At 72.2% G+C, this 111850-nt stretch carries 104 protein-coding genes and 4 pseudogenes; 53 read left to right on the plus strand and 55 right to left on the minus strand.

From position 1 onward, the window contains the following. Nucleotides 1–640, plus strand: a pseudogene (locus tag JF597_RS11885) (hypothetical protein); the annotation flags it as partial. A gap of 48 nt (nt 641–688) precedes the next feature. On the opposite strand, the gene JF597_RS11890 reads toward JF597_RS11885, so the two are convergent. Together JF597_RS11890 and JF597_RS11895 are read right to left on the minus strand one after the other, a co-directional pair. Then, nucleotides 689–2413 (minus strand): hypothetical protein, encoded by a 1725-nt coding sequence (locus JF597_RS11890; RefSeq protein ID WP_293992849.1) that lies wholly within the window; start codon nt 2411–2413, stop codon nt 689–691. 136 nt (nt 2414–2549) lie between these two features. After that, on the minus strand, nt 2550–3623 hold the full coding sequence (locus JF597_RS11895; protein ID WP_293992852.1) for a substrate-binding domain-containing protein: 1074 nt from the start codon (nt 3621–3623) through the stop codon (nt 2550–2552). A 111-nt stretch (nt 3624–3734) separates the two neighbouring features. Between JF597_RS11895 and JF597_RS11900 the strand changes: the two genes are divergently transcribed. Beyond that, entirely contained in the window at nt 3735–4268 is a 534-nt protein-coding gene (locus tag JF597_RS11900; protein WP_293992855.1) for a MarR family winged helix-turn-helix transcriptional regulator, read from the plus strand. A 66-nt stretch (nt 4269–4334) separates the two neighbouring features. Here JF597_RS11900 and JF597_RS11905 read toward each other — a convergent pair whose 3' ends face one another. Continuing rightward, on the minus strand, nt 4335–5642 hold the full coding sequence (locus tag JF597_RS11905; RefSeq protein ID WP_293993096.1) for a hypothetical protein: 1308 nt from the start codon (nt 5640–5642) through the stop codon (nt 4335–4337). Nucleotides 5643–5836: 194 nt separating this feature from the next. Between JF597_RS11905 and JF597_RS11910 the strand changes: the two genes are divergently transcribed. After that, nucleotides 5837–7081: a molybdopterin-dependent oxidoreductase gene (locus JF597_RS11910; protein WP_293992858.1), complete on the plus strand. Its 1245-nt coding sequence runs from the start codon at nt 5837–5839 to the stop codon at nt 7079–7081. Between the two features lie 379 nt (nt 7082–7460). Here JF597_RS11910 and JF597_RS11915 read toward each other — a convergent pair whose 3' ends face one another. From JF597_RS11915 to JF597_RS11925, 3 genes are all read right to left on the minus strand, one after another. After that, complete coding sequence (locus JF597_RS11915; RefSeq protein WP_293992861.1) at nt 7461–8207, minus strand: methyltransferase domain-containing protein; 747 nt, start codon at nt 8205–8207, stop codon at nt 7461–7463. Next, a complete protein-coding gene (locus JF597_RS11920; protein WP_293992864.1) occupies nt 8204–8830 on the minus strand; it encodes a DUF2064 domain-containing protein in 627 nt (208 codons plus the stop codon). Before JF597_RS11920 ends, JF597_RS11915 begins: the two co-directional genes overlap by 4 nt. A gap of 189 nt (nt 8831–9019) precedes the next feature. After that, on the minus strand, nt 9020–9775 hold the full coding sequence (locus JF597_RS11925) for a glycosyltransferase family 2 protein (protein WP_293992866.1): 756 nt from the start codon (nt 9773–9775) through the stop codon (nt 9020–9022). Nucleotides 9776–9890: 115 nt separating this feature from the next. Between JF597_RS11925 and JF597_RS11930 the strand changes: the two genes are divergently transcribed. Continuing rightward, a complete protein-coding gene (locus tag JF597_RS11930; protein WP_293992869.1) occupies nt 9891–10691 on the plus strand; it encodes a response regulator transcription factor in 801 nt (266 codons plus the stop codon). 1 nt (nt 10692) lies between these two features. Further along, on the plus strand, nt 10693–11808 hold the full coding sequence (locus tag JF597_RS11935; protein WP_293992872.1) for a HAMP domain-containing sensor histidine kinase: 1116 nt from the start codon (nt 10693–10695) through the stop codon (nt 11806–11808). Between the two features lie 30 nt (nt 11809–11838). Here the strand turns inward: JF597_RS11935 and JF597_RS11940 are convergent, their stop codons facing one another. Both JF597_RS11940 and JF597_RS11945 read right to left on the minus strand, forming a co-directional pair. Then, nucleotides 11839–12840, minus strand: coding sequence for an NAD(P)-dependent oxidoreductase (locus tag JF597_RS11940; RefSeq protein ID WP_293992875.1), 1002 nt, complete (start codon nt 12838–12840; stop codon nt 11839–11841). Between the two features lie 96 nt (nt 12841–12936). Continuing rightward, entirely contained in the window at nt 12937–13704 is a 768-nt protein-coding gene (locus tag JF597_RS11945; protein WP_293992877.1) for a maleylpyruvate isomerase N-terminal domain-containing protein, read from the minus strand. Nucleotides 13705–13891: 187 nt separating this feature from the next. On the opposite strand from JF597_RS11945, the gene JF597_RS11950 reads away from it, so the two are divergent. Beyond that, a complete protein-coding gene (locus JF597_RS11950; RefSeq protein ID WP_293992880.1) occupies nt 13892–15097 on the plus strand; it encodes an acyltransferase in 1206 nt (401 codons plus the stop codon). 69 nt (nt 15098–15166) lie between these two features. On the opposite strand, the gene JF597_RS11955 is transcribed toward JF597_RS11950, so the two are convergent. Then, nucleotides 15167–15748, minus strand: a complete 582-nt coding sequence (locus JF597_RS11955; RefSeq protein WP_293992883.1) for a hypothetical protein — start codon at nt 15746–15748, stop codon at nt 15167–15169. Between the two features lie 291 nt (nt 15749–16039). Here JF597_RS11955 and JF597_RS11960 point away from each other — a divergent pair, with 291 nt between their 5' ends. Then, on the plus strand, nt 16040–16705 hold the full coding sequence (locus JF597_RS11960; RefSeq protein ID WP_293992885.1) for a hypothetical protein: 666 nt from the start codon (nt 16040–16042) through the stop codon (nt 16703–16705). 87 nt (nt 16706–16792) lie between these two features. Continuing rightward, the gene (locus tag JF597_RS11965) at nt 16793–17191 is read left to right on the plus strand and encodes a signal peptidase I (RefSeq protein ID WP_293992888.1); all 399 of its coding nucleotides are present in this window, start codon (nt 16793–16795) and stop codon (nt 17189–17191) included. Between the two features lie 122 nt (nt 17192–17313). On the opposite strand, the gene JF597_RS11970 is transcribed toward JF597_RS11965, so the two are convergent. The 4 genes from JF597_RS11970 to JF597_RS11985 form a co-directional block, all read right to left on the minus strand. After that, nucleotides 17314–17580 (minus strand): DUF4235 domain-containing protein, encoded by a 267-nt coding sequence (locus JF597_RS11970; protein ID WP_293992891.1) that lies wholly within the window; start codon nt 17578–17580, stop codon nt 17314–17316. A gap of 5 nt (nt 17581–17585) precedes the next feature. Next, nucleotides 17586–17984, minus strand: coding sequence for a DUF3618 domain-containing protein (locus tag JF597_RS11975; protein ID WP_293992893.1), 399 nt, complete (start codon nt 17982–17984; stop codon nt 17586–17588). Continuing rightward, a complete protein-coding gene (locus JF597_RS11980; protein WP_293993098.1) occupies nt 17981–18352 on the minus strand; it encodes a phage holin family protein in 372 nt (123 codons plus the stop codon). The genes JF597_RS11975 and JF597_RS11980 overlap by 4 nt, the downstream gene beginning before the upstream one ends. Nucleotides 18353–18545: 193 nt before the next feature. After that, entirely contained in the window at nt 18546–19610 is a 1065-nt protein-coding gene (locus JF597_RS11985; protein ID WP_293992896.1) for a YihY/virulence factor BrkB family protein, read from the minus strand. 223 nt (nt 19611–19833) lie between these two features. On the opposite strand from JF597_RS11985, the gene JF597_RS11990 reads away from it, so the two are divergent. After that, the gene (locus tag JF597_RS11990) at nt 19834–20745 is read left to right on the plus strand and encodes a magnesium and cobalt transport protein CorA (protein WP_293992898.1); all 912 of its coding nucleotides are present in this window, start codon (nt 19834–19836) and stop codon (nt 20743–20745) included. A gap of 228 nt (nt 20746–20973) precedes the next feature. On the opposite strand, the gene JF597_RS11995 is transcribed toward JF597_RS11990, so the two are convergent. The 3 genes from JF597_RS11995 to JF597_RS12005 all read right to left on the minus strand — a co-directional run bounded on the left by JF597_RS11995 (nt 20974) and on the right by JF597_RS12005 (nt 22497). Then, nucleotides 20974–21114, minus strand: coding sequence for a hypothetical protein (locus JF597_RS11995; RefSeq protein WP_293992901.1), 141 nt, complete (start codon nt 21112–21114; stop codon nt 20974–20976). Further along, complete coding sequence (locus JF597_RS12000; RefSeq protein WP_293992903.1) at nt 21111–21965, minus strand: GAF and ANTAR domain-containing protein; 855 nt, start codon at nt 21963–21965, stop codon at nt 21111–21113. Before JF597_RS12000 ends, JF597_RS11995 begins: the two co-directional genes overlap by 4 nt. 205 nt (nt 21966–22170) lie before the next feature. Beyond that, on the minus strand, nt 22171–22497 hold the full coding sequence (locus tag JF597_RS12005; RefSeq protein WP_293992906.1) for a plasmid stabilization protein: 327 nt from the start codon (nt 22495–22497) through the stop codon (nt 22171–22173). A gap of 274 nt (nt 22498–22771) precedes the next feature. Between JF597_RS12005 and JF597_RS12010 the strand changes: the two are divergent. After that, nucleotides 22772–23237, plus strand: a pseudogene (locus tag JF597_RS12010) (NAD(P)H-dependent oxidoreductase); the annotation flags it as partial. A 643-nt stretch (nt 23238–23880) separates the two neighbouring features. Here the strand turns inward: JF597_RS12010 and JF597_RS12015 are convergent. Together JF597_RS12015 and JF597_RS12020 are read right to left on the minus strand one after the other, a co-directional pair. Next, complete coding sequence (locus JF597_RS12015) at nt 23881–25344, minus strand: HAMP domain-containing sensor histidine kinase (protein WP_293992909.1); 1464 nt, start codon at nt 25342–25344, stop codon at nt 23881–23883. Continuing rightward, nucleotides 25341–26102: a response regulator transcription factor gene (locus tag JF597_RS12020; protein WP_293992911.1), complete on the minus strand. Its 762-nt coding sequence runs from the start codon at nt 26100–26102 to the stop codon at nt 25341–25343. Before JF597_RS12020 ends, JF597_RS12015 begins: the two co-directional genes overlap by 4 nt. A gap of 409 nt (nt 26103–26511) precedes the next feature. Between JF597_RS12020 and JF597_RS12025 the strand changes: the two genes are divergently transcribed. The 5 genes from JF597_RS12025 to JF597_RS12045 all read left to right on the plus strand — a co-directional run bounded on the left by JF597_RS12025 (nt 26512) and on the right by JF597_RS12045 (nt 34907). Next, complete coding sequence (locus JF597_RS12025; protein ID WP_293992914.1) at nt 26512–28086, plus strand: IucA/IucC family protein; 1575 nt, start codon at nt 26512–26514, stop codon at nt 28084–28086. A 37-nt stretch (nt 28087–28123) separates the two neighbouring features. Next, nucleotides 28124–29833, plus strand: a complete 1710-nt coding sequence (locus JF597_RS12030) for an IucA/IucC family protein (protein WP_293992916.1) — start codon at nt 28124–28126, stop codon at nt 29831–29833. Beyond that, entirely contained in the window at nt 29830–31041 is a 1212-nt protein-coding gene (locus JF597_RS12035) for a type III PLP-dependent enzyme (protein ID WP_293992918.1), read from the plus strand. Before JF597_RS12030 ends, JF597_RS12035 begins: the two co-directional genes overlap by 4 nt. Continuing rightward, nucleotides 31038–32438: an MFS transporter gene (locus JF597_RS12040; protein ID WP_293992921.1), complete on the plus strand. Its 1401-nt coding sequence runs from the start codon at nt 31038–31040 to the stop codon at nt 32436–32438. The genes JF597_RS12035 and JF597_RS12040 overlap by 4 nt, the downstream gene beginning before the upstream one ends. Nucleotides 32439–32684: 246 nt before the next feature. Beyond that, the gene (locus JF597_RS12045) at nt 32685–34907 is read left to right on the plus strand and encodes a transglycosylase domain-containing protein (RefSeq protein WP_293992924.1); all 2223 of its coding nucleotides are present in this window, start codon (nt 32685–32687) and stop codon (nt 34905–34907) included. Nucleotides 34908–34965: 58 nt separating this feature from the next. Here JF597_RS12045 and JF597_RS12050 read toward each other — a convergent pair whose 3' ends face one another. Together JF597_RS12050 and JF597_RS12055 are read right to left on the minus strand one after the other, a co-directional pair. After that, entirely contained in the window at nt 34966–35718 is a 753-nt protein-coding gene (locus JF597_RS12050; protein WP_293992927.1) for a polysaccharide deacetylase family protein, read from the minus strand. Continuing rightward, the gene (locus tag JF597_RS12055; RefSeq protein WP_366916394.1) at nt 35715–37049 is read right to left on the minus strand and encodes a glycosyltransferase; all 1335 of its coding nucleotides are present in this window, start codon (nt 37047–37049) and stop codon (nt 35715–35717) included. The genes JF597_RS12050 and JF597_RS12055 overlap by 4 nt, the downstream gene beginning before the upstream one ends. A gap of 882 nt (nt 37050–37931) precedes the next feature. Here JF597_RS12055 and JF597_RS12060 point away from each other — a divergent pair. Then, nucleotides 37932–38609 carry a phosphatase PAP2 family protein gene (locus tag JF597_RS12060; RefSeq protein ID WP_293992930.1) on the plus strand — a complete coding sequence of 226 codons (678 nt, stop codon included), beginning with the start codon at nt 37932–37934 and terminating at the stop codon, nt 38607–38609. 123 nt (nt 38610–38732) lie between these two features. Here the strand turns inward: JF597_RS12060 and JF597_RS12065 are convergent, their stop codons facing one another. Together JF597_RS12065 and JF597_RS12070 are read right to left on the minus strand one after the other, a co-directional pair. After that, nucleotides 38733–39764 (minus strand): M56 family metallopeptidase, encoded by a 1032-nt coding sequence (locus JF597_RS12065; protein ID WP_293992932.1) that lies wholly within the window; start codon nt 39762–39764, stop codon nt 38733–38735. A 4-nt stretch (nt 39765–39768) separates the two neighbouring features. After that, the gene (locus JF597_RS12070) at nt 39769–40197 is read right to left on the minus strand and encodes a BlaI/MecI/CopY family transcriptional regulator (RefSeq protein WP_293992935.1); all 429 of its coding nucleotides are present in this window, start codon (nt 40195–40197) and stop codon (nt 39769–39771) included. A 225-nt stretch (nt 40198–40422) separates the two neighbouring features. Between JF597_RS12070 and JF597_RS12075 the strand changes: the two genes are divergently transcribed. The 5 genes from JF597_RS12075 (at nt 40423) to JF597_RS12095 (ending at nt 45724) form a co-directional block, all read left to right on the plus strand. Then, on the plus strand, nt 40423–41076 hold the full coding sequence (locus JF597_RS12075; RefSeq protein WP_293992938.1) for a response regulator transcription factor: 654 nt from the start codon (nt 40423–40425) through the stop codon (nt 41074–41076). Beyond that, a complete protein-coding gene (locus tag JF597_RS12080) occupies nt 41067–42335 on the plus strand; it encodes a HAMP domain-containing sensor histidine kinase (RefSeq protein ID WP_293992941.1) in 1269 nt (422 codons plus the stop codon). The genes JF597_RS12075 and JF597_RS12080 overlap by 10 nt, the downstream gene beginning before the upstream one ends. Before the next feature lie 38 nt (nt 42336–42373). Continuing rightward, nucleotides 42374–43648, plus strand: a complete 1275-nt coding sequence (locus JF597_RS12085) for a hypothetical protein (RefSeq protein ID WP_293992944.1) — start codon at nt 42374–42376, stop codon at nt 43646–43648. A gap of 240 nt (nt 43649–43888) precedes the next feature. Further along, nucleotides 43889–44725: a hypothetical protein gene (locus tag JF597_RS12090; RefSeq protein ID WP_293992946.1), complete on the plus strand. Its 837-nt coding sequence runs from the start codon at nt 43889–43891 to the stop codon at nt 44723–44725. A 153-nt stretch (nt 44726–44878) separates the two neighbouring features. Continuing rightward, nucleotides 44879–45724: a hypothetical protein gene (locus JF597_RS12095; protein ID WP_293992949.1), complete on the plus strand. Its 846-nt coding sequence runs from the start codon at nt 44879–44881 to the stop codon at nt 45722–45724. A 262-nt stretch (nt 45725–45986) separates the two neighbouring features. Here JF597_RS12095 and JF597_RS12100 read toward each other — a convergent pair whose 3' ends face one another. From JF597_RS12100 to JF597_RS12120, 5 genes are read right to left on the minus strand one after another with little or no spacing between them, the layout of a single operon-like run. Further along, a complete protein-coding gene (locus JF597_RS12100) occupies nt 45987–46733 on the minus strand; it encodes a response regulator transcription factor (RefSeq protein ID WP_293992952.1) in 747 nt (248 codons plus the stop codon). Nucleotides 46734–46789: 56 nt separating this feature from the next. Then, nucleotides 46790–49441, minus strand: coding sequence for an FtsX-like permease family protein (locus JF597_RS12105; RefSeq protein ID WP_293992954.1), 2652 nt, complete (start codon nt 49439–49441; stop codon nt 46790–46792). Then, nucleotides 49438–50109, minus strand: coding sequence for an ABC transporter ATP-binding protein (locus tag JF597_RS12110; RefSeq protein WP_293992956.1), 672 nt, complete (start codon nt 50107–50109; stop codon nt 49438–49440). The genes JF597_RS12105 and JF597_RS12110 overlap by 4 nt, the downstream gene beginning before the upstream one ends. After that, nucleotides 50096–50830 (minus strand): ABC transporter ATP-binding protein, encoded by a 735-nt coding sequence (locus JF597_RS12115; protein ID WP_293992959.1) that lies wholly within the window; start codon nt 50828–50830, stop codon nt 50096–50098. The genes JF597_RS12110 and JF597_RS12115 overlap by 14 nt, the downstream gene beginning before the upstream one ends. A 5-nt stretch (nt 50831–50835) precedes the next feature. After that, a complete protein-coding gene (locus JF597_RS12120) occupies nt 50836–51471 on the minus strand; it encodes a hypothetical protein (RefSeq protein ID WP_293992961.1) in 636 nt (211 codons plus the stop codon). 154 nt (nt 51472–51625) lie between these two features. Here JF597_RS12120 and JF597_RS12125 point away from each other — a divergent pair, with 154 nt between their 5' ends. Then, nucleotides 51626–52948, plus strand: coding sequence for a HAMP domain-containing sensor histidine kinase (locus JF597_RS12125; RefSeq protein WP_293992964.1), 1323 nt, complete (start codon nt 51626–51628; stop codon nt 52946–52948). A gap of 100 nt (nt 52949–53048) precedes the next feature. Here JF597_RS12125 and JF597_RS12130 read toward each other — a convergent pair whose 3' ends face one another. The 3 genes from JF597_RS12130 to JF597_RS12140 form a co-directional block, all read right to left on the minus strand. Beyond that, the gene (locus JF597_RS12130; protein WP_293992966.1) at nt 53049–54143 is read right to left on the minus strand and encodes an ABC transporter substrate-binding protein; all 1095 of its coding nucleotides are present in this window, start codon (nt 54141–54143) and stop codon (nt 53049–53051) included. Nucleotides 54144–54204: 61 nt separating this feature from the next. Continuing rightward, nucleotides 54205–55086 carry an ABC transporter permease gene (locus tag JF597_RS12135; protein WP_293992968.1) on the minus strand — a complete coding sequence of 294 codons (882 nt, stop codon included), beginning with the start codon at nt 55084–55086 and terminating at the stop codon, nt 54205–54207. Continuing rightward, complete coding sequence (locus JF597_RS12140; RefSeq protein WP_293992970.1) at nt 55083–55943, minus strand: ABC transporter ATP-binding protein; 861 nt, start codon at nt 55941–55943, stop codon at nt 55083–55085. Before JF597_RS12140 ends, JF597_RS12135 begins: the two co-directional genes overlap by 4 nt. 234 nt (nt 55944–56177) lie before the next feature. Here JF597_RS12140 and JF597_RS12145 point away from each other — a divergent pair, with 234 nt between their 5' ends. Together JF597_RS12145 and JF597_RS12150 are read left to right on the plus strand one after the other, a co-directional pair. Continuing rightward, a complete protein-coding gene (locus JF597_RS12145; RefSeq protein WP_293992973.1) occupies nt 56178–57875 on the plus strand; it encodes a sensor histidine kinase in 1698 nt (565 codons plus the stop codon). After that, complete coding sequence (locus JF597_RS12150; RefSeq protein WP_293992975.1) at nt 57872–58561, plus strand: response regulator; 690 nt, start codon at nt 57872–57874, stop codon at nt 58559–58561. Before JF597_RS12145 ends, JF597_RS12150 begins: the two co-directional genes overlap by 4 nt. A gap of 4 nt (nt 58562–58565) precedes the next feature. Here the strand turns inward: JF597_RS12150 and JF597_RS12155 are convergent, their stop codons facing one another. Next, the gene (locus JF597_RS12155) at nt 58566–58964 is read right to left on the minus strand and encodes a hypothetical protein (protein ID WP_293992978.1); all 399 of its coding nucleotides are present in this window, start codon (nt 58962–58964) and stop codon (nt 58566–58568) included. On the opposite strand from JF597_RS12155, the gene JF597_RS12160 reads away from it, so the two are divergent. The 3 genes and pseudogenes from JF597_RS12160 (at nt 58921) to JF597_RS12170 (ending at nt 61565) form a co-directional block, all read left to right on the plus strand. Further along, nucleotides 58921–59298, plus strand: a complete 378-nt coding sequence (locus JF597_RS12160; RefSeq protein WP_366916395.1) for an ATP-binding protein — start codon at nt 58921–58923, stop codon at nt 59296–59298. The two genes, JF597_RS12155 and JF597_RS12160, sit on opposite strands and share 44 nt — an antisense overlap. 103 nt (nt 59299–59401) lie before the next feature. After that, nucleotides 59402–59554 (plus strand): annotated as a pseudogene (locus JF597_RS12165) (LuxR C-terminal-related transcriptional regulator); the annotation flags it as partial. 259 nt (nt 59555–59813) lie between these two features. After that, nucleotides 59814–61565 carry a hypothetical protein gene (locus JF597_RS12170; RefSeq protein WP_366916396.1) on the plus strand — a complete coding sequence of 584 codons (1752 nt, stop codon included), beginning with the start codon at nt 59814–59816 and terminating at the stop codon, nt 61563–61565. A 497-nt stretch (nt 61566–62062) separates the two neighbouring features. Here the strand turns inward: JF597_RS12170 and JF597_RS12175 are convergent, their stop codons facing one another. The 3 genes from JF597_RS12175 to JF597_RS12185 all read right to left on the minus strand — a co-directional run bounded on the left by JF597_RS12175 (nt 62063) and on the right by JF597_RS12185 (nt 65116). Continuing rightward, nucleotides 62063–62584 carry a hypothetical protein gene (locus JF597_RS12175; RefSeq protein WP_293992983.1) on the minus strand — a complete coding sequence of 174 codons (522 nt, stop codon included), beginning with the start codon at nt 62582–62584 and terminating at the stop codon, nt 62063–62065. A 66-nt stretch (nt 62585–62650) separates the two neighbouring features. Next, the gene (locus tag JF597_RS12180) at nt 62651–63799 is read right to left on the minus strand and encodes a hypothetical protein (protein WP_293992985.1); all 1149 of its coding nucleotides are present in this window, start codon (nt 63797–63799) and stop codon (nt 62651–62653) included. Nucleotides 63800–63931: 132 nt separating this feature from the next. Beyond that, a complete protein-coding gene (locus tag JF597_RS12185; protein ID WP_293992988.1) occupies nt 63932–65116 on the minus strand; it encodes a magnesium and cobalt transport protein CorA in 1185 nt (394 codons plus the stop codon). Nucleotides 65117–65309: 193 nt separating this feature from the next. Between JF597_RS12185 and JF597_RS12190 the strand changes: the two genes are divergently transcribed. The 3 genes from JF597_RS12190 (at nt 65310) to dmpI (ending at nt 67164) form a co-directional block, all read left to right on the plus strand. Continuing rightward, a complete protein-coding gene (locus JF597_RS12190) occupies nt 65310–66491 on the plus strand; it encodes a winged helix DNA-binding domain-containing protein (RefSeq protein WP_293992991.1) in 1182 nt (393 codons plus the stop codon). Then, nucleotides 66488–66676, plus strand: a complete 189-nt coding sequence (locus JF597_RS12195; protein ID WP_293992994.1) for a hypothetical protein — start codon at nt 66488–66490, stop codon at nt 66674–66676. The genes JF597_RS12190 and JF597_RS12195 overlap by 4 nt, the downstream gene beginning before the upstream one ends. 305 nt (nt 66677–66981) lie before the next feature. Next, nucleotides 66982–67164 carry a 4-oxalocrotonate tautomerase DmpI gene (dmpI, locus tag JF597_RS12200; RefSeq protein ID WP_293992996.1) on the plus strand — a complete coding sequence of 61 codons (183 nt, stop codon included), beginning with the start codon at nt 66982–66984 and terminating at the stop codon, nt 67162–67164. A 91-nt stretch (nt 67165–67255) separates the two neighbouring features. Here the strand turns inward: dmpI and JF597_RS12205 are convergent, their stop codons facing one another. The 3 genes from JF597_RS12205 to JF597_RS12215 form a co-directional block, all read right to left on the minus strand. Continuing rightward, a complete protein-coding gene (locus JF597_RS12205; RefSeq protein ID WP_293992999.1) occupies nt 67256–68047 on the minus strand; it encodes a serine protease in 792 nt (263 codons plus the stop codon). A gap of 201 nt (nt 68048–68248) precedes the next feature. After that, on the minus strand, nt 68249–71050 hold the full coding sequence (locus tag JF597_RS12210) for an AAA family ATPase (RefSeq protein WP_293993001.1): 2802 nt from the start codon (nt 71048–71050) through the stop codon (nt 68249–68251). Between the two features lie 144 nt (nt 71051–71194). Next, on the minus strand, nt 71195–72034 hold the full coding sequence (locus JF597_RS12215) for a helix-turn-helix transcriptional regulator (protein WP_293993004.1): 840 nt from the start codon (nt 72032–72034) through the stop codon (nt 71195–71197). Between the two features lie 128 nt (nt 72035–72162). Between JF597_RS12215 and JF597_RS12220 the strand changes: the two genes are divergently transcribed. Together JF597_RS12220 and JF597_RS12225 are read left to right on the plus strand one after the other, a co-directional pair. Next, the gene (locus tag JF597_RS12220) at nt 72163–73845 is read left to right on the plus strand and encodes an AMP-binding protein (protein ID WP_293993007.1); all 1683 of its coding nucleotides are present in this window, start codon (nt 72163–72165) and stop codon (nt 73843–73845) included. Continuing rightward, complete coding sequence (locus tag JF597_RS12225; protein WP_293993009.1) at nt 73842–75449, plus strand: AMP-binding protein; 1608 nt, start codon at nt 73842–73844, stop codon at nt 75447–75449. The genes JF597_RS12220 and JF597_RS12225 overlap by 4 nt, the downstream gene beginning before the upstream one ends. Nucleotides 75450–75572: 123 nt before the next feature. Here the strand turns inward: JF597_RS12225 and JF597_RS12230 are convergent, their stop codons facing one another. Then, a complete protein-coding gene (locus JF597_RS12230; protein ID WP_293993011.1) occupies nt 75573–76250 on the minus strand; it encodes a hypothetical protein in 678 nt (225 codons plus the stop codon). Between the two features lie 208 nt (nt 76251–76458). On the opposite strand from JF597_RS12230, the gene gcl reads away from it, so the two are divergent. Beyond that, entirely contained in the window at nt 76459–78243 is a 1785-nt protein-coding gene (gcl, locus tag JF597_RS12235; RefSeq protein WP_293993014.1) for a glyoxylate carboligase, read from the plus strand. 198 nt (nt 78244–78441) lie between these two features. Here gcl and JF597_RS12240 read toward each other — a convergent pair whose 3' ends face one another. From JF597_RS12240 to JF597_RS12255, 4 genes and pseudogenes are all read right to left on the minus strand, one after another. Beyond that, the gene (locus JF597_RS12240; protein WP_217548210.1) at nt 78442–78684 is read right to left on the minus strand and encodes a hypothetical protein; all 243 of its coding nucleotides are present in this window, start codon (nt 78682–78684) and stop codon (nt 78442–78444) included. A gap of 348 nt (nt 78685–79032) precedes the next feature. Further along, nucleotides 79033–79245, minus strand: a pseudogene (locus JF597_RS12245) (catalase-related domain-containing protein); the annotation flags it as partial. A gap of 270 nt (nt 79246–79515) precedes the next feature. Further along, complete coding sequence (locus tag JF597_RS12250) at nt 79516–80409, minus strand: 2-hydroxy-3-oxopropionate reductase (protein ID WP_293993017.1); 894 nt, start codon at nt 80407–80409, stop codon at nt 79516–79518. Nucleotides 80410–80534: 125 nt separating this feature from the next. Beyond that, nucleotides 80535–81374 carry a TIM barrel protein gene (locus tag JF597_RS12255; protein WP_293993020.1) on the minus strand — a complete coding sequence of 280 codons (840 nt, stop codon included), beginning with the start codon at nt 81372–81374 and terminating at the stop codon, nt 80535–80537. Between the two features lie 133 nt (nt 81375–81507). On the opposite strand from JF597_RS12255, the gene polX reads away from it, so the two are divergent. From polX to JF597_RS12295, 8 genes are all read left to right on the plus strand, one after another. Beyond that, the gene (gene polX / locus JF597_RS12260; protein WP_293993022.1) at nt 81508–83250 is read left to right on the plus strand and encodes a DNA polymerase/3'-5' exonuclease PolX; all 1743 of its coding nucleotides are present in this window, start codon (nt 81508–81510) and stop codon (nt 83248–83250) included. Between the two features lie 130 nt (nt 83251–83380). Then, entirely contained in the window at nt 83381–83635 is a 255-nt protein-coding gene (locus tag JF597_RS12265) for a hypothetical protein (protein WP_293993025.1), read from the plus strand. After that, complete coding sequence (locus JF597_RS12270; protein ID WP_293993028.1) at nt 83632–83997, plus strand: helix-turn-helix domain-containing protein; 366 nt, start codon at nt 83632–83634, stop codon at nt 83995–83997. The genes JF597_RS12265 and JF597_RS12270 overlap by 4 nt, the downstream gene beginning before the upstream one ends. 153 nt (nt 83998–84150) lie before the next feature. Beyond that, on the plus strand, nt 84151–84663 hold the full coding sequence (uraD, locus tag JF597_RS12275) for a 2-oxo-4-hydroxy-4-carboxy-5-ureidoimidazoline decarboxylase (protein WP_293993031.1): 513 nt from the start codon (nt 84151–84153) through the stop codon (nt 84661–84663). A 4-nt stretch (nt 84664–84667) separates the two neighbouring features. After that, complete coding sequence (uraH, locus tag JF597_RS12280; protein ID WP_293993034.1) at nt 84668–85075, plus strand: hydroxyisourate hydrolase; 408 nt, start codon at nt 84668–84670, stop codon at nt 85073–85075. Between the two features lie 4 nt (nt 85076–85079). Next, nucleotides 85080–85976, plus strand: coding sequence for a factor-independent urate hydroxylase (gene pucL, locus JF597_RS12285; RefSeq protein WP_293993037.1), 897 nt, complete (start codon nt 85080–85082; stop codon nt 85974–85976). A gap of 115 nt (nt 85977–86091) precedes the next feature. Beyond that, nucleotides 86092–87468 (plus strand): 8-oxoguanine deaminase, encoded by a 1377-nt coding sequence (locus JF597_RS12290; RefSeq protein WP_293993040.1) that lies wholly within the window; start codon nt 86092–86094, stop codon nt 87466–87468. A gap of 245 nt (nt 87469–87713) precedes the next feature. After that, nucleotides 87714–87860, plus strand: coding sequence for a hypothetical protein (locus JF597_RS12295; RefSeq protein WP_293993109.1), 147 nt, complete (start codon nt 87714–87716; stop codon nt 87858–87860). A gap of 85 nt (nt 87861–87945) precedes the next feature. Here the strand turns inward: JF597_RS12295 and JF597_RS12300 are convergent, their stop codons facing one another. Further along, the gene (locus tag JF597_RS12300; protein WP_293993106.1) at nt 87946–88737 is read right to left on the minus strand and encodes a helix-turn-helix domain-containing protein; all 792 of its coding nucleotides are present in this window, start codon (nt 88735–88737) and stop codon (nt 87946–87948) included. A gap of 92 nt (nt 88738–88829) precedes the next feature. On the opposite strand from JF597_RS12300, the gene JF597_RS12305 reads away from it, so the two are divergent. Then, a complete protein-coding gene (locus JF597_RS12305) occupies nt 88830–89693 on the plus strand; it encodes an NAD(P)H-binding protein (protein WP_293993042.1) in 864 nt (287 codons plus the stop codon). A 42-nt stretch (nt 89694–89735) separates the two neighbouring features. Here the strand turns inward: JF597_RS12305 and JF597_RS12310 are convergent, their stop codons facing one another. Then, nucleotides 89736–91169, minus strand: a complete 1434-nt coding sequence (locus JF597_RS12310; protein WP_293993045.1) for an MFS transporter — start codon at nt 91167–91169, stop codon at nt 89736–89738. Between the two features lie 131 nt (nt 91170–91300). Here JF597_RS12310 and JF597_RS12315 point away from each other — a divergent pair, with 131 nt between their 5' ends. Next, nucleotides 91301–91702: a helix-turn-helix domain-containing protein gene (locus tag JF597_RS12315; protein ID WP_293993047.1), complete on the plus strand. Its 402-nt coding sequence runs from the start codon at nt 91301–91303 to the stop codon at nt 91700–91702. Between the two features lie 27 nt (nt 91703–91729). Here JF597_RS12315 and JF597_RS12320 read toward each other — a convergent pair whose 3' ends face one another. Genes JF597_RS12320 through JF597_RS12340 form a run of 5 tightly spaced genes read right to left on the minus strand, consistent with a single transcriptional unit; the run spans nt 91730 to nt 95283 of the window. Next, nucleotides 91730–92152 (minus strand): acyl-CoA thioesterase, encoded by a 423-nt coding sequence (locus JF597_RS12320; protein WP_293993050.1) that lies wholly within the window; start codon nt 92150–92152, stop codon nt 91730–91732. Between the two features lie 57 nt (nt 92153–92209). Further along, on the minus strand, nt 92210–92830 hold the full coding sequence (locus tag JF597_RS12325; RefSeq protein WP_293993052.1) for a hypothetical protein: 621 nt from the start codon (nt 92828–92830) through the stop codon (nt 92210–92212). Nucleotides 92831–92880: 50 nt separating this feature from the next. After that, the gene (locus JF597_RS12330; RefSeq protein WP_293993054.1) at nt 92881–93510 is read right to left on the minus strand and encodes a histidine phosphatase family protein; all 630 of its coding nucleotides are present in this window, start codon (nt 93508–93510) and stop codon (nt 92881–92883) included. Nucleotides 93511–93513: 3 nt separating this feature from the next. Beyond that, nucleotides 93514–94044 carry a hypothetical protein gene (locus JF597_RS12335; protein WP_293993056.1) on the minus strand — a complete coding sequence of 177 codons (531 nt, stop codon included), beginning with the start codon at nt 94042–94044 and terminating at the stop codon, nt 93514–93516. Nucleotides 94045–94074: 30 nt separating this feature from the next. Continuing rightward, nucleotides 94075–95283, minus strand: a complete 1209-nt coding sequence (locus JF597_RS12340) for a pyridoxal phosphate-dependent aminotransferase (protein ID WP_293993058.1) — start codon at nt 95281–95283, stop codon at nt 94075–94077. Between the two features lie 81 nt (nt 95284–95364). Here JF597_RS12340 and JF597_RS12345 point away from each other — a divergent pair, with 81 nt between their 5' ends. Next, nucleotides 95365–95991, plus strand: coding sequence for a winged helix-turn-helix transcriptional regulator (locus tag JF597_RS12345; RefSeq protein ID WP_293993061.1), 627 nt, complete (start codon nt 95365–95367; stop codon nt 95989–95991). Between the two features lie 53 nt (nt 95992–96044). Here the strand turns inward: JF597_RS12345 and JF597_RS12350 are convergent, their stop codons facing one another. The 3 genes from JF597_RS12350 to JF597_RS12360 all read right to left on the minus strand — a co-directional run bounded on the left by JF597_RS12350 (nt 96045) and on the right by JF597_RS12360 (nt 99753). Further along, nucleotides 96045–96872 carry a hypothetical protein gene (locus JF597_RS12350; protein ID WP_293993064.1) on the minus strand — a complete coding sequence of 276 codons (828 nt, stop codon included), beginning with the start codon at nt 96870–96872 and terminating at the stop codon, nt 96045–96047. Further along, nucleotides 96872–98137: a VWA domain-containing protein gene (locus tag JF597_RS12355; protein WP_293993066.1), complete on the minus strand. Its 1266-nt coding sequence runs from the start codon at nt 98135–98137 to the stop codon at nt 96872–96874. Before JF597_RS12355 ends, JF597_RS12350 begins: the two co-directional genes overlap by 1 nt. 74 nt (nt 98138–98211) lie before the next feature. Further along, nucleotides 98212–99753 carry an IucA/IucC family siderophore biosynthesis protein gene (locus tag JF597_RS12360; RefSeq protein ID WP_293993067.1) on the minus strand — a complete coding sequence of 514 codons (1542 nt, stop codon included), beginning with the start codon at nt 99751–99753 and terminating at the stop codon, nt 98212–98214. Nucleotides 99754–99870: 117 nt separating this feature from the next. Here JF597_RS12360 and JF597_RS12365 point away from each other — a divergent pair, with 117 nt between their 5' ends. The 4 genes from JF597_RS12365 (at nt 99871) to JF597_RS12380 (ending at nt 103511) form a co-directional block, all read left to right on the plus strand. Beyond that, nucleotides 99871–101382 (plus strand): IucA/IucC family protein, encoded by a 1512-nt coding sequence (locus JF597_RS12365; RefSeq protein WP_293993070.1) that lies wholly within the window; start codon nt 99871–99873, stop codon nt 101380–101382. A 55-nt stretch (nt 101383–101437) separates the two neighbouring features. Then, on the plus strand, nt 101438–102202 hold the full coding sequence (locus JF597_RS12370) for an SDR family oxidoreductase (protein ID WP_293993072.1): 765 nt from the start codon (nt 101438–101440) through the stop codon (nt 102200–102202). Between the two features lie 119 nt (nt 102203–102321). Beyond that, nucleotides 102322–103227 (plus strand): HipA family kinase, encoded by a 906-nt coding sequence (locus tag JF597_RS12375; RefSeq protein ID WP_293993074.1) that lies wholly within the window; start codon nt 102322–102324, stop codon nt 103225–103227. Continuing rightward, nucleotides 103224–103511, plus strand: coding sequence for a SelT/SelW/SelH family protein (locus tag JF597_RS12380; RefSeq protein WP_293993076.1), 288 nt, complete (start codon nt 103224–103226; stop codon nt 103509–103511). Before JF597_RS12375 ends, JF597_RS12380 begins: the two co-directional genes overlap by 4 nt. A 1-nt stretch (nt 103512) precedes the next feature. On the opposite strand, the gene aceB is transcribed toward JF597_RS12380, so the two are convergent. Then, complete coding sequence (aceB, locus tag JF597_RS12385) at nt 103513–105135, minus strand: malate synthase A (RefSeq protein ID WP_293993078.1); 1623 nt, start codon at nt 105133–105135, stop codon at nt 103513–103515. Nucleotides 105136–105319: 184 nt separating this feature from the next. Then, the gene (locus JF597_RS12390; RefSeq protein WP_293993080.1) at nt 105320–105919 is read right to left on the minus strand and encodes a nucleotidyltransferase family protein; all 600 of its coding nucleotides are present in this window, start codon (nt 105917–105919) and stop codon (nt 105320–105322) included. Between the two features lie 155 nt (nt 105920–106074). Here JF597_RS12390 and JF597_RS12395 point away from each other — a divergent pair, with 155 nt between their 5' ends. Further along, on the plus strand, nt 106075–106386 hold the full coding sequence (locus JF597_RS12395; protein ID WP_293993082.1) for a DUF5955 family protein: 312 nt from the start codon (nt 106075–106077) through the stop codon (nt 106384–106386). A gap of 121 nt (nt 106387–106507) precedes the next feature. Here JF597_RS12395 and JF597_RS12400 read toward each other — a convergent pair whose 3' ends face one another. Continuing rightward, nucleotides 106508–107293 (minus strand): IclR family transcriptional regulator, encoded by a 786-nt coding sequence (locus JF597_RS12400; protein ID WP_293993084.1) that lies wholly within the window; start codon nt 107291–107293, stop codon nt 106508–106510. Nucleotides 107294–107566: 273 nt separating this feature from the next. Between JF597_RS12400 and allB the strand changes: the two genes are divergently transcribed. The 4 genes from allB to JF597_RS12420 all read left to right on the plus strand — a co-directional run bounded on the left by allB (nt 107567) and on the right by JF597_RS12420 (nt 111676). After that, nucleotides 107567–108907 carry an allantoinase AllB gene (gene allB / locus JF597_RS12405; protein WP_293993086.1) on the plus strand — a complete coding sequence of 447 codons (1341 nt, stop codon included), beginning with the start codon at nt 107567–107569 and terminating at the stop codon, nt 108905–108907. Between the two features lie 50 nt (nt 108908–108957). Next, nucleotides 108958–110070 (plus strand): allantoicase, encoded by a 1113-nt coding sequence (alc, locus tag JF597_RS12410; RefSeq protein ID WP_293993089.1) that lies wholly within the window; start codon nt 108958–108960, stop codon nt 110068–110070. Between the two features lie 72 nt (nt 110071–110142). After that, the gene (locus JF597_RS12415) at nt 110143–110955 is read left to right on the plus strand and encodes an AIM24 family protein (RefSeq protein WP_293993091.1); all 813 of its coding nucleotides are present in this window, start codon (nt 110143–110145) and stop codon (nt 110953–110955) included. Nucleotides 110956–111049: 94 nt separating this feature from the next. Further along, entirely contained in the window at nt 111050–111676 is a 627-nt protein-coding gene (locus tag JF597_RS12420) for a dihydrofolate reductase family protein (RefSeq protein ID WP_293993094.1), read from the plus strand. Nucleotides 111677–111850 lie beyond the last annotated feature (174 nt).

A 111850-nucleotide genomic window follows, 5' to 3' on the forward strand; every position in this document is an offset into this window, starting at 1 on the left:
CGACGTGGTGTTCGAGAAGCTGGCCCGCGACCGCCAGGCCAGCGTGGCGGTCTTCGTCGACGGGCGCCGGTTCGTCTCCTACTCGGCCGACGCCGTGATCGTCTCCACCCCGACCGGCTCGACCGCCTACAGCTTCGCCGCCGGCGGCCCCGTCGTCTCGCCGTGCGCGGAGGCCCTCGTCTTCACCCCGGTCGCCCCGCACATGACGTTCAACCGCTCGGTCGTCACCGCCCCGAACGAAGCGGTCGGCCTGCGCGTCCTGGAACGCTCGGGACAGGCCGCGGTCAGCGTCGACGGCCAGGTGCGGGGCGTCCTGGAGCCGGGGGACTGGATCGGCGTGTACGCCGCCCCGACCCGGCTGCGGGTGGTCCGGCTCGCGGCGATGGACTTCTACGGCCGCCTGCGCGAGCGCATGAACCTGACCGACGCCCCGGCCGCGGTCGCCGACGGCACCCCCGCGCCCCTGTGGTCGCTGCGCACGCCACCGCCCGGCGACATGTCCCATCTCTCCCTGCCGCTCATGGCGGCGGACTACACCGACGCGAAGGAACCGTGCGCCGACTGGAAGGACGGGGTCGCCCACGTACTGGAGAAGTCGGCCTTCCCGCGTCATGCGCAGGAAGGCGACGACAACCCGTGACCGCCGGTTCCCCGGCCCGCTACGGCACTTCTGGCGGACCGGGGGCGATCAGTCCGCGGACCGCACCGTCGGCATGGCGAGCGCGACCGGGCCGGTCTTGCAGGAGTCGTGGCAGTCCTTCTCCAGGCTGCAGCACAGCGAGCAGATCGCCCCGGAGTGGAACGGGCAGCCCGCCACGTCCGGCCGCTCGAAGTCGGTCGCGCACACCGTGCAGGTCAGCGTGGCCGCCGACGGCAGCCCGTCCGGGCCGAGCAGCGGCTCCGCGAGGTCGTCGACGCGGGCGATGTAGTACTTCCCCCTGGTCAGCACCGCGAACAGCGGCGAGAGCACCATCGCGAGGAGCAGCGCGATGAACGGCGAGTACGCCTTGCCGTACTCCCCGAAGGCGTTGAAGTAGGCGGCGATGGAGACCGCCGACGCGATCAGCATCGAGCCGAAGCCGACCGGGTTGAAGTTGTGCAGGTGGGCCCGCTTGAACTCGATGTAGGAGGGGCTCAGCTTCAGCGGCTTGTTGATGACCAGGTCGGCGACGACCGCGCCGATCCAGGCGATCGCCACGTTGGAGTAGAAGCCCAGCACGGTGTTGAGGAAGCCGAAGACGCCGCCCTCCATCAGGGCCAGGGCGATGCCGACGTTGAGGAAGATGTAGACCACGCGCCCGGGGTGACGATGCGTCAGCCGGGAGAAGAAGTTCGACCAGGACAGCGAACCGGAGTACGCGTTCGTCGAGTTGATCTTTATCTGGGAGAGGATCACGAAGAACGTGGCGAGGCCGAGCGCGATCGGCGCCGCGAAGGTCCTGAAGCCCGACACGTACTGCTGGATGGGTTCGTTGGCCTTGGCGAGGCCCACACTGCCGGCGATGTAGAAGGCGAGGAACGCGCCGCCGATCTGCTTGGCGGCCCCGAGCACCACCCACCCCGGGCCGGCGGAGAGCACCGCCCCCCACCACTTGCGGCTGTTCTCCGGCGTCTTGTCCGGCATGAACCGCAGGTAGTCCACCTGCTCGCCGATCTGCGCGATCAGCGACAGCGCGACGCCCGCACCCGCGCCCACCCCGAGCATGCTGATGCCCGACCCGGTCGGGGAGTTGCCGGCGAAGTGCGTGAACTCCGAGAACTTGCCCGGCTCCTGGATCGCGATGGACACGAACGGCGCGACCATCAGCACCAGCCAGACGGGCTGCGTCCACACCTGCATCTTCGACAGCGCGGTCATGCCGTAGATGACCAGCGGCAGGATGATGACCGAGCAGATCAGGTACCCGACGGCGAGCGGGATGTGCAAGCCCAGCTCCAGGGCCTGCGCCATGATCGAGCCTTCGAGGGCGAAGAAGATGAAGGTGAAGCTGGCGTAGATGACCGAGGTGAGCGTCGACCCGAGGTAGCCGAAGCCCGCGCCCCGGGTCAGCAGGTCCATGTCGATCGAGTACTTGGCCGAGTAGTACGAGATCGGGATGCCGGTGAGGAAGATGACCACGGCCGCGGTCAGGATCGCCACCAGCGCGCTGGAGAAGCCGTTGGAGATGGCGATCGAACCGCCGATGGCGAAGTCCGCGAGATAGGCGATGCCGCCCAGCGCGGTGGTCGCGACGACGTAGGGGGTCCAGCGGCGGAAGGACTTCGGCGCGTACCGCAGCGAGTAGTCCTCCAGCGTGTCGTTCTGAGCCCAGTCGTTGTAGGTCCGTTTGCTCTCCGGTCCACCTTCCGTGCCGCTGCCCGCCCCGCCGTCCGCCACGGCCGGCGGCGCCTCCTTGCCGACGATCTCCGTCACGACTCTTCCCTCTCTCGTCCCCGGTCGTTTGCACGGAAGAGTCGCGGCGCGCTGTTTCCCGGACGTTTCACCTGCTTTAAAAGACAAGGCTTGATACTTCCTGTGGGAAGTATCGGCCCCTGCGGACGAGTTGGGCTCAGAGCTGGGCGACGACGTCGAAGTCGAAGGCGTCCGCCCGCGCCAGGTACAGCCGTTGGGCGAGATGGTTGCCGCGCAGCCGTACGACACCCCGCGGCCCCTCGTAGGACACCGCGTCCCCGACCGCGCACATGGCCCGCACCTCCAGCGACCGCGCCCGCTCGGCCAGGGCGGCCAGCAGCCGCACGCCCTCGAAGCAGGACTCGCCGAGGCTCCCCACCACCGGGGCGTGCACACCGAACCGGGCCGCGTGGCGGGCGCCGAAGTCGAGGCTCTCCGCGGTCGCGAGGGTCCCGAAGAAACCGGCCGCCGCCCACAGCCCGTCGGTGCCGTCCGCGCCGGTGGCCAGCAGGATGTTCTCGTCCATGTGCGTGCTCAGCCGCAGACACCGCTGGTGCAGGCCGTATCCGGCGAACGCCCGGTTGAAGCGGGCCGCGTCCGCGCCCACCAGCAGCATCAGCACCGCGTCCGCGCCGCACCGCTCGATCCGGCGCAGCACCGGCCCGAACACCTCCGTCCCCAGCGGCACGAACACCTCGTCCCGCACCCGCCCGCCGCACTCCCGCGCGTACGCCCGTGCCGTGCGCGCGGTCACCCGGGGCCACACGTAGTCGTTGCCCACCGTGCACCAGCGCCGCACCCCGGACGCCTCCGCCAGCAGCCGCATCGCGGGCAGCAGTTGGGCGACATCGGTCTCACCGGTCAGGAAGACTCCCGGAGTCCGCTCGCCGCCCTCGTACTGCGCGGTGTAGACGTACGGCACCCGGCCCGCGATCCGGGGCAGCAGCGCCTGCCGTACCGCCGAGGTGTGCCAGCCCACCACCCCGTCCACGGCGCCCAGCGAGACCAGCGCCCCGACCTCGGCCGCCACCCGGGCCGGCGGCGCCCCGCCGTCCACGGTCACCAGCCGGACCTCCCGGCCCAACACCCCGCCCGTGGCGTTCAGTTCCTCCACGGCCAGCCGCGCGGCCGACTCGCACGACGGCCCGAGGACCCCCGCCGGCCCCTGCAACGGCACGACCAGGGCGAGCAGCAGCGTGCCGCTCCCGTCCTTCGGCGGCGCCGGACGCATCGGCCACCTCCGTGCGGGCATGGGGAACGCGGATTCCGGTCCCGGGCCCCGGCGCCGTCGCCAAGACTCGTATTCTGCGCGCACAGTAGACCTACCGGAAGGACACCGGCAATGCCGTCCGTACCCTCCTCGCCGGACCTCGCCCACCTCCTCAGCCATGCCGAGCGGCGGGTCGTGCGGAGGCTGGCCGCGGTGCTGGCCGAGGAGGAGTGCACGGTCGAGGAGTGGCGGGTCCTGTCGCTCGTCGGGGACGGCCGGGGGCACCCGATGTCCGAGATCGCCGAGCACGCCCTGATGCCGGCGCCCAGCCTGACCAAGCTCGTCGACCGCATGGTCGCGGACAACCTCGTCCACCGCCGCCCCGACCCCCACGACCGCCGGCGCGTCCTGCTCCACCTCACCGCGCGCGGCGAGGACCTGTACGGACGTGCCGCCCAGCGGGTCCACGGCGACCAGGCCCGGCTGCTCGAAGAGGTCGGCGACGGGGCGGTGCTGGCGGCTCTCCTCACGCAGCTCTCGGCGGCGGCCGAGGTCCAGGCGACCGAAGTCCGGACGGTCGGGGTCCGGACGGCCGAGGTCCAGGCGACCGAAGTCCGGACGGTCGAGGTCCGGACGGCCGGCCTGGGACCGTCGGTGCTCCCGTAGCCGTGTCGCCGCGGCGGGACGCGCCGGTACGCCTGGGGTCGGGCCTGCGAGGTCAGGTCTGCGGGGTCACCAGCCGGTGAACAGCAGATGGTTCAGCAGCAGCGCGAGCAGTGCCTGTGCGGTGAGCCAGGCGCGCGGCCGGGGCAGGAACGCGCACGCCGGCAGCAGCCACATCGCGAACGGCAGCCAGATGCGCTCCGTCTCCGCCTTGCTCATCCCGGACAGGTCGGCGAGCAGCAGGGCCAGCAGGGCGGCGCCCACGAGGAAGGCGAGCCGTTTCTCCGCGCCGGGCGCGGTACGGCGGCGGACCGGCACGGCACCCGCCCGCCGCAGCCCGGCGACCGTCGCCGGCCCCGTGATGATCACCGTGCAGGCCAGGTTGGCCCACACCCAGTAGCCGTACGGCCGGGTCCCGCCGACTCCCTGGTAGTAGCGGGTGACCAGCAGCCGGTACCCCCGCCACCAGTCGAACCCGGCCAGGGTGAAGACGAGGGGGACGACCGCCGCCCCGGCCGCCAGCAGCGCGAGGACCACAGGCCGGGCCCGGACCCGGTGCCGGCCGAGCACCAGCACCGCCGCCCCGATCAGCGCGAAGAGCGCCAGGCCGTACGACAGGTAGCAGGTCAGCCCGAACAGCAGTCCCGCCCCGGCCGCCCAGGCCACGGACCGGCCGGTCACCGCGAGCGCCAGCAGGGCCACCGTCCAGGCAGCGACCGCCGCGAAGTACCCGTCCGCCGAGGCACCTACCCACACCGCGGCCGGGGCCATCACCAGGAACGGCGCCGCCCGCCGGGCGAGCCGCTCGTCGGCCAGGGCCCGCACCGCGACCAGCACCGCGACACAGGCCGTCGAACCGGCCGTGATGCACCAGGCGCCCGCCCAGCCGCCGCCGTGCAGCCCGGCCCGGTCCAGGAGGACGAAGGTGAGCGTGGCCGCCGGCGGGTGCCCTGCGATGTGGGCCGGCCAGGGCGCCGGGGTCCCGCTGACGATGTGGTGGGTGAAGTCCCGCAGGGCCGCCGGGATGTCGTGGAAGCGGGAGATGACCGTCAGGTACTCGTTCGGGCTGGTGAGCCGGCCCGCCACGCCCCGCTGCCAGCCGTCGACCAGCGCCAGCGACCACGTCCAGGCCAGACAGGCGCCCCAGGCCGCGCCGAGCAGCCCGCGCCAGGGCAGCCGCACGGCCAGGGCCGGCCCGTACGCCGCCACGGCGACCGCGACCAGCAGCGCGGCCGGGGTGCCCGGGCCGACGTGCGGGTCCCAGTCGGCGAACAGCGGCGGCCAGTGCACGAACAGGTTGCGGTAGGCGTCCTGGAGGTGCCGGCCGACCAGCACGGCGGCGAGCACCAGCAGGGCGGCGGCGAGGACGGCGACCAGATCGGCGAAGAGGCCGGCGGGAGAGGCGGACGGATCGGCAGAGAGATCGGCGTGCCGAGAACGGTGCGGAGCGCGGGTCACACCGGAACGCTAGGTCGGCTTCCGCCCCGAACCGTGCATCAGGCGGCTGACGTCAGACTTTCGTCATGGGTCGCGCACCCGTTGCGGGGGTTTCCCCGGCCTACGGTCGGACCATGCGACACGACGATCCACGGCTCCCCACCTCACCCGGCTTCTGGCGCAGCCCGCTGCGCGGCACGTGGTTCACTTCGGTGCTCGGCCTGGTACTGCTCGTCGGCATCACCGTGATGTTCGTGACCGGACTGGTGTCGTACGCCGCGTACAACCCGGACCTGGCCCCGGTGAACGACCAGACCCCCGACAAGGGCCTCCTCGGCTTCTACCTCTTCTCCTGGCCGACGAACCCGTACTGGCTCTACCGGGTCACCCAGGGCCTGCACGTCACCCTCGGCATCGCCCTGATCCCGGTGCTGCTCGCCAAGCTGTGGTCGGTGGTGCCGAAGCTGTTCACGCTGCCCCCGGCCCGCTCGGTGGCCCACGCCCTGGAGCGGGTCTCGCTGCTGCTGCTGGTCGGCGGCGGCCTCTTCGAGTTCACGACCGGCGTCCTCAACGTCCAGCTCGACTACGTCTTCCCCGGCTCCTTCTACCCCCTGCACTTCTACGGCGCCTGGGTGTTCTTCGCGGCGTTCGCGGCGCACGCGGCACTGAAGACGCCGACGGCGCTGCGGGCGGTCCGGGAGCGCCGACGGCACCTGGACGAAGCAGAGCTGGAGACTCCGCGGCCGGACGCGCCCACCGTCTCCCGGCGCGGGGCGCTGTGGTTCGTGGGCGGCGCCTCCCTGCTGCTGCTCGTCACGACCGCCGGGCAGAGCATCGGAGGCGCGCTGCGGCGCACCGCGCTGCTCGCACCGCACGGCGGTGCCGACCCGGGCAGCGGGCCGAACGGCTTCCAGATCAACAAGACGGCCGCGTATGCCGGGATCGACGCGTCGGAGACCGGGGACGAGGCGTGGCGGCTCGTCGTCACCGGACGCGACGGCCGGACGGTCCGCCTCAGCCGCGCCGAACTGCTCCGGCTGCCCCTGCACAGCGCCGCGCTGCCGATCGCCTGCGTCGAGGGCTGGTCGACCGCCGACCAGTGGTGGCGCGGGGTGCGGCTGCGCGACCTCGCCGCGCTGGTCGGCTACGACAGCGACCCGCCGGACGTCCTCGTCGAGTCGCTCCAGCGGCACGGCGCCTTCCGCCGCGGGGCCTTGCGCGCCAACCAGGTCGCCGACCCGCGCTCCCTGCTCGCCCTCCAGGTGAACGGCGAGGACCTGACCCCCGACCACGGCTACCCGGCGCGCGTGATCGTGCCCGCCGCACCCGGTGTCCTCAACACCAAGTGGGTGGCCCGGATGACCTTCGGAGACCTGTGATGCGCCCGCGCCCCGTCATCGGCAGCCCCTTCCAGATCCTCCTGCTGGCCTGCTCGTTCGCGCTCGCCGCCTACGCGGGCGTACGGCTGCTGTCCGGCGACTGGCTCGGCGTGACGCTGTGGGTGGTGGGCGCGGCGCTGCTGCACGACCTCGTCCTGCTGCCGCTGTACGCGCTGGCCGACCGGGCGCTGGCGCGGGGGATGGGCGCCGCCGGCCGCCGGGTGGGGGCAGCGGCCACGCCCTCGAAACAGTGGGGGAGGACGATGTACGTCCGGGTCCCGGCCGCGCTCTCCGCGCTGCTCCTGCTGGTGTGGTTCCCGCTGATCAGCGGGATGGTGGCCGGGCACTACCGGTCGGCCACCGGCCTCTCCACGGACGGCTACCTGGCCCGCTGGCTGCTGATCACCGCCGTGCTCTTCGGCGGCTCGGCGCTCCTGCTGGCGATGGGGGTCCCCCCGCTCGAGCGAAGCCGAGAGCGGGGGAGGCTGCGCAGGGCCGCGAAGCGGCGCCCGCCGGCCGCCCACTGAGCCTCCGGCTCCCAGCCCCGCGCGCACCGCAGCAGGGCCGGGGTGCCGAGCCGCGCCCAGCGGAAGGGGGCGCCGACGGCCTCCCGGGCGTCGGTGAGGTGGACGTCGGCGCATTCGTCGACGTCCACCGGCGCGGTCTCGGCGATCAGCAGTCCACCGGGGGCGAGGAGCCGGGCCACCCGGCCGAGCAGCGCGTGCGGGTCGCCGCCGATGCCGACGTTGCCGTCCATGAGCAGGACGGTGCCCCAGCGGCCCTCGCCGGGCAGCGGCTCGAAGACCGAGCGGCGCAGGGCCTGACCGCCGAGCCGCACGGTGTGGTCCACGGCGGCCGCGCTGACGTCGATGCCGAGGACGGGACGGCCCCGGGCGGCGAGTTCGGCGACCAGACGCCCGGGGCCGCAGCCGACGTCCAGGACCGCGCCCTCGCAGCGGTCGAGGACAGCCCGGTCGACCGGGTCGGCCCGCGCGCACCAGCGCTCGACGTCCAGGGGCAGCAGCCAGCCGTCCGTGCGGCGCAGGAACAGCGGGCCGCGCCCGGCGCGCAGGGCGGCGGCGTAGGGATCGGCACCGGTCCAGGGGACGGGTGGCGAGGTGGTCATCGGTGCTCCGTTCCGCTGGGCGCCGTGCAGCGGGAGAGCAGGGCGGCGAACCGGCCGTGCGGGACGAGGGCGGCGACGGCGGCCGCGTCGGCCGCGGTGTCCACGTCCCGCAGCCGGGGCAGGTCGCACACCCGCAGCCCGGCGCCGACGAGACGCTGCCGTTGGACGGCGCCGGTCTCCGGCGTGGACATCGGCACCCCGCGCAGCAGCACCGGGTCCGGGTCGGCCAGCCCCAGCGCCCAGAACCCGCCGTCCTCGGCTCCACCGAAGTACGCGTCGCACTCCGCGAAATCCACGGTGAGCAGGGCCGGGGTGACCTGCGGGGTGTCCATGCCGATGAGGAGGGCGGGGCCCGGGCAGTGCGCGAACGCGTCGGCGAGCCGCTCGTCCAGCCCGCCGCCGCACTGCGGTACGACGTCGAAGCCGGGCGGCAGCCAGGGGCCGGGGGCTCCGTCCAGGACCAGGACCCGGCGGGCGGCGGGGGCCGCGGCGACGGCGTCCAGCGTGTCGGCGAGCGAGGCCTCGGCGAGGGCGGCGGCCTGCGCGGGAGAGAACGGCGGGGTGAGCCGGGTCTTGACCCTGCCGGGGCGGGGTTCCTTGGCGATGACGAGGAGGGTGGTCATGCGGGGTTCCTTGGGTGGTGCGGGTGGGTGGGGGGCGGGGGTTGGGGACGCTCACCGGCGCTCGCCGGGTGCCTCCCCCAGCCTTCGGCCGGGGCCCCCAGCGCCCACCCGTGATTGCCCGCGGCTGGAAGGGGGCGCTGACTGCAGCGCCCCGTAAGGGGCGCGGGGAACTGCGCGCTCAGCCCCCACTCACCCGCACCCGGCACTCGGTCCGCACCCCTGCGGCGATGCCCCGTCGGCCCGCACCCGAGGCGGCTCGTGCAGCACCCGGCTCATGTCCCGTACCGCCTGCCACGTGCCGCGCCAGGTCCCCGTCACCTTGGACGCACCGGTGCGCGGCAGGTACGCCACCTCATGCTCGGTGATGCGCCACCCCGCGTCGGCGGCGCGCACGACCATCTGCAGGGGATAGCCGCTGCGCCGGTCGTCCAGGTCCAGCGCGAGCAGCCCCTCGCGGCGAGCCGCCCGCAGCGGACCGAGGTCGTGCAGGCGCAACCCCGTGCGGCGGCGCAGCATCCGCGCCAGCGCCAGGTTCCCCGCGCGGGCATGCGCGGGCCACGCGCCCCGCCCCTGCGGACGCCGGCGTCCGAGCACCAAGTCCGCCTCGCCGTCCAGGACCTCCCGCACGAACGGCACGAGAAGCCCGGGGTCCAGCGAGGCGTCGCAGTCGCAGAAGCAGACGATGCCGGCGCTCGCCGCGGTCAGCCCCGCATGGCACGCCGCGCCGAACCCGCGCCGCGCCTCGTGGACGACGGTCGCCCCGTACGCCCGGGCGACGTCCGCCGAGCCGTCGGTGGAGCCGTTGTCCACCACGAGGGCCCGCCAGCCCGCCGGGATCCGGCCGAGCACCCAGGGCAGGGCCTCCGCCTCGTTCAGACAGGGCAGGACGACGTCCACGTCCGTCGCCGGGAAGGGGGAAGAAGGTGAGGTGGTCACAGCCTTCACCCTACGAACGCGAACCGGACATACCGGGCCTCGACTGCTTACGAAACGCGGACGTCGCACCCCGGGCCCGCCTTCGGCCGCGACACCCGCGACGGCCCGGTGCGAGGGTGGAAGCATGCAGCAGCCGTACGAGTCCACCGAGACCGGGGCCACCGCCGGTGCCGCCCGGGTCCTGGTCGTGGACGACGATCCGACCGTCGCCGAGATCGTCGCCGGGTACCTGGAGCGCGCCGGGTACCTGGTCGACCCCGCCGGCGACGGTCCCACCGCCCTCACCCGCGCCGCCGCCCACTGGCCGGACCTGGTCGTGCTCGACCTGATGCTGCCCGGCATGGACGGCCTGGAGGTCTGCCGGCGGCTGCGCGGCCACGCCCCCGTCCCGGTCATCATGCTCACCGCACGCGGCGACGAGGACGACCGCATCCTCGGCCTGGAGGTCGGCGCCGACGACTACGTCACCAAGCCCTTCAGCCCCCGGGAACTGGTCCTGCGGGTGGAGTCGGTACTGCGCCGCAGCCGCCCCGCCCCCGCCGGCCGGTCCTTCTCGTCCGCCGGACTCACCCTCGACCCCGGCGCCCGCCGCGCCACCAAGGACGGCACCGAACTCGCCCTCACTCTGCGCGAGTTCGACCTCCTCGCCTTCTTCCTGCGGAACCCGGGCCGGGCCTACGGCAGGGAGGACCTGATGCGCGCGGTGTGGGGCTGGGACTTCGGCGACCTGTCCACCGTCACGGTCCATGTCCGCCGGCTGCGCGCCAAGGTCGAGGACGACCCGGCCCGGCCGCGGCTGATCCAGACCGTGTGGGGCGTCGGCTACCGCTTCGAGCCGAGCGGAGAGCACAACCCGAACGACCGGAACGGTCAGGACGGCCGGGACGGTCTGGACAGCCGGGGTGGACGGGAAGGAGCGGCCTGACATGCACGACACCCTCCTCATCGCCCTGTACGCCTTCGCCGGCGCCGCCGGCACCGGACTGCTCGGGGCGGCCGCGCTGCGCCTGCTGCGGCGCCGCTCGCTGACCGTGTCCCTCGTCGTGGTCGCCGCCGTCGGCGTGGTCGCGATGCTCGCCGGCATCCTCGCCGTCGCCTGGGCGATGTTCCTCTCCTCGCACGACCTGTCGGTGGTGACGACGGTCGTGGCGATGGCGGCCGTGGTGTCCCTCGCGACCGCGCTGATACTGGGCCGCTGGGTCGTCGCCCGCAGCCGTGAACTCGTCCTCGCGGCACGCTCCTTCGGCGAGGACGGCGACTTCGCCGCACCGCCGGTCCCGGCCACCGCCGAACTGGCCGAGGTGAGCCGCGAGCTGGCGGCGACGAGCGCGAAGCTCGCCGAGTCCCGGGAGCGGGAGCGGGCGCTGGAGACCTCGCGCCGGGAACTCGTCGCCTGGATCTCGCACGACCTGCGCACCCCGCTCGCCGGTCTGCGGGCCATGTCGGAGGCCCTGGAGGACGGCGTCGCCACCGACCCCGACCGCTATCACAAGCAGATCCGCACGGAGGTCGAGCGCCTCAACGACATGGTGGGCGACCTCTTCGAACTCTCCCGCATCCACGCCGGGACGCTCGCGCTCAGCCCGAGCCGGATGTCCCTGTACGACCTCGTCGGCGACGCCCTCGCGGGCGCCGACCCGCTGGCCCGCGAGTACGGCGTACGGCTGGTCGGCGACCGGGTGGAGCCGGTGCCGGTCGAGGTGGACGGCAGGGAGATGAGCCGGGTGCTGGGCAACCTGCTCGTGAACGCCATCCGCCGGACGCCCCCCGACGGCACGGTCGCGGTCACCGCCGAGCGGTCGGCCGAGGGCGCCGTCGTCCTGTCCGTCACGGACGGCTGCGGAGGCATCCCCGAGGAGGACCTGCCCCGCGTCTTCGACACCGGGTGGCGCGGCACCCACGCCCGGACCCCGCCGGCCGGAGCGGGCCTCGGCCTCGCCATCGTGCGCGGGATCGTCGAGGCCCACCAGGGCCGGGCCTCCGTGCACAACATTCCCGGCGGCTGCCGCTTCGAGGTGGTGCTGCCCGCCGCCGCTTCCTGATCGCGGGCAGCACCACCGGTCCGTCCGGGCCTACGCGCCCCGCAGGCCCGCCCGCGCGAACTCCCGCATCCCCTCCGCGAACCCGATCTCGGCCTTCCAGCCCAGTCCGGCCCGCAGCCGCGCGGAGTCGGCGGTGATGTGCCGTACGTCGCCCAGCCGGTACTCCCCGGTGACCACCGGCAGCGGCCCGCCGTGCGCCTCGGCCAGCGCGCGGGCCATCTCACCGACGGTGTGCGGCTCGCCGCTTCCGGTGTTGTACGCGGTCAGCGCACCCGGCGCGGCCCCCGCCTCCAGCGCCACCGCGTTGGCGGCGGCCACGTCCCGGACGTGCACGAAGTCCCGGCGCTGCCGCCCGTCCTCGTACACCCGGGGCGCCTCGCCCCGGGCGAGCGCGGAACGGAAGAAGGAGGCGACGCCCGCGTAGGGGGTGTCGCGGGGCATCCGGGGCCCGTACACGTTGTGGTAGCGCAGCGACACCGCCGACCCGCCCGTCGACCGGGCCCATGCGGCGGCCAGATGCTCCTGGGCCAGCTTGGTCGTGGCGTACACGTTGCGCGGATCGAGGGGTGCGTCCTCACCGACCAGCCCAGGCGTCAACTCGGACCCGCACACCGGGCAGTTCGGCTCGAACCGCCCGGCGTCCAGATCGGCGACCGCGCGCGGCCCGGGCCGTACGACACCGTGCCGCGGGCACTCGTACCGCCCCTCCCCGTACACGACCATCGACCCGGCCAGCACGAGGTGCCGTACCCCCGCCTCGGCCATCGCGGAGAGCAGGACGGCCGTACCGAGGTCGTTGCGCGAGACGTACTCCGCAGCGTCACCGAACCCGGCTCCGAGGCCGACCATCGCGGCCTGGTGGCAGACCGCGTCGACGCCCGCGAGGGCCCGCCCGACGGCCACCGGACTGCGCACGTCGGCGCCCGGGTCGTCCCGGACGTCGAACACGACCGCCTCGTGCCCGCGCGCGGTCAGCGCCTCGACGACATGGGACCCGATGAACCCGGCACCGCCGGTGACCAGTACACGCATGGGGCCACGCTAGGTGCGCGCGGCCCCCGGACCACGCGCCCACGCCCGCACGTCACGACTCCGTAAGGCGCGAAGGCGGCCGGCGCGTGGCTTCGTTCAGTAGCCGCCCAGCAGCGCGCGCACCCTGCGCAGGGACTCCGGTCCGGCGGTGCTGTGCCAGCGGGTCGGGTCGGCCGGGCGGCGGCCCCACAGCAGCAGGACGCGCACGGCCGCGTCGCTCTCGATCGTCGCGGGGCCCTCGGGCGCGGCGAGCCGGATGCCGGCGCCGTCCGCGTCGGCGGTCACCACGACGTCGTCCATGCCGGGGGTGCGCAGGCGGCCCTCGATCCGTCCCTCCGGGCCCAGGTCGAGACCGGTGCGGCCGCGCTCCAGCAGCGGCCGGCCGACCGACGTCACGCTGTGCTCAGTCAACCAGGGCTCGTTGAGCGCCCGCACCGCCGTACGGTCGTCGCCGGTCAGGTCCCAGCGGTGCAGGATGAGCTCCTCGCGCATGTGCTCGGCGAAGAAGGGGACCTTCACCGTCCGGCCGGTCCACACCACCTCGGTGTCGGGGGAGAGGGCCCGGGCGGCCGCGGCGACCTCGCTGAGCTTCTCGCAGCGGCTCAGGAACGCCGCCCACAGCTCGGTGTCCGACATCCGCCGGTAGGGCTCCTCGCGGTCGAAGCCCCGGGTCTCCACCGGCGCACCGGCGAGGAACGCCTGCAGCACCCGGGCCAGTTCCTCGGCGGTGCCGGTCTGGTGGACCAGGACGTCCCGCACCGTCCACGCCTCGCACCACGTACCGTCGTCGGGCCGCCGCCCCTGGACGGCGTGCACGAAGGGGGCCAGCTCCGGCAGGGTCTCCTCGACCCGAGAGGGAATCATGCGCCATGGGTAGCCGGACCCGTCGCCGCCCAAACGCCGCCGAAGAGCCCGGCGGGAGCGGCCGGCCCCGCCGGTTGAACGGCGCGGCCGGGGGCCACGTACCTGTCGCTGTGGGCGGCGCCGTGCCGCCCGAAGGCATCGGCGCCGCGCGGCAGCCGGTGTGCAGAGGAAGGGCTGAACCATTTCAGTGGATGCGAGTCGCCCGGCCGGCAGTGCTCTCGACCTGGCCGTCCCCGTACGCCGGGAGGACAGCGGGACCGGGGCCGGGGACGGAAGCGCGGCACACGTCCGTCCGCGGGCGCACGCGCAGGTGCGGGGTCTGGACGGCCTCCGGGGCCTGGCGGCCCTGTACGTCGTCCTGTTCCACTGCTGGCTGTACACCTTCCCCGGCTACCCGCACAGTTCGGCGCCGCCGTGGCTGGGCGGGCTGATGTTCGGGCGCCTCGCCGTCGTCTTCTTCCTGGTGCTGTCCGGGTTCTCCCTGGCGATCTCCCCGGCGCGGCACGGCTGGCGGACGGCCGGTGTCCGCGAGTTCCTGCGCCGACGCGCCTGGCGCATCCTGCCCCCGTACTGGGCGGCACTGGCCCTGAGCCTGCTGATCTCGTGGTTCGTGGTGCCGGCCTCGCACTTCGGGCCGCCCACCGGCGCGACCGTCGTGGTGTACGGCCTGGTCGCCCAGGACATGGTCACCGCCCCGACGCCGAACGGCGCGTTCTGGTCGATAGGGGTGGAGGCCGAGCTCTATCTCCTCTTCCCGCTCCTCCTCCTCGTCCGCCGCCGCTGGGGCGCCGCGGTCCTCGCCGCGTCGGTGACACTTCCGGTGGTCGTCATCGGCCTGACGGCGGCCGGTGCCAACCCGGTGGAGGGCGACAACTGGCTCGCTCCCCATCTCGCTCCGGTGTTCGCCGCGGGCGTGGCCGGCGCGGGCATCGTCACCGCCTCGGACAGGGTGCGACGACTGCCGTGGGGGTGGCTCGCCGCCCTGGCGGCCCTGCCGGTCCTGGTCCTCGGCGCCGTACGGGGTTCCGCCTGGACGGTGAACCACTACTTCTGGATCGACCTCGCCGTCGCTCCGGCCATGACGATGCTGCTCGCCGCCGTCGCCACGGGAAAGCCGGCCTTCCTCGTACGGCTCCTGACCGCGCGTCCCGTCCGCGGCCTCGGCGGTTTCTCCTACAGCCTCTACCTGATCCATCTGCCGGTCGTGCTGGCCGTGATCCGCCGGGTCGCTCCGCATGTCGTGTCGCCGGGACTGCCCACGTTCTGGTTCACGCTGGCGGTGGGCCTGCCGGTCTCGGTCGTCGCGGCGTGGCTGTTCTCCAAGCTCTTCGAAACACCGTTCAAACGGAACAGGTCCTGGAAATCGCTGGTAGCCGCACGTTCTGGCGCGTGAGACAAGCGTGTGGGACAAGCCCGGCCCGCTTCCGGGCCGGCCCTCGGTCTGTCGTCAGCCCGTCGCCCGTCAGCCTGTCGCCGTCGATTTCTGGCCCGAGGGAGTGACGGCGTACCACTCCTGGTCCTTTCCCTGGCCGTTCGTCTGTCCCGCCGCCGTGTCGCCCACGTACCGGTAGAGCGGCCAGCCGGCGAGGGTGAGCTGTGTCTCGCCGTTCCGGTGGACCGTGCCGAGGAGGCTCTTCTGCACCCCCGAGGTCTGCACCGACTCCGGCACGATCACCGGCAGCCAGGTCTTGGTGCAGGCGCCGGAGCACGTCCACTTGGAGGGGTTCGGCTGGTCCTTGTCGTAGCGGTAGAGGGTCAGCCCCTTGTCGTCGGTGACGATGCTGCCCAGCCCCTGGGCCGCCCTGGTCAGCACGGCGGCGGTGGTGGCCGGCTGCCCGCCCGCGTTGCCGGCGGCGGCGGTCGGCGTGGAGGCGGCCGGATCCGACGCGGCCGGGGTCGCCGACGTGACGGGGGCGGCCGGTGCGGCCGGGGCGGCGTTGCCGGTGCCGGTGCCGTTCGAGGAGCCGCACGCCCCCAGCAGGAGAGCGGAGGCGAGCCCCAGGGCGAGGCTCGGACCTCCCGTCCGCTCAGCCGCCGCGACCACGTGACGCACTCTTGACCATCGCCGGACCGGTGCCGTGGACGCCGACGACGCCCCGATCCTCGTCTCCATCACCTGGGTCGGCGAGGTGACCGGCCGCGCCGGCCGAACCCGGCCCCGCGAGGGGCCTCTTGGAGACCGGGGAGCGGGAGCACCGGCGGCCGGTCCGTCCGCGCCGGGTTCGCACGCCCCTGCGGACGGCGCCGGTGCTCCCGCTCGCCCATCCCGCCCGGCGTGCGCAATTCCTGGTAGGGCACCATCTGCTCAGCTGCCATCTACCCGTGAGGGGTCGTCATGCCCGTTCGCCCTGCCGCCGTGCCGGCACTGCTGACCTGTCTGCTGCTGGCGGGCTGTTCGTCCGTCCAGCTCGGTACCTCGGACCCGTCCTCGTCGGGTGCCCCGGCGCCGGCGACGTCCCCGTCGGGTGCGGCGGGCGGGGCGCACGAGATCCCGGTCGGCGCCGGCCCGCAGAAGAAGTACACGGTGCAGCAGCAGCCCGGCGCCGGCCAGTGCCACTACCGGTACGAGAAGGGGGAGCCGCTGGAGGACAGCGCGTGCACCCCGGGCGCGATCTCCCCGGCCGTCACCCAGGCCAACCTGAAGACGACGATATGCCGCAAGGGCGGCTACACGTCCGGCGTCCGCCCGTCCGCCTACGTCACCGGCAAGGAGAAGAAACTCAACGCCGCCTCCTACGGCTTCACCGGTGCCATGAGCGACGCCGAGTACGACCACCTGATAAGCCTCCAGCTCGGTGGCGACCCCAACGACCCGCGCAACCTGTGGCTCGAACCCGCGGACCCCGGCCACAAGGCCGGCCAGGGCGTGAACAACAGGAAGGATCCCGTGGAGACCAAGCTGCACACCGCGGTCTGCGCGGGCAAGGTCACCCTCGCCCAGGCGCAGCAGGCGATCGTCACCGACTGGACCACGGCCCTCGCCAGGCTCGGCCTCGACTGAGTGCGGCGCGGACCGCTGCGCGGCAAGTCAGGCCGCGCAGCGGTCTGTTGAGACCGGCCCGGCAGCCGGCTGTTAGCGTTCCGACGCATGGCGGACAGCGTGTACGTGGGCAAGGCGGGCAAGGACGCGGCAACGGACCGGGGATGGCTGCTCGGGCACTTCAAGGAGCACGACGACCCCCGGCACAGCGACGCCGTCGAGGTCAAGTGGGGCGTCCACCCGCGCGGTGAACAGCGTACGCAGTGGGTGGAGGGCGAGGTGCGCACGGCTCTCCTGGTGCTCGTCACGGGCCGTTTCCGCATGGAGTTCCCCGGCCGCAGCGTGCTCCTGGAAGAGCAGGGCGACTATGTCGTCTGGGGCCGGGGAGTGGATCACTCCTGGGTCGCGGAGGACGATTCCGTCGTCCTGACCGTGCGATGGCCTTCCGTGCCGGGATACGCGGCGCCGCAGGACGGGCCGCCGCCGACCGACGGGCCCTGGGCGTGACCGCCGCCACCGGTCCGGCGAACCGCCGAACGCGGTCGCGCGGCCGGGCCGTCAGGGCTGCCCGGTCGTGGCGGCATCGGCGCCGTCCGCCGCCGACGCCGCCACGACCGCGGTACCTCGCGTCAGCCGGGCCACGTTCCGGTCAGGCTGCGGACACCGGTGGCGCCCGCGCGGTCGACGGCGGCTTTCACCACCGCGAAGATCGCGCCCTGGAGCATCGCGGCGAGCAGCACCTCGCGCCAGGAGCGGTCTTCGTCGGTGGCGTCCGGGGCGTCCCCCTCGTGGCCGAGCACCTTCCAGGTCTGTTTGAACAGCGCTCCCGCGGCCAGGCCGCCGGCCACGCCGAGAGCCATGCCCACCGGTTTGTAAGCGATCTTCGAAACCTTCATCCGGCTCACCCCTCCGTACGGCGGCAGACCACCCACACCACGACGACGGCCGCACCCGCCGCCACCGCCCACAGCGCCTTGCGGTCGTCCCGCACCAGCCGGGCCCCCGGCGCACCCTCGTCCCCGACGGCGGCGGGCAGCCGGCCCCGGGCCCGGTGGGCCACGTCGGCGGCCTTCGCCTTCAACTCCCCTGCCTTGAGGGCGGCTTGCTCCTTCAGCTGCCCGCCCTTGACGGCAGCCCGCTCCTTGACCTCGGCACCCTTCTGCCTGGCGCGCGCCTTGACATCGGTCTTCGCCGCGAGGGCCTGGACCGTCTCCCCGAGCTCGGTACGGGTCTGCTCGACCTGTTCGCGCAGTTCCTCGGGGCTGGAAGCGACGGGTTCGTCGTGGGGCGGCTGGGTCATCGGTGCGCACTCTCCCTGATCGTGGCCACGTCGGCCTTCACGTTCTCCACCGTCTGCTCGGGCGTGGGCGGCGCCGCGCGCCCGACCTGCTTCTTCCCGCTCCTGGCCAACACCGCGGCGACCAGACCGAGTACGGCCGTGACGATCAGCCCGGCCGCCCATACCGGCAGGGCCACCGAGATCGCGGCGATCACGCTGGCCACCAGCGCCTGGAGCATCAGGAAGCCGACGACCCCGGCGCCTCCGAACAGGCCACCACCCTTGCCGTAGTGCCTGCCCTTCTCCCTGATCTCCGCCTGCGCCAGCCTCAGTTCGCCCCGCACCAGCTCTGTCAGCTGCTGCGAGGCCCGCTGCACCAGCTCGCTCACCGACTCCTGGCCCGAGCGGTCCGTGCTCCGGCCGGCCGCGGCGTGCTGCGGCTGTGTACCCGACACGGCGCTCACCTCCCGTCCCTTTCCGTTGCTGCCAGCCGGGCGGCGCGACCCGCCCGGCGGTCCTACGAACGCGCGAGTACCCAGGACGGCCGGCGACGTGCGCGGCAGCCGTATGCCCGTGGCGCGGTCATGCGTCATCCAGCCGGCGTACGTGCTCCTCGTCCCAGGCCCGGGTGTCACGAGGCTCGGTGTAGGGCTCCGCCGTGGGCGGCAGACCGCCCGCGACGGCCCGCTGGCGTGCGGTCTCGGCGTCGAACTCCAGGCCCAGCAGGACGGCCAGGTTGGTGATCCACAGCCAGACGAGGAACACCACGACGCCGGCCATGGTGCCGTAGGTCTTGTTGTACGAGGCGAATCCGGCGACGTAGAGCGCGAAGCCTGCGGAGGCGGTCAGCCAGACCAGCAGCGCGACGAAACTGCCCGGCGTGATCCACCGGAACCCTCTGACCTTCGCGTTCGGACTGGCCCAGTACAGGACGGCGATCATCAGCGCGACCAGGAGAACGAGCACCGGCCACTTGGCGATCGACCACACCGTCAGCGCACTGTCCCCGATCCCGAGGGCGGCACCGGCCTGGTGGGCGATGCCGCCGGTGAAGACCACGATCAGTGCGCCGGCCGCTGCCATCACCATCAGCGTGAGGGTGAGCAGAACGCGGAGGGGCAGGATCTTCCACAGCGGCCGCCCCTCCGGCACGTCGTAGACCGTGTTCGCGGCCCGGATGAACGCCGCGACGTAGCCGGAGGCCGACCAGAGTGCCACCGCCAGCCCGACGAACGCCATGACGGACCCGGCGCCGGCCTTGCCCTGCAACTGCTCCACGGCCCTGGTGATGATGTCCCGGGCCGGACCCGGCGCCAGTTGCCGGACGTTGTGCAGCACCGCGTCGGTGGCCGACCGGCCGGCGACGCCCAGGAGGGAGACCAGCACCAGGAGGGCCGGGAACAGCGAGAGCACCGAGTAGTACGTCAGGGCCGCCGCGCGGTCGGTGAGCTCGTCGTCCCTGAACTCGTGCAGGGCACCCTTGAGAACGGCGCCCCAGGCCCGCTTCGGGAGCTGGGTCGGCGCGTCCGGCGCCCGCCGTTCGACCTCGGGTCCGGGTCCCGCCTCCTCGGGCGTCGGCACCTCGTCTCCCGTGTCCTCCCCGCTGTCCCGGTGCGCCTTGCGCCGTGGTGTACGAAGCCTCAGCATGCGCACCGGGTAACCCGTGGGCGTCTCCTCTACGCGCCCGATCGGGCACATCGCCGCGCCGCACGGCCCACCGGGGCGAGGCGGACGGTGCGGGAATCGGGCGCGGACGGGCATGGAACGCGGTCAGGGAAGCACCCAGGAAGGCATGGAGTGTGAGATCTACCAGAACCGTACGGGTGCGGGGGAGCGAATCGACTGTGGCCAGGAGGAGGCCGGACGCGGGATGGCCCTGGACCGTCTGGCCGCGTTGGCGCCGGAGGAGTTCGCCTGGATCCGCGTGAGCGACCCCTCGCCGGAGGAACTCGACCAGCTCGGCAAAGAGCTGGGGCTGCATCCGCTGGCCGTCGAGGACGCGGTCCAGGCACACCAACGGCCCAAGCAGGAGCGGTACGGCGACGTGCTCGCGGTCGCCGTGAAGACACTCTGGTTCGTCGAGCAGACCGCCGACGTGGAGACCGGCGAAGTCATGATCTTCCTCGGCCCCTCCTTCGCGCTGACCGTGCGCCACGGGGCCGGTGACCCTGTCGCGGGCGCGGCCCGTCGGCTCGCCGAGCAGCCGGACATGGCACGGCTCGGGCCGGCCGGCGTCCTGCACGCGGTGACGGACGTCGTCGTCGACGCCTACACCGATGCCGCCGCCCAGGTACGCGCGGATCTGACCGAACTGGAACGGTGCGTGTTCTCACCGGTCCGCCAGGACCTGACCGAGCAGATCTACTCGCTCAAACGCGAGGTGGTGGAGTTCCGCGACGCGGTCCAGCCCCTGGTCCCCGTGATGCAGTCGCTGACCGTGGCGGGGGACGAATGGCCGCGCGAGCTCGTGCCGTACTTCCGTGACGTCGCCGACCACCTCACCCGCACCGGCACCGAAGTGCGCGCCCTGGACGATCTCCTGGGCTCCGTCCTCGACGCGCATCTCGCGACCGTGGGCACCTGGCAGAACGACGACATGCGTCGTATCAGCGCCTGGGCTGCCATCTTCGCCTTCCCCACCCTGGTCGCCGGGATCTACGGCATGAACTTCGACCACATGCCCGAGCTGGCCTGGCGCTACGGCTACCCGGGCGCGCTGGCCGTGATGGCCCTCGGCGCGGGATGGCTGTACCGGGCCTTTCGGCGCAACGGCTGGCTGTGAGGCCGGGGGTGTGGCCCGCGCGTACGGCGGAACCCGGATGCCCGAGGGCGCCGCCTTCGCCGCGATCGCGGCCTGCACCCGGGTGCTGATGTCGTCGGGCGGATGGGGTACGGGTTCCAGTTGACGAGGGCGACGGCGGTGACGCCGGTCTGGAGCTGGAGGTGTTCCAGCCGGGCGGCCCGTTGTCGGTGACGGCCACGGTGCGCAGGCCGCCGCGGAGCGGGGCCGTCATGACGCCGACCGCGTCGCACCGGTGATCTCCACGCCGTTCGATGCGGGGCGGTCGAGGAGTACCACCGGGTCGACGTCGTCCGCGAAGGAGTCGGCCGGCCCGACGAGCGCCTCGGCGAGCTGCCGTTCGCGGTTCACGACCGTTCACCGTCCAGTCCGTCGTCGCCGGTGTCACGCCGGCCTTGCTGGTCGCCAGGACCGCCGTCCGCCTCCCTCGGGAAGCGGAGGGCGCGGGCGACGACGTCCCGGGCCACCTCGGTGACCGTACGTCCCTCGACGAAGGCCCGGGCCCGCATCCGGTCCAGGGCTTCTTCGGGACCCACGCCGAGCCGCACCATCACGATGCCGATCGCCTGGTAGACCTCGCTGTGCTCGGCCTCGGACGCCTCCACCCACGACGCTCCCCCCTGGGAGGGCGCCCGTTCGTCCCGGTCGGCGCGCGCATGCAGATTCATCACGGCGCACGTGACCGCGTCCCGTGCCCACAGGGCGATGCCCAGCTCACGCTCCGACAGCCCGCCGGGCCGGTCCCGGTAGAGATCGAGGGTGCCGATCGCCGATCCGCCCACTCCCAGCGGCAGCGAGAACACCGCCCGCACGCCCAGCTCCACGGCCTGACGTGCGAACATCGGCCATCGCCTGCCGTCCGGCCCGTCGGCGAGATCCGCCGCCAGCACGGGTGCGGCCGCGTCCAGCGCCGTCTGGCACGGGCCGTCGCCGAGTGTGTACTGGGCCTCCGCCAGCCGTGCCGCGAGCTCGTCACTGGCACACCAGGTGACCCACACCGTCGGGCCGCCGGAGATCGAGACCGACGCGCCGCTGACCGGCAGCAGCCCCACGCAGGCACGGCACAGCGCCTCCGGCGCCCGCAACGGCTGCACGCCCCGGGCGGCGGCGGCGAGCGCCTCGATGACGCGCAGCCGCTCCTCCGCCTTCGACGGTTCGCCGTCACCGCCGCCTGAAGCACGGGCGGAGGGGGCAGCGGGCATGGTCGTCACCTCCCCGCGGGCGAGGATGGTCAGCAGACATGATCCGGTTCTCCGGCCGCAGGAGGCCACCGGGCGAGTCGGAGCGGCCCACGTGCCGACGCGGGCACCGCGCCCCGCCCGGATCCGGCCCAACCTCCGGTGCAGCGTCGGCGAGGACGAGACCCGTCGTCTCCTCGCCGTCGGCCGGGCCGGGTGCCGACGCACCTCAACGGCCGAGGGCGTTCTGCAGCTGCTCCTTGGTCATCGAGGAGCGGCCGTCGATGTTGCGCTTCTTCGCCTCCTCGTACAGCTGGTCCTTGGTGGGACCCTGCGCGCCGCTGTGCGAGCGCTGCCCGCCGCGCTGGGACGCGGACTTCGGACCACGCGTCGAGGACTTGCTCGCGGTCTTCGACTCGCCCGACCTCGCCCGCTCCTTGTTGACCGTCCGCGCGGCGATCTCCTTGGCCCGTCCGGTGGACTCGCCCCGGTCCTGGGCGCTCTTCTTGATGTGTTCGTACTGCCGTTCCCGCTTGGAACTCGATCCGGCAGGCATAGCGCTTCTCCTCAGTGGTCGCAGGTGATCGCGGGGCACCGGTTGCTCAGGAGTGATCCGACCGCTGATCCGGAGGCACTCCACCGCCTTCACCGCCGCTCTTGCCCCCCTTGCCCGTGCCGTGGACGCGGCCGCCGGTGTTTCCCGTCTGCCGCGCCCTGAGCTCACCGCTGTGCTGCGGCGTCGCACTGCCCTTGCGGCTTCGCCTCTGCTCAGGCTGCTGGGGGTCGGACATGCCAGGTCCTTTCCGCTCGTCCGGATGGGTGCGGTCGGCATGCCGAGTTCCCCGAAGCTGTCGTCCGACCCGTCGGGCTCCAGAGCCGTACGTCCCCCCGGGCCGTTCAGCACCGAGGCCCTGGCTTCGATGGTCGCCGCCCGCCTGTCCAAGCTCGGCGTGCAGACGGAGCTCGTGCGTGCCGTGGGCCTGGCCATCGCGCCGGGGGTGGTCACGGACGCGGGAGACGGCGACGCGTGGCCGGACGTCCACGAGCGGCTGCTGGACGCCGAGGTGCTGGTCATCGCCTCGCCGAGCTGGCTGGGACGGCCGTCTTCGGCGGCGCAGCGGGTGCGGGAGCGGACGGACGCGATGATGTCCGAGACCGACGACGAGGACCGCCCGGTCGCCCACGACCGCGTGGCGGGCGTGGTGGTCACGGGGAACGAGGACGGTGCCCACCACGTCATCAGCGGAGGTCTCAGGGGCCCTCGCGGACATCGGTTACACGATCCCGGGCGAGGCGAACCCGCCCGTTCCGGTGTCCTGCGTGCAGTCGAAGAGCCGGGGTGTCAGTCGTGTTCGGCCCGTTCCGGTTCCGCCTGTACTTCGTGAGTCGGTGGTGGCGGGAACAGGCGGTCCTCCAGGATGGGCAGTCCGAACAGCAGGAGAAGCGGCACCACCGGGGTGAGCAGAGCTGTGACGATCACGGCGCCTCCCCGCGAAGCTGGCGATCACGGCTGTCACTTGGCGGCAGGCCGGCCATGTCCACCGTGCGGCCGAATGAGGGACGCCGCACCCCGGGACCCGGGGGTGTAGACCAAACGGGTGATGTGTGGTCCCGTCCGGACACCGCTGCGGGATCCGGTCAACCGGCATGGAGTCCGGCTGGGGCCGAGGACGTGAGAGGGCTGCCGGCCTCGTCACGGATCTGCGGTCGGCCAGTCCAGTGGTCGTGCGCCGACGGCCAGGGCCTGGAGCATGGAGCGAGGTCCCCGGAACGGACGGAGAGGAATCCCCTGACGACGACGCCGGGCGTACGGCCCACCCGAGTGAAGGTCTGTCCGGATCGGCTCCGAGGGCCCGGCGCCGACCTGGCTCCGTGTGCGGCCTGCAGGGCTGCGAGCCGGGATGCTCGCGGTGCGCAGTCGACGTACAGCCCCCCGCGCCTACCGGGCGGGTGTGGACCGGGCCGCCGCGTCGACGTCCGCGGTGGTGACGAGGCGATCCTGCTGCTCGCGGCATTCGGCGTGCCGGAGGCGGACGACCGCGTCGAGTCCGCCGCCGGGGGCTGCCTCCAGGGTGACCTCGCCCCCTCCCGCGCGGGTGAGGTGCCGGACCAACGGCAGACCGAGGCCGGTGCCGTCGTGGTCGGCGTGGGGAGCTCGCCAGAAGCGGTCGAAGGCCCTGTGCCGGTCGGCCTCGGTCATGCCGGGGCCCTGGTCGATCACATGCAGCTCGGTCACGGGCGAGGCGCGGGTGTCTTGTGCGGGGGTGGTGATGACGGCCAGCGTGACGGAGGTTCCCGGTGCGGACACACGGAGCGCGTTGGACAGCAGGTTGTCGATGATCTGTTCCAGTGCGCCGGGGACTGCCCGCACCGGAACGGACGCGCCTCCGGACACGATGATGTCGACCTGCTGTTCGGCGGCGAAGGCCGTCCAGATGTCCGCGCGGTCGGAGACGACGGCATTGAGATCGGCGGGTTCCGTCCGGATCTCCGTGTTCTCCAGCCGTGCGAGCGCGAGCAGCCCCTGCACCATGCGGCTGAGCCGCTCCAGCTCGCCGAGCGCCTTGTCGAGGCTGTCCTGCGCGCAGGGGGCGAGGTGCGGCTCGAAGTTCTCCAGGCGCAGGCGTAGCGAGGTCAGGGGTGTCTTCAGCTGGTGCGACACGTCGGAGGCGAACGCCTGCTGAGCCTGGAGCAGGTGCTGGAGCCGGGTCGCGGTCCGGGTGAACGACGCGGCGAGCCTGCGCAGTTCCGGTGGCCCGTGGTCGGTCGCCGGGGGATCGGTGATCCGCCCTTCGGCGAGTTGCGCGGTGGCGCGTTCCAGGGCCTGCACGGGGCGGGTGATCGAGCGCGCGAGAGCGAACCCGATCAGGGAGGCGGCGGCGAGGACTCCGAGACCGACGGCGGCGAGGACCAGCCAGGTGGCGCGCACCCTGGCCTTGAGCGGGCCCAGCGCGTACACCGTTCGCACCACGCAGGCGACGGCGGGGTTGGACCCGCCCGGTACGGTGACGAAGAGGAGGCCACCGTCCGCGGGCGGGGCCCTGCGCGTGCCGACACTGGGACGACCGTGCAGTGCCGTGGAGATGTCCGACTCGGCGGACAGGTCCGTGCCGACCACGGCGTGGGCAGCGGTGTCGGTGAGGACGATGCCCCGGTGGTCGGCGACGAGCACGGTACCGCCCGTCCGCCGCCCGTACGCGAGGGCGAGGTCGGGCAGGTCGGCTGTCAGTCCGTGCTCCATCTTGTCCTCGCAGACCTCGGCGAGCGTCATCGCCCCCTGTTCCGCCGTGCGGGAGAAGCGGGCCAGCTCGCTGCGGGCGTAGAAGACGCCGAAGGGCACTTCGAGCGCGAGCAGGACGAGCAGTATCAGGCTCAGGTGGCTGAGCAGGAGGCGACGGGTCACCGGATCTCTCCGCCGCGCGTCTGCACCGCGGCGGACGGGGTGTCGAGATGTGCCGGGGGGACGAGGCGGAAGCCGATGCCGCGGATGTTCTCGATCCATGACGCGTCGCCGAGTTTGCGGCGCAGCGCCGCGATGTGGACGTCCAGGGTCTTGGTGGGTCCGAAGAAGTTCGGTTCCCAGACCGCGTCGAGGATCTGCCGGCGGGAGCAGACCGCGCCGGGGTCCTCGGCGAGGCAGGTGAGCAGGTCGAACTCCTTGGGCGCGAGGGCGACGGACGCCTGGTGCAGGCGTACCTGCCGGGTGCGACGGTCGATGGTCAGCGGGCCGATCCGCCGGATGTCGGGTGTCCCGGGATGATCGAGGCCGTCCGAGGACTTCGAAGATCCGCGCTGCGGGTCCGGAACCGCTGGGCGGGCGCGGCGGGTGACGGCACGGATCCGGGCGACGAGTTCCCGTACGCCGAACGGCTTGGAGACGTAGTCGTCCGCGCCCAGTTCGAGCCCGAGGACACGGTCCACCTCGTCGTCCCTGGCCGTGATCATGATGATCGGCACGGACGAGCGGGATCTCAGCGTCCGGCAGACGTCGATGCCGTCCATGTCGGGCAGCCCCAGGTCCAGCAGCACCATCGCCACCTCCGGCGCGGCGAGGCCCTCGGCCCCCGTTCTGGCGTGTTCCACGGTGAACCCGAAACGGCGCAGCCCTTCCGACAACGGCCCGGCCACCCGGTCGTCGTCCTCGATCAGCAAGACACGCATGCCGAAAGGCTCACAGACACCGGCCACGGCGCGTGGCGCAAACGCCGCAAGCTCCCCCGAGCCAGTGATCTTCTACGGTCGGCTCATTCGCTGTGGCGCGGCTTCTTGACGACATCAAGGGCCTGGCCAGCGTGGCGTAAGCCGAGAGTTAAGACGCCGGACGCCGGCACTCGGTCTCCCTGGCGGCAGCCGGAATCTGATCCAAGGTCAGCCGGCGCGCCCCGGCGTTCTCCTCGGCCGGACCGGCCGGAACGGCGCACGGCGAAACGCTGTTCCGGGGGAGTCCGCGACCTCTCGCTGTATTCGCTCTGGCAATTCCCTTGATCGTCTTCCCGTAGCGTCGGTCGGGCGGTCGGTGCCACCGGAGCACCACCGGACCACCCGCCACCGCGAGAACCAGGGACACCGCATGCCCATGGACGAACTGCGCCGCATCCGCCCGGACCTGGTGGAGCCCTTCGCGACCGCACTCCCGGGAGCACGCGCCACCGTGCTGTCGCGCCTGTGGGGCGCCTTCGGACGAGAACCCCTGCCCGGTGTGACCACGCGTCGCCGTGAGTCCGGATCTCTGGTCGTCGAGCTGCGACGGGGAGGTTCGCTCTCGGCGGCCGAGGCGGGCGCGCGGCCGTTCGCCGACGTTCCGCAGGACTTCGCCGTGTCGGGGCCGCAGGGGCCGATCAGCGACCCGGCCCGGCTGCTGGCAGAGCTGGGCCCGCGTACCCCCGCGGCCGAGCGGCTGGCGGCCGAACTCGACAACAGCGTCGTCAACCTGGCCCTCGCCAGAGCCGCGAACGCGGGCCGGAAGGGCTCCCCGGCCGACTCGGCGGATGCCGAGCAGGCGGTCGTCGACGGCCACCCGCAGCACCCCTGCTGCCGGACCCGCACCGGCATGTCCGTCGCCGACGTGCTCGCCTACGCGCCCGAACACCGCCCGGTCGTCCGGCTGGCCCTGGTCCGGGTCCCGGCCGACCGCTGGCAGGGCGCCGGCGAGTGGCCGCGGGCACTGCGGGACGGCGACGCGTTCCTGCTGCCGGTGCACCCCTGGCAGCGGGACCACGTGCTCCGGCACCACCGCGACCTGGCCGTCGTGGAGGAGACGATCCCGGCCCGCCCGCTGCTGTCGCTGCGTACCCTCGCACCGCTCGGCGCGCTGCCCGGCTGCCACGTCAAGACCGCGCTCGACGTCCAGGTCACCAACTACCGGCGCACCATCTCCGCGGCCGAGGCCGCCGACGGGCCCCCGCTGTCCGAGCTGGTCGCGGCCGTCCTCGACAAGGCCGGGCACAGCGGCAGCCTGCGGGTCCTGCGGGAGCTGGGCGGCGGCTCGGTACGCGTGGGCGGACAGCCTTCCGCGAGCCTGACGGCCATGATCCGGGAATCGACCGAATGCCACCTCGACGCCGGGGAGATCGCGGTACCGCTCACGGCCGTGCACGCGACCGGAGCCGCCGTGGTGTCGGGGGACCCGGTGCGCTGGCTGGCGGATCTCGCCGGCCTCGTCCTGCCGCCGGCCCTGACGCTGCTGTCCATGGGGGTGGCGCTGGAGGCACACGGCCAGAACACACTGGTCGTCCTGCGGGACGGGCGGCCGGTGCGGGTGCTGTACCGGGACCTGGACGGCGTACGGGTCAGCCCGCGCCGCCTGGCCCGGTGCGGTTTCACGCTGCCGCCGCTGCTCGGCACCCGCGCCGGCGACGACATCGGCGCGCTGCGCACCAAGCTCTTCGGCGGACTGGTCAGCGGGGTCTTCAGCGAGCTGGTCGACGTCCTCGGCCGGACCCGGGCGGCTGAGCCACGGGCGCTGTGGGGCACGGTCGCCGAGGTCGGACGCCGCGTCTTCGCCGACCTGCCGGACCAGGGGGACGCGGCGGCGTTCTTCGGGGACACGATGCCGCTGAAGGCGACCATCGCCATGCGCCTGTCCGAGGACCCGGGCACCGCGCAATGGACGTCCGTGCCCAACCCCCTGACGCTCTGCCGTTGACCTCTGACACCGACCGCTGTCCCACTGGAGCGACCACATGACCACCGGCACGGCCCCCCACACCGACGGCGCCACCACCGTCCTCTCCCCGACCGCGGAGCCGTCGCGGACGGCCGACCTCGTCACGACCCACACGCTGCTCAACTGCCTGGTCCGCGAGGTGTCCGCCCCCGAGCACCAGGTGACGGTCGTCGGCGGCCACCTCCTGCTACGACTGCCCCGCCGGGGCCTCCTGCTCCGTGCCGCCCTGCGTCGGACCTCGTTGATCGGAGCCCATCGCTTCCAGGGCCCGGTGCAGCGGCTCGACGGCGATGCCTGGATGACCGTGGACTGGCGCGAGCTGGCCGGCTGCATCCACGACGAACTGGAACAGCGCACGGGTCTGGCCAACGAGGAGTTCCTGGGCCAGGTGGCGGACAGCCGGGAGACGATCCGCGTCGTACTGGAGGAGCGGGCGGGCGCCCCGGCGCCCGCGGACCCGTACGTGGCCTCGGAGCAGTCCCTGGTGTTCGGCCACCGTTTCCACCCCACGCCCAAGGCCCGTACCGGCGACCCGGCGGACTGGCTGGCGTACGGCCCGGAGACCGGCACCCGCTTCCGCCTGCGGTACCTGGCCGTGCGCCGCCACCTCGTACGGGAGGAGGGGGAGCCGCACGCGCTGGACGCGCTGCACCCGGTGGCCGAACCGGAGTTCGCCGTGCTCCCCGTGCACCCCTGGCAGTACCGGCTGCTGAAGGACCACGACCGGCTGCGCGAGGCGGTCGCCGCCGGAGATGTCGTGGACACCGGCACGGGCGGCCCGGAGCTGGTGCCGACCGCATCGGTGCGGACGCTGTACGCCCCGGAAACCGACGCGTTCCTGAAGTTCAGCCTCGACGTCCGCATCACCAACTGCGTCCGCAAGCACGCGAGTTACGAGCTGTCCGGGGCCGTCGCCCTCAACCGGCTGCTCCAGCCGGTCTTCGCCCGGCTCACCGACCGCTTCCCGGGCTGCGCGCTCCTGGCCGAGCCCGGCTACCGCACCCTCGACACGGCCGGCGACACCGCCCTCCTGGAGGGCCTCGGCGTCATCGTCCGCTCCGGCCTGCGCGGTCATCTGCGTCCCGGTGTCACACCCCTGCTCGCCGCCGCGGTGGCGGACGAGTATCCGACCGGCGCGGCCCATGTCTCCCAACTGCTCGCCCGCGGCGACGGTGACATCCTGGCCTGGTGGGACGCGTACCTCGGGCTGTTGCTCCCGCCGGTACTGGCCGCCTACTTCGAACACGGCGTCGTGCTCGAACCCCACCTGCAGAACGTCGTCGTCGGCGTCGAGGCCGACGGCACGCCCGCGCAGATGTTCTTCCGCGACCTGGAGGGCACCAAGCTCCTGCCCGGCCCTCACGGGCAGGCCCTCGCCGGCCTCCCGGACGACGTGCGCGGTCCCCTCACCTACGATCCCGAACACGGCTGGAACCGGGTCGCGTACTGCCTCCTGGTCAACCACACCGCCGACCTGCTCAGCGCCCTGGCCGACCTCGACCCGGCGCTGGAACCCGCCCTGTGGGGCCTGGTCCGCGACCACCTCGCCGGCTACGCCCGCACCGCCGCCGAACCGCCGCGCCTGCGTGCCCTGCTGTCCGGCGTACCGCTGCCGGCCAAGGCCAACCTCCTGCTGCGCTGGTCCCGCAAGGCCGACCGGCACGCGGCCTACGTGCCCCTGCCCAGCCCGCTCGGCGCGGACTTCCCCCGCGAGGTGGTCCGGTGAGGCCCGAGACGTACGGCCTCGTCGCCGCACTGCCCGACGACGATCTGCCCGCCTACGTCTACGACCTGCCCGACCTGCGCGAACACGTACGCACGATCCGGGCCGCACTGCCGGACCGCGTCGAGCTGCTCTACGCGGCCAAGGCCAACTCCGACCCCCTGATCCTGCGCACCCTCGCCGAACACGTCCACGGCTTCGAGGTGGCCTCCGGCGGCGAACTGGACCACGTCCGCGCCACCGTCCCGGGCGCACCGATCGCCTTCGGCGGCCCGGGGAAGACCCAGCAGGAGCTGGCCCGCGCACTGGACGCGGGAGCCGAGCGCCTGCACGTCGAGAGCGAACACGAACTCCGCCTCCTCGCCACCCTGCTGGGCGACCGGACCGTGGACGTCCTGCTGCGCGTCAACCTGCCCGTCGACGTGGGCCGGGTCGCCCTGGCCATGGGCGGCGGGCCGTTCGGCATGGATCCCGTACAACTGGACCGCTGCCTGGAGGTGATGGATTCGGTCCCGGGCGTCCGGCTGCGCGGCCTCCACTTCCACCTTGCCAGCGGCCTCCAGGCCCAGCCCCATCTCCTGCTCGTCGACAAGGTCCTCGCCTGGGCCGAGAGCTGGGCCCGCGGTCGCGGAGTGGACCTGCGCGAAGTCAACGTGGGCGGCGGCATGGGCGTCGACTACACGCATCCGCCCAGAGTGTTCGACTGGCCCGCCCTCGGCGCAGGACTGCGCCGGATCCTCGCCCGCCACCCCCGCCTCACCTTGCGGATCGAGCCCGGCCGCTCGGTCACGGCGTACTGCGGCTGGTACGTCACCCAGGTCCTGGACCTCAAGTTCAGCCGGGGACACGCGTTCGCCGTACTGCGCGGAGGTACCCACCACCTGCGCACCCCGGCCGCGAAACAGCACGACCAGCCCTTCGAGGTGATCCCCGACGACACCTGGCCGCGGCCCTGGAACCGTCCGGAGGTCCGGGACGAGCCGGTGACGATGGTCGGACAGCTCTGCACGCCCAAGGACGTACTGGCAAGCCGGATCATGACCGAACGGCTGCGCGTCGGCGACCGCGTCGCCTTCGCCATGGCCGGCGCCTACGCGTGGAACATCTCCCACCACGCGTTCCTCATGCACCCCCACCCGACCTTCCACCATCTCGACGACGACACCGGCACGCCCGTCGCGGGCGACGCGTGTGCCCGTCAGACGTCATGAGTACCGTCGTTCGCCTGCCGGTGACGCACGCACTCGCCGTCCCGAACTTCCGGCGCTACCTGCTCGGACAGCTGGTCTCCAACATCGGCACGTGGATGCAGCGCGCCGCCCAGGACCTGCTCGTCCTCCACACCACCGGCAACAGCGGCAGCGCGGTCGGCATCGTGACCGCGCTGCAGTTCCTGCCGCAGACCCTGCTCGGTCTGACCGGAGGCGTGCTGGCCGACCGGTATCCCAAGCGACGGACGCTGCTCCTGACCCAGTCGGCGATGGCCGCCCAGTCGCTCCTGCTGGGACTGCTCACGGTGACCGGAGCGGTGAACCTGCCGTCCCTCTACGCGCTGGCCTTCGCCCTCGGCACCGCCACCGCCGTGGACAGTCCCGCCCGCAACGCCTACATCTGCGAACTCGTCTCCCACGAGCACACGGCCGGCGCGGTCAGCCTGAACGCCGCCCAGTTCAACGTGGCCCGCGCCGTCGGCCCGGCCCTGGCCGGCCTGACCGTCGCAGCCTTCGGCACCGGCCCGGTCTTCCTCCTGAACGCCGCCTCGTACCTGGCCGTCCTCTACGGCCTGGTCACCATCCGTACCGACACCCCGGACGCCCCTGTCCGCGCGCGACCGGGCCCCACCCGGGCGCGCGAGGCACTCCGCCACATCGCCACCACCCCGGAACTGCTCCTGCCGATCAGCCTCATCGCCTTCGTCGGCACCTTCGGCCTCAACTTCCAGGTCACCGTCTCGCTCGTCGCCGTCACGGTGTTCCACACGGGCGCCGCCGCATTCGGCTGCCTCTCCGCCGCCTACGCTCTGGGCGGCCTCCTCGGCGCGATCTACTGGGCCCACCACGGCAAGCCCCCCACCGCACGCCGTCTGATCTCCACCACGATCGGCTTCGGCGCCCTGGAAGCCGCGCAGGGCCTCCTGCCGGGCTACGGCTCCTTCCTGGTCCTGTTGTTCGTCACCGGATGTGCCGCGGTGACCGTGACCACCACCGCCAACGCGCTGATCCAGCTCCATGCCGACCCACGGCTGCGGGGCCGCGTCCTGTCCGTGTACTTTCTCGTCCTGCTCGGCGGCACCCCCGTGGGCGCACCGCTGGTCGGCCTGGTGTCCGACGCTCTCGGAGCCCGCTTCACCCTGGTTCTGGGCGGCGTCGTCTCGCTCATCACCGCGCTCGTGCTCTCCGTCACTGCCCGCGGGCAGCGGGACCGGAGCCCCGGAAGGCGGCGCCGACCCGCGCCTGCGGCCAAGGGGGCGGCTGCATGCGCGGCGCCGGAGCACCTTACTCTTACAACATGTAGGAGCTGCCGGGGTGTGCAAGCGCGCCCCGGCAGGCCCCGAGGGGCACTCCGTGGGTGGCCCTCCCGGTGCCGACGGGGACGGGGCGCTGACTGAGGAGTGGCGAGAATGAGCGAACACCGGCGCCGATCGCCGGGGCGGACCGCACCGTCCGGCTCTGACGGCATGCACCACGGTGGCCGGGCCGCGGCGCGCAGGGCTGCGCAGTCCCGGGACGGGCGCGCGCGCCGCGCGGGGCGCACACGACGTACGGACTCCGGCCGTTCCGGCCGGCTCCGCCTGATCGACTACCCGCGGACGGGCAGACACGGCCTACGCCGGTGGCTGCCTTCCTGGAAGCTGGTGTCCGGCACCTTCCTGCTGTTCGTCTCCGGCCTGCTCGGCCTGTTCGGCTACGCCTACGCCACGACGACGATTCCCGGCGCGAACCCCAGCACCCAGGCGCAGAGCAACACCTACTACTGGTCGGACGGCTCGGTGATGACCACCCAGGGGGCGACCAACCGCCAGAACGTCGACCTCGCCCAGGTGCCGAAGCTGGTGCAGTGGGACTTCCTCGCCGCGGAGAACGCCACCTTCTACACCGATCCGGGCGTCGACACGCAGGGCATGCTCCGCGCCGTCTACCACATGGCAACGGGCGGTCAGGTGCAGTCGGGGTCCACCATCACCCAGCAGTTCGTGAAGAACACCTACCTCAGCCAGGACCAGTCGGTCACCCGCAAGCTCAGGGAGATCATGATCTCCCTGAAGATCGGCGGGCAGCTGTCCAAGCAGCAGATCCTGCAGGGTTACCTGAACACCTGCTACTACGGCCGGGACGCCTACGGCATCGAGGCCGCGGCCCGCACCTACTACCACGTGCACGCCTTCCAGCTGACCGTCAGCCAGGGGGCCTTCATCGCCGCCACCGTCAACGAGCCGAGCCTGCTGATGCACGCCGACACCGACCCCCAGGCCAAGGCCCAGGCCAAGGCCCGCTGGACGTACGTGCTGGACCGTATGGCCAAGATCCACGAGATCACCGCGGCCCAGGAACAGCAGTACCTGGCGGCGGGGTTTCCCACGCCCAAGCCGTACACGCCGTCGGCGGGCATGGCTGGGCAGACCGGATACCTGGTGCAGGCCGCGGAGAAATACGTCGAGGCCCACACGTCCCTCACGGACCAGCAGCTGGGCCACGGCGGCTACCAGATCTACACCACCTTCGACAAGAAGAAGGTCGGCGCCCTGTCGACGTCCGTCTCGGCGATGGAGCGGAAGCACCTCGATCCGCAGCACCGCACGGCCGACAAGGACGTCCAGGTCGGCGCGGCGTCGATCGATCCGGCCACCGGCGCGATCGTCGCGCTGTATGGCGGGCCCGGCTGGAACAAGGGGCACTGGACGGACAACGCGGACGCGACGGGCGTGCCGGTCGGCTCCACCTTCAAACCCCTCGACCTGGCCGCCGCTCTCGACCACGGCGCCGTCCTCTCGCCCGGGCAGCCTGCCTCGCCCATCACCCCGGACTCGAAGTTCAACGGTGACGACGGCATCACCATCAAGAACCAGCAAGGCCAGGAGCTGCCGGACTCGAAGGACCCCACGGGACTCCTGCACCAGCGCAACGACGTCTCCACGAAGTGGGGCTACATCACCCTGCGCAAGGCCATGGAGCAGTCGGTGAACACCCCTTACGTCCAGCTCGGCGAGTACGTCGGCTACGACAACGTGGAGGGCGAGGCCCTGAAGGCGGGGCTCCTGCGCACGAGCCTGCAGTACGACACCCCGGGCTTCTACATCGGTACGTCCACCCCGTCGGCGATCCGCATGGCGGACGCGTACGCCACCTTCGACGACGGCGGAGTCCAGCACGAGCCGTACTCGGTGACCAAGGTCGTCGCCGGCGGTCGGCAGCTGTCCGGCTTCGACAAGCCCAAGGGCACCATGGCCATGCCCGCCTCGACCGCCGACACCGTCACGGACGTCCTGCGAGACGTCGTCAAGAACGGCACCGGTACCAACGCCCAGGCCCTGGGGCGCCCGGCGGCCGGCAAGACGGGTACGACCGACGACTACAAGTCCGCCTGGTTCATCGGCTACACCCCGCAGCTGACCACGGCCGTGAGCATGTTCAAGGAGGACCCGAAGAACGCCGGCCTCCAGTCGATGCAGGGGGTCGGCGGCTACGCCAAGGTCTTCGGCGCCGACATGCCCACCGAGGTGTGGACCGGGTACATGACCGCCGCCCTCCAGGGACAACCCGTCCAGCAGTTCCCGCCCGCACCCGCGCTCGGCGAGTCCACGGACGAATACGGCGCCCCTTCGCCCACGCCCTCCGCCACCGCGGCCCCGAGCACACCCCCGGCCACCCCGACCGCGCCGGCCACCCCGGCCCCCACCACGGCACCGTGCCGCGGGCACGGGAAGCACTGTGTCAGCCCGAGTCCTACCGACACCACCGGAACGACCGCCGGTACCGGCGGCGGCCTCCTCGGCGGCACGACCGGCGGCACCACCTCACCCACATCCACGCCGACGAGTGCCGCACCGGCACCGACGGGCGTCCGCGGCCGGCCCTGAGGGGCGCGGACACCGACCGCCCGGCCGGCGCCGGGCGGCGTGTTCCCGGCGCGGGCGTTCACCCGCAGGGCAGCCCGGGGACGCCGTGGTCGCGGAGGGGGCCGACCCGCCAGCCGCGTTCCTGGCAGGTGTCGAGGATGCGCGGCAGTGCGGCGAGGGTGGTGTGCCAGGAGCCGGTGGCGGAGGTGCAGTCGGAGTCGTGCAGCAGGATGGTGCCGCCGCCGCGCAGGTCCCTCAGGACGGTGTGCTCGACGGACTGCGGGGTGGCCCGCCTGCGCCAGTCCTCGCCCCAGCAGGTCCACAGCACAGGGGTGAGACCGAGGCGCCGGCAGGCCAGCTGGGCGGCGGTGCTCATCACCCCGTACGGCGGCCGGAAGAGCACGGGTGGCCTGCCGGTGGCGTCGGCCACGGCGTCGCGGGCGCGGGCGAGGTCGTCGTAGGCGGCGCGGGGCCCGCGGAGCAGCAGCGGGCGGTGGTGCCAGCCGTGGACGGCGATCTCGTGCCCGGCCGCGGCCATCTCCTCGGCGAGCGCCGGTGAGCGGGCCAGCATGGAGCCGAGCAGGAAGAAGGTGGCCCGCAGCCCGCGTGCGTCGAGGACGTCGAGGAAGCGCGGGGTGGACAGGTGGTCGGGGCCGTCGTCGAAGGTGAGCGCGACGTGATCCGGCCGGCCGCGGCCGGCCAGGCGCGGCATGGCCGCGTTGCGCAGCGGCCCGAACGTGGAGATCACGGGTGCCGCGTGCAACGCCGCGAGCGCGGGCACCGCTGCGGCCGAGGCGAGTGCCGTGGCACGGGCGAGACGGGCCGGGGTCATCGTCCGTCTCCGTCCAGGAAATGGGCGACGGTCGTGAAGCGGGCGGGCGTGTCGGTGTAGGCGTGGGCCAGCGGGGCGGCTACGCCCAGACAGGCCGTGGCCGCCACGGTGACGGCCGTCAGGGCGATCCGGCGCCGGCCGGCGAGGCGCTTCGCCGCGGGCTGTGCGTCCGGCGCGGGGTGCGGCCCGGTTCTGGCGGCGATGGCGGTGACCGGTCCGGGAGCCAGGCGGTGCAGGTCGAGCCCCGCCGCACGCTGGGCCCTGCCGCGCGGTCCGTGCAGGAGCTCGGCCAGCAGCGGGCCGAGGTCCGCCGGGTCGCGGATCCAGGCCGCCAGGCCCGCCTCGTCCAGGGCGTCCGCGTTGGTCCGGCCGTGCCCGGGGATGCAGCGGTAACTGGCCACCGGCAGCCCGGCGGCGAACGCCTCCAGCGAGGTCAGCCCGCCCGCGTTCTGCACCAGGACGTCGCAGGCGTGCATCAGCCCGGGCATGTCGTCCACCCAGCCGAAGGCGTGCCCGATGCCGTCCGCGCGCAACTCCGCCACGAGGGACTCGTTGCGTCCGCACACCACCACGGGCACCGCGACCCCGGTCGCCCGTATCTCGGCGGCGGCCCGCCGCACCGGTCCGACGCCCCACGAGCCGGCGACCAGCAGAGCGAGGGGCGCCTCGGCGGGCAGGCCGAACCGCTCGCGGCCGGCGGTCCGTTGCCCGGCGGTGGCGGGGGTGAAGCGGGCGTCGGTGACCGGACCGACGACGGTCGCGGCGGCCGCGCCCTGCACATGGGCCTGGGCCGCCGGCACCGGGTGCACGGCCAGGTGGGCGTCGATGCCGGGGGCGACCCAGAGGGCGTGGACGGAGAAGTCGGTGAGGTAGGTGAAGGCCGGCACCGTCAGCCTGCCGCGCCGGCGCAGTGCGCCGAGGACCTGGCTGGCGCCGGGGTAGGTCGAGACGACCGCGCGGGTGTCCGGCGCGAGCGCCCGCAGGGTGCGCTGCTCGGCCGCGCGGAACAGGGCCCGCCACAGCGCGCTGGGACGTGCCGCCCGGTCGGTGGCCGCGTACAGGCGCTGGTAACCGTCCGGCACCCAGGTCAGCATGCGGTGGTAGGTGCCGCACAGCAGCCGGCCCGTACCGGTGGGCAGCAGGTCGAGGAAGTCGTGCCGGTCCACCAGGTACCCGTGCTCGGTCAGCCGCTCGGCCAGCCCCGCGGCCGCGCCGTCGTGTCCCGCGCCGACACCGGCCGAGATGATCGCGATCCGCCCGGCACCGCCCAGCGGCGGTGCGGCGGACGGCGGGGGTGCCGACTCCGGCACCAGGTCGTCACGGTGGACCACGGTGGATCGCCTCCTGATGGGCCTCGGGGCACGCCGGGCACTGCCCCGGCCCGGACGGCGCTGCGGGCAGGCCGAGGCCGCGCCTGCGCGCGGGCCAGGGCCACGACTCGACCGCTGCGGTGCCGAGAAGGGAAGCTACTACATGATGTAGAACTTAGGAAACGATCGTCGCGGAACGGGAGTTCGGAGGCGGCTCGGGCCCCGGCATCCCGGTCGATGCCGGTCAAGTTACTACGAGATGTAGAGGTGGCGGTGGTTCGCCGAGGGGGGCCCAGGGCGTGGGCCGTACCGGCGATTGTCTTCGCCGAGACCGTCCCGCCCGCGGTGGGTGTTTTCCTGCCCGGTGACACCCTGCTGTCGCCCGCCCGGCCGGCGTGCTCGCTCGGCGGGAGCGGGGGGCACGGGACGGCTTGCCTGACGCCTGCCGTCGGCGCCGCCGCCGGGTTGGTGCCTTCTGTCATCGAGTGGCTGCGGACCCGCCGGGCGCCCTCCGTCCCGGTCGAGGCGGATCGTGACGCACTCGGGGGCGGACTTTCCGGCGGACCGGTAGCCGACTCCCGGGACCGGGCGCCCCTGGCAAACCGCGTGGGCTTCGTCCGCCCTGGCGGCTGCGACGTCGCCCTACGGTCCGTCGGGTGCGGGTCTCCGCGGACACCGCCGGGCAGGACCCGGCCTCGGCCGCGCTGTGCGGCGAACGACCCCATCTCCTTGTGTCTACAAGATGTAGTAGATTAGCCGGACAGTCACTCCGATGTCGTCGCCATGTCATTCGAACGTCACCTCACAAGGGCGAGGCGACCGGTGACGGAGCCCGAACCCGATCGCCGCCCGCTCAACCCGTGAGCACGCGACGCACTCGCACGGACGGAAGGACCCCTCCCTATGGCCGCGGCCGCCACCGCGCAACTGGCCCTCGACGGATCCGGCATCGACGGCTCGCTGTTCACCTCGGTCACCGACTTCGCCCGTGACACCAGGTGGCTCAACACGCCCATGGAGGTGTGGACCAACCTCGGTCTCGGGGTCTTCGCCATCCTCATGATCGCGGGCTGGTGGACCGCACGCCGCCGTGGTCCGCAGGCGATGACCGTCGCGCTGGCCGCGCCGGTCGCCGTCCTGACAGCCTTCGCCGCCGCCGAGGTCGTCAAGAAGCTCGTCGCGGAGGTGCGGCCCTGCCGGTCGATGCCCCACGCCTACCTGGTCGACACCTGCCCGGCACCTTCGGACTACGCCTTCCCCAGCGGGCACGCCACCGTGGCCGCCGCGACCGTGGCAGCGCTCTTCCTGCTCGACCGCCGGCTGAGCGCCGTCGCCGCCGTGTTCGCCGTACTGGAGGGCTTCAGCCGGGTCTACGTCGGCGCCCACTACCCCCACGACGTCCTCGGCTCCGCCGCCGTCGCCCTCCCGGTCGCCTTCCTCGTCAGCTCGGCACTGCGCCGCTGGGCAACCCCGCTCGTCGGCTTCCTGAGCCATGGGTCGCTGCGCCCCCTGCTGACGACCGAGCTCACCGCCACCACAGCGCCGGCCCGGCAAGCCGCTTCGGCCGGGGATCCGCTGTGACCGCCCGTTCGGCGGCGCGGCCTCACGACATCTTGCGCGGAAGCGGGCGCCGGCAGCGGGCTCACGCCCGCCGGTGAAACGGCCTTCTCGCTCGGCGGGGTGCGGACCGGCGCGCCCGGCAGGTCAGAAGTACCGCTCTCCGTGCTCCGGACGGTCAGGGGCGGCACGGCAGCCGTCCGGTCCGTGCCCAGGGGCGCCGTCGTGGTCGGTCGGCGCGGCTGTGGCGGTGGCGGTGCCGGCATGTGCCCTGCACAGCGCCCACTGCGCGCTGTCCAGCATGCGGTCGCTGTCCGAGGCGGCGTTGGCCAGGCTCGCGCAGCAGACGGCGAGCAGCAGACCGCCCGCCAGCAGGGGCAGGCTGCGATGGGCGGGCGGCGGGGCCAGCAGGGCCCGTACCCGCTGGGGCACCACCCCGCCGGTCGCGGCCAGCGCGGCGGGACGGGACGCACCGGCGGATGCCAGGGCGGCGCGGCCCACGGCGTGGGCGACGACCGTACGGTCACCGACCCGCTCGGCGGCCTCCTCGTCGGCCCAGCGCTCCAGGACGAAGTTGCCCGCGACGGCCACCGGCCGCAGCAACGGGTTCAGGGCGGCCGTGAGCCGCCACACGCTCTGGAAGACGTGGTGACGCCCGCGCAGATGCGCCCGTTCGTGGGCGAGCAGTGCCTCGCGCTCGGCGCCATCGAGACGGCGCAGCATCCCCCGGGAGACGACGATCCGGCCCGGTGACCCAGGCAGTGCGAAGGCCAGCGGGACGTCGTCGTCCAGTACGGCCAGCTCCGTGTCTCCGGGCAGGCCGGCGCACTCCCGCCGGGCCCGGAGCAGGTGGCGGCCCTGCCGGACGGCGGCCACGCAGAGGGAGACCGCACACGCCGCGAGCACCAGGGTGCTGACGGCCGCGACCACGGCGTAGACGGGATCCTGGGAGCGCAGCGCGGACACGGACCAGCGGCCCTCCTCGGCGATCTGCGGGATCTGCGCCACTCCGGTGAAAGCCAGCAGGGCGAGGGATCCCGCCCATCCGGCCGCCGTCACCAGCGCGGCGCAGGCCAGCGCCAGGGCCGCCCGGCGCGGGGGCAGCCGGTGCGCCACGGGCGGTGCGAGCACGGCGAGCGCGGCCGAGACGAGGAACGGGATGTAGACGCTGATCAGCACCGGCTCACCGCTTCCCGGGCGAACGCCGGCTCTCGGGGGGTACGTCGTCGTGCCCGGACAGCAGCTGCTGCAGCAGGTGCTCGTCCTGTTCGGACAGTTCGGAGACGAAGCGGGCCAGCACCGCCTGGCGGTCGGAGCCACCCGTCAGCAGAGAGTGCATGCGCTGGGCGGTGTGCGACGCCTCGTCGCGGGCCGGCTCGTAGGCATAGCCGCGGCCCTCACGGTGCCGTACCAGCATGCCCTTGTCATGCAGCCGGGACAGGATGGTGAGTACGGTCGTGTAGGCGAGGTCGCCCGGCAGCTGTTCCCGGACCTCCCGCGCGGTCCGCGGACCGTCCGCCGCCCAGAGCGCGGCGAGTACATCGCTCTCCAGCTGGCCGCGAGCCCGCCTGCCGGACGCCTCGTGGGCTTCCTCGTATCCTTGGCCCGTCACCTCACCGTCCGCCTTCCCTCGCCGTCGTTTCGCACAGGCTACCCGCCCATGTCCTACTTGTTGTAGGACACGTAGGCGTAGAGCGTACGGTGGGGGCCTCGCCGGAGCCGGGCAGCCTTCCGGTCCGGGCCGGCCTCTTCGCCTCTGTGCCGGCCTCTTCGCCGCCGAGGGTGATCGGCGCCCGGGAGAACAGAGAACAGCAACTGGAGTACCTGGGGTCGATCTGTGGCTTTCATCGTGGTGTGTGAGGACGACGCGGCCGTCCGTGACGTGCTCAAGCGCGCACTTGAGCACGACGGCCATACGGTCGCAGTGGCCGCCACCGCGGACAGTCTGCTGCGGCTGCTCGAGCCGTTGCCTCACCTGGTCGTGCTGGACCTGGGGCTCCCGGACGCCGACGGCCGCGACGTCTGCCTGGCGCTGCGGGCCCGTGGCGTCGACGCCCCGGTGCTGATGCTCACCGCTCTGGACGGCATGCATCACAAGGTGGGCGGCTTCGAGGCGGGAGCCGACGACTACATGACGAAACCGTTCGACATCCCGGAGCTGCTGGTGAGGGTCCGCGCCCTGCTGCGCAGAACGACCGCGACGACCCCACCGAGGGGCGTCGTTCTCGATCCGGCGAAACATGTCGTGATCCACGGTTCGACGAGCGAGAGCCTGACGCCGACCGAGTTCCGGCTGCTGGGCAGGCTCATCGCCTCACCGGGCGACGCGGTGCGCCGCCACGCCCTGGTCGCCGCGGGCTGGCCGCACGGCGCGCGGGTCAGCGACAACACCCTCGACTCCTACGTTCGCCGGCTGCGGACCAAGCTCGGCGCGCTGGGCGTGGCCGACCGCCTGGCGACGGTGCGCGGGGTGGGCTACCGATGGGAGTGACAGGCTTCCGGGGGCGGGTCGTCGCGCTCGCGGTGCTGATCGCGACCGCGGTGGTCGCGGTCCTGGTGGTGGTCTCGCACGTGCTGCTGAGCCAGGTGACCGACGCCGACGCGAACGCTCTGGCGCACACACGTGCGGAGGCGGTGGCGGCGAACGTGGCCGTACGCGGCGGCCACGTCGTGCTGATCGAGGGCGGCAACGAAGCGCTGGACACGGTCTCCTGGGTGTACGCGGACGGGCACCTCATCGACGGGATCGTGCCGGGCAGCGTCCTCGACCGCGTCGACACGCTCGTCGGCTCCGGGCGGTCCCGGACCACCACGGTCGGCGGTCACCTTCTGTACGCCCAGCCGATCCGGCTGGAAGGCCACCACGTCATGGTCGTCGTGCGGGTGGATCTGACGCCGTACGAGACGTCGGAGCAGCACAGCCTGACGATGTCGCTCCTGCTGGGCGGTATCGCCATCCTGCTCGCCGGCGTCGTCGCGCGCCTCGTGGTGGGGCGTGCGCTGCGGGTGGTCCACGACATGGCCGCGCTCGCCGACGACTGGGGCGATCACGAACCCGGGCGCCGGTTCGACCTCGGCGTTCCCCGGGACGAGTTCGGGGAGCTCGGGCGAACCCTCGATCGCCTGCTCGACCGCGTGGACAACACGCTCGCGGACGAGCGCCGGCTCACCGACGAGATCGCCCACGAGTTGCGGACGCCCCTGACCGCCCTGCGGGGCGAGGCACAGCTGGCGCAGCTCTCCGGCCACCAGGTGGCACCGGAGACCGTCCTGACCGAGGTCGACCGCCTGAACACTGCGATCACGACGATTCTGGGTGCCGCCCGGACCCGGACCGATCGTGGTACCCGCTGCGATCTCAGGGCGGCGGCGCGACAGGCGATCGCGGGTCGCTCCATCGAACTCGCCGTCCCCGCCGACGTCGACGTCGCCGTGGCAACCGAACTCGTCGTGGCCGTGCTGTCACCCCTGCTGGAGAACGGCCTGCGGCACGCGAGTTCGCGCGTCTGGCTCACAGGGCGCATCCAGCCCCGGGGCGTCGTGATCGACGTCCTCGACGACGGCCCGGGGTTCGACGCGGCGGAGGTCGACCGGGTCTTCGAAGCGGGCGTGACCAGCGGTGACGGGCACGGGCTGGGGCTGGCGGTGGTCAAGCGTCTCGCCGCGTCCGCGGGAGTGGCGGTCCGTGCGATCGCGGCTGGTCACGGCCGCGTCGAGGTGACCTTCCCCACGGCGGAGGCGATCGCGTAGTCAGGTTGTGTGCAGGTTGGCCGGGCCAGCCTCGGCGCATGACAACGACGAGCGAAGCCCGCACGCGCCGCAGCGGGCGGCTGATGCTGAACAAGGTTCCCGAGGTCACCGTCTGGTTCTGGGTGATCAAGATCCTGTGCACGACCGTCGGTGAGAGCTTCGCCGACTGGATCAACATGAAGCTGGGCGTCGGCCTGGTGAACACGGCCTGGATCTTCACCGCGGTGTTCGTCGTGGTCCTGGGCGTCCAGCTGCGGCTGAAGCGGTACGTCCCGTTCCCCTACTGGCTGACCGTGGTTGTTGTCAGCGTCACGGGTACGCTCTACACCGACATCCTGACCGACCAGCTCAACGTGCCGCTGTGGATCAGCACCACAGTGTTCTCGGTCCTGCTCGCCGTGGTCTTCGGCACGTGGTGGCTGCGCGAGCGCACCCTCTCGATCCACTCGGTCAACACGTTGCCGCGTGAGTCGTTCTACTGGCTCACCGTTCTCGTCACCTTCGCGCTCGGCACCGCGACCGGCGACTGGACCCTCGAACTCACCGGCTGGAGCCCTGGGGTCTCGGTCCTGCTGCCGCTCGGCCTCATCGCGGCGATCATGCTGTTGTGGAAGGCCGGCGCGAACCCGGTGCTGTCCTTCTGGCTCGCCTACATCCTGACCCGCCCGCTGGGCGCCAACATCGGCGACTGGCTCGCCTCCCCCAAGGTCGCCCAGCCGGGCGAGCCGACCGGCCTCGCGCTGGGCACCTTCACCACCAGCCTGATCTTCCTCGGCCTCATCCTGGCGACCGTCATCTACCTGACGGTGACGCGCTCCGACGTGACCGAGACCTACGACGCCACGCACACCCCGCAGATCACCGCCGACCCGCGCAGGGAGCGCGTCGCGCTGGCGGGCTTCGGCCTCCTCGCCGTCGCCACCGTGGGTCTGCTGGTCTGGGCGCACAGCCAACCGCACGTCGGCCCGGCGCCGGAGGAGGACGCCACCTCCACCGTTCACCTCGCCCCCGGCCAGGCCGTGAAGAAGTTCCCGCCCACGAAGGTCGACGCGCTGAAGGCACTCGCATCGACCTCGCTCAAGGACGCACAGTCGGGGAACGCGGCCGGGGCCCACGCGGCTGCCCAGTCGCTGCGAGACCTCTGGGACGCCGACCAGGCCACGTTGCAGCCGCTGGACAACACCGGCTGGACCTTCCTCGACGCCCAGATGGACCAGGTCCTGAAGACCTTCGGCATCGACCACTCGAACCCGCCGATGGCGCCGGCCCGCCAGGAGGCCGAACTCCGCACCCTTCTCACGGACATGCGCTGAAGGACCTGATCGGCGGCGGCTCTCCCGGGACCGCCGCCGATCGTGCTCTCGCGGGGCACGGGATCCGTGACGCGATCGTCGACGACGCGCCCGCCTTCGACCTGGTGCTGCCCGAGCTGCTGCGCGTTCCCGACGGGCGCACGGTGCCGGCGGGACGGTTCAGGGCGGCGGACGGTGGGGTGGCGTATGCCGCACGGCAGTCAGGATGCGTTCAGGTGGTCCGTGGCACGGTCGGGCCTCATGGCACACGAGACATCACAGACCACGGCGGCCTCATCGGCCGACGCCGCGGCGTCCTCGGGCCGCCGGTCGGGCTGGAACAAGGTGCCCGAGGTCACCGTCTACTTCTGGATCATCAAGGTGCTGTGCACGACGGTCGGGGAGACCGCAGCCGACCTGCTCGACGAGAGGGCCGGGCTCGGCCTGACCGGTGTGTCGGTGCTGATGAGCGCCCTGCTGGCGGTCGGCCTGGTCGTGCAGTTCCGCACCGGTGCCTACCGTGCCGGCGTGTACTGGCCGGTCGTCGCGCTGATCAGCGTCGTCGGCACGCTGGTCAGCGACAACCTCACCGACACCATGGGTGTGCCGCTGGAGACCAGCACCACCGTCCTCGCGATCCTCCTCGCGGTCGTCTTCGTGGTCTGGTACCGGCGCGAGCGGACTCTGTCCATCCACCATATCGACGCGACCGCCCGGGAGTTCTTCTACTGGCTCGCCGTCCTGTGCACGTTCGCCCTCGGCACTGCGGCCGGTGATCTGGTCTCCGAACGGATGGACTTCGGCCACTGGCTGTCCGCGGTCCTGTTCGCCCTGCTCATCGGCGCGGTCGCCCTCGCGCACTTCGCGCTCGACCTGGACGCCGTGTGGAGCTTCTGGATCGCCTACCTCCTCACCCGCCCGCTCGGCTCGTCCGTCGGCGACTACCTCTCCCAGCCGACCGGTGACGGCGGCCTGGGCCTGGGCGCCGTCGCCACGAGCGTGCTGTTCCTCGGCGTCGTCCTCGGTCTGGTGATGTACCTGGCGGTCAGCCGGAAGGACGTCACGCAGCCGCAGCAAGCCGCGCGCCACGCCGCCTGAACAGGAACGGGGCCGGCGTTCAGGACGTGTTCAGGTTGCCGCTGCCAAGGTCGTTGATCGCGATCGCCTCGTCGCGGTCGCCCATCCGGCAGGGTGCTCGCCCTCATCGCCGGCGAGCGCCCTGCCGTACGACCGCACAAGGAGCCCCCCACCTTGCAGCAGCCAAAAGTCCTCACCGACCTCGACGCCGCGAGCACGACGAAATCGGTGATGAAGAAACTGCCCGAAGTCACACTCGTCTTCTGGATCATGAAGATTGCGGCGACGACGCTGGGCGAGACCGCTGGAGACCTCTTCTCCCAGACCCTGAAACTGGGCTACTTCCTCACCACGATCGCCCTGTTCCTGATCTTCGTGGTGACACTCGTCGTCCAGCTCAGGTCCCGCCGCTACAACCCGTTCTTCTACTGGACGGTCATCCTGTCGACCAGCATGGCCGGCACCACCATGTCCGACTTCATGAACCGCGATGCCAGCGCCAAGTACCTCTCGGGCGGTGCCACTTCGCTCGGCTGGGGACCGCAGGGCCTCGGTCTCGGCTACCCGGCCGGCGCGGCGATCCTGATCTCGATCCTGCTGGTCATCTTCGCGGTCTGGCGGCTGAGCGGGATGACCTTCCAGATCCGGGACATCGTCACCTTCCGCGGCGAGGCCCTGTTCTGGGCGGCGATCCTCGTCTCCAACACCCTCGGCACCTCCATGGGCGACTTCCTGTCCGACAGCTCCGGCCTGGGCTACGCGGGCGGCGCGCTGCTGGTGACCGGGCTGCTCGCCGTCCTGGTCGTGCTGATGAAGGTGCCCGTGGTGCCGAACGTCCTGCTGTTCTGGATCGCGTTCGTCCTCACCCGCCCGCTCGGCGCCACCGCGGGCGACTTCCTGACCAAGCCGGTCGCCAAGGGTGGCCTGAACCTCGGTACCCCCGGTTCCTCCGCGGTCCTGCTGGCCGTCCTGCTCGGCCTCATGGCCTACGCGCAGGTCCGCGAGCGCAGGGCGGGCTGAGCCCGCCGCACACCTCGCCGTCACGGCACGGTCCGGGCGCCGCGCGAGCGGCAGTCAGAGGCCCACGCCGTCGTGCCCGTCGTTGTGACCGGCGCGGCGGCCGGGCCTGGAAGAGTTCGCCGTGGGGCCCGTCGACACGGCCGGTACGGAGGCCGGGGCGCCGGGATCGGCGGCGGTCTCGGCGGTTCTGGGCTGCCGCCTGCTGACCGGATGGCTTCCGATGGGTCCCGGGCTGCTGGTACTTGTGTCGCCGGCCGGCTTCTCAGCCCTGCGGATCCGGCTGCCCCTCCAGCCGGTACCCGTGCCCGCGCAACGTAGTGATCCCTGGCAGCCGGGTGGGCTGTTCGCTCGCCTGCGCGGCCTCGGTGAGCCTCCGGCGCAGGCTCGCCATGGTCACGTCGAGGGTCTTGGTGGAGCCGAACCAGTTCTCGTCCCACACCTCGGCCATCAGCGTCTCGCGCGAGACCGCCTCGCCGACCCGATCGGCCAGCACCGCGAGCAGGTCGAACTCCTTGGCCCGCAGCGGGACGTCGACGCCGTGCAGTGCGCAACGCCGGGCGGGGAGGTCGACGACCAGGTCGCCCAGCCGCACCGGCTCCCGGGCCGACGCGGCCACCGCGTGCCGCCGGAGGTGCGCTCGCAGCCGGGCGAGCAGCACCGTCAGGCTGAACGGCTTGACCAGGTAGTCGTCGGCCCCCGCGTCCAGCCCTGCGATGATGTCGATGTCGTCGGTCCGTGCCGTCAGGACGACGATCAGCAGGTCGGGGAGGCGGGCGCGCAGCTGCCGGGCGACGTCCAGGCCGTCCATGTCCGGCAGGCCCAGGTCCAGCAGTAGCACGTCGTACGGTGCCCGCGCGGCTTCCAGCAGAGCGCTCGCTCCGGTGCGGCACCACGTGGGAGCGTAGTCGTGGCCGCGCAGGCCGGTCTCCAGGTGGCGGCCGATGGTTTCGTCGTCCTCGACGACGAGGACGCGCAGTCGGCTGCGGTCCGGTGCGGCGGGCATGCGCATGGTCCACAGCCTAGGAGCCGCTGGGGCGAGGGGCTCGTCGCCGGTGTACGCCGTGTTCACAGGTCGCGGAGTTCTTCCACAGCGGGGCGGTGGCTGCCGCGGCCGCCGTTGAGGGCAGCGGCGAGGACGGCGGCGAGGGCGGCTGCCCCGGTGAGCGCCAGATAGACACCGGGGATCGACAGGGCGGTCGGCGGGGGATCGAAGACCCCCGTCAGGACCTTGACCAGCATTTCCGACAGGGCCCAGCCGATGAGGGCGCCTCCGGCCAGACCGTCGGCGGCCAGGAGCAGGGCCTCGGAGAGGACCATGCCGCGCAGGTGGCGTGGTTGCGCGCCGAGGACGGTCGCGATGGCGAAGGTGCGACGGCGTTCGGCGAGGCCGAGGGCGAGGACGAGGCCGCCGGATCCGGCCGCGAGCAGCACGGCGAAGGCGAGCTCGATGCGGGTGAGGCCGGCCAGGTCGACCGAGGTCAGGCTGCTGCCGACGGTGCCGCGGGTCTGGGTGAGGTCGATGACGGTGGCCTGGGTGCCGAGCTGCTTGCGCAGCTGGCCGGCGATCTGTGGCTGTTTCGTGCCACCGGTGTCGAGAAGGAAGGCCCCGACCGCGTCGCTGCCGGTGGCCTTGGCGATGTAGGAGGCATTGGCGACGAAGAAGCTGTCCTTGGGGGCGGTGGGGAACTCCTTGGCGATACCGGCGTAGTGGAAGGGGACCGTGTGCAGGGCCTTGGTGCGGGCGTCCTGGATGCGCAGGTTGAGGGTGTCGCCGGGGGAGAGCTGGAAGTCGTTGACGGTCTCGACGCTGACCAGGAGGTTGTCCGGGCGCTGCGCGAGGCGGCGCATCAGCTGGTGGGCGGTGCCGCCCGCGAAGTAGGCGTCCTGGAGGGAGGTGGCCTTGGCGATGGTGTCCGGTCGTACGCCGTAGAGGTCCTGGAGGTCGGAGCCGACGTAGGCGAAGCGGTGCTGGAGGGGTTCGACGTGCCGTACGCCGGAGAGCTTCAGGCTGTTCCCGGCGATGGGTGGGACTCGGGTGCCGGGCGGTTCGGTGACGGTGACGTCGGCGCCGTTGGTCAGCCGGGCGTCGACCTCGGCCTGCTGGTGGTAGGTGGCGTTGAAGACGGCGGTGGAGATCGCGAAGGAGACGGCGAGGGCGAGCAGGACCACCGACCGGGCGAACGGGCGGCGACGCCGGGCCAGGACGGCCGCGGTGGTGCCGGCCAGGGTCGCGGTCAGCGGCCGTACCAGCCGGGCCAGAACGGGCCGGCCGTGGGTGAGGGCGAGCAGGGTGAGGCGCCACAGCAGCAGGGCCGCGCCGATCCAGAGCAGGGCGGGGCCGAGGAAGGCCCAGTACGACACCGAGATGCTGGGCACGCCCTCGGGCGCGAGGACGAGTGCGTACTGGTTGCCCGAGGAGGCGCGGAAGACCAGCCACGAGCCGATCAGGAGGGCGAAGTCCAGGCCGTAGCGCATCCACCAGGGCGACCGGGAGCGTCGTACGTCCTCCTGCTTGCGGGTGTCGGCGACGGTGACCGCGCGCAGGTCCCGCAGCGCGGGGACGAGGACGGCGCCTGCGGCCACCGCGGCTCCGAGGACGAAGGCGACCGCGTACCAGACGGACCAGGATCCCGCGCTCGCGCCGAAGGAGGCGGTGCCGAAGGCGAGGCGGCCGGTGAGGGCTGCGATGACCAGTCCTGCCAGGCCGCCGAGGAGGCCGATCAAGGCGGCCTCCAGTCCGGCGAGTGCGGTGATCTGGCGGGGCCGCAGCCCGCGCAGTCGTAGCAGCCCCTGTTCCTGTCGGCGCCGTTCGCCGCCGGCCGAGGCGACTGCCGCCGTGAGCGCGGCGGCCAGCACGCCACCCGGCAGGCCGAGGAAGAGGAAGAGGATCTGGGCGTACAGGGCGTCCTGGCGGGCGGAGTCCAGGGCGGCGCCGACGTTGTTGCCGACCAGGGCGGTGCCCGCGGAGCGGGCTTCGAGGTTGTGGGCGGCGCCGGTGACGGAGGTGTAGGCAGCGGCGGGATCGGAGGGCAGCCGGGTGGTGTCGCGGGCGGCGTGGATCTGGGTGGTGACGCCGGTGGCGCCGCGGGTCAGGGAGACGAACCGGGCGGCGGGCAGCAGGACGACGTTGTCCGGGGGCGCGGTCGGCTGGGCCTGGCTGGGGGCGCCCACGGTCTGCAAGAGGGAGTCGGCCTGGGGGAGGTCGACGACACCGTCCACCTTCACCTGGCGTAGTGCGCCACCGGGCAGCCGGATGCCGATGGTGTCGCCGGGGGCGGCGTGCAGGTTGGAGGCGGTCTGCTGGGCCAGCAGGACACCGGTGGCGGAGCCGGAGAGGGTGCGGATGGCGTCGGGGAAGCGGGTGCGGTAGCCGTCGGGCAGGCCGAGGGCCATGCCGGGACCAGTGGTCTGGGTGCTGCCCTGCACGCGAGCGGTGAAGCCGTCGGTGTGAGCGAAGCCGACGGGCAGGGCGGCGCGGGTGCCCGGGGCCCTGCCCACCAGGGACAGAACCGAGTTCGGCGCGGCGCCGGATTGCACCTGGACCTGCCAGTCCACGGCGACCGAGCGCACCGCACGCTGGGTCATGGTCGCCTTCGACGCGGTGAGGAAGGAGCCGAGCGCGGCGACCAGGGCGACCGCGAGCGCGATGCCGGTCAGGGCGGCCAGGAGCCGTCCGGTGCGGTGGCGGGCCAGCCCGCGGGCCCAAGCGGCGATCATGACACTTCCTCGGGTGCGAGAGGTGCGAGCAGCCGTCCGTCGCGCATGCTGCGCCGGACGGTGAGCCGGGCGGCGACGGCCGGGTCGTGGGTCGTGACGACGAGGGCCGCGCCGGTGTGGTCGGCGGCCGTCAGTAGGGCGTCCAGGACGCGGGCGCCGGTGGCGCGGTCGAGGCGGCCGGTGGGCTCGTCGGCCAGGATCAGGCGGGGCGCCTGGGCCAAGACCCGGGCGGCGGCCACCCGCTGGGCCTGGCCGCCGGAGATCTCCTCGGGGAGCCGGTCGGCCAGGTCCACGGCGTCCACGAGGGCGAGTGCCGCGAGCGCGCACAGTCGCGCCTCGCCCTCCGGACGATCGGTGAGGACCAGGGGAAGGGCGGTGTTCTCAACCACGTTCAGGGCGGGGATCAGGCTGTCGCCCTGGAAGACCAGACCGATGTCGTACGGCCCGAGGGAGGCGGCCCGGGTGACCGTGCCGCTGGTGGGCCGTTCGAGCCCCGCGAGCAGGTGCAGCAGCGAACTCTTGCCCGACCCCGAGGGACCGACGACCGCGAGCCGGTCCCCGGCCCGGATCTCCAGGCGGGCCCCGTGTACGGCCACCACCGCCTGCACTCCCCGGCCGAAGGCCAGGGCCGCGTCCGCGCAGCTGACGAGCATCTCATCCGACGACATCGCGCGCCTCCCCGCGGTCCAGCGGCTGGGTGTCGGTGGCCTTCCCGTCCGTCAGGGTGATCACCCGGTCCGCGACGCGGACGGCTTCCCGGCTGTGCGTGACGATCAGCACCGCGCACCCCTCCGCGGCCCGCTCCCGCAGCATCGACAGAACCAACTGCTCCGTCTCTCCGTCCAGTTCACCGGTCGGCTCGTCGGCCAGCAGAACGGCGGGCGCGTTGGCCAGCGCCACGGCCAGCCCGGCCCGCGCCAGCTCGCCACCGGACAACTGGCGCGGCAAGGCGTGCGCCCGGGTGGCCAGCCCCACCCGGGCCAGCAGTTCCTCGGCCGGTACGCGGGTCCTGCGTCCCTGCGCCCACTGCGGCAGGCGGACGTTGTCCCGCACACTCAGGTGCGGCAGCAGGTTGCGGGTCTGCAGCAGGACGCCGACGTGCCGGGCCCGCAGCCGGGCCCGCTCGGTCTCGGGCCGGTGGCTGATCCGTACGCCGTCGACGTGGACCTCCCCGCCGGAGGGCTCGTCGAGTCCGGCAAGGCACGCCAGGAGGGTCGACTTGCCGGCCCCGGACGGGCCCACGACCGCGACCGTCTCACCTCGCCGTACCTCCAGGGACACCCCGCGCAGCGCGAGTGTCTCCTCCTCCCCGGCCCGGTAGAAGCGGTACAGCTCGCGGGCCGTGAGGACGTCGTCGGAGCCGCCGCCGGTGTGTGTGCTGCCGGACATGAGGCTCACCGCCAGGTGAAGGAGTCGCTGACGGTGCGCCACGGGTCGACGTTGTCCGCCTTGACCGGTCCGGACAGGGTCAGGTCGACTTCGTGCCCCGCGTGGTAGAACGCGTACCGCTCGAAGGCGTCCCGCACCACCTTGCCGGTGACCGGGTCCTTCGCCGAGTCGCCCTGATAGGTCAGTAGGACCACATGGCCGGCATGCCGGGTCACTTCACTCACCTCGGGCGCGGCGAACTTCGGGACCTCGGTGCGGAGTTGGGGTACGACCGTGTTGGCAACCGAGCCGACCGTGGGTGCGCCGGAGGCGGAAACCGCAGCGATCTTCACGGTGTTGAGTTTGTCGGTGAAGGCGGTGGTGCCGCCCTGGCTGGTGCGGGCCCAGCCCTCGGGCACCTTCAGGGTGAAGCCGGTGAAGGATCCGCCGGTCGGCTGGTAGGAGACGTACACCTGGTTGTCGGGGATGTCGCCGGGCGGGTTGGACTCGGTGGGCGCCGGCTTGTTCTGTCCGCTGACGGTGGTCGAACCGGACGCAGGGCTACCGGAGCCGGTGTGCGACCCGGAACCGGAACAGCCGGCGGTCACCGCCGCCACGACGCTCAGCCCGACGACGGCGTACGTCCTTGTGCGTGCTGCCATGGCCACTGCCCTCCAGGGGTGTCCTCGGAACGGACGGTCATGGCACCGACGCTAGGAAGCCGCCGGTTAACGCCCCGCTCGCCGAGGGTTAGACGACGGCAAAAGCGTGTGGCGCGGCGCATCCGCCCAGGTGCAGGGCCCGCATGATGAGGGCATGAGACAGCGCGTGGTGCGAGTCGCCCTGACCGCCGCTCTGGTCGCCGTCGTCCTCCTCGCCGTCCCGCTGGCCCTGGCGATCAGGTCGTCCCTGTACGCCGACCAGCGCGACACCCTGGAACGGTCGGCCCTGGCCGCGGCCGTACATGTGAGCCCGGACTACGTGACGGGCGACCCGGTGGAACTGCCCGCGCCCCCGTCTGGCGCGGGTCTGGGCCTGTACGACCCTCACGCGCGACTGCGCGCGGGCAGCGGCCCCGGGTCCGGAGACACCCCGGTCCGGCAAGGCCTGGGCGGTGAGGTGGTACGGGGCCGGTCGGGCCCGGACCTTGTGGTGGCCGTACCCGTCTCCCACGCCGAGAAGGTGATCGGCGTCGTACGCGCCTCCTCTCCCGCCGCCGCCGTACGGAACCGGGTCGCCGTCGCCTGGCTGCTGCTGCTCGGGGTGGCCGCGGTCGCGCTGGCCGTCGCTGTCCTTGTCGCCCGCCGTCAGGCCCGGGTGCTGGCCGCGCCGCTGGAGGACCTCTCCCGCCAGTGCCGGGCGGTGACCGAAGGCGACCTGAACGTACGGGCCGCCCGGAGCAGCGTCGCCGAGATCGACCAGGTCGCCCGCACCCACAACGAAATGCTGCACAGCCTTTCGAAACTTCTACGCCGCGAACGTGACTTCACAGCCAACGCCTCCCACCAGCTGCGCACCCCGCTCACCGGCCTGCAACTCGCCCTGGAGGCGGGCCTCGCCCAGGAGGACGACGCCCGGCTGCGACCCGTACTGGCCGAGGCGCTGGCCACCACACAACGCCTGCACCACACAGTGGAGGAGGTGCTGCGGCTGTCCCGCTCCGGCGAGATCGCTCGCCCGACCGCCGGGACGGTCGAAGTAGGGCAGCTGCTGCGGGAGACGGAGGATCGATGGCACGGCCTCTTCGCCCAGGACGGCAGACGCCTGGAGCGCGCCACCCAGGAGACACGGGCCGACATCCGGGTTCCGGGCGCGTCCGTCTCGGAGGTGCTCGGCATCCTGCTGGACAACGCCCGGGTGCACGGGCGCGGCACGGTCCGCGTGGCGGTGCGGGACCTGGAGGATGCCCTCGCCTTCGATGTGAGCGACGAGGGCGCCGTGACGGGCGAGTACTCCCGGCTCTTCGACCGCGGGCGCACCGGCGACGGGGAGGGAACGGGCATTGGCCTGGCCCTCGCCCGTGACCTGGCCGTCTCGCTCGGCGGCAGGCTCTCCCTGACCAACCGACACCCGGCTACGTTCACCCTGCTCCTTCCCGTCGACCAGGATGAGACGCAGAGGGCAGGAACACCGGGATGAGACGGGGCGCGTACAGCGAAGAGAGGCCGGCCGGCGAAGCGCAGTGCGCGGTGCGGGGCCGCCCGGGCGGTCGTGACCCGAGCGGCCCTGTGCGGCGGGATCAGCCGGTCGGTCCTGCCGGGGTGGTGGTGGTCTTGAAGCCCTCGGTCTTGTTGGCCTGGAGGGCGAAGTCGTTGGTGAACGTCTTGCTGAGGTCCACCGAGCCCTTCACGTTCCCGACGAGTTGCTCCGTGGCCAGGGAGGTCTTCGGGCCGCCGGCCGGCATGATGCCGTCGGGGAGGAACTGACCCTTGTCCTCGGTCAGGGCGGTGACGTAGTCGGCCTTGGTCACCAGCTGGTTCGACACGAACGACGCGGGCAGCTTGTTCGCGATGTCGGCCGCGCTGTGGGTGTTGATCCAGTGCATGGTGGCGACGAGCGCGTCGACGACCTTCTGCACCGTGTCCTTGTGCGAGTCCACCCAGTCGGTGCGGGCGAGCACACTGGCCGCGGGGAAGGCACCGCCCATCGCCGCCGTGGCGCCCTGCGTGGTGGCCAGGTCGATCGCCGAGGTGCCGACGCCCTTCTTCTCGATCGCGGCGACCGTCGGCTGCGTCGTCATCACGCAGTCGACCTTGCCGTTCTGCAGGGCGGCGATGGCGGTGGAGCCCGCTCCGACCCCGATCCGGTGGAACTGGCTGGTCTTGACGCCCTTCTTGGCGGCGAGGAACTGGGTGAGTGTGTCGGTGCCCGAGCCCAGGTCGGTGACGCCGAGGGTCTTGCCCTTGAAGTCGGCGCCCGAGGTGACGCCCGACTTCTTGGTGCACATCTCCCGCTCGCCCGGTGCGCCGGAGAGCTGGACGACGTCCTCGACCGCCTTGCCCTTGGCCTGGAACTCGATCGTGTGGTTGTACCAGGCGCCTGCCATGTCCACCTGCCCCGAGGCCATGGCCTCCTCCGCGCCGACACCGCCGTCCTGCTCCGTGCTCAGCTGGACGTCGACGCCGTACTTCTTGTAGAAGCCGAGGTTCTGGGCGAGCTGGTAGGGCAGGTAGATCTGCTTGTCGATACCGCCGACCATGAGCTTGACGTTCGGTGTGCCGCCGGAGCCGCTGCTCGCGGTGGTGCTGCCGGAGTTGCTGGAACAGGCGCTGACGGCGCCGAGGGCGAGAACGGCGAGGAGAGACGCGGCGACGGTGGCGGGTCGTCTGGACATGGCTGGCCACATTCCTTTTCTGAGGTGGAACAGAGGAGAGCGGGGGAGGGGAGGGGCCGGGTCAGAGGGCGTTCGACGCCTCGGACGGGGCCGGCGGGCGCCAGGACAGCAGCCGGTGTTCGAGCTTGCCGATCACCCACTCGGCGCCGAGCACGATGACCGAGATGACGAGCATCGTGGCGAACACGCCGTTGGGGTCGAAGTTGTTCTGCGCGGTCTTGATGACCAGGCCGAGGCCGCTCTGCGCGCCGAGCACCTCCCCGACCAGCGCGCCGACGATCGCGAAGCCGAAGGCGCTGTGCAGGCTGGCGATGATCCACGTGAGCGCGGAGGGCACGGTGACGTGCCGGATGATCTGCAGCTGGGAGGCGCCGAGCACCCTGGCGTTGGCGAGGATGTTGCGGTCGACCTCGCGCACGCCCTGGAAGGCGTTGAAGAAGACGATGAAGAACACCAGCACCGCGGCGAGCAGGATCTTCGGCAGCACGCCGATGCCGAACGCGACGATGAAGATCGAGCCGAGGACGATCCGCGGGATCGCGTTGACCATCTTGATGTAGGGCCCGAGGACGTCGGCGAGGAAGCGGCTCTGGCCCAGCGCGACACCGAAGACCACTCCGGTGAGGGCCCCGAGGGCGAAGCCGACCAGCGCTTCCTGGATCGTCGTCCAGATGTTGGCGTAGAAGGACCCGAACTCGGTGCCGTGCCGGAAGAGGTCGACGAGCCGTCTGGCGATGCCCGAGGGCTGCCCGAAGAAGAACGGGTCGACGATCCCCCAGGTGGTGAACGCCTGCCAGCCGCCGATGACGAGGACCGCGAGACCGACGCGGCCCGCCCACACCAGGGCGACGCGGCGCCGGCGGGCGCGCTTGGCGGCGGCCCCGGCCGAGAGCGGTGTGCCGCTCTTGAGGGGAGCGGGGGATACAGCGGACGTCGTGCTCATGCGGTACCTCCTGCGGTGCGTGCGTAGGCGCGCTCCACCTCCTCGCGCAGCGAGTTCCAGATCTGGTGCTGAAGTTCGATGAAGCGGGGCTGGAAGCGGATCTCCTGGACCGAGCCGCGCGGGCGCGGCAGGTCGATGTCGAAGACCGCCTTGACCGACCCGGGGCTGGACGTCATGACGACGACCCGGTCGGCGAGCGCCACGGCCTCGTCGAGGTCGTGGGTGATGAAGATGACCGACGGCCGGATCTGCTCCCACAGACCGAGCAGTTCGGTCGACATGATTGCTTTGGTCTGCACGTCCAGGGCACCGAACGGCTCGTCCATGATCAGGATCCGGGGTTCGTTGATCAGCGCCGCGGCCATCGCCACGCGCTTGCGCATGCCGCCGGAGAGCTGGTGCGGGTAGCGGTCCTCGAACCCCGCGAGGCCCACCCGGCGCAACCAGTCGCGTGCCGAGACCTGGGCCTGCTGCTTGGGCACCCCGCGGAAGACCGGGCCCATCAGCACGTTGCCGAGGACCGTCTTCCAGGGCAGCAGGGCGTCTGCCTGGAACATGAAGCTGACGCCGTCGGTGACGCCGTCCACCTCGCGGCCGCCGACCCGGACCGAGCCCTCGCTGGGCCGGTCGAGCCCGGACACCATGCCCAGCGTCGTCGACTTGCCGCATCCGGTCGGGCCCACCACCGCGCAGAACTGGCCGGGCTCCACGGTGAACGAAACGTCCTGCAGTGCCGTGAACACCTCGCCGGCTGGAGTCAGAAATCGTTTGGTGAGCCCGGAAATCTCGACTCGCGCGCTGTCCTGGCCGGCTGTCTCGGCGACCGGGTCCACCGCGGCATCGTTTCGCGAAGCCATCTGAGGCCGTCTCCTTCCTGCCCTCGGGGGTCGAGGAAGGCAGACGCTAGAGGCCGCCGGGTGTTACGTCGCCGTTTCATCCGTATCTCGCGTTAGCCGTGTTAGCCAGGGTTCTGCTCGTTCTGCTCAGCGGGCCGGGGGTGGGCAGAAGACCGATGGCAGGGGCACAATCACGCCACCACGGGTACGGCGCAGGGGCCGCGCCCGGCAGTCGCACGGCAGGCAGAGACACCTGTGAAACCCATCTGTATCCCGATCATCGGCCGCGGCGGGAAGGGGAGGCTCTCCGCGCGGATTCTGGCCAACCAGATGGTCATCCTGGCGCTGACCGGGCTGATCGGTTTCGTGCTGTTCGCCTTCGCGCAGCGGGGCGAGATCGACCGCGCCTACGAGCAGCGGGCGCTGGACATCGCGCAGACCACGGCGGCCGATCCGCAGATCCGGCAGGCCATGCAGGACGGGGGCGGCCGTGACGTGGTGCAGACCGTGGCCGAAAGGATCCGAAAGGCGTCGGGCGCGTCGTACGTGGTCGTGCTCGACCTGCGCGGCTTCCGCCACTCCCACCCCGACCCGGCGCTGATCGGCGAACCGACGGGTGATCAGATCGTGGTGCTGGACGGCAGGACCCACGTGGGCACCGACCAGGGTGCGACCGGGCGTTCCGCCAACGGCAAGGCTCCGCTGTACGGGCCCGCCGGCAAGCTGGTCGGCGAGGTGTCCGCGGGCATTCCCGAGCACTACGTGCTGGGCGAGCTGTGGCGCGAGCTGCCGACCTTCGGCCTGTACAGCGCCATCGCCGTCGCGCTCGGCTCGGCGGCCGCGTTCCTGCTGGCCAGGCGGCTCAAGCGAACGACGTTCGGGCTGGAACTGGAGGAGATCGCCGGGTTGCTGCAGGACCGCGAGGCGATGCTGCACGGCATCCGTGAGGGAGTCGTCGCCTTCGACCCCGACGGCAGGATCACGGTGGTCAACGATGAGGCCCGCGACCTGCTCGGCCTGGGCACCGCCCTGGGGTGCACGCTGGAGGAGGTGCTGCCGGACGGGCGGCTGCGCCGCGCCCTGGACGGCACCCTGTCGGGCAGCGACATCAGCGTGCTCACCCACGACCACTGCCTGGTGGTCAACCGGATGCCGGTGGCCCTGCACGGCCGGGAACTGGGCGCGGTGGTCACCGTGCGCGACCGTACCGAGCTCATCGGGCTGCTGCGCGAACTGGACTCGGTGCGCGGGTTGACCGACGCGTTGCGCGCCCAGCAGCACGAGTTCACCAACCGGATGCACACGGTGGCCGGGCTGCTGGACATCGGCGACCACGACGCCGCCTACGAGTTCGCCGTCGAGACGGCCGGCGCAGAGCAGGCGCTGACCGAGTCGGTGCGGGAACGGATCGGTAACCCGCTGCTCGTGGGGCTGATCGTCGCCAAGATCACGGTGGCCGCGGAGCGCGGGGTGCGGATCGTCCTCAGCGACGACTCCGCCCTGGGCGAGGACCCGCCGCATCTGCGCCGGCTGCTGACGATCGTCGGCAATCTGCTGGACAACGCGATCGACGCGTCGGCGACCGGACCGGCGCCTGCGGGCGGTGCCGAGGTGCGGCTGTCGCTGATCGAGGCCGTCGACGTGGTACGGGTGGAGGTGGCCGACACCGGTCCGGGCATCCCGCCGGGCACCGCCGAGTCGATCTTCGAGGACGGCTGGTCGACTCGCCCGGACCGGGGCACCGCCCGGCGCGGCCTCGGACTCGCTCTCGTCCACAGGCTGGTGCAGCGGCACGACGGCACGATCACGGTCAGCGAGGGGCCGGGTGCGGTCTTCACCGTGACGTTGCCGGTGCCCGACACTGCCCTGGCCCCGCAAGGCGCCCTGTTCACGACGGCTCCGCCGGTGCCGGTCGGCGCGGGTGACGGCATCGCAGGAGGTGACCGCTGGTGATCCGGATCCTGGTGGTGGACGACGACTTCCGGGTCAGCCGTGTCCACTGCGACTACGCGTCCCGCGTCAAGGGCTTCGAGGTGGTCGGCCAGGCGGCGACCGTGGCCGCGGCGCTGGACGCGGTACGCGATCTCCACCCGGACCTGCTGCTGCTCGACGTCTTCCTGCCGGACGGCAGCGGACTCGACGTACTGCGCCGGCTGAGCGGAGACGAGGGCGGCGACCGTCCCGACGCCATCATGATCACCGCAGACCGGGACATCACCTCGGTGCGGATCGCGATGAAGCTCGGTGCCGTCGGCTACCTGGTCAAGCCCTTCGGCGCGCCTGATCTCGCCGAGCGGCTCACCGCCTACCGCGAACTCCAGCACCGCATGGACGCCCTGGGTACGGTCCCGGAGACCGAACAGGCCGATGTGGACGCCCTGTTCAGTGCCGCCCGCCCGCCGGCCGTGCCCCGTGTCCCGGCCAAGGGCCACTCCGCGCCGACGCTCGCCCTGCTGCACCAGACCCTTCGCACCGCGCACGACGCCCTGTCGGCAGCGGAGACCGCCGAACGCACCGGGGTCTCCCGTGCCACGGCTCAGCGGTATCTCTCCTACCTGGTCAAGGAGGGCATGGTCCGGCTCGAACTGCGCTATGGAGCCACCGGACGTCCCGAGCACCGTTACCGCGTCGTGCATTGAACGGTCAGGGCAGGGTGGCGGGACTGAGCCCCGGGGTGTCGTGGGCGGCGCGGGGGTGGGACAGGGCGAGGTAGCCGACCAGCGCGGCGCACACCAGCGCGGCGAGGATCGCCGTGGTGCCGAAGCCGAGGCCGATACCGAGCGGCCTGTCCATGCCCAGCCAGTCGGCGAGTGAGGTGCCGAGGGGGCGGGTGAGGACGTAGGAGGCCCAGAACGCGGCGATGGCGTTGAGCCCGGCGAAGCGGTGCAGCAGCCACGGCACGAGGATCGCCGCGCCGAACAGCAGCGCGGAGTTCGTCGCCCTCGCCGAGGCCGCAGCGGCCACGACGGCGGCCGATCCGGACGGCGCCCGCGACAGGATGCTCCAGGCCGCCTCGACCGGCCGGCAGTCCCTGACCGGCATGCGCCGCCTGCTCGGCGTCCTGCGGGCGGACGACGGAGCCGACCGGGCACCGCAGCCGGCCCTGGGCTCGCTCAAGACCCTGGTGGACGAGACCCGCCGCACCGGCCTGGACGTCCGGCTGACCGAGACCGGCACTGAGCAGCAGCTGGACGCCGAAGTGCAGACCACGCTCTTCCGGATCGTGCAGGAGTCACTCACGAACGTCGTCAAGCATGCGCCGGAGGCGTCGACGGTCGACATCGTCCTGCACCGCGGTTCCTCCAGGGTCGCCTTCACCGTCAACGACGACGGCGGCCCGGCCCCGGCACCCGCCCGCGCACCGGCAACGGCCTGACCGGGATGCGGGAGCGAGTCGCCCTGTTCGACGGCGACCTGACCGTGGGACCCACCACCACGGGCTGGACGGTCTGCGGCGAGCTGAAGCTGAGCGAGCCGCGATGACGAACGCGGAGATCGCCCGGTACCTCCGCCTCACGGAGGCCACCGTCAAGACCCACATCACGCGCATCCTGGCCAAGCTGCAACTCCGCGACCGGGTCCAAGTGGTGATCTTCGCCTATGAACACCAGCTGCGCCCGCACGGAGTCTGACCGCTTGCGCCCGTGAGGCGGCGGTAAGAGTTGGACGCCTTCCCGGTGGGTGGTTTCACGCAAACCGCTTACCGACTACAGCCTTGTAGACGTCAGGTGAACTGTAGATGATCGAAACGGGGCGTCTGTTCGTCCCTGCCCTGAACGGCGGAAGCGTGACCTTCACGTCGGGGCGGTCGGACGAACCTCCGGCTTGGCGCAACCTCGCCCGGACACATGCGGTTGCCGCCCCACGGAGGCGAGGCAGAGGAGGCAGTCCTTGGCAGGCACCCATCCCGGCGGAGTGGGCGGAGTGGGCGTCGAGACCCGTCGTCGTGCCGCACTGCCCCCGACCGGAGCCTCAGCCCTCGGGGTCCCGGACGGCGGGCCCCAGCAGTGGCACCGGGGTATGACGCTGGTGGCCACGATCAGCCTGTTCATCGGCACGCGCGCCGCCTGGACGACCGCGATGGCGACGCGTCCGCCGGTCGCCGCCGTCATCTCCGCCTGCTACGCCTCGATCCTCGTCTGCGCCGTCCTCGTCCTCCTCGTACGCAGCCGGCCGGCACTGATCAGGGTCGACGCGGCGGTACTGGTCACCGCCGTCGCGCTGGTGATCTGCGGCTACCTGCTCGACCACACGGGCGCGGACGAAGCCGCGCTGACCTCCCAGGCCGCGAACCAGATCCTGCACGGCCGGCCGGTCTACGGCCAACCGTGGCCCTGGTTGTTCGACACGCACGGCGTCGGGATCACCAAGACGATGTCCGGCGGCGCCGACTACACGTACGGTTATCCGCCGCTGACGGCCCTGCTGGCGGCACCGGTGCACGCCGTCCTCCACTCGACGGCTGCCGCGACCCTGGTCCCCACCGTCGCGCTGCTGGCCTCCTCGGTCCTGCTGTGGTTCCTGCTGCCGGCGCCCTGGCGATCCGCCGGAACGGCCGTCTGCCTCGGCTTCGGCCTCCTGCCCCACTACGCCTACGCCGGCTACCCGGCCGTCACGGCCCTCGCCCTGCTCGTCCCCGTCGTGGTCCGCTGGTCCCGCACCGGCGAGGGCGGCTACCTCGGGGCAGGGGGCGTACTGCGGGCCGCCTGCCTGGGTGCCGCCTGCGCCGCCCAGCAACTCGCCTGGTTCCTCGTACCGTTCCTCCTGATCGGCCTGTACGCCGTCCGGCGCGGTGAACTCGGCCCCCGGCGCGCCCTGTCGGTCACCGCCCGCTACACGGCCACCGCCGCACTCACCTGGTCCGCGGCCGACGCGTACTTCGCCGTCCAGGACTTCTCCGGCTGGCTGCACGGCATCCTGCTGCCACTCGACCAGAAGGCGATCCTGCACGGCCAGGGCGTGATGGGCATCTCCTACTACTTCACCGACGGCAGCAGCCGCCTCGACTTCTACTCGTACGGCAGCCGGCTGCTCCTGCTCGGCCTGCTCGCGGCCACGCTGCTGTTCGTCCGGCGGCTCGGCCCGGCTCTCACCGTCCTGCCGTGGCTCGCGTTCTACCTCGCCACCCGCTCCCAGGACGGCTACTTCCTGATGATGACCCCGCTGTGGCTGGCGGCCGCCGCCACCGTCCCGGCCGCCGCGTTCGCCACCGCCTGGCAGCCACACCTGCCCCGCCTCACCGGCCGCCGCGCCAAGGCCGTCATCGCGGCCGGCCTGCTCGCCCCCGCCCTCGCATGCGTCGTGATCGCCGCCGCGAGCCCACCGCCGCTGCGCATGAGCCTCACGCCGCACTTCGCCGGGCACGGGCCGCGTGCCGGTGTCACCGCCATCGACGTCCGGGCCTTCAACACCACAGGAACGGCGCTCGAGCCCCACTTCGCGAGCCGAACCGGCCAGGGCGCCTCCAACTGGTGGACCATCGCCTCGGGCCCGGCCGTGCTGGCCCCGCACGCCTCCGCCGACTACCGGGTGAAGCCCGAGGGGGGATTCCGCGCGGTGCCCGGTGGCCACGGACCGGGAAGCTACCTCATCGCCGTCACCGGCACCCCGATGACGATCACCTCCGCCCGCATCCCCCAGTGACTCGGAGCCAGTCCTTCCGCTTGGTGTGTGGGAGAAGTCCATGCCGTAGACCGTCCCGACCGGGGGCGGGGCGAACAGAATCGCCGCCCACGACGAGATCTTCTCGAAGTCGTCTACTGGGGGGCGCTGACCTGTGACGATGCGGCCACCGGTGCCTCTGGCCCGCGCAGACGAGTCTTTCGGTGTCTTTCAGGACCGTCTGGCGTTACGCAGCCGATTCTCCCCACGCGCTCCCCAGACGCGCTCATACTCCCCAGATCCTCCCCAGCGAAGGCCCCGACGACGGCACGGCAGACGCGAGTCCGATGCCCGTCTGGTGACGTGCGGTCGGGCGTCAGAATGAAGATCAGGCGTTCGTGGTCCGCACTGGAAGTGCGACGCGGGGTACTTGGCGCTGCCAGTTGGCTGTTATCGCTGCGGGGTCGATGCGGCCCGGGGTGGAAGCGGGCTGCATCGACCCCGCGCAGGGTCTTGCTGCTACCTACTGCGCTTGTCTCTCACCAGGGCTGTTCACCTGAGGAGAGAGAACCCACTGTGTACGTGTCGTAGATCTCCAGCAGGTCTTCGTCCTCGGGGATATCCGCTCTGGACTTTGTTTCTCGGCAGACCAGCGCGGTCAGTCGGATCAGGGCACGCAATCCAGGGAAAAGCGAGTCCTCTGTGAAGTGAGGTTCGATGCCCGCGGTCCGGAGACCAATCTCCAGCGGGTCACGAAAATCCGCCGAAGGATCTCCGAGGGCCACGTGAATATCGCTCCAGCCGTGAAACCTCTCCAGGAACTGCTCCACCGTGTCCTGAATGGCGCATCGCAGGAACTCTTCGTTCCCTTCGACGTGCTCGTCATCGATCACGCAGTACATGCCCAGAGTCGGGATCGGGCGGCATGCGCGGACGACGTTCTGCCGCGCGACTGCGGGCAGGTCAAACCAGGACACGATTCCACGTTCGCCGGCCGGCGCGGCCATCGCCACTCGCTCAGCGGCGTCGGTCGTTTCACTGCCGAGGGCAAGGGTCGTCAACTGGTGTTGAGATGATTCCCAGTGGATGACACACAGGGGCGGGGTGGCGGTTACTTGACGCACATCTCATACTCGCCGTTGAGGTAGTGGGTGTCGTAGTTGTACACGGTGGAGGTGTTTTTCGTGTTGCCTCCGGCGATCATGAAAATCCCCGACTGCCAGGTAGCAGTAGCAGGTGCCGTGCGGCGCCCAGTTGGCGACGGCGCGGGCCTTGTACTTGTTCGTGCCGCTCACGTACCCGGTGTCCACCTGCTCCCATCCGTACCGGCGTGAACGGTAGAGGGCGATGTGGATCGAGTACCTGGGCACCTTGGCCTTGCATTTGAGATCCGCGTGCACGTTGACCGCATGGGGGTTGGTGTGCGATTTGTGCGGGCGGTCCACGGTCGCGCCGCAGCCCCACCTGTTCGCTCCGTAACCCCCGCTGACGTCGGCACAGTCGGCGCTGTCTCCGTGACAGTATTCGTAGGCGTCGTATGACCCGCCGTACTCGGGGTCACCGGAAAGAGGAACCGACCGGTCGATGTGTCGTACAGGCGGGCGCCCATGAGTACGGAGCCGGTGACGGTGTCGGCCGATCGTTCTTCGGCACCGAGCCAGCCGTACCGCACTGCCGTGGTGGACCCTTCGAGGTTGCCGTACTCGTCGTCTCCGTGCAGATCGGTGAGCTGGAGGATGGGGGTTGCCGGTCGCTGTCGTGAGGGCGACGAGGTTGCCGTCGGATCCCTGGACGGCGCGGGTGACAGTGCCGGCAGCGTCCTCGGCAGTCCAGTCGGGGCTGTCGCTGTCGTCGCCGTAGTGGTTGACCTTGGAGCCCGTCTGGGTCCAGGTGCCGTCGGTTCCTTGGGACTCGGTGGTCCAGGCTGCGAGACGGCCCGCTGCGTCCAGGGTCCATGTCTGGCGCTTGCCGGCCATGGTCTGGCGTCGGACCTGGTCGTTGGCGTAGTAGCCGATGGTGGTGCCGGACGCCTGGGTGGTGGTGCGGCCGAAGGCGTCGTAGAGGGCTCCGGTGGTGGTGAGCCGGTCCGCGCTGTCGTACGTCGACGTCGTGGTGGTCGCGTCGGTGCTGGAGCAGGCGGCGCCGACGGCACCGGTGGCGTTGGCGAGGGCCGTGCGGTTGGTGTTCTTGTCGAAGGTGTAGTCCCGGCGGGTGCAGGATCCGTCCGAGGCGGTGTCGTCGGCGCGGGTACCCGGCAGAGCTGAGCGGCGGGTCACCCCTGGCCGGCATCACGAATTGAAGGTCAGTCCCATGAGGTGGGCGTCGAGGCGGCGCATTGCTGTCACTGTCTCACTTGGGGGAGGTGCGAGAGTGAACGGCGCAAGCTCCGCGTGGGTGAGCGCTCGACCCTAGAGCCAGTCCCGTCGCTTGAAAATAACGTACAGACTGGCGCATACGACCCCCATCAGTCCGATCGCGAAGGGGTATCCGAACCCCCAGTGCAGCTCGGGCATGTGGGAGAAGTTCATGCCGTAGATCGTGCCGACCAGGGTCGGGGCGAACAAGATCGCCGCCCACGAAGAGATCTTCTTGATCTCCTCGTTCTGTTCGAACCCCGCCTCCGCCAACGCCCGCATCTCCGCGTTCTGTTGCTGGGTGACCAGGGTGGCGTTGACCGTGAGGATCTCCGTGAGGGCCTGGCGGAAGCCGTCCACGCGTTCGCTGATGTGGGTGACGTGGTCGGCGACGTCCCGGAGGTAGCGCTGGAGTTCCTCGTCGGTCTCGTACTTGGTGAAGCCGGCCATCAGGCCGTGCAGCATGCCGACGAGGGGGCGGGTCGCGCGCTGGAACTCGACCATCTCGCGGGAGAGTTCGTAGATGCGGCGGGACACCGACGGGTCACCGCGGAAGACCTCGGTCTCGATCTCGTCGATGTCGTTCTGGACGCCCTCGACGACCGGGGCGTAGCCGTCGACCACCGCGTCGAGTATCGCGTAGAGGACGGCCTCGGGGCCGAGTTTGAGGAGGTCGGGGGAGTCCTCCATACGGCGGCGGACCGCCGAGAGGTCCGGGGCCGCGCCGTGCCGGACCGTGATCACGAAGTCGGGGCCGACGAACACGTGCAGCTCGGCGAAGTCGACCTCCTCGGGCGCGTCCAGATAGCGGGCGGCCCGCAGGACCACGAAGAGCGTGTCGCCGTACCGCTCCAGCTTCGGCCGCTGGTGTGCCTCCATCGCGTCCTCGACCGAGAGCGGGTGCAGGTCGAACTCGGTCGCCAGGGAGAGGAGTTCGTCCGAGGTCGGGCGCGCCAGGCCGATCCACGCCATCCCCGAGGGCGTCTCGCGCAGTTCGCGGTACGTCTCCGCGAGGGTCGCCGGTGTCGACACCCGCACCCCGTCGCTGTACAGCGCCGCCTCCACGATGCTCGGCGGCTCGGCGGGCTCCCGGCCCGACGCCGCCCCGGGCTCCGGCGGCCCGGCCGGCCCGTCCTGTTCCTGCGGCAGGGCGCGGCGCCAGACGGACCTTCTGGTGCCCCGGCCGTTCCTGCCGTTCGCGCCGTTCTTCGAGACCGGGCTGGGGCGTCGCTCGGACATCGCGGCCGCCTCTCGGTGGAGTCTGCATCGGCGTGAGCTGTGTGATCCGCGCGGGGTGCCGGTGATCACGCGTGATCGGTGAGTCTCGTCGCAGGATATACGGGGCATACGGGCCCGGCGGAGCGAATCACGGACGGGATTCGGTGAGAGATGCGGACAGGATCTGTCCGCGTTCGGCGTTAGCGTGCCCGGTATGACGAATCAGCCGTCCGGCCCGGTCCTCGGCACCCGCGCCCTCAACCGCGCCACCCTCGACCGCCAGCTTCTGCTGCGCCGCTCGACGCGGTCGGCGAAGGAGGCCGTGGCACATCTCGTCGGCCTCCAGGCGCAGAACGTCAAACCGCCCTACTACGCCCTCGCCGCCCGGCTCGACGGCTTCGCCCCCGAGCAGCTCTCCGAGCTGATGGCCGCCCGGGAGGTGGTCCGGATCGTCACCCTGCGGTCGACCATCCACACCCACACCGCCGCCGACGCGCTGACCCTGCGCCCGCTGGTCCAGCCCGCCCGGAGCCGCGAACTGACCGCCTTCCGCAAAGGGCTGGCCGGTGTCGACCTGGACCGGCTCGCCGCGCTCGCCCGGGGCCTGGTCGAGGCCGAGCCGCGCACCATGCCCGGGCTGCGGGAGGCGCTGAGTGCCGAGTGGCCGGATGCCGACCCGCAGTCCCTCGCGGTCGCCGCGCGCTGCACGCTGCCCCTCGTCCAGGTCACCCCGCGCGGGCTGTGGGGCCGGTCCGGGCAGGTCGCCCTCACCACCGCCGAGCACTGGCTCGGCCGCCCCGCCGAGCCGCCCTCCACCCCTGACACCACGGCTGCCGCAGCTGCCACGGCTGCGCCGCCTGTCGTGCCTGCCGCGGTTGCCACGGACGCCGCGGTCCTGCGCTACCTCGCCGCCTTCGGTCCGGCCTCCGTCAGGGACATGCAGACCTGGGCCGGACTGACCCGGCTCCGCGAGGCCTTCGAACGGCTGCGGCCCCGTCTCCTCACCTTCCGGGACGAGACCGGCACCGAGCTCTTCGACCTCCCCGACGCGCCCCGCCCCGACCCCGGGACCCCGGCCCCGCCCCGCTTCCTCCCCGAGTTCGACAACCTCCTCCTCTCTCACGCCGACCGCACCCGGGTCGTCCCGCCCGAGCACCGGGGCCGCGCCTGGCGGGGCAACCAGGCCCACCGCACCCTGCTCGTCGACGGTTTCCTGGCCGGTGTGTGGAAGCTGGCGGAGGACGCCCTGGTCATCGAGGTCTTCGGGCCACAGGCCGGCGGGGCCGCGGAGCGGGCCGCGATCATGGAAGAGGGCGAGCGGATGCTGGCCACCCTGCACCCCGGTGAGCACCACGACATCCGGTTCGGGACCGTCGTAGCCCAAGCAGGGCGATGACCGGCGGCGAATGGGCCCGCCGCCCGGCGCTCCGCCGGAGGCGCCGCACCAACCCCGCCCTCGTCGACCTGGTCGTCGGCGCCTGTCGCGAGGCCGGCTTCGAGTCGCTGCCGGGACCGTCACCGGGCTCCCTCCAGGACACCCTCGCCGGCATCGGCACCCGTCCCCTGTGGACGGTGGTGTAAGCGTCCCACGCACGCGTGCTGCACACCCCGAGGGTGGCCTTCGTACCGTTCCGGGCGCCCGGCCTGGCCCTGCCCACGGGCCTCGCCGTGCCCGCCGCCCCCGGCCCGCCCCTGGCCACCCTGCTCCTGGCCTGCGGCGATCACGAAAGCTGGTCGCTGCGGTCGGGATCTGCTTCTTGGTCGCCGGCGTCCGAGGCGACGGACTGGACCCACCGAACGGGCCCCCGAACGGGACCCCGAACGGGACCCCGAACGGGACCCCGAACGGGACCCCGAACGGGACATCCACTCGAAGGAGTTCAGCGATGCCGATCGTCACCATCCAGCAGGGCCCCCGCGACACCGAGCTGAAGCGGGACCTCGTGCGGCGCGTCACCGACGCGTTCGTCGACGCCTACAAGATCCTCGCCGAGACCGTGCAGGTCTGGATCCACGAGGTCCCGGCCGACAGCTGGGGCGCCGCCGGGAAGCTCACCGCGGACAGGTAGCGGACATGGATAGGGGGCGCTGCGGGCTGCTCGTGGAAGCCCGCAACGCCCCCTGGTCACTCACCCGGGGGATACCCGGGAGACCTTCTGGTTACGAGTTGACCTGCGCGGTCACCAGGTCCGAGAAGGTGGTCAGCCGGGAGTACACACCCGGGTAACCCGCCTCCGCGCACCCCTCTCCCCAGGAAGTGATCCCTGCCAGGACGCCCCCGATGAGCAGGGGACCGCCGCTGTCGCCCTGGCAGGTGTCTACGCCGCCGGACGTGTATCCGGCGCAAACCATGTCGGACTGGACGAAGTCCGAACCGTAGGAGCTCTTGCAGCTGGAGTCGGACACGATCGGGACGGTCGCGGTCCGCAGCTGGTTGGAGGAGCTGCCGTTCTCCGAGGTGGTGCCCCAGCCGAGGATGCGGGCCGTGGTGCCGGCCGCGTACAGGCCCGTCTGGGAGGACGTCACGTACGGCGCCGGCGTGTACGACATCGACGTCGACAGTGTCAGGACGGCCACGTCGTCGCCGTTGGTGGCATCCGTGTAGTCCGGGTTGATCCAGATCTTGCTGACCTTGCTGACCGTGCCGTTGGTGCCGTTCAGGTACGTGCGGCCGCCGACCACGCGGACGCTGCTCGTGGACTCGCCCTCCATGCAGTGCGCGGCGGTCACCACCTTGGTGGCCGACACCAGGGTGCCGCCGCAGAACTGGCTGCCGGACGCATCCGTGATCTGCATCATGAACGGGTACGTGGTCGTGGTCGTCGTGGTGCCGCCGACGATCGGCTGGGGGGCGGCTGACGCGGTGGGGGACGCGATCAGCGCGGTCGCTGCGGCCGCAAGGATCGCCACCAGGGCGGCGGCGGCCTTTCTTGCGCGGTTCTGCCCGAACATGAGTCTCCTCAGTGGGGGTTGCCGGTGGGGGGTCGCGCGGGTGTGGGGGTGCACGGGGGTCGCGGGACCGACCCCCGTATGCCCGGGCGAGCGGCACATCCATAAGCTAGGACCCGGAACCCCACCCTCCCAATGAGGGAACCCCCTAGGGGGATGGGGGAGGGAAAACCCTCGGTCCGCCTCAGTTAACCGGGAGCACTCTCACTTCGCGCGTCGCTCCGCGGCCAAACGGACTATGTCCACGCGCGATCGGATGCCCAGCTTGCGGTAGACCCGGGTGAGCGTGGCCTCCACCGTCTTGACGCTGATGAACAGCCGGGCGGCGATCTCCCGGTTGGTGGCGCCCTCCATGACCAGCGCGGCGACCTGACGCTCCATCGCGGCCAGCCCGTCCAGCGCGTCGAGGGCGGCCGGCGCCTCGACCGGCGGCTCCGGTGCGGCGACGGCCTCGTCCACCTGCCGCAGCCACGGCAGCGCCCGGCACCGCCGGAACAGCCGGGTGGCTTCGTCGAACGCCGCGGGGGAGCGCCTCTCGCGCAGCGTGGCCAGTGCGAACGCGGCCCGTGCCTCCTCCAGGCCGTAGCCCAGTTTGGCGAACCGGTCCTGAGCGGAGGTCAGCAGGGTGACGGCCGTGTCCCGTTCCCCGTCCGCCGCCCGGACCAGCGCCTCGGCCCGGTCGAGCGCGGCGAGAACACTCTCCCGGCCGAGCCGGAGCGCGTGCTGACGGGTGACGTCGATGACGTCCTGTGCCTCGGCGGGCTCACCCACCCGGACGAGCGCCTCGGCGAGGTCCCCCTGCCAGCGGCCGCGGGCCGGGTCGGTGATGCCGAGGCTCTGCTCCAGCTCCCGCACCCGGCGCAGCGAACGGACGGTGCCCGCCGGGTCGCCGGCCACCAACTGGGCGTATCCGAGGGCGCCCAGGGCCCGGGACAGGTACATCGTGTCGCCGTCCTGCTCGGCGTGCTCCACGGCCTCCCTGGCCAGTGCCAGGCCCCGGTCCACGTCGCCGCCGGAGGCCTCGGCCAGCGAGGTGAGCATCGCGGAGGCGGTCTCGCCGATCCCGGAGTCGTGGGCGAGGTGCAGGCCCTCCCGGGCCAGGTCGAGGGCGCGGCCGCAGTGCCCGGAGCGCAGTTCGGTCTCGGCGAGTCCGCGCAGGAAGTGCACCTCGCTCTCCACCTGCCCGCGGCGGCGCACCTCGCGCAGCAGCGCGGTGACGGTGGCGCGGGCCTCGGCCAGCTGGTCGCCCATCACCAGCCAGCGGAACCTGGCGCTGCCCGCCCCGTTGTGATGGCAGGCCACGTTCGGGTCCTGGGGCTCCTTCAGGGCGCGCTTGATGGTGGCGGGCGCCGCCGGATGGCCCATCAGGGTCTCGACCTGGGCCTGCAGGGACAGGGCGAGGAGTTCGGTGCGCCGGTCGCCGCTCACGGCCGCGAGGTCGGCGGAGTGCGCCGCCGCCTGCCGGGCCTCGGTGAAGTCGCCGCCCACGATCAGCGCCCGCCAGGCCAGCTGGTAGTGGACCTTGCCGAGCAGCCGCGGGTCGTCGCCGGCGTCGGCGAGGGCGTGCGGGAAGGCCGCGTCCACCTCGGTCATGGTGTGGCCGGCGGAGTCGATCACCAGGATCCAGGCCCGCACCCGGTCGGCCGGCCGGGTGGCGTGGGTGAGCACCTCGCGGGCGATGTCCTGGGCGAGGTCGATCTCGCCCGCGCTCGTCGCGTCCTCGGCGGCCTGGAGCCGGCGCTCGTCCGGGGTGGGCGTGTGGTCGCCGGGGGTGTGCCGGGCGGCGAGCAGGCCGATCTGCGCGGCCACCGACGGCGCGCCCCGGTCCCGGGCCTCGGTCGCGGCCTCGGCGAGCCGGTCGGCGACCTCCGGGTCGGTGCCGGTGGTGGCCAGGGCCAGGTGCCGGGCCCGCTCGATCGGGTCGGAGGCGGCCGTGGACAGCGCCGCGTGCGCGGCCCGGCGCTCCTGCGCGGGGGCCTCCGCGTACAGCGCGGCGGAGATGAGGGGGTGCGCGAACCGTACGGCGGGGCCCTCGGGCTCGGTGGCCAGCAGCCCGAGTTCGGCGGCCTGGGCGCACTCCGCCTCGGCGTTCTCCCGGCCGGCCGCGTGCAGCAGGGCCTGGGTGGGGCGGGCGCCGGCGCTGGCCACCAGCAGGGTGCGGCGGGCCTCGACGGAGAGCATGTCGAGGCGGCTGAGCACCAGGGCGCGCAGCGAGGTCGGCACCGGCAGCGGCTCGCCGGGGCGGGGCGGGGTCGGGTTCTCGGCGAGGGCGCGGCCGAGTTCGAGGGCGAACAGCGGGTTGCCGCCGCTGGTGCGGTGGATCTCCCGGACCGTGGACCGGCTCAGCCCGGTGTGGCCGCGGTGGTCGAGGAGGTCGGAGACCTGCTTGCGGTTGAGCGCGCCGAGGCGGACGGCCACGGTGTCCGGGGGCGACGCGCGTAGGTGACGGTCGTACTCCTGGCCCTCCGTGCGGACCGCGCTGAGCAGTTGGACCGGGGTGCCGCCGAGGCGGCGGGCGGCGAAGCCGAGGAGTTCGGCGCTGGCCGGATCCAGCCACTGGAGGTCGTCGGCGACGATCAGTACGGGCCCCTCGGCGGCCAGCACGCGCAGCGTGGAGAGCACCGCGAGGCGCAGGGCGAGGCCGTCGCGCTGGAGGGTGGACTCGCCCCGGCCGGTGAGCGCCGACTCCAGGGCGGTGCGCTGGGCGCCGGGCAGGTGGGCGGAGACGTCGTCGAGGACCAGGCCGAAGAGGTCGGCGAGGGCGAGGAACGGAAGATGGGATTCGGACTCGGTGGCCGAGCAGCGCAACACCGTGCGGGCGGTGCCGGCGTATTCCGCGTCCAGCGCCCGCAGGACGGTCGATTTACCTATTCCGGCGGGCCCGTGCAGGAGGACACTGCCTCCCGAGGAGAGCTGCTCCCGGGCGGCCGCGAACAGCTCCGCCCGGCCGATGACCAGGTCGGGGCGGCATCTGGCAGGCTCCTGGAAGTCCCGTCGCACGGTCACCGCTCCCCTCGTGTGTCGTGTCCCAGCCAAATTCTAGGCAATGAACCCTGAAATCCGGCCGAACGGCGTGGTGAGGGAAATAACAGGGGCTTCGCATATGGCAATTCACTGCGCGTCCGCATGAATGGAATGGGTCCCCTCCGGCTATGGCAACACCCCCGTCCGACGAGCCGCCGACACCGCCTCCCCCCGGGTGTGCGCGCCCAGCTTCCGCATCGCCGAGCGCAGATAGCCCTTGACCGTCTCGGGCCGCAGCCCCAGCCGCTCGGCCACCGCCGCGTTGGTCGCCCCGGCCGCCACCCATGCCAGCACGTCCAGTTCCCGGGGCGCCAGCACCGTCTGGGCCCGCGGATCCGGCGCCGGCGCGGTCAGCAGCCCGCAGGCGGCGAGCAGTTCGGCGCGCAGCTGCGGGTCGGTGATCCGCGGCGCCAGGGCCCGCAGCGCGGCATGCGCCTCCCGCACCTGCTCCCAGGCGGCCCCCGGATCCCCTGCGACGGCCGGTTCCGGCCGCGCCGCCGCCAGCAGCCCCCTGGCCTCGTCCTGCACGACCAGCGCCTGCTCCACGTCCCGGGCCGCCGCCACCGCCGCGCCCAGCGTGCGGTCGCCCAACGGCTGGGCGGCGCGCAGCGCGCCGTACAGCACGCCCCGCACCCGGCGTCGTACCACCACCGGTACCGCGAGCACCGAGCGGAGGCCCTCGGCCGCCACCGGGATGTCGTACTCGTGACTGATCTGCCGGGAGGCCGAGTAGTCGACGACCGCGCAGGGGCGGGCCAGCTCGACCGCCTTGCCGCCCAGGCCGTTCCCTGAGGTGACCGCGAGTGAGCGCAGCGACGCCGTGTTGGTGCCGGTCAGCTCGCTGATCCGGACCTGCGTGCGGCCCGCCTCGACCAGCCCGCCGAAGGCGATCGGGAGCCCGGTGGTGCGCCGGAGTCTGGACAGCGCACCACGTATCTCCACCGCCCCCGTGACCTCTGCTGCCACCTGTCCTGCCCCTTCGACCCCGGCCTCGTGCTGTCCACACCCCCGTTCGGGGGTAGTGAGACCTGCATCACGGATTACACGATGCCAGAGAGCCGCCCGGCAATGGTCCGGTACCGAAGGAGACGCGTATGACGAGTGCGACGGACGACTTCCGCAGGGCACGGGACTTCCTGCTGGAACACCGTGCGGACTACGCCACCGCCTACGAGGGCTTCGCCTGGCCGCGTCCGGACCACTTCAACTGGGCGCTGGACTGGTTCGACGTCATCGCCGAGGGCAACGACCGCACCGCCCTGCACATCGTCGAGGAGGACGGCGCGGAGACGAAGCTGTCCTTCGCCGAGCTGTCCGGGCGCTCAGACCGGGTCGCGAACCACCTGCGCGCGCGGGGCGTCGAGCCGGAGGACCGCATCCTGGTCATGCTCGGCAACCAGGCCGAGCTGTGGGAGACCGCGCTGGCCGCGATGAAGCTGCGGGCCGTGGTCATCCCGGCCACCCCGCTGCTCGGCCCGGCCGACCTGTGCGACCGCGTCGAGCGGGGCCGCGTGAAGCACGTGATCGTGCGCGCCGAGGACGCGGCCAAGTTCGCCGAGGTGCCGGGCGCCTACACCCGGATCGCGGTGGGCGGGCTGCCGGCGTCGGAGGCCGGGCCCTGGGAGCCGTACGAGGACGCGTACACCGCCTCGGCCGACTTCGTGCCCGACGGTCCCACCCTCGCCGACGACCCGCTGATGCTCTACTTCACCTCGGGTACCACCGCCCGCCCGAAGCTGGTCGAGCACACCCACACCTCGTACCCGATCGGGCACCTGGCGACCATGTACTGGATCGGCCTCAAGCCCGGTGACGTGCACCTGAACATCTCGTCGCCGGGGTGGGCGAAGCACGCCTGGTCGAACCTCTTCGCCCCCTGGAACGCCGAGGCGACGGTCTTCATCCACAACTACGCGCGCTTCGACGCGGGCCGGCTGATGGCCGAGATGGACCGGCACGGCGTGACGTCCTTCTGCGCCCCGCCGACGGTGTGGCGCATGCTCATCCAGGCGGATCTTAGCCAGCTGGCGACCCCGCCCCGCGAGGTCGTCGCGGCGGGCGAGCCGCTCAACCCCGAGGTGATCGAGCAGGTGCGGCGGGCCTGGGGCGTGACCATCCGGGACGGGTTCGGGCAGACGGAGACGGCCGTGCAGGTCTCCAACAGCCCGGGGCAGGAGCTGAAGACGGGGTCGATGGGGCGCCCGAGCCCGGGGTACCGGGTCGAGCTCCTGGACCCGGTCAGTGGCGCCCCCGGCGCGACGGAGGGCGAGATCGCGCTCGACCTGGCGGCGCGGCCGGTGGGCCTGATGACCGGCTACCACGGGGACGCCGACCGTACGGCGGAGGCGATGGCCGGCGGCTACTACCGCACCGGGGACATCGGCTCGCGCGACGAGGACGGCTACATCACCTACGTCGGCCGCGCGGACGACGTGTTCAAGGCGTCCGACTACAAGATCAGCCCGTTCGAGCTGGAGAGCGCCCTCCTCGAACACGAGGCGGTGGCCGAGGCGGCCGTCGTGCCCGCGCCGGACGAGCTGCGGCTCGCCGTGCCGAAGGCGTACATCGTCCTGGCGGCGGGCTGGGAGCCGGGCCCGGACACCGCGAAGGTGCTCTTCGACCACTCGCGGCAGGTGCTGGCGCCGTACAAGAGGGTCCGGCGGCTGGAGTTCGCCCCGCTCCCGAAGACCGTGTCCGGGAAGATCCGCCGGATCGAGCTGCGCGAGGCCACGGCCGCCGGCTCGGCCCACGAGTACCGCGAGGAGGACTTCCGGTGAGTTCGTCGTACACGCACGGCACGAGCGGCACCACGCTGCTCGGCGACACCATCGGGGCCAACCTGGACCGGGCGGTCGCGGCCTGGCCGGACCGCGAGGCGCTGGTGGACGTGGCGACCGGCAGGCGCTGGACGTACGCCCGGTTCGCCGAGGACGTGGACCGGCTGGCCACCGCGCTGCTGGCGAGCGGAGTCGCCAAGGGCGACCGGGTGGGCATCTGGGCGGTCAACTGCGCCGAGTGGGTGCTCGTGCAGTACGCCACCGCCCGGATCGGCGCGATCATGGTCAACATCAACCCGGCCTACCGGACCCACGAGGTCGAGTACGTCCTGAACCAGGCCGGGATCTCCCTGCTGTTCGCCTTGCTGCGGCACAAGACCAGCGACTACCGGGCGATGGTGGAGGAAGTGCGGGGCAGGTGCCCGCAGTTGCGGGAGACGGTCTACATCGGGGACCCGAGCTGGGAGGCGCTGACCACCCGCGGGACGGCCGAGCAGGGACCCGAACTGGCGGCCCGGGCGGCCGAGTTGTCCTGCGACGACCCCATCAACATCCAGTACACCTCGGGCACGACCGGCTTCCCGAAGGGGGCCACGCTCTCCCACCACAACATCCTCAACAACGGTTACTTCGTCGGGGAGTTGATCGACTACACCGAGCAGGACCGGATCTGCATCCCGGTGCCCTTCTATCACTGCTTCGGCATGGTGATGGGCAACCTGGCCGCCACCTCCCACGGCGCCTGCATGGTGATCCCGGCCCCGTCCTTCGACCCGAGGGCCACCCTGGAGGCCGTCCAGCAGGAGCGCTGCACCTCGCTCTACGGCGTCCCGACCATGTTCATCGCGGAGCTCAACCTCCCCGACTTCGCGACGTACGACCTCTCCACCCTGCGCACCGGCATCATGGCGGGCTCGCCCTGCCCGGTCGAGGTGATGAAACGGGTGGTCGCCGAGATGCACATGGCGGAGGTCTCCATCTGCTACGGCATGACGGAGACGTCGCCGGTCTCGCTCCAGACCCGGATCGAGGACGACCTGGAACACCGCACCGGCACCGTCGGCCGGGTGCTGCCGCACCTGGAGGTCAAGATCGTCGACCCGGCCACCGGGGTCACCCAGCCCCGGGGCACGGCGGGCGAGTTGTGCACCCGTGGCTACAGCGTGATGCTCGGCTACTGGAACGAGCCGGAGAAGACGGCGGAGGCCGTCGATTCCGGGCGCTGGATGCACACCGGCGACCTGGCGATGATGCGCGAGGACGGGTACGTCGAGATCGTCGGCCGCATCAAGGACATGATCATCCGGGGCGGCGAGAACATCTACCCGCGCGAGGTCGAGGAGTTCCTCTACGCCCACCCCGGGATCCGGGACGTCCAGGTGGTCGGGGTGCCGCACGAGAGGTACGGCGAGGAGGTCCTGGCCTGCGTCATCCCGCACGACCCGGCCACCCCGCCCACCCTGGACGAACTCCGCACCTTCTGCGAGGGCCGCCTGGCCCACTACAAGATCCCGAGCCGCATCGAGATCCTGACCGACTTCCCGATGACGGTCTCGGGCAAGGTCCGCAAGATCGAGCTGAGGGAGAACTACAGCACCCCGTGAGCGTCAGCGCCCCGCACGGGTCAGCGCCCCGCCGGGGTCGCGCCCCGTAGGGGCGCTGGGGGTACCCCCGGCCGAAGGCTGGGGGAGGAACTGGGCGACCAGCCCCCGCCGGCCCGCGGCTGCTCACGTACCCGAGCCGTGCAGTTCATCGGCGGGACTGTTGACCGGCTGCGGCGTCCCCGTGAAGTCAAGAACGAACAACGGCACCCCCAGGGCGTCGGCCCGCTCCCGCGCCTCCTCGGCGTACCCCGCAAGGGAGAAGTACACGCACGCCGAGTCCTCCGTCATCGCCGTCAGCCACAGACACTCCACGTCCCGCCGCGAGGCCGGCTGCACGGTCGGGTCCACCTGGGCCACCAGCCCCTTGGCGGCCAGCCCGATGCCGGACGGCGGCCGCTGGTCGGCGCGGCGGATGTCCCGGTACCCGAGCCAGCGCAGGTAGAGCGCGGCCGCGGTGACCGCGTCCCGGGCGGTGCGGATCGTCACGGGACGGAAGGCCGCCCGGGGCTCGGGCCCGGGCTCCGCCGGCGGCGCGGACACGCCGCCGGCGACCGCGATGCGCAGCACCGCCCCGCACGGGCAGCCCAGCTCCGGCTGCGGCCACTGGTCCCGGCGGCCGCAGGAGCCGCAGCTCACCGTCACCCAGTCCGCGTCCCAGGCGCGGTGCGCCACCGGCGTCGGCCCGGCCGTGCCGTCCAGGCTCGGGGTGACCGGCGAGCCGCAGGCGCACGGGTACGACGGCGCGGTGTAGACGTGCTCGCGCCGACAGGCCGGACAGCGCACCGGCACGCTCTCGGACATGGCCCCCACCTCAGGCGTCGCGTCGGTTCAGCCGTCCCATGGTGCTCCCGCCGGGGCCCGGTTGTCCGTCCCTTGACGACGTTCGTCACCGCACCTACATTGATTTCAGATAGTAGAAGTTATTTTCCGTATTACGGAAATACGAGACGATGCTCACCGCGGGGCGCGACGGGAGCAGGCATCCGACAGCCGAAAGCAGGAGTTCTCGATGGCTCGTATGACCGCTGCCCGCGCGGCAGTTGAGATCCTCAAGCGCGAGGGCGTCACCGATGCGTTCGGTGTGCCCGGCGCGGCGATCAACCCCTTCTACGCGGCGCTCAAGGCCTCCGGCGGCATCCACCACACCCTCGCCCGCCATGTCGAGGGCGCCTCGCACATGGCCGAGGGCTACACCCGTACCCGCCCCGGCAACATCGGCGTCTGCATCGGCACCTCGGGCCCGGCCGGCACCGACATGATCACCGGCCTCTACTCGGCCACCGGCGACTCCGTGCCGATCCTCTGCATCACCGGCCAGGCCCCGACCGCGGTGATCCACAAGGAGGACTTCCAGGCCGTCGACATCGCCTCGATCGCGCGGCCGGTCACGAAGATGGCGGTCACCGTGCTGGAGGCCGCGCAGGTCCCGGGCGTCTTCCAGCAGGCCTTCCACCTGATGCGCTCCGGCCGTCCGGGCCCGGTCCTGATCGACCTGCCGATCGACGTGCAGCTCACCGAGATCGAGTTCGACCCCGAGACGTACGAACCGCTTACGGTCTACAAGCCCGCCGCCACCCGGGCCCAGATCGAGAAGGCGCTCGGGATGCTGAACGCGTCGCAGCGCCCGCTGATCGTCGCCGGCGGCGGGGTCGTCAACGCGGACGCCGCCGAACTCCTCGTCGAGTTCGCCGAGCTGACCGGTACGCCGGTCGTCCCGACCCTGATGGGGTGGGGCGTCCTGCCCGACGACCACGAGCTGAACGCCGGCATGGTGGGCCTGCAGACCTCGCACCGCTACGGCAACGCGACCTTCCTGGAGTCCGACTTCGTCCTCGGCATCGGCAACCGCTGGGCCAACCGCCACACCGGCAGGCTGGACGTCTACACGGCCGGCCGCACCTTCGTCCACGTGGACGTCGAGCCCACCCAGATCGGCAGGATCTTCGCCCCCGACTACGGCATCGCCTCCGACGCGAAGGCGGCCCTCGAGCTCTTCGTCGAGGCGGCAAGGGAGTTGAAGGCGTCGGGCGGCCTCCCCGACCGCTCGCGGTGGGTGGCCGCGGCGCAGGAGAAGAGGGCGACCCTCCAGCGCCGCACCCACTTCGACGACGTCCCGATCAAGCCGCAGCGCGTCTACGAGGAGATGAACAAGGCGTTCGGCCCGGAGACCCGGTACGTCTCCACGATCGGCCTCTCGCAGATCGCCGGCGCCCAGATGCTGCACGTCTTCAGGCCCCGGCACTGGATCAACTGCGGCCAGGCGGGCCCGCTCGGCTGGACGATCCCGGCCGCGCTCGGCGTGGCCAAGGCCGACCCGGAGGCGTCCGTCGTCGCCCTCTCCGGCGACTACGACTTCCAGTTCATGCTGGAGGAACTCGCGGTCGGCGCGCAGCACAAGATCCCGTACGTCCACGTCCTGGTCAACAACTCCTACCTGGGCCTGATCCGCCAGGCGCAACGGGCGTTCGACATCGACTTCCAGGTCAGGCTGGAGTTCGAGAACATCAACTCGCCCGAGCTGGGCGTCTACGGAGTCGACCACGTGAAGGTCGCCGAGGGCCTCGGCTGCAAGGCGATCCGGGTGACGGACCCGGCGGAGCTGGGCGCGGCCTTCGAGGAGGCCAGGAAGCTGGCCGCCGAGCACCGGGTGCCGGTCGTCGTGGAGGCGATCCTGGAGCGGGTCACCGACATCTCCATGTCGACCACCAACGACATCTCGAACGTCGTCGAGTTCGAGGAGGTCGCGACCGAGCCGGGGCACGCCCCGACGTCGATCAGGACGCTGAAGGTCTGAGCCGGCGAAGACGGGAGCGGGCGGTCCATCCCCGGGATGGACCGCCCGCTCCGCGTCGTAGGTGACTCGGTGCCCGCCGCCCCCGTGCCGGCGGGCACCGTGTGACGTGAATATGCCCCCTGACTGCGGCGGTTGAAGCATGTTGAACGCAGTTCAGAGCTTGATTTGAGGATCGGACGGCCCGTTCGTCCCGTTACATCAGCTTTCGGGATGCTCGCTCAGGCCCGGCCAGTCGTCCGGGCCGCCGCCCTGCCACTCGATGAGGTCGCTCTCCTCGACCTCGATCCGGTCCAGGTCGGCCATGCGCAGGATCTCGATCACGTCGTCGAGGTGGGAGGCGATCCCCAGGGTGACGTCGCCCTCGGTGACCCGCCGGGAGCCGTCCAACGCCGGGGCGTGCACGACGATGTGCGGGAACTCGGTCGGTGGATGTGCAGTCATGCCACAAGGCTCCTGCGGCACGGCCGGGAACGCACGCCGAAGCGCCGGACGCGGGCGGTTCCGCATCCGGCGCTCGGGCCGTGGGGCTCTCCTGGGCTGTGGCCGTCCGACGGCGCGAGGCTGGGCGCGACAGGACGTTCGCGCCGCCGGACGGGGCCCAGGGTGTGGCTGGGACCGCGGCGGGTGCGACGGAGCCGGGGCGTCCTTCCCTCTGGTCGAGAAGAGCGTCCGGTTCCTTCACCACCGCACTGGCTCGCACGCCGTCGCGGTCCTCGCCCCGCCCGCGCGCAGACACCGACCGGCCACCCCTCATCCGGGCCGGTCGGCCGCCGCGGGCCGCCTGTGGGGTCAGTCCTCGCGCAGGGCGCGGACCGCCTCCGCCACGCCCCTGCCGTACTCCCGGTCGGCGGCGTGGAAGTGAGCGAGGTTCTTCTCGATCACGCCGTCGCGGGTGACCTGCGAGAGGCTGCCGGCGATGTTCGCCACCAGCCGCTGCCGCTCCTCCGCGGACACCAGGCGATACCGCCCGCCCGCCTGGAAGAAGTCGTCGTCCTTGGCGTGCTGCGCGGCGATGGAGGCGTGAGAGGTGCCCCCGTCGGAATGCTGGTCGTCGGCGACCGGGGCGCCGGACTCGGTGGTGAGCGCGCGCTTCGACATCGTGGGCCCTCCGTGCGGATGCCAGCGGAAAATCACTTCCGCTTCGCGGAGCCTAGGCAGGGTCGGCTGGGGCGTCAACAGTTTGTTGAGGTGGTTTCCGGGCGGTGCCGGCGCCTGGGCGCGACAGGACAGGTGTCGGCACCGGCACCGCCCGGAAGTCATGGGGGGGCCGGCTCAGACCTGCGCGCCGGACAGGCGCTCCACCGCGCGCAGCAGTGCCGAGTGGTCGAGGCCGCCGTCGCCCTGCGCGCGCAGGGAAGCGACGAGTTGGGCCACCACGGCGCCGACGGGCAGGGCGGCGCCGACGTTGCGGGCCGCGTCCGTGACGATGCCCATGTCCTTGTGGTGCAGGTCGATCCGGAAGCCCGGCCGGAAGTCGCGGCTGAGGAAGTTGTCCTTCTTCCGGGTCAGCACGGTCGAGCCGGCCAGGCCGCCGTTCAGCACGTCCAGCGCGGCCGTCAGGTCCACGCCGGACTTCTCCAGGAAGACCACGGCCTCGGCGCACGCCTGGAGGTTCACGGCGACGATCAGCTGGTTGGCGGCCTTCACGGTCTGGCCGGAGCCGTGCGGACCGCACAGCACGATGGTCCTGCCCAGCGTCTCGAAGATCGGCCTGGCGGTGTCGAAGTCGGCCTGCTCGCCGCCGACCATGATGGACAGCACGGCCTCGACGGCACCGGCCTCACCGCCGGACACGGGCGCGTCGAGCACGCGGATGCCCCGGTCCCGCGCCGCCCTCGCCAGGTCGACGGAGGTCTGCGGGGTGATGGACGACATGTCGATCAGGAGCGCGCCGGACCGCGCGTTGGCGAGGATGCCGTCCGGGCCGTACGCGACGGCCTCGACCTGCGGCGACGCCGGGACCATGGTGATGACCACGTCCGCGTCCCGCACCGCCCCGGCGATGGAGGTGGCCGCGGTGCCGCCGGCGGCCGCCAGCCGGTCCAGCTTGTCCTGCTCCAGCGTGAAGCCGGTGACGTCGTAACCCGCCTTGACCAGGTTCTCGGACATGGGGGAGCCCATGATGCCGAGGCCTATCCAGGCGATCTTGGGGAGTGTGTTGCTCATAGGGGGTGCCTCTCTGGATACGTCAATCACACAGCCCGTCTGGGGGTCCCCCTCTGGGGGAGTTTGAGGACGAGGCCGAAGGAGGAGCGGTGGTCCGGGGGCGGCAGCCCCCGGGGACGGTCACATCAACGGGTGGCGCGTCGGTCCACCGGCAGCCAGTCGAAGGCGTCCGCGCTCGGGCGGTCGCCCGCCTTGTACTCCAGGCCCACCCAGCCGTCGTACCCGGCCTTGCGCAACCCGCCGAGGAGGTCCTCCAGCGGCAGCGACCCCGTGCCCGGGGCGCCGCGGCCCGGGTTGTCGGCGATCTGGACGTGGCCGGTCTTCGCGGCGTACCGCTCGATCACCGACGGCAGGTCCTCGCCGTTCATCGACAGGTGGTAAAGGTCCATCAGGAAGCGGGCGTTGCCGAGTCCCGTGGCCTCGTTGACCCTGTCGACGACCTCGACGGCGGCCGGGGCCGACACCAGCGGGTACCGCGGCGACTCGGGCTCGTTGAGCGCCTCGATCAGCAGGACCGCGCCGATCCGGTCGGCCGCGCGCGCAGCGAGCGCCAGGTTCTCCAGGGCCAGCGCGTCCTGCTCGGCCGGGTCCACGCCGTCGACGCGGTTGCCGTACAGCGCGTTGAGCGCCGTGCAGCCGAGTGACCGGGCGAAGCCGGCCGCCACGTCGATGTTGGCGCGGAACCGCTCCGACTCCGCGCCCGGGACCGACAGGGCGCCCCGGTCGGGTCCGGGCAGCCGGCCGGCGTAGAAGTTCAGGCCCGTCAGCCGGACACCCGCGTCCTCGATCGCCTTCCTCAGCGCGTCGAGCCCGGAGCGCTCGGGGGTGGGGGAGTCGACCCAGGGCCACCACAGCTCGACCGCCGGGAAACCGGCCGCGGCGGCAGCCGCCGGGCGCTCCAGGAGCGGGAGTTCCGTGAAGAGGATCGACAGGTTGACGGTGAAGCGCTGCTCTGCGAATCCCATGGGGGTCGGCGCTCCCTTCCACTGGCTCGTATTCCGTATTACGGAAGTTGTCTTCTGCTTAATGGAAGACTGCCTGTGGTCCCGGAGGGCTGTCAAGAGCGCCCGCGCACATCCCGCGCCCTACCCTGGAGGTGTGGCCCGTTCCAACGACGAGGTCGCCGCGCTGTTCCAGGAGTACGCGGACCTCATCTCGATCACCGGCGGCGACGCCTTCAAGGCGCGTGTCTACGAGAAGGCCGCCCGGTCCGTCGGCGGCCACCACGCCGATGTCGCCACCCTCGACCTCAAGGCCCTCCAGGACATCCCGAACGTCGGGAAGTCGATCGCCCGGAAGGTCCTCGAATACCTCGACAGCGGCAGCGTCTCCGCCGTCGACGAACTGCGCGCGAAGATCCCCGCCGGGGTCCGGCGGCTGACGGCCGTGCCCACCCTCGGTCCGAAGAAGGCGATGGCGGTCTACGAGGAGCTCGGCATCTCCTCCGTCGAGGAACTCGCCGACGCCGTCCACCAGGAGCGGCTGCGCGACCTCAAGGGCTTCGGGCCGAAGACCGAGGAGAACATCCTCCACGGCATCGAACTGCTCCGGTCCGCCGGCGGCCGGGTGCAGCTCGACCTGGCCACGGACCTCGCGGAGGACATCGTCGGTGCCCTGTCCGCGGTGACCGGCTGCGAGCGGTGCGCGTACGCCGGATCACTGCGCCGGATGCGGGAGACGATCGGCGACCTCGACATCCTCGCGGCGGCGAAGGAGTCGGCGCCGCTCATGAAGGCGTTCACCGGGCTGCCGTACGTCACCGAGGTCATCGGGCAGGGCAGGACCAAGACGTCCGTCCGCACCGGCAAGGGCCTCGACGTCGACCTGCGGGTCGTACCGCCGGACTCGTGGGGCGCCGCGCTGCAGTACTTCACCGGCTCCAAGGCCCACAACATCCGCACCCGGGAGATCGCCGTACACCAGAAGCTCAAGCTCTCCGAGTACGGCCTTTTCGACGTCGAGAGCGGCGAGAAGATCGTCTCCGCGACCGAGGAGGAGGTGTACGCCCGGCTCGGCCTGCCCTGGATCCCGCCGCCGCTGCGCGAGGACCGCGGGGAGATCGAGGCCGGGCTGCGCGGCGAGCTGCCCGAGCTGGTCACCGAGGCCGACCTGCGCGGCGACCTGCACACCCACACCGACCTCACCGACGGGCTCGCCCCGCTGGAGGAGATGGCCGAGGCGGCCGCGCGGCGCGGTTACGCCTACTACGCGATCACCGACCACGCGCCCGACATGGCCATGCAGCGCATGACCGACGAGCGGATGCTGGCCCAGCGGGAACGGGTGCGCGAGCTGGACGGCACGTACCCCACCAGGGGCCGGCGCGGCGGGCTGCGGCTGCTGCACGGCACCGAGCTGAACATCGGGCCCGACGGCGGGGTGGACTGGCCGGACGACTTCCTCGCCGGCTTCGACCTGTGCGTGGCGTCGGTGCACTCGCACTTCGGCCAGAGCCGCGAGCAGCTGACCAGGAGGCTCGTCCGGGCCTGCGAGAACCCGCACGTCAACATCATCGGCCACCCCACCACCCGCCTCATCGGCAAGCGGCCCGGCATCGACGCCGACCTCGACGCGGTCTTCGCCGCCTGCGCCCGCACCGGCACGGCCCTGGAGATCAACGCCCACCCGGCCCGCCTCGACCTGCGCGACGAGGACATCCTGCGGGCCCGCCGGCACGGCGTGCGGTTCGCCGTGAACAGCGACGCCCACGCCGTCCCGCACCTCGACACCATGCGGTACGGCATCGGCACCGCCCAGCGCGGCTGGCTCACCGGTGACGACGTGATCAACACCTGGCCCGAGCGGCGGCTGCGGGGCTTCCTGCGCAAGCGACGCGACTGAGCCCGGTCCGCCGTGCTCCGGCGGCTTGGCCGCGCGGCGGGCGGAGGACGGCCATGGTCCGTTAGGGTCGCCTCGTGGCGGCCGGAGTGGGTACGTCGCGGCTTGGTCAGGGACGTGTTCTGGGGGCGCAATGCGATTGAGAGTGGAGTTCACCACCGAGCCCTTCGACCTCGACGAGGCCCCCGCGCACGCGCTGGTCGCCCGTGAGGTCGTCGAGGCGGCCGCGCTGGACGCGGTGGACGTCGGGCCGTTCGGGAACACGGCGGAGGGCGGCTCCGACGCCGTGCTCACCGCGGTGGACGCGCTGCTGCGCAGGGCCCTGGAGGCCGGGGCCACCCGGATCTCGCTCCAGCTCAACGTGGTGGGGGAGGGTGACGGCAAGTGACCGGAAACGGGGACGAACCCTTCATCACCGCCGTGAAGCCGCTGGTCGACGCCATGGGCGGGGAGATGCTCCCGCCCGACGAGGCCGGCGCCGACGACGTCGTGCTCGCCTGGGAGGGTGTCGACGTGGTCGCCGTACGGCTGCCGCAGCTGGCGGACTCCCTCGATCACATCCTGGCCGCCATGGAGCGCAAGCAGGGCAAACCGCTGGCCGACCTGGACCGGAAGGCGAAGCAGGAGGTCGTGCGCATACTTGAGGCGCGAGGCGCCTTCTCCGTACGGCACGGCGTGGAGACCGTGGCGAGCGCGCTCGGGGTGAGCCGCTTCACCGTCTACAACTACCTGAACCGCGAGAAGAGCTGACCCCGCGGGGGGTGCCCCGGGGGGTGACGCGTGGGGCGTGATCGGGGGTTGTTACGCGGAATTTTCAACAAAGTGTTGACGCCGGGTTCCGGAGGGCGTTAGCTGACGGCAGCCCGTTCAGCACGAAGGCCGCACACGGCCACGGAGGCTCCCGTGACGTCGACTTCCACGCCCCCGGGCCTGGCCCGGTTCAACGACCTGGAGGAGGGCGCGGCACTCGCCGTCCTCCGCGAGGCGTGCGCCTCCACGGCATGGGCCCGGCGCCTGCTCGCCGACCGCCCCTACGCCACCCCCGAAGCCCTCTACTCCGCCAGTGACGCCGCCACGGCCGGCCTGGCGGCGGCGGACCTGGCGGAGGCCATGGCCGGGCACCCGCCGATCGGCCGCCCCAGGCCGGGCGACCCCACCTCGGCCCGGGAGCAGTCCGGCATGGCCGGTGCCGCGGACGGCCTCAAGGCGGAGATGCTCGAACTCAACCTCGCCTACCAGGAGAGGTTCGGCCATGTCTTCCTGATCTGCGCCACCGGCCGCACCGGCGAGGAGATGCGGGACGCGGCCAGGGAGCGGATCGGCAACCCGCCGGAGCGGGAGCGGGAGATCGTCCGCACCGAGCTGGGCAGGATCAACCGCATCCGGCTCGCCCGACTCGTCGAAGGGGACGCCTGAGACCATGAGCACCAGCACCACCGCCTCCGTGTCCACGCACATCCTGGACACCAGCGTCGGCCGCCCCGCCGCGGGCGTCGCCGTCCGGCTCGCGGCCCGCCGGGGCGAAGACGCCGGCTGGCAGGCGCTCGGCGGGAGCGCGACCGACGCCGACGGCCGGTGCAAGGACCTTCCGGACCTGCCGGAGGGGACGACACACGTGCGGCTCGACTTCGCCGTCGAGTCGTACTTCGAAGAGCAAACCGCGAAGAAGCAAGCCGATGCGCAGCAGGACGCCCCCGCGAATCGGGACAGCGGACCGGCCGTGTTCTTCCCGGAGGTGGCGATCACCTTCGCCGTCGTACCGGGCGAGCACTACCACGTACCGCTGCTGCTCAACCCGTTCGGCTACTCCGTTTACCGAGGGAGCTAGCTACATGCCTACCATTCTTGGGCAGAACCAGTACGGCAAGGCCGAGAACCGGGTCGTGAAGATCACGCGGGACGGTGCCACCCACCACATCAAGGACCTCAACGTCTCGGTGTCGCTCTCCGGCGACATGGACGAGGTCCACTACTCCGGCTCCAACGCCAACGTCCTGCCGACCGACACCACCAAGAACACGGTGTTCGCGTTCGCCAAGGAGCACGGCATCGAGTCCGCCGAGCAGTTCGGCATCCACCTCGCCCGCCACTTCGTGACCTCGCAGGAGCCGATCCACCGGGCCCGGATCCGCATCGAGGAGTACACGTGGGAGCGGATCGAGCACGCCGGGAAGGGCGCGCACTCCTTCGTCCGCAAGGGCCAGGAGACCCGGCTCGCCCAGATCACCTACGACGGTACGTCGTGGGAGGTCGTCTCCGGTCTGAAGGACCTAGTCGTGATGAACTCGACCGACTCCGAGTTCTGGGGCTACGTCAAGGACAGGTACACGACCCTGCCCGAGGCCTACGACCGCATCCTGGCCACCGAGGTGTCCGGCCGCTGGCGGTTCAACTGGACCGACGACGAGCAGCGGATGCCAGACTGGGAGAGGTCCTACGAGCAGACCAGGAAGCACCTGCTCCAGGCCTTCGCCGAGACGTACTCCCTCTCGCTCCAGCAGACCCTGTACCAGATGGGGTCGCGCGTCATCGACAACCGGGACGAGATCGACGAGATCCGCTTCTCGCTCCCGAACAAGCACCACTTCCTGGTCGACCTGGAGCCCTTCGGCCTCAAGAACGACAATGAGGTCTACTACGCCGCGGACCGGCCCTACGGCCTGATCGAGGCGACCGTCGTCCGGGACGGCTGCGAGCCGCGGATCCCGGTGGACCTCAGCAACCTCTGAACACCCTTTTCGGCACCCTCGGCCGGGGAAGCCGCTTCCCCGGCCGAGGCACTCAAATCCTTCGGGGTTTTGCCGTGCCCTCACCACAGCTCCACTGAGCCAAAAGGACGAAACCATGGCAGCAGACCGTCGCATCGTCATCGAGAACTGTTCGATCGCGACCGTCGACGCCCACGACACCGAGTACGCGAGCGGGTACGTCGTCATCGCCGGCAACCGGATCGAGTCGCTCGGCGCCGGCCGTGCTCCCGAGGGCCTGGAGAACGTCGTACGGCGCATCGACGCCACCGGCCACCTGGTGACCCCCGGCCTGGTCAACACCCACCACCACTACTACCAGTGGATCACCCGGGGCCTGGCCACCGACCACAACCTCTTCAACTGGCTGGTCGCGCTGTATCCGACCTGGGCGCGCATCGACGAGCCGATGGTGTACGCGGCCGCGCAGGGCTCGCTCGCCATGATGGCCCGCGGCGGTGTCACCACCGCGATGGACCACCACTACGTCTACCCGAAGGGCTCCGGCGACCTCTCCGGCGCGGTCATCCGCGCCGCCCGCGAGACGGGCGTCCGCTTCACCCTCGCCCGCGGCTCCATGGACCGCAGCGAGAAGGACGGCGGCCTGCCCCCGGACTTCGCCGTCGAGACCCTCGAAGGAGCCCTCACCGCCACCGAGGCGACCGTCGAGGAGCACCACGACCCCTCCTTCGACGCGATGACCCAGGTGGCCGTGGCCCCCTGCTCGCCGTTCTCCGTCTCCACCGAACTCCTGCGACAGGGAGCGGAGTTGGCCCGTCGGCTCGGAGTGCGCCTGCACACCCACGGCTCGGAGACCGTCGAGGAGGAGCAGTTCTGCAAGGAGCTGTTCGGGATGGGCCCGACCGACTACTTCGAGTCCACCGGCTGGCTCGGCGAGGATGTGTGGATGGCGCACTGCGTCCACATGAACGACTCCGACATCGCCGCGTTCGCCCGCACGAAGACCGGCGTCGCCCACTGCCCGTCCTCGAACGCCCGCCTCGCGGCCGGCATCGCCCGCGTCCCCGACATGCTCGCCGCCGGCGTCCCGGTCGGCCTCGGTGTCGACGGCACCGCGTCCAACGAGTCCGGCGAACTCCACACCGAACTGCGCAACGCACTGCTGATCAACCGCCTCGGCGCGCACCGGGAAGCGGCCCTGAACGCCCGCCAGGCGCTGCGCCTCGGCACCCACGGCGGCGCCCGGGTGCTGGGCCGCGGCGACCAGATCGGCTCCCTCGAACCCGGCAAGCTCGCCGACCTGGTCCTGTGGCGGCTGGACACCCTCGCCCACGCCTCCATCGCCGACCCGGTGACCGCCCTGGTCTTCGGCGCGGCGGCCCCGGTCACCGCCTCCTTCGTGAACGGCCGTCAGATCGTCGAGGACGGCCGGCTGCTGCACGTCGACGAGGACGCGATCGCCCGCGCCACGCGGACCGAGGCCCAGCGGCTCGCGCGGATCGCCGCGCAGTAACTCCGCTCCTGTGCAAGGCACCTGAGCTCCGGTCGGGAGGGACGGCTCCCGGCCGGTGGCCGTGGCCCCGAACGGGGTCCACGGCGGCCCTCTCCCGGGCGCGCGCTGTCCTGCGCGCGCCCGGGAACGGTCACCGTCCTCCTCTCGGGTCCCGCACGGCCCGGACCATCCGCACCACCTCGCTGAAACCCGCGTCAGAGCCGACGTGTCAACCGACCGGAGGCGCCGCCCGTGTCCTGCATCCCGTGCACCCCGTCGACGAGAAACTCCCCGCCCTGAAAATGGCCACCACGGGCCTGCAGCACGTGGCCGCGATGCACGCCGGAGTGGTCGCCCCGTGGGCCCCGCCAGAGGCGGCCGTACCGCTCGCGACACCCCAGTCGATCTCGTGACGCCGGCCGCCTCGGGCCCCGCTCACGACGGCCGCACACGGTCTGCCGGCGGCTGGGCCTGTTCGAGGGAGCCGGAGTCCCGGCTTCAGCCGCGCCGGATCGCCTGGCAGGGGCTGGGCGCGGGAAGCCGTTCGGTGACGTACGAGCGGGGCGGGACGCCCATCAGGGCACGGAAGTCGGTCGTCATGTGCGACTGGTCGAAGTATCCGGTGGCGGCGGCCAGTTCGGACCAGCCGACGCTGCCCGCCCGGGCGGCGACCGTGCGGACGCGGTCGATACGGGCGTAGTGCTTCGGGGAGACTCCGACCCCGTCGGTGAACAGGTTCCGCAACTGGCGCTCGCTCACCGACAGTTCACGGGCAACATCCCGTACCTGCGCGGGTGCCCGGTGCAGCCGCACGGACAGCGCGGCCACGCCCGCCCGCAGCAACGCCGTCCGGTCCGGATCCGTCCGCGCCGACAGCAGCTCGGGCAGCACCTCGGCGATCCGCGGCAGTGCCTCCAGCGGGTCCAGCCACCGCACCTCACGCGCGAACCGGCGCGCCGCCCCGCCCGGCAGCCCCTCCACCGGCGCCACCCGGCCGACCAGCCCGGCGGCCGGCACACCCAGCAGGGGCCGGACGCCACCCGGTGCGAGGACCAGCTCGACGCAGGAGATGTGGGGCTTCCCGCGGTGGTAGGTGGCCCGCACCCGCGGCCCGACCGCCAGCACGTCACGCTGCCCGTCCGCCGTCACCCGCAGCACCACCTTGGTCAGCGCGTCCGGCAGATGGACGAACGTACCCTCCGGGGGCTCGGCGAAGGACATGGTCCGTACCGCGGCGACCCATGGGCGCAGCACGTCGGGGATGGTCGCGATCGGCTCGGCGATGGTCATCGGCACCCTTCCACCGTAAGCGGCTGCGCCGCCGCCCGGGTGGCCCGGCCGTGCCGGAATTTCCAAGAGACCAGCGCCCCGGCCGGCCCACCGTGGACCGCATGATTCTGGTGACGGGTGCCACGGGCACCATCGGAAGTGACGTCGTACGACAGCTGGCGGGGCGCGGCGCGAAGGTGCGCGCCCTCACCCGCGACCCGGCGGGGGCGCGGGTCCCCGCCGGGGTGGAGGTGGTGCGCGGCGACTACACGGACCCCGCGTCCCTGGAAGCCGCCTCTGCCGGTGCGACGGCCGTGTTCCTGCTCCGGCCGCCCGGCCCCGACGAGGGACAGGACGCGGCGCTGGTCGCCGCGGCCCGGTCGGCCGGCGTGGAGCGGCTGGTGAAGCTCTCCGCCATCGCCACCGGTGACGCCGGCTCCGGCCCCTCCGCGCAGTGGCACGTGGCCGGCGAGCGGGCCGTGCGGGACAGCGGGCTCGCGTGGACCGTGCTGCGGCCGTCGTCGTTCGCCTCCAACACGCTGACCTGGCTCGAGGCCCTGCGCGTGGGCGAGCCGGTGCCCAACATGACCGGGGACGGCGCGTCGGGTGTGATCGACCCGCGCGACATCGCCGAGGTGGCGGTACGGGCCCTGCTCGACGCCGGGCACGCGGGGCGCACGTACACCCTCACCGGTCCCGAGGCGATCACCGTCCCCGGTCAGGCCGCCGTGCTCGCCGAGGTCCTGGGCCGCCCGGTGCCCACCCGGGACCTGTCCCCGGAGGAGACCCGCGACTTCCTCCGCACGGCCTGGGGCATGGAGGGGGCCCAGGTGGACGGTGTCCTGACCGGTCTGGCGTTCGTCCGCTCCGGTGGGAACGCGGTGGTCACCGAGGACGTCCGGGAGGTGCTCGGGCGGTCGGGGCGGACCTATCGGGAATGGGCCGAGGACCACAAGGGGGAGTTCGCGGCATCCTGAGAGCCGGCCCCCACCGGCTCGGGCGCGGCGGCCCTGTCCGGCTCAGACGCGCCGGGGCCGCAGCGTGACCGCTGCCAGCGCCAGGGCCGCCGTCGCGATCACCGCGGCCACCCGGAACGCCAGGCGGTAGCCCTCCGCCGTGGCCGGGGCCAGCTCCGCGCCCGCGTGCAGCAGGCCGTCGGTGCGGTTCGCCGCGAGTGTGGACACGACGGCGAGGCCCAGCGAACCGCCCACCACCTGGGTGGTGTTGAAGAGCCCCGAGGCCAGCCCCGCGTCCTCCGCGCGGGCGCCGGCCATGGCGAGGCCGGTGAGCGGGGGCATCGCCGCGGCGAAGCCGGCCGCCATGAGCAGCATCGGGGGCAGCACGTCGGCCGCGTACGACCCCTCTGCGGGCGCCCGGCTCAGCAGGGCCATCCCGACGGTGATGAGGACCAGCCCGGCGAGGAGCACGCGGTACGCGCCGAAACGGCCGGTCATGCGCGCCGAAAGACCCAGCATCAGGACGCCGATCGCGAGCGGTGCCGGCAGGAAGGCGAGACCGGTGTGGAACTCGCCGTAGCCCAGGACGCGTTGCAGGTAGAGCGCGCCGATGAACTGGAAGCCGTACATCGTCGCGACCATGAGGATCTGCACGCCGTTCGCGCCGCTCAGCGCCCGGGAGCGCAGCAGCCGCAGCCGCAGCAGCGGGTGCGCGGCCCGGGCCTGGCGGACGGTGAACGCCACGAGGAGCGCGAGGGCGAGCGCGGCCAGGAGCACGGTGGCGGCCGGGCCCCGGTCGCCGGAGCCGACGATGACGTAGACGGTGAGCATCAGCGCGCCGGTGACCAGGGCGGCCCCCGGACCGTCGGCGCCCCCGCGGAGCCCCGCGCCGGGCTCGCGCGCCAGGATGCGAACCGCGGCCAGCCAGGCCGCCACCCCGATCGGCAGATTGATCAGGAAGATCCAGTGCCAGCTCAGGGCCTGCGTCAGCGCTCCGCCGAGGAAGGTGCCCAGGGTGGCGCCCACCGACCCCACTGCGCTGAACACCGCGATGGCACGGGCCTGTTCGCGCGGTTCGGGGAAGAGCGACACCAGCATGCCCAGCACGACGGCCGAGGTCATCGCGCCGCCCGCGCCCTGCACCGCCCGCGCCGCGATCAGCGCGCCCTGGCCCGTCGCCAGCCCGCACGCCACGGAGGCCGCGGTGAACACGGCGAGCCCGGCCGTGAACATCCGCTTCCGGCCCACCAGATCACCCAGACGGCCGAACAGCAGGAGCAGTCCGCCGAACGGGATCAGATAGGCGTTCACCACCCAGGCCAGGCCCGGACCGCTGAAGTCCAGGTCGCGTTGGACGGCGGGCATCGCCACGGTGACGACGGTGCCGTCCAGGATCGTCATCAGCGCGCCCGCGCACAGGACGGCGAGGGACGCCCGACGCGGGTATGTTCGAGAGGGAGTCACCGGTGCGGCCGGTGTGCCGGTCGTGGTCGACATGGCCTTCTGGCCTCCGCAATCGCCGTAGTTCGCCAGGGACATCAACAGGAACCGATCGTGCGCAAGGTGCACGACTTGTAACGGGGTTCATGGTGAGTGACCATGAGAGGACGGCGTAAGGAGGCAGTTCGATGTCCCAGAGGAACACCGGTGTTACCAGCCAGGTGGTGAACGCGCACGCCTGCCCGGTCCGCGAGGTTCTTGACAGGGTGGCCGGCAAATGGAGCGTGCAGATCCTGGTGGCGGCCTCACACGGGCCCATCCGCTTCACGGAGCTCGAGCGCGGCATCGAGGGCATCAGCCGGCGGATGCTGACCCTCACTCTGCGCAACCTGGAGCGCGACGGCCTGGTGACCCGCACCGTGTATCCGATGGTGCCTCCGCGTGTGGAGTACGAACTCACCCCGGTGGCGATGGAGTTGCACGAGACCTTGCAGCGGCTGACCGACTGGGCGGAGCGCAACCGCCACTACATCGCCCAGGCCCGGGCGGTCTACGACGCCGAGCACCAGCCGGAACTGCTCGACGTGTAGACGGCCGTGCGGACGGCGCGGACCGGGTCAGAACCCGAACAGCTCCGGGGCCGAGGCGAGTTCCTTGAAGATCTCGCGCGGATCGGCGACCAGCTTCCGGGCCTTCAGGTCCAGCAGCCCGCCGACCGCGTCGACCTCGGCGGCCAGCGTGCCGTCCGTCTTGGTCATCTTCTGGAGTATCCGGAACGTCTTGCCGTCGCCCCACTCGAACCCGCAGGTCACATCGACCTCGTCACCGGCGAGCAGCTCCCGCTTGTAACGGATGGTCGTCTCCAGCCCGACCGGCCCCACGCCCCGACCGATCAGCTCGGCCTGCGTGACCCCGGCCGCCTGGAGCAGCGACCAGCGGGCGTGCTCGGCGTAGTTGATGTACACCGCCTGGTTCAGATGGCCCTGCACATCGGTCTCGTAGCCACGGACGGTCACCCGGACGGAATACGGTTCGCTCACGACTTCCCCTTCACGTGTACGACGCACTGATCCTTCGCGGGCATCCTGACACGCCCGTCACACCCGGCGCGGCGATGCCAGCAGATAGCGCGTTCTGGTGCGTGGTTCCGTGTACTCGCCGGTCTGCCAGCCCGCCCGCTCCAGGGTGGCGGCGCACGCCCGCAAGGGCTCGCCCTCCGGTGCGTACACCGCGACCGCCTCCGGCTGCGGGGTCGCCCGCACCCGGTAGCCGGGGGTGTCCGGCCCCTCGGGCGGATGCCCGGCCGCCTCCAGGGCGAGCGCCGCGGCCCGCACCAGATGGGCACGCTCCCAGCCGCACGGCCGGTCGGTGGCGCCGTCGGGATGGGTCATCCGGCGCAGTTCGAGCAGCCCCTGCCAGGCGCTGTGCACCTCTCGGGCCCGGGCCGGCCCGGCCTCGGCCGGCTCCTCGCCGCCGACGCGTGCGGCGAAGACCCCGTCCGGCTCCTCTCGGGCCACCGCCTCGGCCTGCGGGGCCGTCTCCCGTATCCGGTGCCCGGCCGGCGTCAGGAAGTGGTCGTGCGGCGGACGCGGGTGCCGGAAGGCGAGACCGTGCCTCACCAGTGCCGCCAGCTGCGCCTCGGTACCCCGCAGCCGCCCGGTGACCGGGTCCGCGGCGTCCACGATCCGCCGCTGCGCGGCGGTGGGCGGTCGGGTCACGGTGCACACCTCCCCGGTGTCGAGCGCGGTCCTGATCCCTTCTCCGAAGGCTACGACCGGCCACTGACAGCGCGGTCGGGCTGTCCGCCGGGCCGGATGTTCCAGCCCGCGATCACCGGCCGGTCGTGCTCCGTGCCCAGCCGGCACAGCGTCCCGGTGGCCAGCTGGAACAGGGCCCCGCCGGACGGCGGCAGGCCGAGTCGGCGGGCGGTCAGGACGCGCAGGAAGTGCCCGTGGGCGACCAGCAGCACGGCCCCCTCGGTACCGGCGAGGGCCGCCTCGACCTTGGACAGCATCCGGTCGGCCCGCTCCCCGACCTGCTCCGGGCTCTCCCCGGGATGTTCCGCCGGGCCGGGCGCCACCCCGTCCGTGAACAGGAACCAGCCGGGCCGGGTGCGCTGGATCTCCGCGGTGGTGACGCCCTCGTAGCCGCCGTAGTCCCACTCCCGCAGGTCGGCGTCGACCCGGGCGTCGGGCACCCCGATCAGCTCGGCGGTCTCGCGGGCCCGCTGGAGCGGGCTGACGAAGGCCGCACCGATGCGGAGCGAACGGACCAACGGCATCAGCCGGTGCGCCTCGTCCCTGCCGTGCTCGGTGAGCGGCACGTCCGTGCACCCGGTATGCCGTCCGGACCGCGACCACTCGGTCTCACCGTGCCGGACGAGAAAGACATCAGCCATACGTCAGAGGCTAAGAGCCCAGCGCTCCAGTTCGGCGAAGTCACGCGCCCGCAGGCCGTGCCGCGAATCCACCGGAAGGAGCAGTGCGGGCCCTTCGTGGTGCTCGGCGACATGGCGGACGTCGAGGTCGGTGACCATGTCGTCGACCCACACGAAAGGCCGCCCCGCCGCCCACGCCACGACGGTCCGCGTCTTCCAGTACAGGCCGTCGGGATCTCTGGCGAACAGCTCCGGCCACTCGATGACGGGCAGCTCGGGCAGTCCGACGACCGGCCCGATCATCTCGTTGGCCTGGTGCATCCAGGTGGTGGCCCAGGTCAATTCGTACGGCAGCGCGAGCAGCCGGGCCCCGTGCCCCGGATGCAGCCGCACCCGCAGCCCCCGGCGCAGGCGGCGGGAGCCGGGCCGCTGGCGGGCGGACCAGTCGGCGGGGTGCAGCCTGCGGGTCACGTACCCGCGATGGCGCAGGAACCGGGCCCGGAAGGGGTTCAGTGGGCCGTCGACGTCGAGGAGGAGCAGCGGGCGCTGGGTCATGGGGACGACTCTCCCGGGCAGCACCGCGAACTACTGCCGGTATCCGCTCAGAAACCGCCCGATCCGGCCGATCGCCGTCTCCAGGGTCTCCGCGTGGGGGAGGGTGAGGATGCGGAAGTGGTCGGTGGCCGGCCAGTTGAAGCCGGTGCCCTGGACGACCTGGATCTTCTCCTGGAGCAGCAGGTCCAGGACGAACCTCTCGTCGTCGTGGATAGGGTGGACCTTGGGGTCGATGCGGGCGAAGGCGTAGAGGGCGCCCTTCGGCTTGACGCACGAGACGCCGGGGATTTCGTTGAGCTTCTCCCAGGCCACGTTGCGCTGCTCGTACAGCCTGCCGCCGGGAGTGACGAGTTCGCGGATGGACTGGCGGCCGCCGAGCGCGGCCTGGATGGCGTACTGGGCGGGGGCGTTGGCGCACAGCCGCATGGAGGCCAGCATGGTGAGGCCCTCCAGGTAGTCCTTGGCGTGCTGCTTCGGGCCGGTGACGACCAGCCAGCCCGAGCGGAAGCCGGCCACCCGGTACGTCTTGGACAGGCCGCAGAAGGTGAGGACCACCAGGTCGGGGGCGAGGGCAGCGGTGGAGTGGTGGACGGCGTCGTCGTACAGGATCTGGTCGTAGATCTCGTCCGCGAAGACCATCAGGCCGTGCCGGCGGGCCAGGTCGAGGATGCCCTCCAGGATCTCCTTCGGGTACACCGCGCCGGTCGGGTTGTTGGGGTTGATGACGACCACGGCCTTGGTGCGGTCCGTGATCTTCGACTCCATGTCGGCGAGATCCGGGTACCAGTCGGCCTGTTCGTCGCAGAGGTAGTGCACCGCCCTGCCGCCGGCGAGGGTGGTCACCGCCGTCCACAGCGGGAAGTCGGGGGCGGGGATCAGGATCTCGTCGCCGTCCTCGACCAGCGCCTGTACGGCCATGGAGACCAGCTCCGAGACGCCGTTGCCGAGGAACACGTCGTCGACGCCCACCTCCAGGCCCAGCGTCTGGTAGCGCCCGGCCACCGCCCGGCGGGCGGAGAGGATGCCGCGGGAGTCGGTGTAGCCGTGTGCCTGCGGGAGCATCCGGATCATGTCCTGGAGGATCTCCTCCGGCGCCTCGAAGCCGAACACCGCGGGGTTGCCGGTGTTCAGGCGCAGCACGCTGTGGCCCGCCTCCTCCAGCGCGTTGGCGTGCTCGATCACCGGTCCGCGGATCTCGTAACAGACCTCGCTTAGCTTGTTGGACTGCCGGAACTCCATGCGCCCCTCCGGGAACTCGTGTTGCTTGGTTTTACCAAGCAGGAGCTTGGAAAGTCCAACACCTTGTCTAGACTGCGTCGCATGTCACCTCGCCGAAGCTACGACCAGTACTGTTCCGCGGCCCGCGCCCTCGACGCCGTCGGCGACCGCTGGACCCTGCTGATCGTCCGGGAGCTGTTCGCCGGTCCCCGCCGCTACACGGACCTGCACGCGGATCTGCCGGGGGTCAGCACGGACGTCCTCGCCTCCCGGCTGAAGGACATGGAGCGGGACGGGCTCACCACCCGGCGGCGGCTGCCCCCGCCCGGTGCGGCGTATGTCTACGAACTCACGGCCCGGGGGCGGGAGTTGCTGCCGGTACTCCAGGCGCTGGGCAAGTGGGGCGAGCCCGAACTGGGGGAGCGCCGGCCCACCGACGCGGTACGCGCCCACTGGTTCGCACTGCCGCTGCTGCGGGCCCTGGCGGGCGAGGGGCTCGTCGAAGTCCGGCTGGGGGAGGGGGACTTCCACCTGTACGTCGGGGCCGAGGACGGCCCGGTGTACGGCGACGGCCCGGCGCCGGCCGAGCCCGACGCCCGGCTCGTGCTCGACGCCGGGACGGGCACCGCCCTGGCCCGGGGCGAGTTGGGGCTGGCGGAGGCGGTGCGGGCGGGACGGATCACGGTGACGGGGGACGGGGCACTGGCCAAGGAGCTGCGCGAGGCCTGAAACGACGACTGGGCCGCCGCGAACGGGGCCCAGTCACCAGTTTCCGCGCAGGATCAGGCGGCGGGCGGCACCCGCGACGGCCGGCCCGACCCCCGCGTCAGCGCGTACCCCCCGATCCCCGCCAGCGCGGCCAGCACACCGCCGATCCCGGTCCACACCCAGCGGTCGCTCCACCAGCCGGAGGACCAGCCGCCGTCGGGCTCGATGCCGGACAGGACCGCCGGCTTCGCGGTCGAGGAACTGTCGTCGGACGAAGAACTGCCGCTGTCCGAGGCGGACTTGACCGCGATCCCCGGCACCAGCGGCTCGGCCAGCGAACCGTCCACCGCCGCCGAGCCGCCGATGTCCTTGGAGTCCACCTTCACCTCGGCGCTCACCGGCTGACCGAGGTCGGCCGAGGTCAGGTCCACCACCGTCAGCCGGATGTAGTACGTGCCGGGCAGCGGATCGTCGGCCCACGGCTCCGACCAGGCGCGCACGGTACGCATCACGCAGGCCAGCTCCACCGACGTGGCGCCCTGCGCGGCCGTGCGGGTCTGCGCGCCGTACTGGCAGGCCTGCCGGCGCCGCAGACCGTCGTACACGTCGAGCTGCCAGGTCTGCCCGGCGTGCGCGGCGGGCAGCTTCACCGTCGCCTTGACGTCCGGGCGCTGGCCGGCGTCGGCCGGGAACGACCAGTACAGGTAGTCGCCGGTGGAACCGCTGGCCGTCGCCTGCTGCCCCTGGTCGATCTCGGCCGCCGTACGGAAGGACGTGCCCGCCTGGGTGGGCGCGCCGCTGTCCTCCGAGGCGCTGGGGGAGGGGGAGGAATCCGCGACCGCCGGACCGGCCGCCAGGCCCACCGCCAGCAGCGCGGCGCTCAACACACGTGTGATCGACATCAGTTGGTCCTCCAGACCGCGACCCGCCAGCGCGACACCCAGCCCCACACCAGACCCGCGAGGAAGCCGGTCAGCACGAGTGCGCCGAGCAGCCACCAGCCGCGGCCGAGACCGAAGGAGGCGACGTCGCTCGCCTTCGACGGCCCGTCCACCACGTCGACCGTCAGCTCGACCGGCAGGCCGGGGCTGGTCTTCACCCCGGCCGCGGCCGAGAAGGAGTTGGTCACCTGGAGACAGACGGTCTCCGGCGTGGTGTCCCCGTCGTCGTCGCTCTCGGCCTTCGGGTACCGCAGCCCGGTCGAGATGACGTCCGTGCGCCCGAGGCCCGACGCCTCGCCGCGCACTATCTCCCGCCCGTGCACGGTCACCGCCCGCAGCAGCACACCGTAGTCGGCGTTGACGGCCCGGTCGGCCGCGACGCTCACCGAAGCGCGCAGCTCCTGGCCGGGGTTGACGTCGACCTTGTACCAGCGCTGCTGCCCGAACTCCTCACGGTCGGTGTACAGCCCCGACTTCAGCGCGGGCGCCGACGAGCACTGGTCCGTGCCCTCGGTCGCCACCGGCGTGACCACCGGGTCCGCCGCCCGGTCCACCAGCTGGCCGACCCGGTCGGTCAGTTCCTCCTTGTGCTGCACGGAGGTGTACGTGCCGCCGGTCGCGTCCGCGATGCAGCTGAGCTGGTCGCGGGTCTTCGCGTCCGGCACCAGGCCGAGCGTGTCGATGGTCAGCCCGACGCCCTTGGCGGCGATCTCGCGGGCCACCTCGCACGGGTCCAGCGGCTGGCAGGTGTCCTCGCCGTCGCTGATCAGGACGATACGGCGGGTCCCGTCACCGCCCTGGAGGTCGTCGGCCGCCTTGAGCAGCGCGGGGCCGATCGGGGTCCAGCCGGTCGGCGAGAGCGTGGCGACGGCGGTCTTCGCCTCGGTGCGGTCCAGTGTGCCGACCGGGTACAGCTGCGCGGTGTCCTTGCAGCCCTCCTTGCGGTCGTTGCCGCGGTAGTTGGCGCCCAGCGTGCGGATGCCGAGCTGGACCCCCTCGGGCGTCGCGTCCAGCACCTCGTTGAACGCCTGCTTGGCCGCGGCCATGCGCGTCCCGCCGTCGATGTCCGCAGTCCGCATGGAACCGCTGACGTCCAGCACGAGCTCCACCTTGGGAGCGGCCTGTTCGGTCTCGTCGGCGACCGCATGGCCGGGGAACGCGATCCCGGCCGCCAGGGCGGCGAGCAGAGCACAGACTCCTGCCGCCGGCCGATGTGTTCTGATCATCGGCGGATCCTATTGATCAAAGGCGCCGGGCTCCAAAACGAGGTCCGCACCGGCGAACGAGAGTGACCGGCAGGTCAACGCAGGGCGGCGAGCGGGTTCGGCAGAGCCGTCCACTGGTCGCCGGGTACCTCCGGGGAGAGCCGCATCAGGGTCAACGCCTTGGTGGGCAGCGGGCCTTCGAGGAGCGCCGTCAGGTCGGGGGTGGCGGGCAGGTGCCGTGCGGCCGCCTCCAGGGCCGTCGCCAGGGCCGGTCCCGAACCCGCCGTGCCCGCGAGGGCGCCCGCGACGAGGGAGCCGAACAGCTTGCGGCGCAGGGTCGTCTCGTCGTCCGTGACCAGGCGGCCCGTCAGGTCGGGCGGGGTGATGCCGTGCCGGCGGAGCCGGGCGGGACTGAGGCGGACGTCGGCCAGGTCGCGGTAGACCAGGCGGAGCGGGGCACCGGTCTCCGAGAGCACGACCAGGAGGTTCTGGCCGTGCGCCTCCAGGGCCACGCCCAGATCCAGCAGCCGCAGCCCCACCGTCAGCGCCAGCCGGGTGAACCCGGCGAGCCAGGACGGCGATTCGGGGAGCGCGGTGGTGGCCAGGGCCGCCACCGGCAGGACGCGCTCGCCCGGCGCCGCGTACGTCTGCGGCGACTCGCGCAGCAGCGCCGCCAGGTCGGGGGAGCCTGCGGTCACCGCGCCCGGCGTGCGGGTGACGTGCAGGAGCCCGTCCGTGCGGTCCGCCAGGTCCGCGGCGAACGACGACAACGTCACCGCCGCGCCGACCGAGTACGCCGAGATGTCCCGCACGGACGAGGTCAGCCGGGCACTGAGCGCGGTCTTGACATGTGTGCCGTCGCCAACGGCGAGCGTGCGCAGGGACATCAGCGGGTGCGCGTCCCGCCAGGGCCCGGCGGAGCCGCTCTTGAGGACGTGGGCGCGCTGCCAGGGGTGCACGGGAATGAGCAGCCGGTCACCGTCGCGGAGTTCGTCCGGCCAGTCGCCGGTCAGCAGGCAGTCCCCGGCCGCGACCGGGACCGTCTCCAGCCGTACGACCGGCCGGTGCTCCGGCCCGTACGCGAGCTGCTCCGCCACCGAGAAACCGGGCCGGGAACGGCAGTTGGGATGGAAGGGATGCCCGTCGACGACCCGCTGCTCCCACTCCCAGTCGTTCCCCGGGCCGCCGGCCGGAAGGACCCCCGTCGACCGCTCCTCCGGGTCCTTGCGGGGAAACCCGCTGTTCGCTCGCGAGAGCGCCAGCGACGCGACGCTGTGCCCGAGTTCGGCGGCGAACCCCGCCGAGTGCGGCCACCCGAGGTCCGTCGTCAACCGGGCCGGATCGTCGTACACCTCGCCGTCCAGGCGCACGGCGGTCACGTAGGCGTCGGTGGCGTACGGATCCGCCCGTGGTCCGTGCAGCGCCCGCCCGTCGGCCAGCCACAGGGCGAGGCTGCGCGCCCCGCGCACCCGGCGCGCCACCCACGGCAGCGGCTCGTGCGCCAGCCCTCGCCACAGCCGGGTCAGCACCGCCGCCCGCGCACCGGGCAGCTCGGCCGCGTACCGATCGACGAGGTCGGGCCGCGTCTCGGCCAGCTCCGCGGCGAGCCGGGTCTCGATGGGGGAGGGACGGTGCACGGGAGGGCTCCTCGGGGACGGGTACGACGGTCATGATGACCGGTGACGAGAGACATACTGATCGCGACCGGACCGCGCGGACGCGGACCGGCCGGACTGTGCGAACGTAGAGAACGAATGGAACGCGTGGACCCGATGCCCTCCAGCGACGCCGTCGGCGAGCGTGCCGACGCGTACGCTGCCGTGCCCCTGCTCAACTGCCTGCTGCGGGAGGTGGCCCAGCCGCTCCCGGGCGCCGGGGAAGGGCCGTCACGGGTCTACCGGCTGCCCGGCGGCGGACGGCTGCTGCGGGTGCGCGGCGAACGCCGGCCGACCGCTCCCGAGGTGTACGCGGACGGCGCCTGGCACCGCGTCGGCCATCCCGAACTGGTGAAACTCGTCACCGAGGAACTGCGCAGACACACCGGGCTGTCCAACGGTGACCTGCCGACCGAGATGATCGACAGCAGGGACGCGGTCGCCGCGCTGCTCACGGCACGCGCCCGGGCGACGGCGCCCGACGACCCGTACCTGCGTTCGGAGCAGTCCCTCATCACCGGCCATCCCTACCACCCCGCCCCCAAGGCACGTGGCGGCGGCCCGGTCACCGCCTGGCTGCCGTACGCCCCCGAGGCGCACGCCCGGTTCCCGCTGGTGCTGCTCGCGGTCCGCGCGGACGAGGTGGTGGAGGAGGGCGACACGGCCGCGCTGGACGCCCTGGCCGCGCCGGGGGCCGTGCCGCAGGGCTACCGGCTGCTGCCCGCCCACCCCTGGCAGCTCGACCTGGTCGCCCGCGACCTCGCCCCCGCCTTCGCGGACGGGCGGCTGCTGCGCCTCGGCGAGAGCGGCTTCACGGCCTGGCCGACCGCGGCGATCCGCACGGTGTACGAGCCGGAGCGGGACCTCTTCCTGAAGTTCAGCCTCGATGTCCGGATCACCAACGACATCCGCCGCCTCTGGGCACACGACCTGCGCAGACTGCGCCGTACGGACGCGGCCGCCACCGCCGCGTTCGCGGCCATGGGCGGGCCCGCCGGCTGGCTCGGCGACCGCGGCTACCGCACCGCCCGCTTCGCCTTCGAGGAGCTGGCCGTTCTCGTCCGGGACGGGCTGCGCGGGCCGCTGCTGCCCGGGGCCACCCCGCTGCTCGCCGCCGGCCTGGTGGAGGGCTTCGACGGCGACCCGCTGGCCGCGGCGGCGGACCCCGGTGCCTGGTGGGCGGCGTATCTGCGGGCGGTCGTACCCCCTGCCCTGACCGCCTTCGCCGAGCACGGCGTCGTCCTCGAAGCGCATCTGCAGAACACCCTGGTCGCCGTCGACGCCGACGGCATGCCGGTGCAGGCGCTGTACCGGGACGCCGAAGGGATCAAGCTGCTGGCCGACGTGGACCGGGCCGCCGGCTGGGAGCGGCTCGTGTACTGCCTCGTGGTCAACCACCTGACCGAGGTCGCCGCCGCGCTCGCCGAACGCCACCCCGGGTTCGACCCGTGGCCGGCGGCACGGCGGGAGCTGGCCCGGCATCCGCTCCCGGAGGTGAGCGGCCTGCTGGCCTCCCCGACGCTGCCCGGCAAGACCAACCTTCTGCTGCGCTGGACCGGCGCGGACGGGGCCGACGCGCGCTATCTGCCGTTGCCGAATCCCCTGGCGTGAAGGCCTCTGTATCCTCTGCCGGGGATGCGTGACGCGATCATGGCATGGGGGCCCGATGGGGACGCTGGACGGCAGAACGGCTCTGGTCACCGGCGCCGGGCGGGGGATCGGCCGGGCCATCGCCCGCCGTCTCGCGGTGGACAGCGCGCTCGTCGCCGTCCACTACGGAAGTGACGAGTCCTCGGCGCGTGAGACCGTCGCGCTGATCACCGAGGCCGGCGGGCGCGCTTTTCCCGTGCGTGGTCCGCTCGACGCGCCCGACGGCATCCGAACGGTGTACGAGCGACTCGATGCCGGTCTGCGCGCACTGGATGAGCCGACCGCGCTGGACGTCCTGGTCAACAACGCCGGCTTCAACATCGGGGGCGGCATCCGCGAGGTGACCCCGCAGGACTTCGACCGGCTCATGGCCGTCCATGCCAGGGCACCGCTGTTTCTCGTGCAGGAAGGGCTTCCGCTCCTGCGCGAGGGCGGCCGCATCGTCAACATCAGTTCGGCGGCGACCCGCGTGGCCCTCCCCTCCGCCCTCGCCTACACCATGGCCAAGGCGGCCCTGGAAGCCCTCACCCACACGCTCGCCAAGGAACTGGGGGACAGGCAGATCACGGTGAACTGCGTGGCCCCGGGGTTCGTCAGGACGGACATGAACCGGAAGCGCTGGGCAACGCCCGAGGCGGAGGCCCGGCACGCCGCGCTCTCCGCGTTCGGCAGGATGGGGGAGCCGGCCGACGTCGCGGACGTCGTGGCCTTCCTCGCCTCCCCGGACTCCCGCTGGGTGACGGGTCAGTGCATCGACGCGTCCGGCGGATCGGCCCTGTGACCACTCCTGTGTGGTGTCACGCTTGGTTACTATGCTCACCTCAAGGACCCCGTTCCGGGTCGCAGCGCCTGGGAGCCGAGCGTGGAATGTAAGGTAAGCGAATCGTTGGGCCTTGGAAGATGTTGAGAGAGGTAGTAGCAACCCGCTATATCGAACCTCTTCGGACCGGCGGTTCCGTGCCCGGGATCGTCGAGGCCGACGACCTCGGCACCTACGTCGTCAAGTTCACCGGCTCCGCGCAGGGGCACAAGGCGCTGATCGCCGAGGTGATCGTGGGAGAGCTGGCGCGGGCGCTCGGGCTGCGGTTCCCCGAGCTCGTGCTGGTGCACTTCGACCCGGCGATCGCCGGCGACGAGCCGCACCAGGAGGTCCGGGACCTGCACGCGGCCAGCGGCGGGGTGAACCTCGGGATGGACTTCCTGCCCGGTGCGCAGGACTTCACCCCGCAGATCGCCGAGGTCTTCCCGGTGGACCCGCTGGAGGCGGGCCGGATCGTCTGGCTGGACGCGCTCACCGTCAACGTCGACCGTACGGTGCACAGCTCCAACCTCATGGTCTGGCCGACCTTGGGCATCGCACCCCCGCGCCTGTGGCTCATCGACCACGGCGCCGCGCTCGTCTTCCACCACCGCTGGGACACCTCGGCCCCCGGGAAGGCGTACGACTTCCGTCATCACGCCCTCGGCCGGTACGGCCCCGACACCCGGTCCGCCGACGCCGAACTCGCGCCCGCGGTGACCGAGAAGCTGCTCCGGGACGTCCTCGCCGAGGTCCCGGACGCCTGGCTCACCGACTTCGGTACGCCCGAGGAGATGCGCGATGCCTACGTCGGCTACCTGCTGGCCCGGGTACGGGCCTCCGCCGAGTGGCTCCCCACCGACTTCCCGGGCCGCGACCAGCTCGCGGCCGAGGAGGCCGCCCGCGCGGCCAGGAACCAGCAGGGACGCCCGGACTGGCTGAAGCGGGTCCCGGACCTGCACGGCAAGCCCGCGGCCCAACAGGATTGGTCGGTGCACCTCGGATGAGCGACAGCGCGCGTGTGGAGATCGAGTACTGCACCCAGTGCCGCTGGCTGCCGCGGGCGGCCTGGCTGGCGCAGGAGCTGCTGACCACCTTCGAGACCGAGCTGACGGAGCTGGCGCTGAAGCCGGGCAAGGGCGGCGTCTTCGTCGTACGGGTCGGTGACGAGGTGGTCTGGGACCGGCGCGAGCAGGGCTTCCCCGAGCCCACGGCCGTGAAGCAGGCCGTACGCGACCGAGTGGCCCCGGGAAAGCCCCTGGGCCACTCGGACAGGACCGCGCAGGACTAGGTCAGCCGCGCAGCTGCTGGTACGCGGGCAGCGTCAGGAAGTCCGCGTAGTCCTCGTCGAGGGCGACGGTGAGCAGCAGGTCGTGGGCCTGCTGCCAGTGGCCGGCCGCGAAGGCCTGGTCGCCGGTCTCCGCGCGGATGGCGTCGAGTTCCTCGGCGGCGATCTTGCGTGCCAGTTCCGGCGTGGCCTTCTCGCCGTTCTCGAACTCGACGCCCGCGTTGATCCACTGCCAGATCTGCGACCGCGAGATCTCCGCGGTGGCCGCGTCCTCCATGAGGTTGAAGATGGCCACCGCGCCGAGCCCGCGCAGCCACGCCTCGATGTAACGGATGCCCACCTGCACGGCGTTGACCAGACCGGCGTAGGTCGGCTTCGCCTCCAGCGAGTCGACCGCGATCAGGTCGGCGGCCTCGACGTGGACGTCCTCGCGCAGCCGGTCCTTCTGGTTCGGCCGGTCGCCGAGGACCCGGTCGAAGGACTCCATGGCGATCGGGACCAGGTCGGGGTGGGCGACCCAGGAGCCGTCGAAGCCGTCGTTCGCCTCGCGGTCCTTGTCTGCGCGGACCTTCTCGAAGGCGACCTTGTTGACCTCGGGGTCGCGGCGGGACGGGATGAAGGCCGCCATGCCGCCGATCGCGTGGGCGCCGCGCTTGTGGCAGGTGCGGACGAGGAGTTCGGTGTACGCCCGCATGAACGGGGCCGTCATGGTGACCGCGTTGCGGTCCGGGAGGACGAACCGGGGCCCGCCGTCACGGAAGTTCTTGACGATGGAGAAGAGGTAGTCCCAGCGGCCGGCGTTCAGCCCCGAGGCGTGGTCGCGCAGTTCGTAGAGGATCTCCTCCATCTCGTACGCGGCCGTGATCGTCTCGATCAGCACGGTGGCGCGGACGCTGCCCTGCGGGATGCCGACGTGGTCCTGCGCGAAGACGAACACGTCGTTCCAGAGCCGGGCCTCGAGGTGCGACTCGGTCTTCGGAAGGTAGAAGTACGGTCCCTTGCCGAGGTCCAGCAGCCGCTGGGCGTTGTGGAAGAAGTAGAGCCCGAAGTCGACGAAGGCGCCGGGCACCTGCTCGCCGTCCACCTCGACGTGCCGCTCGTTCAGGTGCCAGCCGCGCGGCCGCATGACGACCGTCGCGAGCTCCTCGTCCGGGCGCAGGGCGTACGACTTGCCGCTCGCCGGGTCCGTGAAGTCGATGTTCCGGGTGTAGGCGTCGATCAGGTTCAGCTGCCCCAGGACGACGTTCTCCCAGGTCGGTGCGGAGGCGTCCTCGAAGTCCGCGAGCCAGATCCGGGCGCCCGAGTTGAGGGCGTTGACGGTCATCTTGCGGTCGGTCGGACCGGTGATCTCGACCCGCCTGTCGTTCAGGGCCGCGGGGGAGGGGGCCACCCGCCAGGAGTCGTCCGCGCGGACTGCGGCGGTCTCCGGGAGGAAGTCCAGGGTCGAGGTGCGGGCGATCTCGGCGCGGCGCTCGGCGCGGCGGGCGAGGAGTTCGGCCCGGCGCGGCGAGAACCGCCGGTGCAGCTCGGCCACGAAGGCGAGCGCCGCTTCGGTGAGGACCTCCTCCTGTCGGGGCAGGGGCTCGGCGTCGACGATGGCCGGCGGAGACGGCGCTGGTGCGGACATGAGCTGTCACTTCCTTCAGCGGTGGCACCGGGTGCCAGTCGTTCCGGGTGGAGCGAAGCACACCCGGTCGGGGGTCGGGCGCTTCTGAACAGTGGATACTAGTTTCCTCATTGTGGAAGTTCAATGGTTTGTTGACGTCGAGATTCTCCGGGTCGAGGCAAGGTGGCGCTCGGTGCCACCCCGCTCACTCAAGGTGGCCCAGGTCCTCCTCCGTGTCGATGTCGTACGGCTCGGCCACGTCCCCGCACTCGACGAGCGTGATCGCCTCCTCGTGCGCCTTGAGATAGGCGCGGGCGCCCCGGTCTCCGGTCGCGCTCGCGGCGATCCCCGCCCAGTGGGCCGAGCCGAACAGGACGGGATGGCCGCGCACCCCGTCGTAGGCGGCCGAGACCAGCGAGTCCGCGTCCCGGTACCCACCGAGCACCCGTGCCACGGCCGTGCTTATGATCCCGGGCTGGTCCACCAGGGACACCAGGGCGGCCCGTACCCCCGCCCCCGCGAGCGACTCCAGCCCCACCCGCAGCGAGGACCCCATCCCCTCGGCCCAGTCCGGGTTCTCCACGACCACGCAGCCCTCCAGCCCGGCCCGCTCCCGCACGTCGTCCGCCAGGGCCCCGAGAACCACGTGCACCGGCCCGCAGCCGCCCGCCCGCAGCACCTCGACCGCGTACTCCACCAGGGGCCGCCCTCGGTGCGTCAGCAGGGCCTTGGGACGGCCGCCGAGCCGCCTGCCACCGCCTGCGGCGAGCAGCAGCCCGGCGATCCGGTCATGCGTCTCCGTCATGCGTCCTGCATACCCGACGCCGGGGCGGGCGGCCGGTTCCGAAGGGCTGAAATTCGGTCCGCGCTGTAGCGCTTTCCGCATGGGAGGGCGTTTACTGACCCGCGTCCGCGGGCGCCCGATCACCGTTCGGGGGCGCCCGGAGAGGGGGGAGAGCTGTGTTGCGGAGCTTGGGACAGAGGCCAGTGACCGGCAGCGACGAGGATCCGAGAGTGACGGAACTGCGCACGGCGGTCTCCCGGCTGCGCCGCGAACTGGCCGCGCACCCGGCCGAGTTCCCGGACCGTGCGATAGCGGAGGACGAGCTGGCGGCCCTGGCGGCGATGGCCGTGGGCGGCATCCCGGAGATCCCGCGCCTGCGCCGGTCCCTGTTACTGATCGCGGGCGCGATCGGTTCGATGAGCGCCCTGTCGCGGGGCCTGTCGGACGTACGGCAGGCGGTGGACCTGTTCGGAGAGCCGAGACGTTGAAACGCCTAGAAGGTCACCCACCCGGGGGCGCCGGGGGCACCCCCGGCCGAAGGCTGGGGAGGAACTGCGCGGGCAACCACACGTCACCCGCACTCGCCGATGCTCCTGTCGGCCCCACCCGTTAGGCTCCTGAACTGGCCAGCGCCCGGGACAACTCGACAGCCACCTGCTGCAGCACCGGCACGATCTTCTCGACGGCCGCCTCGGTCACCCGCCCCGCGGGCCCGGAGATCGAGATGGCCGCCGCGGTGGGCGAATCCGGCACCGACACCGCAAGGCACCGCACCCCCACCTCCTGCTCGTTGTCGTCCACGGCGTACCCGAGCTCCCGCACCTGTGCGAGGGCGGCCAGGAACCCCTCCGGCGTCGTGATGGTCCTCTCCGTCGCCGCCGGCATCCCGGTCCGCCCCAGCAGCGCCCGCACCTCGGCGTCCGGCACGTTCGCCAGCAGCGCCTTGCCCACGCCCGTGGAATGCGGCAGCACCCGCCGCCCCACCTCGGTGAACATCCTCATCGAATGCTTCGACGGGACCTGCGCCACGTACACGATCTCGTCCCCGTCGAGCAGTGCCATGTTCGCCGTCTCTCCGGTCTCCTCGACCAGCCGCGCGAGGTACGGCCGCGCCCAGGTGCCGAGCAGCCGGGACGCCGACTCACCGAGCCGGATCAGCCGGGGGCCGAGCGCGTACCGCCGGTTCGGCTGCTGCCGTACGTAGCCACAGGCGACCAGCGTGCGCATCAGCCGATGGATCGTCGGCAACGGCAGCCCGCTGCTCGCGGACAGCTCGCTGAGGCCCACCTCGCCGCCCGCGTCCGCCATTCGCTCCAGCAGATCGAAGGCGCGCTCCAGGGACTGGACTCCGCCGGACCTGGCGGAGTCGTGGGTGCTGGCGCTGGACGTCGGCACGGCGCGTTCCTTTCGGACTGACGGGAAGGGCAGAAGCCTACCCGGCAGACGGTTGACTCCCCGGTCGTACGTAGCTACGTTCTGCTTTCTGGAAGTATAATTCCGCTTCGTGGAAACGTCCAGACTGTGCGGGCTGTCGGACCCTGGAATGAAGTGTGCCCTTGACGGCGCGGGGGCGGGAGTGAAGACTCCTTCAACAGAACGTTGAATTCCGTTGCGTGGATGTAAATCCCGTTTCGCGGAAGTAAAACGGCGGCAGAGAGAGGGGTCCGGGTGTCCGACGCTGAACTGGTGCTGCGCTCGACGCGCGTCATCACTCCGGAGGGGACGCGGGCCGCCTCGGTCGCCGTGTCCTCCGGGACGATCACGGCCGTACTGCCGTACGACGCCCCCGTCCCGGAGGGCGCCCGCCTGGCGGACTTCGGCGACGACGTCCTGCTGCCCGGCCTGGTCGACACCCATGTTCACGTGAACGACCCGGGCCGCACCGAGTGGGAGGGCTTCTGGACCGCCACGCGCGCGGCGGCGGCCGGCGGCATCACCACCCTGGTCGACATGCCGCTCAACTCCCTCCCGCCGACCACGACCGTCGAGAACCTCCGCGTCAAGCAGCGGGTCGCGGCCGACAAGGCGCACGTCGACGTCGGCTTCTGGGGCGGCGCGCTGCCCGGCAACGTCGAGGACCTGCGCCCGCTGCACGAGGCCGGGGTCTTCGGCTTCAAGGCGTTCCTGTCGCCGTCCGGCGTGGACGAGTTCCCGCACCTCGACCAGGAGCAGCTGGCCCGGTCGCTGGCGGAGACCGCCTCCTTCGACGGCCTGCTGATCGTGCATGCCGAGGACCCGCACCACCTGGCGGCCGCCCCGCAGCAGGGCGGCCCGAAGTACGCCGACTTCCTCGCCTCCCGTCCGCGCGACGCGGAGGACACGGCGATCGCCCAGCTGATCGCCCAGGCGAAACGCCTGCACGCGCGCGTGCACGTCCTGCACCTGTCGTCGTCCGACGCGCTGCCGCTGATCGCGGCGGCCAGGGCGGACGGCGTCCGCCTCACCGTCGAGACCTGCCCGCACTACCTCACCCTCACCGCAGAGGAGGTCCCGGACGGCGCCAGCGAGTTCAAGTGCTGCCCGCCCATCCGGGAGGCGGCCAACCAGGACCTGCTCTGGCAGGCGCTGGCCGACGGCACCGTCGACTGTGTGGTCACCGACCACTCGCCGGCCACGGCCGACCTCAAGACGAGCGACTTCGCGACCGCCTGGGGCGGCATCTCCGGACTCCAGCTCAGCCTCGCCGCCGTGTGGACGGAGGCCCGCAGGCGCGGCCACGGTCTCGAGGACGTGGCCCGCTGGATGTCGGCCCGCACGGCCGCGCTGGTCGGCCTCGACGGCCGCAAGGGCGCCATCGCGGCGGGCCGGGACGCCGACTTCGCCGTCCTCGCGCCCGACGAGACCTTCACCGTGGACCCGGCGGGCCTGCAACACCGCAACCGGGTCACCGCGTACGCGGGCCGGACCCTGTACGGCGTCGTGCGCTCCACCTGGCTGCGCGGCGAACGCATCTTCGCGAACGGCGAGTTCACGCCCCCGCGGGGCCACCTCCTCACCCGCACCCCCTGACCTCTTCTCCCCCCCCGCACCCGCAGCGGCCGACACCGAAAGGAACACCTTTGACGGCGATCCCGACCTTCACCGGCGACGCGCACCCCTACTCCGGCGGCGACCCGTACGCGGACTACCGCACCGGCGACCTCCCCTTCACGCAGTACGTCAACCTCGCCGACCGGCAGCTCGGTGCCGGGGTCATCGCCGCCAACGACGAGTTCTTCGCCCAGCGGGAGAACCTGCTGGTGCCGGGGCGGGCCGAGTTCGACCCCGAGCACTTCGGGCACAAGGGCAAGATCATGGACGGCTGGGAGACGCGCCGGCGCCGCGGGGTCTCGGCCGACCACCCCTGGCCCGCCGCCGAGGACCACGACTGGGCGCTGGTCCGGCTCGGCGCCGCCGGCGTCGTCCGCGGCATCGTCGTCGACACGGCCCACTTCCGCGGCAACTACCCGCAGGCGGTGTCCGTCGAGGGCACGTCGGTCGCGGGCGCGCCGTCCCCGGCGGAGCTGCTCGGCGACGACGTGAAGTGGACGACCCTCGTCCCGCGTACGCCGGTCGGCGGCCACGCGGCGAACGGCTTCGCGGTCTCCCTGGAGCAGCGCTTCACCCACCTCCGCGTCAACCAGCATCCCGACGGCGGCATCGCGCGCCTGCGCGTGTACGGCGAGGTCGTGCCCGACCCCGGGTGGCTCGCCGTGCTCGGCACCTTCGACGTGGCCGCCCTGGAGAACGGCGGCCGGGTCGAGGACGCGTCCGACCTCTTCTACTCGCCGGCCACCAACACCGTCCAGCCGGGCCGCTCCCGCAAGATGGACGACGGCTGGGAGACGCGCCGCCGCCGCGACCAGGGCAACGACTGGATCCGGTACCGGCTCGCCGCCCAGTCCCGGATCCGGGCGATCGAGATCGACACGGCGTACCTGAAGGGCAACAGCGCGGGCTGGGCGTCGGTGTCCGTACGGGACGGCGAGGACGGCGACTGGCGCGAGGCCCTGCCGCGCACCCGCCTCCAGCCCGACACGAACCACCGCTTCGTCCTGGCCGCCCCGGCCGTGGGCACGCACGCGCGCGTGGACATCTTCCCGGACGGCGGGATCTCCCGCCTGCGGTTGTTCGGCACGCCGACGGAAGCGGGGACAGCGGCCCTGACCACGAGGTACCGCGAACTGTCCTGACACCATGCCGCCCACGTACGTGTGGTGGGCGGGCGGAGGGAACCGCCGAGCCGTCGGCTACGTTCTTGTGCCGTGACCCTTCAGCAAGAAATCGTCGGCAACGCCATGCAGATGGCGGTCGTCAACCTGCACCCCGGCCAGACCGTCTACTGCGAGGCCGGCAAGTTCCTGTTCAAGACGACGAACGTGACCATGGAGACCCGGCTCAGCGGCCCGAACGGCGGCGGCCAGCAGCAGGGCGGCAGCGGTGGCGGCATGGGCGGCATGCTCCGCCAGGCCATGGGCACCGCCATGCAGGTCGGCCAGCGCATGCTCGCGGGCGAGTCGCTGGCGTTCCAGTACTTCACCTCCCAGGGCGGCGAGGGCACCGTCGGCTTCGCGGGCGTGCTCCCCGGCGAGATGCGCGCGCTGGAGCTGGACGGCACGCGCGCGTGGTTCGCCGAGAAGGACGCCTTCGTCGCGGCCGAGTCCACCGTCGAGTTCGGCATCGCCTTCTCCGGCGGCCGCACCGGCATGAGCGGCGGCGAGGGCTTCATCCTGGAGAAGTTCACCGGCCACGGCACGGTGATCATCGCCGGCGCGGGGAACTTCATCGACCTGAACCCCGCCGACTTCGGCGGCCGTATCGAGGTCGACACGGGCTGCGTCGTCGCCTTCGAGGAAGGCATCCAGTACGGCGTCCAGCGCTTCGGCGGCCTCAACCGCCAGGGCCTCATGAACGCCGTCTTCGGCGGCGAGGGCCTCTCCCTGGCCACCCTGGAGGGCAACGGCCGCGTGATCCTGCAGTCCCTCACCATCGAGAGCCTCGCCAACGCCCTGAAGAAGGCCCAGGGCGGCGACAAGCAGGGCCCGACCGGCGGACTGTTCTCGACGCACGCGGGGTGAGGGCGCGCCGGCGACCGGCCGGCCGATGAGTTACGGGCGCCACGGGGGTCTGTACCCGCGACAACGGACCCCGCCCCAGGAAGCAGGCACCGCCATGGGCAAGCTCGTCTCCACCATGTTCGTCACCCTCGACGGCGTCTACCAGGCGCCCGGCGGCCCCGAGGAGGACCCCAGCGGGGGCTTCACCCACGGCGGCTGGAGCTTCACGTACGGCGACGAGGACTTCGGCCGGTTCGTCGCCGAGGTCTTCGAGCGGGCCGGCGCCTTCCTGCTCGGCCGCCGTACGTACGACATCTTCGCGTCCTACTGGCCGAAGATCACCGACCCCGCCAACCCCATCGCGGCCAGGCTCAACGCACTCCCGAAGTACGTCCCGTCCGCGACCCTGACCGACCCCGCCTGGTCGGGCACCACGGTCCTCGCCGGCGACCTCGCGAAGGAGGCCGCCGCCCTCAGGGAGCGCACCGACGGCGAGCTCCAGGTGCACGGCAGCGGCGCGCTGGTCCGCTCCCTGCTGGACCTCGGCCTCGTCGACACCCTCCACCTCGTGACCTTCCCGGTCGTGCTCGGATCCGGCCGCCGGTTCTTCCAGGAAGGCGCGCTGCCGACGAAGTTCCGGCACACCGGAGGGCGGATCACCAGGGCGGGCGTCTCGATCCAGTCGTACGACCTCGCGGGCCGCCCCGACTACGGCTCGTACATCGCCCAGCAGCACGCCTGACCGTCTCGCCGGCCAGACGGCGGATGCCGAGCCGTCCGGTCATGCCGGAGATGTTTCAGTTCGCCGAGTTGTTGTGCCGATGCCCGGTTCCGGGTCCCGGGTGACGTCTGGCTGCGGCGGCCGGGGTGTGTCTGGCTGACCGGCATGAACGGACACTGAGCGGGGTCCGCCCGT

Source organism: Streptomyces sp., from assembly GCF_019510245.1.
GTDB lineage: Bacteria > Actinomycetota > Actinomycetes > Streptomycetales > Streptomycetaceae > Streptomyces.

Coding starts and splice junctions, on each gene's coding strand:
- JF597_RS12110 (WP_293992956.1), bottom strand. CDS start 50,109: ATGTCGTCGGATGAGATGCTCGTCAGCTGCGCGGACGCGGCCCTGGCC.
- JF597_RS12255 (WP_293993020.1), bottom strand. CDS start 81,374: ATGGGATTCGCAGAGCAGCGCTTCACCGTCAACCTGTCGATCCTCTTC.
- JF597_RS11920 (WP_293992864.1), bottom strand. CDS start 8,830: ATGACCACCCTCCTCGTCATCGCCAAGGAACCCCGCCCCGGCAGGGTC.
- JF597_RS11975 (WP_293992893.1), bottom strand. CDS start 17,984: ATGACCCAGCCGCCCCACGACGAACCCGTCGCTTCCAGCCCCGAGGAA.
- JF597_RS12420 (WP_293993094.1), top strand. CDS start 111,050: ATGGGCAAGCTCGTCTCCACCATGTTCGTCACCCTCGACGGCGTCTAC.
- JF597_RS12185 (WP_293992988.1), bottom strand. CDS start 65,116: ATGTCCGAGCGACGCCCCAGCCCGGTCTCGAAGAACGGCGCGAACGGC.
- pucL (WP_293993037.1), top strand. CDS start 85,080: ATGCCTACCATTCTTGGGCAGAACCAGTACGGCAAGGCCGAGAACCGG.
- JF597_RS11900 (WP_293992855.1), top strand. CDS start 3,735: ATGCCGTCCGTACCCTCCTCGCCGGACCTCGCCCACCTCCTCAGCCAT.
- JF597_RS12250 (WP_293993017.1), bottom strand. CDS start 80,409: ATGAGCAACACACTCCCCAAGATCGCCTGGATAGGCCTCGGCATCATG.
- JF597_RS12315 (WP_293993047.1), top strand. CDS start 91,301: ATGTCCCAGAGGAACACCGGTGTTACCAGCCAGGTGGTGAACGCGCAC.
- JF597_RS12240 (WP_217548210.1), bottom strand. CDS start 78,684: ATGACTGCACATCCACCGACCGAGTTCCCGCACATCGTCGTGCACGCC.
- aceB (WP_293993078.1), bottom strand. CDS start 105,135: ATGTCCGCACCAGCGCCGTCTCCGCCGGCCATCGTCGACGCCGAGCCC.
- JF597_RS12365 (WP_293993070.1), top strand. CDS start 99,871: ATGGAACGCGTGGACCCGATGCCCTCCAGCGACGCCGTCGGCGAGCGT.
- JF597_RS12135 (WP_293992968.1), bottom strand. CDS start 55,086: ATGAGCACGACGTCCGCTGTATCCCCCGCTCCCCTCAAGAGCGGCACA.
- JF597_RS12040 (WP_293992921.1), top strand. CDS start 31,038: ATGAGTACCGTCGTTCGCCTGCCGGTGACGCACGCACTCGCCGTCCCG.
- JF597_RS11895 (WP_293992852.1), bottom strand. CDS start 3,623: ATGCGTCCGGCGCCGCCGAAGGACGGGAGCGGCACGCTGCTGCTCGCC.
- JF597_RS12345 (WP_293993061.1), top strand. CDS start 95,365: ATGTCACCTCGCCGAAGCTACGACCAGTACTGTTCCGCGGCCCGCGCC.
- JF597_RS11960 (WP_293992885.1), top strand. CDS start 16,040: ATGCCCGTTCGCCCTGCCGCCGTGCCGGCACTGCTGACCTGTCTGCTG.
- uraH (WP_293993034.1), top strand. CDS start 84,668: ATGAGCACCAGCACCACCGCCTCCGTGTCCACGCACATCCTGGACACC.
- JF597_RS11930 (WP_293992869.1), top strand. CDS start 9,891: ATGCAGCAGCCGTACGAGTCCACCGAGACCGGGGCCACCGCCGGTGCC.
- JF597_RS12290 (WP_293993040.1), top strand. CDS start 86,092: ATGGCAGCAGACCGTCGCATCGTCATCGAGAACTGTTCGATCGCGACC.
- JF597_RS12300 (WP_293993106.1), bottom strand. CDS start 88,737: ATGACCATCGCCGAGCCGATCGCGACCATCCCCGACGTGCTGCGCCCA.
- JF597_RS12265 (WP_293993025.1), top strand. CDS start 83,381: ATGCGATTGAGAGTGGAGTTCACCACCGAGCCCTTCGACCTCGACGAG.
- JF597_RS12125 (WP_293992964.1), top strand. CDS start 51,626: ATGAGACAGCGCGTGGTGCGAGTCGCCCTGACCGCCGCTCTGGTCGCC.
- JF597_RS12120 (WP_293992961.1), bottom strand. CDS start 51,471: ATGGCAGCACGCACAAGGACGTACGCCGTCGTCGGGCTGAGCGTCGTG.
- JF597_RS12375 (WP_293993074.1), top strand. CDS start 102,322: ATGTTGAGAGAGGTAGTAGCAACCCGCTATATCGAACCTCTTCGGACC.
- JF597_RS12030 (WP_293992916.1), top strand. CDS start 28,124: ATGACCACCGGCACGGCCCCCCACACCGACGGCGCCACCACCGTCCTC.
- JF597_RS12115 (WP_293992959.1), bottom strand. CDS start 50,830: ATGTCCGGCAGCACACACACCGGCGGCGGCTCCGACGACGTCCTCACG.
- JF597_RS12085 (WP_293992944.1), top strand. CDS start 42,374: ATGACAACGACGAGCGAAGCCCGCACGCGCCGCAGCGGGCGGCTGATG.
- JF597_RS12130 (WP_293992966.1), bottom strand. CDS start 54,143: ATGTCCAGACGACCCGCCACCGTCGCCGCGTCTCTCCTCGCCGTTCTC.
- JF597_RS12005 (WP_293992906.1), bottom strand. CDS start 22,497: ATGCCTGCCGGATCGAGTTCCAAGCGGGAACGGCAGTACGAACACATC.
- JF597_RS12335 (WP_293993056.1), bottom strand. CDS start 94,044: ATGACCCAGCGCCCGCTGCTCCTCCTCGACGTCGACGGCCCACTGAAC.
- JF597_RS12190 (WP_293992991.1), top strand. CDS start 65,310: ATGACGAATCAGCCGTCCGGCCCGGTCCTCGGCACCCGCGCCCTCAAC.
- JF597_RS12310 (WP_293993045.1), bottom strand. CDS start 91,169: ATGTCGACCACGACCGGCACACCGGCCGCACCGGTGACTCCCTCTCGA.
- JF597_RS12195 (WP_293992994.1), top strand. CDS start 66,488: ATGACCGGCGGCGAATGGGCCCGCCGCCCGGCGCTCCGCCGGAGGCGC.
- JF597_RS12355 (WP_293993066.1), bottom strand. CDS start 98,137: ATGATCAGAACACATCGGCCGGCGGCAGGAGTCTGTGCTCTGCTCGCC.
- JF597_RS12350 (WP_293993064.1), bottom strand. CDS start 96,872: ATGTCGATCACACGTGTGTTGAGCGCCGCGCTGCTGGCGGTGGGCCTG.
- JF597_RS11935 (WP_293992872.1), top strand. CDS start 10,693: ATGCACGACACCCTCCTCATCGCCCTGTACGCCTTCGCCGGCGCCGCC.
- JF597_RS12340 (WP_293993058.1), bottom strand. CDS start 95,283: ATGGAGTTCCGGCAGTCCAACAAGCTAAGCGAGGTCTGTTACGAGATC.
- JF597_RS11915 (WP_293992861.1), bottom strand. CDS start 8,207: ATGACCACCTCGCCACCCGTCCCCTGGACCGGTGCCGATCCCTACGCC.
- JF597_RS11965 (WP_293992888.1), top strand. CDS start 16,793: ATGGCGGACAGCGTGTACGTGGGCAAGGCGGGCAAGGACGCGGCAACG.
- JF597_RS12105 (WP_293992954.1), bottom strand. CDS start 49,441: ATGATCGCCGCTTGGGCCCGCGGGCTGGCCCGCCACCGCACCGGACGG.
- JF597_RS11970 (WP_293992891.1), bottom strand. CDS start 17,580: ATGAAGGTTTCGAAGATCGCTTACAAACCGGTGGGCATGGCTCTCGGC.
- JF597_RS12230 (WP_293993011.1), bottom strand. CDS start 76,250: ATGTCCGAGAGCGTGCCGGTGCGCTGTCCGGCCTGTCGGCGCGAGCAC.
- JF597_RS12050 (WP_293992927.1), bottom strand. CDS start 35,718: ATGACCCCGGCCCGTCTCGCCCGTGCCACGGCACTCGCCTCGGCCGCA.
- JF597_RS12080 (WP_293992941.1), top strand. CDS start 41,067: ATGGGAGTGACAGGCTTCCGGGGGCGGGTCGTCGCGCTCGCGGTGCTG.
- JF597_RS12090 (WP_293992946.1), top strand. CDS start 43,889: ATGGCACACGAGACATCACAGACCACGGCGGCCTCATCGGCCGACGCC.
- JF597_RS12140 (WP_293992970.1), bottom strand. CDS start 55,943: ATGGCTTCGCGAAACGATGCCGCGGTGGACCCGGTCGCCGAGACAGCC.
- JF597_RS12020 (WP_293992911.1), bottom strand. CDS start 26,102: ATGCGTGTCTTGCTGATCGAGGACGACGACCGGGTGGCCGGGCCGTTG.
- JF597_RS11940 (WP_293992875.1), bottom strand. CDS start 12,840: ATGCGTGTACTGGTCACCGGCGGTGCCGGGTTCATCGGGTCCCATGTC.
- JF597_RS12370 (WP_293993072.1), top strand. CDS start 101,438: ATGGGGACGCTGGACGGCAGAACGGCTCTGGTCACCGGCGCCGGGCGG.
- dmpI (WP_293992996.1), top strand. CDS start 66,982: ATGCCGATCGTCACCATCCAGCAGGGCCCCCGCGACACCGAGCTGAAG.
- JF597_RS12220 (WP_293993007.1), top strand. CDS start 72,163: ATGACGAGTGCGACGGACGACTTCCGCAGGGCACGGGACTTCCTGCTG.
- JF597_RS12390 (WP_293993080.1), bottom strand. CDS start 105,919: ATGACGGAGACGCATGACCGGATCGCCGGGCTGCTGCTCGCCGCAGGC.
- JF597_RS12330 (WP_293993054.1), bottom strand. CDS start 93,510: ATGGCTGATGTCTTTCTCGTCCGGCACGGTGAGACCGAGTGGTCGCGG.
- JF597_RS12100 (WP_293992952.1), bottom strand. CDS start 46,733: ATGCGCATGCCCGCCGCACCGGACCGCAGCCGACTGCGCGTCCTCGTC.
- JF597_RS11990 (WP_293992898.1), top strand. CDS start 19,834: ATGGCCCTGGACCGTCTGGCCGCGTTGGCGCCGGAGGAGTTCGCCTGG.
- JF597_RS12205 (WP_293992999.1), bottom strand. CDS start 68,047: ATGTTCGGGCAGAACCGCGCAAGAAAGGCCGCCGCCGCCCTGGTGGCG.
- JF597_RS11945 (WP_293992877.1), bottom strand. CDS start 13,704: ATGATTCCCTCTCGGGTCGAGGAGACCCTGCCGGAGCTGGCCCCCTTC.
- JF597_RS12060 (WP_293992930.1), top strand. CDS start 37,932: ATGGCCGCGGCCGCCACCGCGCAACTGGCCCTCGACGGATCCGGCATC.
- JF597_RS12160 (WP_366916395.1), top strand. CDS start 58,921: ATGCTCCAGGCCGCCTCGACCGGCCGGCAGTCCCTGACCGGCATGCGC.
- JF597_RS12155 (WP_293992978.1), bottom strand. CDS start 58,964: ATGCCGGTCAGGGACTGCCGGCCGGTCGAGGCGGCCTGGAGCATCCTG.
- JF597_RS12380 (WP_293993076.1), top strand. CDS start 103,224: ATGAGCGACAGCGCGCGTGTGGAGATCGAGTACTGCACCCAGTGCCGC.
- JF597_RS11910 (WP_293992858.1), top strand. CDS start 5,837: ATGCGACACGACGATCCACGGCTCCCCACCTCACCCGGCTTCTGGCGC.
- JF597_RS12025 (WP_293992914.1), top strand. CDS start 26,512: ATGCCCATGGACGAACTGCGCCGCATCCGCCCGGACCTGGTGGAGCCC.
- gcl (WP_293993014.1), top strand. CDS start 76,459: ATGGCTCGTATGACCGCTGCCCGCGCGGCAGTTGAGATCCTCAAGCGC.
- JF597_RS12000 (WP_293992903.1), bottom strand. CDS start 21,965: ATGCCCGCTGCCCCCTCCGCCCGTGCTTCAGGCGGCGGTGACGGCGAA.
- JF597_RS11985 (WP_293992896.1), bottom strand. CDS start 19,610: ATGCTGAGGCTTCGTACACCACGGCGCAAGGCGCACCGGGACAGCGGG.